Origin of the sequence: Ancylobacter dichloromethanicus (assembly GCF_018390645.1) — a bacterium.
GTDB lineage: Bacteria > Pseudomonadota > Alphaproteobacteria > Rhizobiales > Xanthobacteraceae > Ancylobacter > Ancylobacter dichloromethanicus.
In genome coordinates this window covers 1-96,559 of record NZ_JAHBGC010000047.1, presented here as the reverse complement: position 1 = coordinate 96,559, position 96,559 = coordinate 1, and the positions used below count along the sequence as shown (strand labels likewise).

Here is a 96,559-nt window from a genome sequence, read left to right as displayed (position 1 = left end):
AAGCCTGCCGCCAGCGTTCGTTCTGAGCCAGGATCAAACTCTCAAGTTGAATGAGATATCTAAATCCGGCTTTGCGTCGCTACGCTCAAAACCTCTTGACGAGGTTGGAACCAGTCACATCCTTCACAGGATGCGCGGCTCCGAGAACGTAAGACCGCCGAAGTCTCATCCGACTTCCCCGACCGAAACCAGGGAAGTCCGCAAGGACCCCGCCGTCCACGTTTCTCTTTCTTACTCTTCACTTGTCAAACAGCGTGGGCCAAAACCCGCGAGCCGAAGCTCAAATCTCGAAGACCGAAGCCTCCCTACCTATAGGCTCACACCCATAAGCGCATCGACATCTCCCGTCCGGTTTGCACCGGCCGCCGCAACCGCACCAAAGTGGGATGCTACAGAGGAGCGCCAAACCCGCCGTTGCGGTGGCGCCGCGTCGATGGGCGCTTTATAGGCCCGGCCCTCCGCGCCTGTCAACACCCATCACATCAGAAAAATGACAGGCCGCCGACAACGCCCCGAAATGGACGGCGCATGGCCTATCCGGTTGTTTTCGCCGCGCTTTCTTATCCACATGCCGGGCCGGCCTTCACCGGCGGTACCGGGGACGGGCCCGATATCAGGCGTTCGGCGGCCTTGGCCCGATCGCCGCCCCGCAACGTTCTGGAGGAGGCCGCGCCGCCTCAGCCGCGGCGCGCGGACAGCGCCGATTTCAGGCGCGCCGCCGCCGCGCGGCCGAGCCGGATGGGCGCCGCCATGCCCTGCAGCGCGACCTCAACCTCGTCGCGCGAGCGCGCCTCGACGCCGACGATACGCTCGCAATTGACGATGATCGACCGCCCGAGCCGCAGGAAGGGCGGCGATGGCAGCGAGGCTTCGAACTGCCCGAGGCCGCGCAGGATCATCAGGGCCGGCCGCTCGGCGAGAAGGACCCGGCTGAAGTCGCCCTCCGCCCGCACCGCCAGGATGTCGGCCGGCGCACAGCGCAGCACCCGCCCCGGCAGGCGCAGCTCGATGCGCGCGTCAGCGCCCTTGGCAGCGGGTGCCGACAGGCGGCGAACCCGGGCCAGCGCGGTGTCGATCCGCTCCTGCGCCACCGGCTTGAGCAGATAGTCCACCGCCGCGACGGCGAAGGCCTCCACCGCATGCTCGGCATAGGCGGTGACGAACACCACGAGGGGCGGCGTCTCGAGCGCCGCGAGCAGGTCGAAACCGTCGCCGTCGTTCAGCTCGATGTCGAGCAGCACGAGATCGGGCCGGCACTGCCGGATCAGCACGATCGCCTGCGCCAGGCTGTCGGCCTCGCCGACGAGATCGACATCCGCATGCGGCGCCAGCAGGCGGCGCAGCGCCCGGCGGGCCAGCGGCTCGTCGTCGGCGATCAGGACGCGGAGCATGGGTCGCCTTCGAGCACCAGCGTGGCGATCACGCGGGTTGCCTCCCCTTGCGTGGCGGCCCCCTGCCCCGCGCCGTGCTCCCCCGTCGCCTCGGCCAGGCTGAAGGAATGGCGGCCCGGATAGTGTACATCGAGGCGCCGGCGCAGATTGGCGAGGCCGAGCCCATGCGACAGCCGCTTGCGCGGCGTCGGCGCCAGGCGGCCGGTGTTCTCGATGTCGATCCTCAGCGCCGCGCCCTCGGTGCCGACGCGCAGCATCAGCTCCAGCAGGTCCGAGCGGTCGCCGTGCTCCATGGCGTTCTCGGCCAGCGGCTGCAGCAGACCGTTGGCGATCGCCCGCCCGGCGACGGCCGGGTCCATCGCCACCTGCGTGCGCAGCCGCGGGCCGAACCGCGCCTGCTGGATGCGCAGATAGGCCGCCAGCGCAGCGATTTCCGCCTCGACCGGGACCACCGGCGTGCGGATGCCGGCGAGGATGTGCCGGAGATAGTCGGTGAGGTCGCGCAGCATCGCCACCGCGGCGGCGGGATGCTCCGGCACCTCCTCGGCAATGCCGTTCAACGCGTTGAACAGGAAATGCGGGTTGATCTGCAGGCGCAGCTGCTGGATCTCCGCCCGCAGCGCATCGGCCTGGGCGATGCTGGCCGCCTCGTGCTCGATCAGCCGCAGGCGGTCGGCCCGGACCCAGAACAGCAGCAGGCTCCAGCCGAGCAGGATGGCGGTGTAGTAGACGAAGGGAAGCGCGATCTCCTCGACCGGCCGCCAATGCGGGATGCTCCAGCCGAAGGTCTGCCGCGCGGCGGCGATCACCGCCACGACGAGCCCGGCCCCCGCGCAGGAGAGCAGCACGATCCCCAGGAACATCGGCCAATGCAGCCCGCCGCCGGGGAGGAAACGGTCATAGACCCGGCGAAGGCCGGCCGACAGCGTGAACAGGACCGGGCAGACGATGGCGGTCAGGGTCAATGCGGCGGCAATGTCCTGATAGGCGAGCTGCCGGTTGACCATGTCCACCAGCGCGAACAGGCTCCAGCCGATGATCTGGGCCTGCGCGAACGGGCCCGGCCACCGCCACAGGCCGCGGAGGGAAGGGGCGGAAGGCGGGGGAACGCCCGTCATGCCCGGCCCCCGCGCCGCGCCGTGCAACGCCGGCGCCGGCACCGGACCGGCCGGCTCGTCGATTTCTGCGTCACGTTCATCGAGTTGATGCCGCCGCCAGGGTGAGAAGCTGCCTAGCCCATGGCATCTTTCCGCAACGGTGCATAGCCGCTCGCGGGCCGTGCCGATCCATATCCGGGAGTCCGCAAGCGGCCCGCCATCCCGAGGTTCCCGATGGCCCCCGCCTCACCCGCCGCCTCGCTTCCTGCGACACCGCTTCCTGCGGTCGCGCGCGCCCTGTCGTCCTGCCGTGGCGCCTTCCTGGCGGTGGGGGCGTTCTCGGCCGTCATCAACGTGCTGATGCTGTCCGGCTCGCTCTACATGCTGCAGGTCTATGACCGGGTGCTGAGTTCGCGCAGCGTCCCGACCCTGATCGGGCTGTCGCTGCTGCTGCTCGCCGCCTATGCGCTGCAGGGTTTTCTCGACGCGGTGCGGGTGCGGATGCTGGCGCGGATCGGCGCGCGCTTCGACGAGCAGGTGTCGCCGGCGGCCTTCGGCGCGACGCGGCGCCTGTCGCTGGCCGGACGACGGCCGGAAGAAGCGTTGCAGCCGATCCGCGACCTCGACCAGATCCGCGCCTTCCTGTCCTCGCTCGGGCCCACCGCGCTGTTCGACATGCCGTGGATGCCGCTGTTCTTCGCCGGCTGCTTCCTGCTGCATCCCTGGCTGGGCTGGCTGGCGCTCGCCGGCGGCATGGTCATCGTGGCGCTGACCGCGATCACCGAGCTGGCCAGCCGCGCGGCGGCGAAGGCGCAGATGGCGAGCCGTGCCGCCCGCGAGACCCTCGCCGAGGCCAGCCGGCGCAATGCCGAGGTGCTCACCGCCATGGGCATGGCCCCCGCCTTCGAGGGCAGATGGCACGAGGCCAATCTTCGCCATGTGCGCGCGTGGCTGGCGGCGGCCGACCTCACCGGCGGCAGCGGCGCCTTCGCCAAGGTGTTCCGCATGGTGCTGCAGTCGGCCGTGCTCGGGCTCGGCGCCTATCTCGCCATGCATGACGAGATTTCCGGCGGGGCGATGATCGCCGCCTCGATCATGACCTCGCGCGCGCTGGCGCCGATCGAGATCGCCGTCGCCAACTGGAAGGGCTTTGTCGCGGCGCGGCTCGGCGTGCGCCGCCTCGGGCAGGTGCTGGCCCTGCCGGCCATGAACGAGACCGCTCATACCCGCCTGCCCGCGCCCTGCCATGCGCTCACCGCCGACAATCTCGTCGTAGCCGCTCCCGGGCGACAGGCGCCCATCCTCAACGGCATCACGCTGCGGGTGGAGGCGGGCCAGGGCCTCGCGGTCATCGGGCCGAGCGCCTCCGGCAAGTCGACGCTGGTGCGTGCGCTTGTCGGCGTGTGGCGCCCGCTCAAGGGCGAGGTGCGGCTCGACGGGGCGGCGCTCGACCAATGGGCGCCGGAGGCGCTGGGACGGCATGTCGGCTATCTCCCGCAGGATGTCGAGCTGTTCGAGGGAACGGTAGCCGAGAACATCGCCCGCTTCGATCCGCAGGCCACCGACGAGGCCGTCGTCGCGGCGGCCCGGTCGGCCGGTGCGCATGAGCTGATCCTGCGGCTGGAAGAGGGCTACGACACCCGCATCGGCGAGGCCGGCATGACGCTTTCCGGCGGCCAGCGCCAGCGCCTCGGGCTGGCGCGGGCCCTCTACGGGTCGCCCTTCCTGGTGGTGCTCGACGAGCCCAACTCGAATCTCGACCATGACGGCGACGAGGCGCTGACCCATGCCGTCGAGGGGGTGCGGGCGCGCGGCGGCATCGTGCTGATGGTCACCCATCGCCAGAGCGCCATCGCCGGCCTCGACCGCATCGCCATGATGGCGGAGGGCCGCCTTCAGGCCATCGGCCCGAAGGAGGAGGTGCTGGCCAGGCTGGCGCGGCAGGGCGGGCTGCCCGGTATCAAGCGGGCGGCGGTAGCGTCGTGACCAGGGGGGGCGAAATGACGGAGGCGAAGGATACCGACACCGTCTCGGAGTTCGGCGCCGCGCTCCGCACGCTGTGGCTCGCCGGCGGGGCGGCCGTGCTGCTGTTCGCCGGCACCGCCGGCGTCTGGGCGGTCACCACCACCCTCGCCGGTGCCGTCGTCGCCTCCGGCCAGTTCGTCGTCGTCGGCAATGTGAAGAAGGTCCAGCACCCGACCGGCGGCATCGTCGGCGAACTCAGGGTCCGCGAAGGCGACCGGGTCGAGGCCGGCGAGATACTGATCCGGCTCGACGACACCATCACCCGCGCCAATCTGCAGGTCGTCGCCAAGCAGCTCGACGAACTCGCCGCGCGCCGGGCCCGGCTGGTCGCCGAGCGCGACCGCCGCGACACCGTCGCGATCGCACCGGAGCTGGCGCCGCGCCGCCGCGAGCCGGCCATCGCCGAGCTGATCGCCACCGAGCGGAACCAGTTCGACGCCCGCCGCGACGCCCGCGAAGGGCAGAAGGCGCAGCTCGCCCGGCGCATCGGCCAGCTGGAGGACGAGGTGGTGGGGCTGAAGGCGCAGCAGGACGCCCGCGACCGGCAGGCCGGGCTGATCGCCGAGGAACTCGTCGGCGTGCGCGATCTCTACGCCAAGAACCTCGTCGCCATCAGCCGCAAGACCGCGCTGGAGCGCGAGGCCGCCGAACTCGACGGCGAGAAGGGCCGGCTCATCGCGGCCCGCGCGCAGGCCGAGGGCAAGATCGCCGAGATCCGGCTGCAGATCATCGAGATCGGCGACGTGCTGCGCGAGGCGGTGATGAAGGAACTGAGCGAGATCCAGGCCCGGATCGCCGAGTTCGTCGAGCGCCGCGTCGCGGCCGAGGACCAGCTCGCCCGCGTCGACATCCGCGCGCCGAGCGCCGGCCACGTGCACCAGCTCGCCGTCCACACGGTCGGCGGCGTCATCAGCCCGGCCGAGCCCGTCCTGCTGATCGTGCCGGCAGAGGAGGCGCTGGAGGTGGAGGCACGGGTCAACCCGCCGGACATCGACCAGATCACGCCCGGCCAGGAGGCGCAGGTGAGGATCCACGCCTTCAACCAGCGTACCACGCCGCAGCTCGCGGGCCGCGTCACCCGGATCGCAGCCGACACCAGCCGCGACGCGCAGACCGGCGCGCTCTTCTATACCGTCCGCGTGGCGATCGCCGCCGGGGAGCGCGCGCGCCTCGCCCCGCAGCACATCGGCGCCGGCATGCAGGCCGACGTGTTGCTGCGCACCGAGGATCGCACGCCGCTGCAATACCTCCTCAAGCCGCTGAAGGACCAGATCGCGCGCGCGTTCCGCGAGCGGTGAGCACGCCGGCGCGCCGAGGACCGTCCGCCGCTGCCACGCTCGTCGATTTCTGCGCCGCCTTCGTCGACTGGCGGGCCGCCCCACGGTGATGATGACGCAAGGTCGTGGCATGGCTTTGCAGGCTCGCGGGGTGAGCGGGCGCAAGGCGAAGAGCGGGGGCAGACATGGCCGGAACCATCTACTCGGCGGAATTGCCGGCGTCGGGCGAGCGGCGCATCGAGGGCTTCGATCCGGCGACCGACAAGCTCGACCTCGGGTCGAATTCGGTGCACGCCTTCATCGTGGTCGACACCGCCGAAGGCGTCGCCTTCATGGACCCGTGGACCGGCAAGCAGACGCTGATCGTCGGCGTCTCGCTCGGCCAGCTCACCGTCGACAGCTTCGTGCCGGTGGAGAACGATCACCTGCGGCAGGATCTCAGCGGCGCGCTGGCCTGGGAGCACGGCATCACGGCTGCCCCCCACACGGTCTATGCCCGCTCGCACGAGATCGGGCAGATCGACCGCGTGGCCTTCGACCCCGAAACCGACGTCGTCGATTTCCGCTATTACGGCTCACGCGAGCAGATCTACATGGTGGATGGCGCCGAGGGCGTCGTCATCGGCAACTACACCACCGGCCAGACGCTGATCCTGCAGGGCACCACGGTCGCCGAGCTGTCGCCCGAGAACTTCCTGTTCCATTTCGCGCAGGCCCGCGAGGACCGGCTGTGGTCGCAGCTCGGCTTTTCGCAGGTGCCGGACTCGCAGGTCATCGGCCGCGACGACATCCCCACCGTCGGCACCGACGCCTGGCCGAGCGCCGCCGGCCCCGGCAGCCCGCCGAGCGGCGACGCGGGCACGACCTACCTGATCGACTGGAATTACGGCGTCGACGCCGTGCTCGCCTTCGATCCCGCCACCGACCGGCTCGACTTCATGTATTTCCGCCCCGGCGAGTTCACCGTCGCCGAGGTGGACGGCTCGGTGGTCATCACCATCGTCGGGCAGAACCAGACCTATAGGCTCGACGGCGTGTCGCTCGCCGCGCTCGACTACAACAACATCGTCGCGGTGGAGGACGCCACCTACCAGACCTGGCGCGGGCTGATCGAAGCGGCGAAGGCCGCCGAGCCGGACGACCGGCCCACGCTCGGCGTCGCCGACGCGCAGGTCTCCGAGGGTGACGGCGGACAGAGCCTCGTCACCTTCACCGTCACCCTGTCCAAGGCGGCGGCGGGGGTGGTGAGCGTGGACTATTCCACCCTCAACGGCACCGCGCTGGCCGGTTCGGACTACCAGCCCGCGCTCGGAACGCTGGTGTTCCAGCCCGGCGAAACCACCAAGGCCGTCACCGTGACGGTCAATGGCGACACCGGCTTCGAATTCGACGAGAGCTTTGACCTTGTGCTGTCCTCGCCCTCCGGCGCCACGCTCGCCGACGGGCGGGCGACCGGCACCATCGTGAACGACGACGCGCAGGCGCCCGGCGTGCCGCCCGCGATCTCGGTCGCCGACCTCACCATCGCCGAGGGCGACGGCGCGCATGTGCATTTCATGTTCATGGTGACGCTCGACAAGGCGTCGACCGAGCCGGTGACGGTGCAGTACCGCACGGCGAACGGCACCGCGCTGGCCGGCGCCGACTACGCCGCGACCACCGGCACCATCACCTTCGCGCCGGGTGAGACGGCCAGGCAGCTGCATGTCGACGTGATCGGCGACCTCGTCGCCGAGGCCGATGAGCGCTTCACCGTGATCCTGTCCGACGCCACCGGCGCCACCATCGCCGACGACACCGCGACCGGCACGCTTCTCAACGACGACACGTCCGCCCCGCCGGCCGGCGGCGACGCGGTGGCGTTCAAGGTCAACGACAATTGGGGCGCCGGCTTCGTCGGCCAGATGACGCTGACGCCGGAAGCGTCGCTGAACGGCTGGACGGTGGAGTTCGACGCCTCCTTCGACATCTCCAACATCTGGAACGCCGAGATCGTCAGCCATGTCGGCGACCATTACGTCATCCGCAACGCGGCGTGGAACGGCAAGGTCGCGGCGGATGGCACGGTGGAGTTCGGCTTCCAGGCCTCGCCCGGCGGCGCCGCCGTCACGGCCGACGACTTCATCGTCAATGGCCGCGCCGTGGGCGAGCCCGGCGGCGAGCCGGAGCCCATGCCGCCGGCCATCTCCGTCGCCGATGCCGGCGTCACCGAGGGCGATGACGGGATGGCCCACCTCGCCTTCACCGTCACCCTGTCGCAGGCGGCGAGCGGGCCGGTGAGCGTCGCCTATGCGACCGCCGACGGCACCGCAACCGCCGGGCAGGACTATCAGGCGCTGTCGGGCACGCTCGACTTCGCCCCCGGCGAGACCTCGAAGACCGTGCATGTGATGGTCCGGGGCGACACCCTGGTGGAGGGCAACGAGACGCTGACGCTGACCCTCTCCAGCCCCTCCGGCGCCACCATCGCCGACGGCACGGCCATTGGGACCATCGTCAATGACGACGTGGCGCCGCCCCCGGTGGTCTCCGTGTCCGACGCCACCGTGGTGGAGGGCGATGCCGGAGCGGGCGGGGGCGCGGATGGCTGGTTCTCCACCTCCGGCAACCAGATCGTCGATTCCGCCGGCAACCCGGTGAAGATCGCCGGGGTCAACTGGTTCGGCCTCGAATCCACCAACGCCTCGCCGCATGGCGTCTGGACGCGGTCCTTCACCGAGATGATGGACCAGATGAAGGAGCTGGGCTTCAACACCATCCGCCTGCCCTTCGCCTCCGACACGCTGCACGCCTCCAGCGCCAGCGGCATCGACTATTCGCAGAACCCGGAACTCCAGGGACTGAGCCCGCTGGAAATCATGGACGCGGTGATCGCCTATGCCGGCGAGATCGGCCTGAAGGTGATCCTCGACCATCACCGCTCCTCTTTCGGCGCCGGCACCTCGGATAACGGCCTCTGGTACGATTCCGCGCATACCGAGGCGCAGTGGATCGACGACTGGCAGATGCTGGCGGCACGCTATGCCGACAACCCCGCCGTGATCGGCGCCGACCTCCACAACGAGCCCTACAACGGAACCTGGGGCGGCGGCGGCGCCAACGACTGGGCGGCGGCGGCCGAGCGCGCCGGCAATGCCATCGGCGAGGTCAACCCGAACTGGCTGATCCTCGTCGAGGGCGTCGGCTCCTATGACGGCGAGAGCTACTGGTGGGGCGGCAATCTCCAGGGCGTGCGCGACCGGCCGATCGAACTCGATGTGCCCGGCAAGCTGGTCTATTCCGCCCATGACTACGGCAATTCTGTCTACGAGCAGCCCTGGTTCCAGGACCCCGACTTCGCCCAGGACCTGCCGGCGAAGTTCGACGAGATGTGGGGCTATATCTACCGCGAGAACATCGCGCCGGTGTTCATCGGCGAGTTCGGCACCAGGCTGGAGGACCCCAAGGACGCCCCCTGGCTGGAGGCGCTGACCTCCTACATGGCCGGCGACTTCGACAATGACGGCACCATCGACCTGCCGGCCGGCGCGCAGGGCATCAGCTGGACCTACTGGTCGTGGAACCCCAATTCCACCGATACCGGCGGCATCCTCGCCGATGACTGGCGCACCGTGCACACCGACAAGCTCGCCTATCTCGAGCCGATCCAGTTCGAGCTCGGCGAGGGCGGGGATGGCGCCGGCTCCACCGCCTATGCCGTGTTCACGGTGAGCCTCTCGGCCGCCGCCGCCGAGGCGGTGACGGTGGATTTCCACACCGTTTCCGGCGACGCCGGCGCGGGCGACTACACCGCCGCGAGCGGCACGCTGACCTTTGCGCCCGGCGAGACGAGCAAGACGGTCCGTGTCGCCATCACCGGGGACCCGTTGGTGGAGGGCGACGAGCAGTTCTCGCTCGTGCTCACCGATGCGCAGGGCGCGGTGATCGGCATTGCCGAAGGCATCGCGACCATCGTCGACGACGACATCGCGGCACCGGACCTGCCGGGCCTCAGCGTCAGCGACACCGCCGCCCCGGAGGGAAGCGCCGACGCGCCGGGCCTGCTCACCTTCACGGTGAGCCTGTCGGCCGCCGCCGAGGGGCCGGTGAGCGTCCGCTACGCCACCGCCAACGGCTCAGCGGTGGCCGGGCTCGACTATGAGGCGCTGTCCGGCACGCTCACCTTCGCCGCCGGCGAGACCTCGAAGACCGTCAGCGTGCCGCTGATCGGCAACGGTGTGGTCGAGGGCAACGAGACCTTCACCCTCGCCCTCTCCGACCCGTCCGGCGCCACTCTCGTCGATGGCGCGGGCCGCGGCACCATCCAGAACGACGACGTCGCCACGCCTCCACCAGCCGGCGGCGACGCGGTGGCGTTCAAGGTCAACGACAATTGGGGCGCCGGCTTCGTCGGCCAGATGACGCTGACGCCGGAGGCGTCGCTGAACGGCTGGACGGTGGAGTTCGACGCCTCCTTCGACATCTCCAACATCTGGAACGCCGAGATCGTCAGCCATGTCGGCGACCATTACGTCGTCCGCAACGCGGCGTGGAACGGCAAGGTCGCGGCGGATGGCACGGTGGAGTTCGGCTTCCAGGCCTCGCCCGGCGGCGGCGCCGTCACAGCCGACGATTTCGTCGTCAATGGCCGCGCCGTGGGCGAGGAGGCCCCGCTCGCGCGCCTCGCCGTGGCCACGCTCAGCGACGACCTGATCGACGCCTCGATGACGCTGGTCGAGAGCCGGCCCAACGATTTCACCGCCGAGGTGGTCATCCACAATGACGGCGCGGCGGTGGAGGGCTGGACGCTGGCGATCGAGACGCCGTTCGAGATCGCCGCGATCCATGGCGCGGAAATCGTCTCACGCGACGAGGATGGCTACGTCGTGCGCAACCTCGCCGCCAACGCCGTGATCGCACAGGGCGACGAGGTCCACTTCGAACTGGTCGGGCACGGCACCTTCGACGCCTCGCAGTTCGACTTCCTGATCTGAGCCTGTTCGCCCCGGCCGCACGCCCGCCGGCCGGGGCGGCGGCCGTCAGGAATTCGTCGCCAGCGCCGGGGAGGAAGGGGTCCAGTCCATCCGACCGGTGGGCTGGAGTTCCTCCGGCGTCGCGCACAGGCCGGCGCGCGCCAGCCACCGGCCGAGAGCGGGCTCGGAGGTCAATACCGCGAAGGGCACCGCACCGAGGAGGCCGACCAGCACCGGCAGCGCCCAGAGCAGGGCGGCGGGGGCGAAGACCCACAGCAGGCCGCCGAGAAGGCTGCCGAACAGCAGTTGCGGCCACAGCCCGGCGAAGGCGGTGCGCCACGACAGCCGCGTCGCGTCGCGCGACTGCGCCTCCCAGGTCACCGTCCGGCCGAAGGCGAGGCCGACCATGAACAGCGCGATGCGGAAGGCGACGACCGGACCGAGCAGCACGGAGAACAGGAACTCGGCCAACGCGCCGCCGAGCAGCCTGCCGGTGCCGCCATAGCGCTGCCGCTCGCCCGGGCGGAGCAGCACGTCGGCAAGGCCGGCGAGCTTCGGCGCCAGGCTCATCAGGAAGGTCGCGACGAACAGGGTGATCCCGAGTTCCACCGGAAACGGCGCATCGGAACGCCCGGTGTCGAACACCTTGAGCGCGGCAAGCGCGATGAAGGCGATCCAGGCGAAGGCGCCGACATACATCAGGATCGCCCAGGCGATCTGGAAGCGGCTCATCGGCTTGAGCCCGGGCATGGCGATCAGCCGCCAGTACTGCATGTTGCCCTGGCACCAGCGCAGGTCGCGGCGGGTGAACTCGGTCAAATGCGGCGGGTTCTCCTCGAAGCTGTCCATCTCCTCCGGCAGCACCCGCACCTCATAGCCGGCGCGGCGCATCAGCACCGCCTCGATCTGGTCGTGCGAGAGGATGTGCCCGGCGAGCGGCCCCCTGCCGGGCAGCACCGGCAGCGCGCAATGCGCCTTGAACGGGGCGATGCGGATCACCGCATTGTGCCCCCAATACGGGCCGCAATCGCCCGCCCACCAGGACGCGCCCATGGTGTAGGAGCGCATGCCGTGGCGCATGCCGAACTGGAAGATACGGGCGAAGGGCGAGCGCGAGGGCAGGCCCACCACGAGGCTCTGCAGGATGCCGAGCCGCGGATTGGCCTGCATGACGCGCACGAGACGCAGCATGGTCGAGGCGCCGATCAGGCTGTCGGCGTCGAGCACCAGCATGAAATCGTGCGCATCGCCCCAGCGCTCGAGGAAATCGCGGATGTTGCCGGCCTTGAAGCCGGTGTTCTCAAGGCGCCGGCGGTAGCTGAGGGACACGCCCTCGCCCAGCGAAGCCCGCCACGCGGCGAAGATCCTCTCCTCGGCGGCGGCGATGGCGGGATCCGTGGTGTCGGACAGCACGAACCAGGCGAAACGCCCGCCGGCGCCGGCGGCCGCGAGATCCGCCTGCATCGCCCGCAGGCGGGCAAAGGCCCGCTCGGGATCCTCGTTGCGCAGCGTCATCACCACCGCGACCCGCGCGGTGATGGGCGCGTCGTCGGCCGCCCTGCCGGCATAGGGATAGACCGACGCCCGCGCGTCGCCGGGGCCGTGCAGCAGCCACAGGCCGATCAGCGCGTTCCAGAAGCCGAGGATGGTCCAGGGCGTGGAGAGGCAGAAGGCGGCGAGCAGCAGCCCGTCGAGCAGCGTGAACCCGCCATGGCCGAGGAGTTGGGCAAAGAGCGCGACCAGCCCGGCATAGGTCGCCGCGTTGAGCGTCAACACGAAAGCACGCCGGCGAAACAACTGCCGCAATGATTGCACCCCGGTCGGCGTTCGGCGCTCGGCTATCTCGGCGGCGGGCGGCAGCCCCTCCGCAATCTTTTCATTCAGACTCATGCCTGTACCCTGTCCCCGAACCGGACGCGCTTACGACGCCACTCTAGCTTGTACGCAGCCCAGCGGCCGCGGTTCACGCGGATGTGGGGACATAACGGCACTGTGTGGCTGTTATGGAGTGCGATACGGCAAAGAGGGCAACCCGTCATGACAGAATCGGCCGATACGGATTCGCGGCAGCTCTGGTGCGTGGCGCCGGGGTGCTACGAGCTGCGCCATGCCCCGCTCGGCGGGCGGGGACCCGACATGCTGACCGTGCGGACCCTCGCCTCCGGCGTCAGCCGCGGCACCGAGCGCCTGGTGCTGGAGGGCCGCGTTCCGCCGGGCGAACATCAGCGCATGCGGGCGCCGCTGCAGAACGGCGATTTTCCCTTTCCGGTCCAGTATGGCTATCAGAGCGTCGGGATCGTCGAGGCCGGGCCGGACGGATGGACCGGCCGCACCGTCTTCGCCCTGCACCCGCATCAGGATGTCTATCGGCTGCCGGCCACGGCGGCGCTGCCGCTGCCCGCCGGGCTTCCTCCCACGCGCGCCACGCTGGCGGCGAACATGGAGACCGCCCTCAACGCGATGTGGGATTCCGGCGCCGGCCCGGGCGATCGCATCACGATCGTCGGCGGCGGGGTGATCGGCCTGCTGCTGGCCGCGCTGGCCGCAAGGCTGCCCGGCGCCGATGTCACGCTGGTCGACGTGAACCCCGGCCGGGCAGAGCTGGCGCGAAGCCTCGGCGCGGCGTTCGCCCTGCCCGATGCGGTCGGCGACGATGCCGACATCGTGTTCCACACCAGCGCGACCGAAGCGGGGTTGAAGACCGCCCTTGCCGCCGGCGGCGTCGAGGCGCGGGTCGTCGAGGTCAGCTGGTATGGCGACCGCGTCCCGGCCGTGCCTCTCGGCGAAAGTTTTCACAGCCGGCGGCTGCAACTGATCGGCTCGCAGGTAGGCTCCGTATCCGCGACGCGACGGCCGCGCTGGCCGCATGCGCGCCGGCTCGCCAAGGCGCTTGTTCTGCTGGACGATGCGCGCCTGGACCGGCTGGTCACCCATGTGGTCCCGTTCGCCCAGGCCCCGGCGCGGCTGCCGGAACTTCTGACCGAGCGGGCGGACGCGCTGGCGATCCTGCTCGATTACCGATGAGGAATGCCATGTACAGTGTCGAAGTCCGCGACCGCATCATGATCGCCCACTCGCTGCCCGATCCGTTCTTCGGCCCGGCGCAGGGCCTGCACGGGGCGACCTTCGTCGTCGACGTCGCCTTCTTTCGGGAGGAACTGACGGTCAGGAACGTCGTGGTCGACATCGGCGCGGCGCTCGACGTGCTGAAGCAGACGCTGCGGCCCCTCGCCTACCAGAATCTCGACAGCCTGCCGGAATTCGCCGGCCGGCTCACCACCACCGAGTTCCTGGCCCGGCACATCTTCGATGCGATGGCCGCCGCCGCCCGCGCCGGCGCGCTGGGCGAGGAGGCGGATGGCCTGTCGAAGATCCGCGTCACCCTGCACGAGACCGACCTCGCCCGCGCCAGCTTCGAAGCCGGCCTTCGCTGAGGCGCGCCGCGTGACCGGTTTCGCCTTCGCCATTCCCGGCGACATCGAACTTGCCACCGGGGGCTATGCCTATGACCGCCGGGTGATCGCCGAATGCCGGCGCGCCGGCTGCCCGGTCACGCCTCTCGCCCTGCCGGACGGCTTTCCGTTCCCCACGCCCGACGAACTGGCGCGCAGCGTGCAACGGCTCGGCGCCCTCGCGCCCGGCCTGCCCGTGCTGATCGACGGCCTCGCCTTCGGCGCCCTGCCCGCGCCGCTGCTGCGCGGCCTGCGGCGTCCGCTGGCGGCGCTGGTGCACCATCCGCTGGCCTGCGAGGCCGGGCTGGATGGCCGGCAGAAGGCGGCGCTGCGCGCCAGCGAACGCGCCGCGCTGGCCGAGGCGGCGGCGGTGATCGCCACCAGCCCCTCCACAGCCCGGCTGCTGGCGCAGGACTATGGCGTCCCGGCCGGGCGGCTCTCGGTCGCCGTGCCCGGCACCGATCCCGCCCCCCGCGCACGCGGCACCGGGCAGCCCCTGCGCCTGCTCTGCGTCGGCGCGGTGATCCCGCGCAAGGCCCATGGCGTGCTGGTCGACGCCCTCGCCGCCCTCGTCGCGCGTGACTGGACCTGCCACATCGTCGGCGCCACCGACCGCGACGCCGGGGAGACGGCCCGCGTGCGGCAGCGCATCGCGGCGCATGGGCTGGAGAGGCGCATCCGCCTGACCGGCGCGCTGGCGCCGGAGGCGCTCGCCGACGAATTCGACGCCGCCGACCTGTTCGTCACCGCCTCGCTGTTCGAGGGGTTCGGCATGGGGCTGGCCGAGGCACTTGCCCGCGGCCTGCCGATCGTGGCGACCCGTGCCGGCGCCATTCCCGAGACGGTGCCGCCGGCGGCCGCGCTGCTGGCCGCGCCCGACGATGCCGGCAGCCTCGCGGAGGCGATCCGCCTGATACTCGACCATCCGGACCGGCGGCGCCTGAAGGCGGAGGCGGCGTGGCGCCACGCGCAGACCCTTCCGGACTGGGCCGGAACCGCCGCCCTCATCAGGGGCGCCCTGGAGGAGATTGTCCAATGAGCGGCTTCGATGCCGACTGGCTGGCCCTGCGCGAGCCGGTCGACCACGCCTCGCGCAATGCCGAGCTTGCGGCCCGGGTGCGCGCGCATTTCGCCGGCCGCGCCGCGCTGACCGTCGTCGATCTCGGCTGCGGCACCGGGTCCAATCTGCGCGGCCTCGCCCCGCTGCTGCCGCCGTGCCAGCACTGGCACCTGATCGACGGCGACCCCGCTTTGCTGAAGGCGGCCGGGCGCCGCCTCGGCGGCTGGGCCGACAGCGCCAGCCCCACCGAGACCGGCATCAGGCTGGAGAAGGACGGGCGCCGGATCGAGGTGCGGTTCGAGTGCGCCGACCTGACCGCCCGCGCCCTCGACTTCGCCGATAGCGGCGATGCCGGCGCCGAGCTGGTGACGGCGGCCGCGCTGTTCGACCTGGTGTCGGAGGCGTGGCTGGAACGGCTCGTCGCCGGCCTCGCCCTGCGGCGGGTGCCGCTCTATGCGGTGCTGAACTATGATGGTGCGGCGCGGTGGCAGCCCGCCGATCCGCTCGACGCGGCGACGGTCGCCGCCTTCAACCGCCACCAGCGCGGCGACAAGGGCTTCGGTCCCGCGCTGGGGCCCGCCGCCGGCGAGGCTCTGGCGCATCTTCTGGCGCAGCAGGGTTATCGCTCATGGTCCGGCGACAGCCCGTGGGAACTCGGCGCCGCCGATTCCGGCCTCATCGCCGCCCTCACCGCCGGCGTCGCCCGGGCTGCCGGCGACATCGAGCCGGCCCGGCACGCCGCCTTTGCCGACTGGGCGCGGCGGCGCGCCAGCGCGCAGGCGGTGACGATCGGCCATCAGGACATCTTCGCCCACGCCTGAGCGCAGGAGCCAGCAGCGCAGGGTCAGCAGCGCAGGGTCAGTTCAGCGGCCACATCCGCCGCATCACGCCGTCGCGCTTGACGAACCGATGGAACAGCGCGGCGGCGATGTGCAGGAGGGCGAGCAGGCCGAGAAGCTGCGCCAGCAGCCCGTGCAGGCCGAGGATGCGGTTCGCCAGCGGCTCGTCCGGCGGCAGGATGGCCGGCAGGTTGAACAGGCCGAACACATCCAGCGCCGGATAGGCGGACACGCCGGCCCAGCCCAGCAGCGGCACGACGAGCAGCAGGAGGTACAGCCCGGCATGGACGGCACCCGACACCAGCCGCTCGACCGGGGTCAGCGTCACCACCGGCGGTGGCGCGCCGCGCCGCAGCCGGACCAGCACCCGCAGCACGATGAGCCAGAGCACGAGGAAGCCGAGCAGCTTGTGCAGGCTGTAGAGCGAGCCGGTCAGGGCATCGAAATTGGTCGCCTCGCCGCGCGCGACCATGTAGAGCCCGAGCGGAATCAGGCATACGACAAAGATGGCCACCATCCAGTGCAGCAGGCGGGCGGTGAAGCCATAGCGGGCCGGCACGGCACTGCTTTCGTCAAAGACCGGCATGTTCCGCCCCCGTTTCGGCGCTGCGAAGGTCGCAGTCGCAGAGAATATTGCCGTCGTCGAGAAGAAAGGTCCGTGACCGTGGGCGCAAGGCGTCCTCGATGCCGTCGATGGGCTTCAGTTCCAGGCCCGGCCGCCCCGAGCCGAGGATGATCGGGGCGAGGCAGATATGCAAACGGTCGACCAGCCCGGCATCGATGAACCGGGAGATGGTCGACGCCCCGCCCTCGATCAGGATGGTCCGGTGCCCGCGCGCCACCAGCGCGGCGAGCAGCCTTTCCGGCTCGAACAGGTCCGGCGCGCCATCGGCGCCGATACGGTCGACCTGGTCCGGCCATCCCGCCGCGTTTTCCGAGAACACAATCCGGTGACATCCATCGTCCCGCAGCCATTTGGCGTCGCGCGGCGACCGACCGGTGCGGTCGATGACCGCCCGCGCCGGGCTGCGTCCGGGCACGCGGCGGGTGGTGAGCTGGGGGTCGTCGGCCATGATGGTGCCGACGCCGACGACCACCACATCGGCCAGGGCCCGCAGCCGGTGCAGGTGGTCCAGTCCGGAAACACCGTTGATATCGCGCGACTTTCCCGTCGGCGTGGCGATCCGCCCGTCCAGCGACTGGCCGAGCTGGGCGACGACAAAGGGCGCCTTGCCGTGCCGCAGAATCGGCTCATAAAGGGCGGAAAGTGGATCGGTCGGTACTTCGCGACGATTCAAGACGGGCTCCCGCGGCTCGCACTACAGCATACAGGCCGGTACGGCGCGCCGACAGGTTCGGTCGCGCGGACACGGCATCCGCAGCTATTACGTGCGAAATGCCGAAATGGCCTCCGCGAAAAAGCTCAGGGAATCGATTTCTGCATCCGCCGGCCGGCGCCGCGCGTCACGTTCCCGGTTCATGATCCATGACATAGGCGATATGGCGATGCCCGGCCTCGTCGCACCGGATCTCGACCGCGATCCCGAATACCCGCGCGATCCGTTCCGGCGTCAGCACGCTTGCCGGCATCCCTGCCGCCACCAGCCGCCCCTCATGCAGCACGGCGATCTCGTCGCAGAACAGCGAGGCGAGGTTGAGGTCGTGCAGGGCGATGACGCAGGTGAGCCTGAGACGGCGGACCAGCGCCAGGATGGAGAGCTGGTGCCGGATGTCGAGATGGTTGGTGGGCTCGTCCAGGATCAGTTCGCGCGGCTCCTGTGCCAGCGCGCGGGCGATGTGGACCCGCTGGCGCTCGCCGCCCGAGAGCGTGTGCCAGAGCTGGTCGTGCCGCTCGGAGAGACCCACGCGCGCCAGCGCCGCGTCGACCGCCCGCTCGTCCTCGGCGCTCCAGGAGGCAAAGGCGGCGCGATGCGGCGTTCGCCCGAGCCGCACCACGTCGCACACGGTGAGTTGCACCTCGGTGGTCGCCTGCTGCTCGACGAAGGCGAGGCGCTTCGCCAGCTCATGGCGCGGCAGATCGGCGATGTCCCGCGAATCGAGACTCACCACCCCGCTCGCCACCCGGCGCAGCCGGCAGAGCAGGCGCAGCAGGCTCGACTTGCCCGAGCCGTTGGGGCCGATCAGCCCGAGCACCCGGTTCGGCGCGACGTCGAGCGTCACGCCGTCGACGATCATCCGCCCGCCGGCGCCCCAGCGCACATCATGGGTGGCGAGGGTCATGCCGGCCGCCTCGCCCGGTAGAGGATGAAGGCGAAGGCCGGCGCGCCGAACAGGGCGGTGACGATGCCGATCGGCAATATCTGCTGCGGCACGAGAATGCGCGAGAGAATGTCGGCGAGAACCATGAACACGCCGCCGATGACGAGGCACGCCGGCAGCAGGCGGGCATGGGCCGGCCCGACCAGGAAGCGCGCGGCATGGGGAATGACGAGGCCGACGAAGCCGACCGTGCCGACGATGGCGACCATGGTGGCGGTCAGCAGCGCGGTGGTCGCGAACAGCACGACGCGCACCCGCCCCACCGCCACCCCGAGCGAGGCTGCCGCATCAGCGCCGAAGGCAAAGGCGTCGAGCGCCTTGGCGTGGACCATGCAGACCAGGAATCCGAGCAGCGCTAGGGGGGCGGCGACCAGGAGATCGGGCCAACGCACGCCACCGAAATTGCCCAGCAGCCAGAACATCACGCCGCGCGCCTGCTCGGCGCTGGCCAGCGTGGTGACGATGGTCGCGGTCGCCGCGTTGAACAGCTGCGAGCCGGCGACACCGGCGAGGATCACCCGGTCGCTGGCGCCGCCCGCCCCGGAGGCGAGCAGCGCGACGAGGACGAGCGCGGCCACCGCGCCGAGGAACGCCCCGCCGGAAAGCCCGAGCGTCGCCCCGCCAAAGCCGAGGATCATCACGCACACCGCCCCCGTCGAGGCCCCGGCCGAGACGCCGAGAATATAGGGCTCGGCCAGCGGGTTGCGCAGCAGCGCCTGCAGGATGGCGCCGGAAAGCGCGAGCGCGCCGCCGCACAGCGCCGCCATCAGCGCCCGGCTCAGCCGGTACTCGAAGATCACCCCCTGCTGGATCGCGCTGACGGGGTAGCCGAGATCGAACAGCCCGTTGCCCAGCGCGCGGAAGGCCACCGGCAAAGGGATCGCCATCTCGCCCACCGTTACCGCCAGCGCGATGGCGAAGATCAGCGCGGCCAGGGAGAGGGCGGCGAGGACAAGCCGCGCCGGCCAGTTCGGCCCGATGACGAGATGGCTCAATTGACCAGACCGAAGCCTTCGACCGCCCGGGCGATCGCCTCGATGCCGTCCACCGTGTCCATGCCCGGCCGGGTGGCGCCGACATCGACGATGACGATCCGGTTGTTCTTCACCGCCGAGAGCTGGCTGGCGACCGGGTCGATCTTCAGGAAGTCGAGCTTGGCGGCGATGTCGTCGGCGGGGAAGCGGCGGCGGTCCATCTTCACCAGCACCAGCACGTCGGGATCGGCGGCGGCGATGGTCTCCCAGCCCACCAGCGGCCATTCCTCGTCGGTGGTGATGATGTTGCGCGCGCCGAGCTGGGCCATGACATAGGCCGGCACGCCGTTCCTGCCGGCGAGGAAGGCGTCGCCCTTGATGTCCTTGCTGGAGAACCACAGCGCCATCGACACGTCCCTGGCCTTCAGGCTCGCGACGGTGCGGGCGGCGGCTTCCTCGCGCGCCTTCAGGGTGGCGACCAGCGCCTCGGCGCGCGCCGACACGTCGAAGATCGCGCCATATTCGCGGATGTTCCGGTACAGCAGCTCGGTCGAATACATCCGCGTGCGCACACCGTCGCCGGCCCCGGTGTTGTCCTTGCCGACGCAGTCGGTCGGCGAGACATAGGCGGGCACCTTCACCCCCTCGAACTGGTCGCGCTTGCCGACGATGCCGTTCGGGCCGATGTGCCATTCATACATGGCGACCACGAGATCCGGCTCCTGCCCGACCACCGCCTCGAAGCTGGGGTCGTTGTCGGCGAGCCGCTTCACGCCGGCATTCACCGCCGCATAGGGCGCGGCGACCGGGCCGAACCACAGCGCCGTGGCGACCACGCGGTCGCCGAGGCCGAGCGCGTAGAGGATCTCGGTCTGCGCCTGCCCGATGCTGACCACGCGCCGGGGCGCGTGCTCGATCACCACCGGGTGGCCGCAATTCTCCAGCGTCAGCGGGTACTGCGTCGGCGCGGCAATGGCACCCCCGCCGAGCGCCGGGCCGGCGAGCAGGCCGAGCGCCAGCGTGAGAGCACGGGCCGGCCGCGCGCATGAATCGAAGACTGTCCTGAACATTGGTTCACCGCTTCCCTGAAGGAAGACGGGAAGCGCAAAGGGAACCGGCGCGCCTGCGGACCCGAAAATCCACACCCCGCCGGCAACCTCCGGAGCACCCCGCCCGAAAGATCGTTCACGATCAGGGCAGGTCTCCTGGCTCGCGGGTCGACGCTGGTTCCACCCGGCCTTCCCGGCGCGCGGCATCTGCCTTGGCGCCAGTGGACGATGGGTGGAGAGCTCGCCGCTTACAGTTGCGGGGGCAGCCTCGGCCTCGGCGCGGAACGCCTCACCGAATTCCCTCTTAGCCCCGGGTGCAGGCACCCGGAGAACCATGATCGGCCGCGAGCATAGGCACGCGCGGCCCGAGGTCAAGCCGGCGGCATCCTCCCGCCCCGGCCCCGGCGCGACACTGCCGACAAGGCGGAACCGACCGCATTCGCCTGCTGCTTGAGGCCCTATGCGAGCCCACGCGTGAGCACGGCAAGCCAGTCCGCCTCGGTGATGACCCCAAGCGGACGGCGCGCCTCGTCGATGATGAACACCGCATGCACACGGTCGCGCGCGAAACGGTCGAGCAGGCTGATGGCCGCGCTCTGCGGCGGCGCCGTGGAGGGCGCGGTCATCACCTCCCGCACCGAGGCTCCCGGCCCCGCCAGTTCGCGCAGCCCGACGACGCCGACGATCGCCCCGCCTTCGCCGAGCACCGGCAGCCGCCGCACGTCATGCTGAACGAGAAGCGAGCGCGCCTCAGCGGCGGAGGCCGACACCTCGATCGAGACCAGCCCGGTGGACATGAGTTCGGCGCAGCTCAGCTCGTGGTAGGAGCGCGCCAGCGTCCGCTGCTCCATGTCGCGCAACAGCCGTTCGAGATCGTCCAGCTCGATGTCGAAGGTCTCGCCGATGTCGTCGAGCGTGGCGGCGAGGTCCGCCCGGCTGAAGGTCCAGGGCACCGGCTTCGCCGCCGGAGCCGGCGCGGCCGCGACGTGCGGGTAGCTGTGTCCGGAGAAGCGGTGATAGAGCCAGGCGGTGCCGACCAGCACGGCCGCATTCAGCCCGACCGGAAAGATCGGAAACGCATAGCTGGACGACGCTCCCGCGAACAGCCCGACCAGCGCCGCCGCGCCGCCCGGCGGATGCAGGCAGCGCAGCAGCGACATGACGGCGATGGCGCCGCCGACGGCGATGCCGGCGGCAAGCGCGGAGAGCGGCATGGTGTGGGCCACCAGCACGCCGATCAGCGCCGAGATCGTATTGCCGCCAATGGCCGGCCAGGGCTGCGCCATCGGGCTCGCCGGCACGGCGAACAGCAGCACGGCGGAGGCTCCCATGGGGGGAACCAGCCAGAGCGCTTGCGTCGCGTCGGTGGCGGCAAGCCAGCAGATCAGCCCAGTCAGCGCGATTCCGGCCAGAGCCCCGCCGCTGGCGAACAGGCGGTCGCGCAGATTGGCGCCCGCGAGGATCGGCCGGAACAGTTTCAGTTGGGGAAGAACGGGCACGGCGGTCTCCGGGAGGTGCGTGAAGCGAGGCCGGTCACGGGCCGGCCCGCCAGAATCGGAAGCACGGGGCGAGGCACCGCGCCTGCTGGCGACGACGTGGCCGCGCCGGGGGGCGTGGACGAGTGGCTTGACCGGCGGCAGGCCAGCCGCGCGGCGGCGTTCGCGCCGATCATGACAGGCCGGCAGCGGAACCCCGATCCGCCGGGGCCAGCGACAGGATCAGGCGATGAAAGCCGTGCCGGCGCTCGATGATGTCGGCGAGGGTGTAGCCGTCGAGCACCGCGAAAAAGGCCACCATCGCCTCGTCCAGAACCGGCGAGACACCGCATCCAGCGGAAAGCGCGCAGCCGGGGCAATCGACCAGATCGAAATCGTCCTCGGTGTGGCGCAGCAGCGCGCCGACTTGAATCTCGGACGCCGGCCGCGCCAGCCGAAAACCCCCCATTCGCCCGCGCGCTGCCGACACATAACCTGCCTTGCCGAGGTCATGCAGCACCTTCATCAGATGGTTGTGCGAGATGCCGTAGGCCGACGCCATTTCGGAGATCGAACACAGCCGGTCGCCCCGCGCCGCGAGATAGAGCAGCACGCGCAGGGAGAAATCGGAATAGCGGGTCAGTCGCATGCGGTCGCCTTGAAGCCTTTCCAGACTGTGTAAACATATATAGCATATACATGATTAAAGCGGAGGCAAATCATGACCAAGCGTGACCACATCGCAGGCAGCAGCCAGCCGGCGGAGCGGGGCAGCGATGCGCGGCGGCTTTTCGTGATCGAGAGCCGCCACAGGGAAAGCGATGTCATCACCTCCTTCGTGCTGCGCCCGCTCGACGGTTTGCCGCCGGCCGCCCATGAAGCCGGCCAGCATCTGACGCTGTTCGCGGACGTGCCGGGCGGCGGGCGGCAGAAGCGCAATTACACCATCTCCGCCGCGCCGGACGGCGCGGCCTACCGCATCTCGGTGAAGCGGGAGCCGGAGGGGCTGGTGTCGAAATGGCTGCACGACGCGGCCCAGCCCGGAACCCGCCTTGAGATCGCCCCGCCGGATGGCGGCTTCGTGCTGCCGGAGACCGACGCGCGGCCCATCGTGATGGTGAGCGCGGGGGTGGGGCTGACGCCGATGGTGGCGATGCTGGAGGCCTTCGTGGCCCGGCACCGCGCGGCCGACCTGCAATTCGTCCACTGCACCCGGAGCGCCCGCACGCAGGCGTTCGGCGCCCATGTGCGCGCGCTTGCCGACGCCCATGGCAAGGTGCGAACGACCTTCCTGCACACCCGGCCGGGGCTAGAGGAAGTGGCGGGGCGCGATTTCGACATTGCCGGCCATCTCACCCTGGAATGGCTGACGGCGCACACGCCGCTTTCCGAGGCCGAGTATTTCCTGTGCGGCCCGCCCGGCTTTCTCCAGACTTTCGTGCCGGGCCTCGCCAGCGCCGGCGTGCCGCCGCAGCGGCTGCATTACGAGTTCTTCGGGCCGGTGGAGGACCTGTTTGCCGACGATGTACCGGACGCCACGGTGGCGGTACCGCCCCCCGCCGGCGACGCCGCACGGCAGGCGCGCGCCATTGAGGGCTTCGACCGCGCGGCGATCGGCGAGGCGCTGCTCGACAACGCTGCCGACGCCATCGTCGCCAGCGACGCGCAAGGCCGCATCGTGCTGTGGAACCCCGGCGCGGCGCGCATCTTCGGCTTTTCCGAGCCGGAGGCGCTGGGCCAGTCGCTCGACATCATCATCCCCGAACCGTTCCGCGCCCGCCACTGGGAGGGCTATCGCGAGACCGTCGCTTCCGGGGAAAGCCGCTACGGCGCCGGCGACGTCCTCGCCGTGCCGGGTCTCACCCGCGACGGGCGGCGGATTTCGCTGGAGTTCAACATCGTCCTGCTGAAGGACACGGCGGGCAAGGTGACCGGCATGGTGGCCACGCTGCGCGACGTCACGCCCCGCTTCCAGGAAGTGAAGGCGCTGAAGAAGCAGGTGGCGGACCTCCAGGCCGGCCAGTGAGGCGGGCGAGCCATGCCGGCCCGTTGCCGGCGGACCCGCGCGGGCAGGGCGTCCACCGGGCCGGCCGCCGCCTGACGCCGGCTTGAGGCGCGCGGCGGGCCATTCCCGCGCCCTGCCGGCACCTCGCCCGGAGCGGGCCTTCCACCCTCCCGCACGCCCCGCCGCCAGCGCGTCGGCCTCGCCGTAAAAGAAAGCATTGACTCCCGATGAAACCGCTTTCATTCTCCCATGAAAGCGGTTTCATCGGAGCAAAACGTGACCAGACCGCCAAACACCAAGCCCACCCCCACCATCCGGCTGGTCGCCCAGGAAGCCGGCGTGTCGCAGGCGACGGTGTCGCGCGCCTTCTCGCAGCCCGAGCTGTTGACCCCGGCGACGGTGGAGAAGGTGCTGGGGACGGCGCTGCGCCTCGGCTATGTCCCCAATCAGGTGGCGCGGGCGCTCTCGACCGGCCGCACCGGCAACATCGCCCTGATCCTGCCCGATGTCGCCAATCCGTTCTTCTCGGCGCTGATGCGCGGCGCGCAGGCGCAGGCCTACAAGCGCGGCTACGCCACCTTCCTCGGCGATTCCGACGAGACCGCGCATCTGGAAGACATGCTGCTGGGCAAGCTCGCCGCGCAGGTGGACGGGTTCGTGCTCGCCTCCCCCCGCCTCGACGAGCCGCTCATCCGCAAGCACGCCGCCCGCAAGCCGGTGGTGGTGATCAACCGCGAGCTGGAGGGCATCGGGCGCGTGCTGGTCGACACCGCCCCCGGCTTCACCGCCGCTGTCGGGCTGCTGGCCGGCCTCGGCCATCGCGCGATCGCCTATGTCGGGGCGCCGCGCTCCTCCTGGTCGAGCCAGCAGCGCGCCCGCGCCGTGGCGCAGGCCGGCACCGCTCACGGGCTGTCGGTGGCGCAGGTCGACGCCGGCCGCCCCAGCCATGAGGCGGGGCGCGATTGCGTGGCCGGCCTGCTGGCGGCGGGCGTCACCGCGGCGCTCGCGGTCGACGACGTGGTGGCGCAGGGCATCATGGCCGGGCTGGCCGAGCGCGGCCTCTCGGTGCCCGGCGACTTCAGCGTGGTGGGCTGCGACGACATCATCGCCGCCACCACCTACCCGCCGCTGACCAGCGTGAACGCCCGCTGCGCGCGTGCCGGCGCCAACGCGGTCGACCTGCTGCTGAACGGCTTCGCCAATCCCGCGCCGCCCACCGGCAGCCACGTCATCACCGGCGAACTCGTCATCCGCAGTTCCACCGGCCCGGCCCCCGCGCCGGACAGCCGTGCCTCCGGCACGCCGCCGGCCGAGACCGGAGCGGCCACCCCCGACCCGTCGAGCAGGAAGTGACCATGATTGACATCCGTTGCCACGAAACCAAAGCGGCCAATGGCGCGGCAGCCGCCGCCCTCGGCGCGGCGGCGATCCGCGAGACCATCGCCGCGCGCGGCGCCGCCACCGTCGTCATCGCCACCGGCGCCAGCCAGTTCGAGATGCTGGAGGCGCTGGTCGCCCTGCCGGACATCGACTGGTCGAAGGTCACCGCCTTCCATCTCGACGAGTATATCGGCATGCCGGAGACCCACCCGGCCAGCTTCCGCAAATATCTCAAGGAGCGTTTCACCGGCAGGCTGCCGACGCTGGGCGCCTTCCATTTCATCGCCGGCGACGCCCCCGACCTCGACGCCGAGCTGGCCCGCGTCAATGCGCTGCTCGACGCCCACCCCATCGACGTGATGTTCGCCGGCATCGGCGAGAACGGCCATCTCGCCTTCAACGACCCGCCGGCCGACTTCACCTCGACCGTCGCCTACAAGGTGGTCGAGCTGGAGGAGCGCTGCCGCCGCCAGCAATTCGGCGAGGGCTGGTTCCCCACCTTCGAGGACGTGCCCACCGAGGCGATCTCGATGACGGTGCAGCGCATCGTCTCCGCCCGCCTCGTCGTCCTCACCGTACCGGACGAGCGCAAGGCCGAAGCAGTCCAGCACGTGCTGGAGGGCCCCGTCACCAATATGTGGCCGGCCTCGATTCTCCAGCAGCATCCCGATTGCCACGCCTTTCTCGATCGTGCCGCCGCAAGCCGGCTCACCAAGAAGCCGGCAGCGACGAACATGTAGTGCGCACCTTTCAGTGCCGATTGTTCGACAACAACCAGAGCGGAGAGAACGAATGACCCTTATGCGCTGGAAATCCAGCTTGCTGGCGGCGGGCGCGCTGCTCGTCTCGACCAGTTTCGGCGCCATGGCCGAGCCCGTGGTAATCAATGTGATTGACGTCGCCGGCGACCTGCAGGTCAGCCAGCCGGCGCTGGAGAAGTTCCAGGCCGAGCATCCCGAGCTGGTCTCGAAATTCGTCTTCACCCAGGCGACGGCGCCCGAACTCGCCGGCAAGCTGAAGGCGCAGCAGGAGGCCGGCCGGGTCGACATCGACTTCGTGCTGACCGGCAATGACGCCCTCGCCGCCGGCATGGAGCAGGGCCTCTGGCTCAAGATCCTGCCGGAATACGCCGACAAGTTCCCGGACCTGAAGCAACTCTACATACCCGGCGCCTATCTGATGCAGGAAATGGCCCGTGGCCAGGCCTTCGTCATCGACTGGTATCCCTCCGGCCCGCTGCTCGAATACGCGCCCGACCGGGTGAAGGACGTGCCCGACACCCCGGAGGCGCTGCTGGCCTATTGCAAGGCCAATCCGGGCAAGTTCATGTATGCCCGCCCGGCCAATTCCGGCCCCGGCCGCACTTTCGTGATGGGCCTGCCCTATCTGCTCGGCGACAAGGACCCCAAGGACCCGGTCAATGGCTGGGACAAGACCTGGGCCTATCTGAAGGAACTCGATACCTGCATCGAGTACTACACCTCCGGCACCACCGCCTCGATGAAAGAGCTGGCCAACGGCACGCGCGACATCATCGCCACCACCACCGGCTGGGACATCAACCCGCGCTATCTCGGCATCGTGCCGGAAGAGTATAAGGTCGGCACCTTCAAGAACTTCACCTGGGTGGGCGATGCCAACTACATGGCGATCCCCAAGGGCATTCCCGAGGCGAAGCTCAAGGTCGTGCTGGAAATGATGGCGTTCCTGCTCAAGCCGGCCCAGCAGGCCTACATGTTCGATCACGGCTACATGTATCCGGGCCCCGCCATCAAGGGCATCACGCTCGACATGGCGCCGAAGGACAGCCAGGAGACGATCCAGAAGTTCGGCCGGCCGGAATATGCGGCGCTGATCGCCGACTACCCCACCGAGGCGCCGCTCGACGCCAAGGAGCTGGTCGCCATGTTCGACAAGTGGGACCGTGAGGTCGGCTCGGCGAAGATGCAGAAGTGACGTGCTGCCGGCGGGCGGCCCCCGGGCGGCCCGCCGGAAAGCGTCGTGACCATCCTTTTCAGCAGCAGGATTGAAGCGCGATGGCGATAGCATCCGCCGGCTTTCGCGAGCTCAGGCTCGACGCCATGAGCCGGAACTTCGGTGCGCACAATGCGCTGAAGGCGATCAGCCTCACCGTGCAGCGCGGCGAGTTCATCGCCCTGCTCGGCCCCTCGGGCTGCGGCAAGTCGACGGCGCTGAACTGCCTCGCCGGGCTGCTGTCGCTCAGCGACGGCGCGATCTGGCTCGACGAGAAGCGCATCGACACGCTGAAGCCGGAGGAGCGCGGCTTCGGCATGGTGTTCCAGAACTACGCCCTGTTCCCGCACATGAATGTCCGCCGCAATGTCGGCTTCGGCCTGCAGATGGGCGGCGTGCCCAGGGCCGAGATCGAGCGGCGCGTGGACGAGGCGCTCAATGTCGTGCGTCTCACCTCGCAGGAAGCCAAGCTTCCCGGCCAGCTCTCCGGCGGCCAGCAGCAGCGCGTCGCCATCGCCCGCGCCATCGCGGTCGAGCCGCCGCTGGTGCTGATGGACGAGCCGCTGTCCAATCTCGACGCCAAGCTGCGGCTGGAGATGCGGGCGGAAATCCGCCGCATCCACCGCCTGCTCGGCTCGGCCACCATCTATGTCACCCACGACCAGGACGAGGCGCTCTCGCTCGCCGACCGCATCGTCGTGCTGCGCGATGGCGAGGTGCGGCAGGTGGGAACGCCGCAGGATCTGTACCGCCGGCCGCTTCACGCCGACGTCGCCGAGTTCATGGGCTTCCGCAACGCCCTGCCCGGCCGGCTGGTGCGCCGCGAGGGCGATGAGGTGGAGGTCGATTGCGGCTTCGCCGGGCCGATCCGCGGCCAGGCGGTGGATGTCGAAGGGGAACGGGTGGTCGTCGCCATCCGCCCGGCCGACCTCGTGCCGCTGGCCGACGGGCCGATCGGCGCCGAGGTGACGGGGCTCGAATATCGCGGCGAGGCCTATTTCGGCACGGCGAGCGGGCCGGGCGGGGTGGAGCTCTATTTCCGCACCGACACGCCGCTCGACGTCGGCGCCTCCGTCCGACTCGGCGCGCCGGCCGAGCGCACGCTGGTCTATGCGGCGGGGGGCGTGGGATGAGCGCCTCCAGCCGCCCCCGACAGCGCACGCTGGCCGACCGCGGCATTGACGGGGTAACGCTCCTCGTCCTGCCGGCGGCGCTGTTCGTGGTGCTGCTGTTCGTCTACCCGTTCGTCTACGGGCTGCTGCTGTCCTTCGCGCCCAAGGAAGGCGGCTGGCTCGGCAACTACGCCAAGTTCTTCTCCGACCCCTACATGTACGGGACGATCTGGCTCACCCTGCGGCTGGCTTTGCCGGTGACCCTGCTCAACATCGCGCTCTCCGTGCCGGTAGCGATGCAGGTGCGCCACATGCGGCGCCAGCGCCTGCTCACCACCATTCTGGTGCTGCCGATCACGCTCGGCACGGTGCTGGTGGCCGAGGGACTGCTGAACTATCTCGGCCCGCAGGGCTGGCTCAACCGCCTGCTGATCCTGTTCGGCCTGATCGACCGCCCCATCCGCCTGGTACACAATTACTGGGGCGTGTTCATCTCGCTGGTCATCACCGGCTTTCCCTTCACCTTCCTGCTCACCCTGTCGATGATCTCCGGCATCGACCCGGCCCTGGAACAGGCGGCCGCCACGCTCGGCGCCCGTGCCCGGCAGCGCTTCTTCAACATCGTGCTGCCGCTGATCGTGCCGGGGCTGGCGGTCACCTTCTGCCTCGCCTTCGTCGACGCCTTCTCGGTGTTTCCCTCGGCGGTGATGCTGGGCGCGCCGGCCGGCGAGACGCGGGTGATCTCCTTCGCCGCGGCGCAGGCCGCCTTCGAGCAATATGACTACTCCTACGCCTCCGCCATCGCGATGATCATGGCGGTGGTGCAGTTCGGCTTCGTCGGCCTGGTGCTGACGGCGCGGGGCCTGTTCTACAACGGCCCGGCCGGCGGCGGGAAAGGGTGAGCCCCATGGAAAGCGCGCTGGAACGTCTGTGGCGGACGCTCGTCTGGGCCTTCGTCATCTTCTTCGTGGTCAACGTGCTGGCGATGATCTCCACCGTGGTGGTCAACTCCTTCGGCACGCGCTGGCTCAATTCCTGGCTGCCGGCGGCGTTCACCGTGCGCTGGTACGCCTCGGCGTGGCGGGAGTTCCAGCTTGGCGACGTGCTGCTGGTGACCTTCCAGATCGCCGGCGCGGTGGTGCTGCTCTCGGCGCTGATCGGCGTGCCGGCCGCCTACGCTCTCGCGCGCCGGGACTTCCCGGGCAAGCCGCTGGTGATCGTGCTGTTCCTGCTGCCGCTGCTGGTGCCGCCGATCACCTTCGGCATTCCGCTGGCGACGGTGCTCTACAAGGTCGGCCTCGCCGGCACCATGTGGGGCGTCATCGTCGCCAATCTGGTACCGACCGTGCCGTTCACGGTCATATTGATGATCCCCTTCATCGAGCAGATCGACCCCAAGGTGGAGGCGGCGGCGCGGGTGTTCGGCGCCGGCACCGGCCGGCTGTTCGTCCATGTGCTGGTGCCGCTGCTGGTGCCGGGCATATTGGCGGCGACCCTGCTCGCGCTGGTGCGCACGGTGTCGATGTTCGAGCTGACCTTCCTCACCGCCGGGCCGTCGAGCCAGACGCTGGTGGTCGCGCTCTACTACTCCGTCTTCGCCGCCGGTGTGCGCGCGGGGCAGTCGATCGACGCCATGGCGGTGATCTACATGCTCAGCACGCTGGTCTGGCTGGTCGTGGCGCTGCGCTTCGTCAACCCCACGCAGATCGTGGCGCGGGTGAAGAAGTCGGCGGCTTGAAGCTGCAGCCGCCGGACCCGTCCGCAGCTTGATAAAGCAGCAGAGCCCGCAGTTGGCCGCGCCTCCCCGGGGAAGCGCGGCCTTCTCCGTTCCGAGCGCGGCGGGCCTCAGCGAAGGCTGGCGAGAGTCTCGTCGGGCAGGCGGTCGAGCACGCGCATGATGCCCCGCAATTCCGCCAGCCCCTTCATCCGCCCGGCGGCGGTATAGCCGGGATTGCGCACGTCACCCGCGGCGAGATCGGCCAGCATGCGGTGCCCATGGTCCGGGCGCAGCACGATTTTTTCGGTTTCGGGGCGTCGACGGTTCTCCGCCATCAGCACGGCGAGCACGGCGGGCATGTCGACATCGCCGTCGAGATGGTCGGCCTCCTGGAAGCCGAGCTGGTCCGCGTCGCGTCGCGTGGCGCGCAGATGGGCGAAGTGGATGCGCCCGGCAAACCGCGTCGCGATCGCCGGCAGGTCGTTGTCGGCGCGCACCCCGAGGCTTCCGGTACAGAAGCACAACCCGTTCGCCGGCGATGGAACCGCTTGAAAAATCTGCTCGAAATCCTCACGGGTCGAGGCAATACGGGGCAGGCCGAACAGCGGACGCGGCGGGTCGTCCGGGTGGATGGTCAGCCTTACCCCCAGCGCCTGCGCGACCGGGGCGACGATCTCGAGGAAGGCGATCAGATTGGCGCGCAGCCGCGCGGCGTCGATGTTTGCATAGGCACCGAGGCAGTCGCCGAACTCGTCGAGGCTGAGGCCTTTCGTGGTACCGCCGGGCAAGCCGGCCAGCACCGTGCGGATGAGGGCGCTCACATCCTCCTCGCTGAGCGAATCGGCGACCCTGCGCGCCCGCGCCTGTTGCTCGGTGTCGTAATCGGCGGCGGCGCCGGGCCGCTTCAGCACGAAGAGATCGAACGCGGCGAAGCGGTTCTGGTCGAAGCGCAGAGCGCTCGCCCCGGTCGCCAGCGGCCAGTCGAGGTCGGTGCGGGTCCAGTCGAGCACCGGCATGAAATTGTAGCAGACCACGCGCGGCCCGACCGCCGCGACGGCCTCCAGGCTGGCGATCCAGGCTTCGATGGCGGCGCCTGCGCGCGCGCCCTCGCGCTTGATCTCGTCGGCGACCGGGATGCTCTCGACCACCGACCAGCGCAAGGGATTGCGGCCGGCCGGACTGTCCTCGATCAGCGCGCGGCGCTCTTCCACCTCGGCGCGGGACCAGGCGACCGCTGGAGGCAGGTGATGCAGCGCCGAGACGATGTCGCTGGCCCCCGCCTGCCGGGCGTGGTCCAGTGTCACCGGATCGCCCGGCCCAAACCAGCGCCACCCTTGTCTCATCGTCACGTCTCCGGCTGGAACTGGACGACCGCACGCGCGGCGCCGCTCTGGTAAAGGGTGGTCAGCGCCTCGCGCACCGCGCGGACGAGGCGCGGGTCGGCGGCGAGGTCGGCATCGACGATGTCGCGCACGCCGAGCAGCGCTGGCACCAGCGCCTCCGGCACCGGCCCGGCGGCGTCGCAAAGCGCGCGCAGGCGCCCCGCCAGCGGATCGCGCACGTCGATAGCGCGCCCCTGTTCGTCGGTGCCGGTGACGAAGCGCATCCAGGCGGCAAGCGCGAGAGCGAGCCGAGAGATCGGCGCGCCGGCGGCGAGGCGGGCGCGGATCGTGGCCAGCAGGCGCTGCGGAATCTTCTGCGAGCCGTCCATGGCGATCTGCCAGGTCCGGTGATGCAGCGCGGGGTTGGCGAAGCGGCGCAGCAGTGCGCTCTTGTAGGCGCCGAGGTCGGTGCGCGCCGGCACGTCGAGGGTCGGGGTGACTTCCTCGTCCATCAGCCCCCGGATGAAGGCGGCGAAGCCCGGCGCGGCGATAGCCTGCGCCACCGTCTCGTGCCCGGCGAGAGAGCCGAGATAGGCGAGCGAGGAATGTGCCCCGTTGAGCAGGCGCAGTTTCATCGCCTCATAGGGCGCGGCGTCGGCAACGAGTTCGGCCCCCGCCTCCTCGAAGGCCGGCCGCCCCATCGGGAAATCGTCCTCGATCACCCATTGGCGGAAAGGTTCGGTCACCACCGGCCAGGCATCGTCCAGCCCGAGCCGCGCCGCCACCGCCGCGCGGTCGGCAGGGGTCGTCGCCGGCACGATGCGGTCGACCATGGTGCAGGGGAAGGCGACGTCGCTGGCAACGAAATCGCCAAGGCCGACATCGCGCAGGCCCGCGAGCCGGGACACCACACGGCGGACCAGCCGCCCATTGGCGGGGAGATTGTCGCAGCACAGCACGGTGAAGGGCGCTATTCCGGCCGCCCGGCGCCGCGCCAGCGCCTCGACCAGGAAGCCCGGCGCGCTGCGCGGAAGACCCGGCCGGGCGAGGTCATGCAGAATGTCCGGGTGGTCCTCGCGCAGGTCGCCCGTCGCCGGATCGTGGCAATAGCCCTTTTCCGTCACGGTCAGCGAGACGATCCGCACCAGCGGGTCGCTCATCGCCTCGATCAACAACGCCGGTGCCTCGGGCGCCACCATGAGGCCGGTGACGGCGCCGATGATCCGCACCCGCTCGCCCTCGCCATCGCGCTCCACCAGCGTGTAGAGGCCGTCCTGCGGCGCCAGTGCATCGCGCGTCTCGGCCGAGCGAAGGCTGGCGCCGAGAATGGCCCAGTCCCGCTCGCCGGCCGCCAGCCGCTCGTCGACGAACACCGCCTGATGGGCGCGGTGGAACGCGCCGATGCCGAGATGCACGATGCCGGTGCGCTGCGCCCGGTCATAGGCGGGCGCGGCGACGCCCGGCGCACGCTGCCCCAGGAAAGCGGTGGACAGCCTTGCCGGCACACTCATCGCCGGAGCCTGCCGGGGCGCGCGGCATTGAGCGGTATCGCCGCCGGCGTCCCCGCGCCGGTGGTCTGCGCCCGGCCCTCGAAATAGTCGGGGCGGGCGCGCAGCAATTCGTCGAGGCCGGGCAGCACATTGCCGAGATGTTCGGCCATGGCGCGGTCGGCGGCGTCGGGGTCGCGTGCCGCCAGCCCGTCGAGAATAGCGCGGTGCTCGTCCATCACCATCTGGCGCCGGCCGGAAATCGGCAGATGCAGCACCCGGCAGCGGTCGATCTGCACCTTCTCCTGCCGCGCCACCCGCCACAGGTTGGGATGGCCGGACAGCACGGCGATGCGCCGGTGGAAATCCTCGTCCCCGGCATGAAAGCCGCCCCAGTCGCGGGCCCGCTCGCTCGCCTGCTGCCGCTCCAGGATGAGGCGCAGCTCGGCGATGTCCGCGTCCGACACCTGCGCCGCCGCGCGGCGCACGGCGACACGCTCCAGCGCCTCGCGGATCACCATGCCGTCGCGCAGGGCCTCGACATTGATGCGGGAAACGAAGGTGCCGCGCTGGGGGAAGATGTCGATCAGCCGCTCGTCGGCGAGCCGGAGCAGCGCTTCGCGCACCGGGGTGCGGCTCACCTGGTAGCGCTCCGCCAGTTCCTTTTCCGATACCGGCGCCCCCGGCAGCATCTCTCCGCCGACAATGCGCTCGCGCAGCATCTCATAGATGCGGGCGGAGGCGGGTATGGCGCGCAGGGAGCCGCCTGTCGCCGTCGCGCTTGGTTTCCGGGTCGCTGGACTCTTCGTGGTTGGCATGCCCATACTGATATATTAGCATATCAGAGAACGCAAACCGATTGGCTGGCGATGAGCGACCTGTCTCCCTTCACCCGTGCGGCCGAGCCGCGCACCATTGTGCTCGACGCGGCGGACAACGTCGTGGTCGCGGTGGAGGCGATCGAGCCTGGCAGTCAAGTGGCCGGCGTGGTGGCGCGCGAGCGGATTCCGCGCGGTCACAAGATGGCGCGGAGCCGGATCGTAAGCGGACAGCCGCTGGTCAAGTTCGGGCAGCCGATCGGCGTCGCGCTCGCCGATATCGCGCCGGGCGACTGGGTCCATGTCCACAATGTGAGTGCGACAGCCCTGCCTCAAGACGGGAGCGGCCTGCCCGCCCTGGCCGCCTCTGGCAGCCTTGCGGCCGGCATTCCCTCCACCTTCCAGGGTTATCGCCGCAGTGACGGGCGCACCGGCACGCGCAACTATATCGGCATCCTCACCTCGGTGAACTGTGCCGCGTCCGTCGCCCGCTTCGCCGCAGATGCGATCACGCGCTCCGGCGTCCTCGACGCCTATCCCGGCATCGACGGAGTGGTGCCGATCATCCATGGCACCGGCTGCGGCCTCGCCGAGCGCGGCGAGGGCTTCGACGTCCTGCGCCGCACCCAATGGGGCTATGCCTGCCATCCCAATTTCGCGGCGGTGATCATGGTCGGGCTCGGCTGCGAGGTGCTGCAGATCGCCCGCATGAAGCAGCAGTTCGGCGTCGAGGAAAGTGATGGCTTCCGCACCCTGACCATCCAGGAGACCGGCGGCACGCGCCGCACAGTGGACCAGATCGTCGGCACGGTCCGCGAGATGCTGCCGCGCGCGGCGGCGGCCCGGCGGGAGACCCGCCCGGTCAGCGAACTCGTCCTCGGCCTGCAATGCGGCGGATCGGACGGCTATTCCGCGCTCACCGCCAATCCGGCGCTCGGCTTCGCCTCGGACCTGCTGGTGCACGACGGCGGCACCTCGATTCTCTCGGAGACGCCGGAGATCTATGGCGCCGAGCACCTGTTGATGCGCCGGGCCTGCGACCCCGGCGTCGGCGAGCGGCTGATGGAGCGGTTGCGCTGGTGGGAGGACTACACCGGACGTAACGGCGCCGAGATGAACAACAACCCCTCGCCCGGCAACAAGGCCGGCGGGCTCAGCACCATCCTCGAAAAATCGCTCGGCGCCGTGGCCAAGAGCGGCCATGCCGCCCTTCAGGCGGTCTACGAATATGCCGAGCCGGTGCGCGCGCACGGGCTCGTGTTCATGGATACGCCCGGCTTCGATCCGGTCTCCGCCACCGGGCAGGTGGCCGGCGGCGCCAACATCATCTGCTTTACCACGGGCCGCGGCTCGGCTTTCGGCTGCAAACCGGCGCCCTCGCTCAAGCTCGCCACCAATAGCGAGATGTATCGCCGGATGACCGACGACATGGACATCAATTGCGGAGACATGCTCGAGGGCGTCTCGCTGGAGACCAAGGGGCGGGAGATCTTCGATGCCCTGCTACGGGTGGCTTCTGGCGAACGCACAAGGTCCGAATACCTCGGCTATGGCGACTCGGAATTCGTGCCGTGGCAGATCGGCGCCGTGATGTGACCGGCGCCCGCCTCGGAAAGCACACATTCCCGCATGAACCCGACCGCCCTGCCCGATCGCGCCCCCGCCACGCCGGCGCGCGCGCTCCCCGCCCCCTTGTCGACCTGGCTCACCAACCGCTTCCTGCCGCTCTGGGTTGCACGCGCGCGCGCCGACCGCCGGCCGGGCTATGTCGAGGCGGTGCGTCAAGACGGCCTCTCCCTCCCCGCGCAGCCACGCTCCACCCTGGTGACCGCGCGGCTCGTCTACACCTTCAGCCTCGGCCATGCGCTGACGGAAGGCGCCGGCTGCCGGGAGGCGGCAGGGCACGGCCTCGCCTTCCTGCTCGATGCCTGCCGGCGGGAAGACGGGCGATTCGCCCATCTGCCGCGAAGCGATGGCGGCCCGCCCGCCGCCGAGGCCGACCTCTACGATCTCGCCTTCGTGCTGCTGGCGCTGGCGGGCCATGCCGGCGCCTTCGGCGGTGACGGCACGTTCGCGCTTGCCGAGGGGATCGCCGCCGATCTCGACGGGCGGCTCACCCATCCCGATGGCGGCTACCACGACCCTGGCGTGGCGGGGTCGCTGCGCCGCCAGTTCCCGCACATGCACCTGTTCGAGGCGTTCCAGATCCTGGCGCGACTGCGGCCAGGCACGGGGTGGGAGCGTCGCGGCGCGGCCATCGTCGATCTCGTCGAGCACCGGCTCATTGCGGCGGATGGCAGCATCGCGGAATGGTACGGGCCCGACTGGCACCCGGTCGCCGACGCGGCGCGCGCGGGATGCGAGATCGGCCATCAGTTCGAATGGGCCTGGCTGCTCCATCGCCACGGCCGGACAGCGGGTGCGGTCCGCGCAGCAGACCTCGGCGACCGGCTGTACCGGTTCGGCATCGCCGCCGCCGCGATCGGCACGGCAGGGCTTGGAGGGCCGCTGCCGAACGCCATAGACGGCGCAGGCAGGCCGATCGGCGAGCGTCGCCCACTGTGGCCATTGACGGAGCTGCTCCGGGCCTCGCTCGCAACGGAGATGGCCGGCGGGGCTGGCGCCGCCGAAGCGCAGCGCCTCGCCGACAGAACGGCGCGGCTGCTCTTCGAACGCCATCTCGATCCGTCGACCGGGCTCTGGATCAACGAGACCGACAGCAATGGACGACCGATGGGCGACGAGATACCGCTGCGGGTGCTCTACCATCTCGTGCCCGCCTTCGCCGCCTACAGCCAGGCGCGGGAGGGCGCTTTCGCGACAGACAGCCCGCTCTTCGATGGCAGCGGTGCACCCGCCGATCGCCGGCACCTCGCATCCGATCCCCGTTGGCTCTGAGCGGCGCAAATTCCGCCGACCTCTCTCCCCCGGACGCTGCCACTAACCGCCCCTCACCAGGACCGCGCCGGCCGCGGCACGCACGGCCTGGGTCAGTTGGCCCAGCGCGGCGGCATGCAGACGGGTCACGGTCCAGTAGAGCGGGACGTCCACCCGGTGCGCCGGCGCCAGCTCGACCAGGCGGCCGGCGGCGATGTGATCTTCCACCATCACGCAAGGATGCATGCCCCAGCCGAGCCCGACGAGTGTCATGTCGAGAAATCCGTGGGTGGAGGGCACCCAATGGACCGGGCCGGCCAGTTCCACGTCAAGCACCGCCCTTGCCCAGCGTGCCTGCAGAAAGTCGCGCCGGTCGAAGCGCAAACAGGGCGCCTGCTCCAGCGCTTCCGTGGTGACGCCGCGCGAGAAATGGCGCCCGGCAAATTCCGGGCTCGCGCAGGCCGCATAGCGCAGCGCGCCCAGCGGGGTCGTGCGGCACCCCTGGACCGGCTCGCGCTCGGCGGTCACCACGGCCAGCACCTCGCCGGAACGAAGCCGTCTGGCGGTGTGCGCCTCATCGTCCAGCGCGAGGTCCAGCGACACGTCCGCCACCTGCGCGAAGGCCGCGGCAGCGGCCGGAAACCAGGTCGCAAGGCTATCGGCATTGACCGCCACGGGCAGCGTCAGCCTCTCACTCGTTCCGGCGGCGAGGGTGCCGAGCGCGGGTGCCAGATCATGCTCCAGCAGGCGCACGCGATCGAGATGAGCGCAGAGACTGCGGCCGAGTTCGGTCGGCTCGCACGGCTGGCCGCGGACGATGAGGATCGCGCCGAGCCGTTCCTCGAGCCCGCGTACCCTTTGTGAGACAGCCGATGGCGTGATCGCCAGCGCAGCGGCCGCGCGCTCGAACGTTCCTTCGCGCACGACGGCGGCGACTGCGGCAAGGGAGGGATAATCCAGCATGGCGAAGTTCTGCTTCATCGATCGGCGCAGAACAAGTTCTGCTTGATCACCAGCGCTCCCTCGAATCCGGGACAGGAACGCTGTTCGGCGATGACGACTCGGCGCTCATCGTCCCTCCGGCCCGGATGTCTACACCGGCCGGACGGCCCGAAATGCCAGTGACCGGATCGCCTGCAGCGCCGTCGAGTCCCACTGGGGTGGCGCCGCTATCGGCCCCACGCCGGAAACACGAGGCGCTGCCTCGAACCGAGGTGTGCGTTGGGCAGGATATCCGTCGATCCTGGGCGGAACAGGTGGCGCGCCCGGGCGTTGGCGTTTCGACACCCCGGAGGCATCTGCGCGACACGGCACAGAGTGAGTTCGGCTTCAGCTTGCCTTTGCTTGCGACCGGAGCCTCGCACGCCTTCCACACTCGCACATGGAAAGGCAGGCTGATGCGGATTGCCACCGCCCTCCTCTTCGCTCTTCTCGGGCTGGCCCTCACCGGCGGTGGCCTCTGGCTCGTCGCGCTCGGCGGCAGCTGGTTCTACGCCGCGCTGGGCCTCGGCCTTTTCGTCTGTGCGGTGCTGGTCGCCTTGCGGAACCCGATGGCACGGCTGCTCTACGCTGCACTGCTCGCCGGCACGCTGGCCTGGGCGCTGTGGGAGGTGGGGCTAGACTGGTGGCCGCTCGGCGCGCGGGGCGGGCTGGTGGTGCTGCTGGGCGTGTGGCTGCTGACACCCTGGGCGCTCGGCGCCCCGCGCCGCTGGGATGGCAACCGCCTCGCCCTCGCCGCCATCTTGGTGGCCTGCCTCGGCGTCGCCGGCGTGGCGCTGCTGCGCGACCCGCACGCCATTGAGGGCCGCCTGCAGGCTGATGCGAGCGGCGCGACGCCTCCCACCGGTGACGTCCCGGCCGGGGAATGGCGGGAGTACGGCCGCACGCTCGCCGGCCAGCGCTACACGCCGCTGGCGCAGGTGACGCCGGAAAATGTCGGCGAGATGGAGGTGGCGTGGACCTACCGCACCGGCGACATAAGGGGGCCCGAGGATGTCGCCGAGACGACCTATCAGGTCACCCCGCTCAAGATCGGTTCGCTGCTCTACCTCTGCACGCCGCACCACGTCGCCATCGCCCTCGACGCCGAAACCGGCGAGGAGCGCTGGCGATTTAATTCGAAAGACGGTCTCGACCCGCATCGACAGCACCAGACCTGCCGCGGGGTCTCCTATTATCGCGATGCGCGCGTGGTTGAGACCGATCTCGCCGATTCTCCCACCTGCACCGCCCGTGTCTTTCTGCCGACCTCGGATGCCCGCCTGATCGCACTCGACGCGCTCACCGGCGAGACGTGCGCGGGCTTTGGCGACAACGGCACGGTGAATCTCTGGGCGAACATGCCCAACCAGAAGAGCGGCTTCTACTACTCCACCTCGCCGCCGACCGTAACGAACAACCTCGTCATCATTGGCGGCTCGGTGAACGACAATTATGCCGTCGAATCACCGTCCGGCGTCATCCGTGCCTATGATGCGATGACCGGCGAGCTCATCTGGGCCTGGGATTCCGGCAATCCGGACCGCACCACGCCGCTCGGCCCGGACGAGACGTACACCGCCAATTCGCCCAACAGCTGGTCGGTGTTCAGCGCCGACCCCTCCCTCGGTCTCGTCTACATCCCGCTCGGCAACGCCACGCCGGACCAGCTGGGCATGAATCGTAGCCCGGCGGTGGAGCGCTTCTCCTCCTCGGTGGTGGCGCTGGACATCGCCAGCGGTGCCGTGCGCTGGGTGTTCCAGACGGTTCATCACGATTTGTGGGACATGGACGTACCGGCGCAGCCGGTGCTGGTCGACCTGGCCACCGACGCAGGCACCATCCCGGCGCTGGTGCAGGCCACCAAGCAGGGCGATATCTATGTGCTCGACCGGCGCAGTGGCGACCCGATCCTCCCCGTGCGGGGGATACCCGCGCCGGGCGGCGCCATCGAAGGCGACTGGACAGCGCCGACGCAGCCCGTCTCCGCGCTCAGCTTCAGCCCCGCGCCGCTGCGCGAGGCCGACATGTGGGGCGCGAGCCTGCTCGACCAGCTCGTCTGCCGGATCAAGTTCCGCCAACTGCGCTATGAAGGTCGCTACACACCGCCCTCGCTCGAAGGCACGCTGGTCTATCCCGGCAATTTCGGCACCTTCAACTGGGGCTCAGTGGCGGTCGATCCGGTGCGGCAGGTGATGTTCGGCATGCCGACCTATCTCGCCTTCACCTCCCAGCTCGTGCCTTCCGACCAGATCGACGCCGACGAGCAGGTGAATGCCGGAGAGGCGGGGCTTAACGTGAATGCCGGCGGCGAATATGGCGTGCGCATGGGCCCGTTCGTCTCGCCGCTCGGCTTGCCGTGCCAGGCCCCGCCCTGGGGCTATGTGGCGGGTGCCGACCTGCGCACCGGCAAGAAGGTCTGGATGCACAAGAACGGCACCATCCGCGACGCCGGCCCGGTGCCACTGCCGCCGATCCCGATGGGCGTTCCCGGCATCGGCGGACCCATGCTCACGGCCTCGGGCGTCGCCTTCCTCGCCGCCAGCATTGACGACTATATCCGTGCCTATGACGTCGCCACCGGCGCGCAACTCTGGGAGCTGCGCCTGCCGGCCGGCGGCCAAGCGACACCGATGAGCTACGAGGCGGGCGGACGCCAGTTCGTGGTGCAGGTGGCCGGCGGGCACGGCTCCATCGGCACGAAGGCCGGCGATTACATTATTGCCTACACGTTGCCGCAGCGGTGAGCGCAAAATCGGAAGTAGGGCGCATGGGTTCCGGCTCCCGCTCAAGGCGTGCCGAGACCGGGCCAGGTTCGCCGCGCCACCGCGCCAAGCGTAAGCCCCTGGACCACGATCGTGAACAGGACGACGGCATAGGTGGCCGCCAGCACGAGCGACTTGGCCGGGTCATCCGGCAGGGACAGGGCGAGGGCGACCGAGATGCCCCCGCGCACCCCGGCCCAGGTCAGGAACGGGACGTTCCGGCTGGAAAGCGTGCCGGTCCAGCGGAACATCAGTACCGGGGTCGAGACCGCGACGAGCCGCGCGACCAGGGCGACCGGAATGGCGACGACAGCCAGGGCCAGCACCTTCGGCTCGAAGCGCAGGATGATGACCTCCAGCCCGATCAGCAGAAACAGTACCGAGTTCAGCACCTCGTCGATGAGCGTCCAGAGGGAGGTGACATAGCCCTCCGTGTGCTCGCTCATGGCGTTGCGGGGCGCAAGATCGCCCACCACGATGCCGGCGGAGACAACGGCCAGCGGGCCGCTGAGGCCAAGTTTCTGGGCCACGGCATAGGTGCCCGCCACCAGCGCCAGGGTGATCAGGACCTCGACCGAGAAATCGTCGATCGCCCGCATGGCGCGATAGGCGCCGTAACCCGCGCACAGCCCGAGCATGACGCCGCCGCCGGCCTCGACAACGAGGTGTTCCAGAGCCGAGGTGGCGCTAAACGCCTGGCCGCCCACTCCCGTGGCAAAGCCGAGCAGCAGCGTGAACAGGACGACGCCGATGCCGTCGTTGAAGAGCGCCTCCCCCTGCATCTCGATCTGCACTTCGCCCGGCACGTTCACGTTCTTCAGGACGTTGAGCACGGCAACCGGATCGGTCGGGCTGATAAGCGCCCCAAAGACGAGCGCCCAGGCGAGGGGTATCGCCTGCCCGGCAAGGCTGGCGACACACCAGAACAAGGTACCCACGATCACGGTCGAGATCACGGTGCCGATCAGGGCGAGGAATGCGATCTGCCAGGCACGGTTGCGTAGCAGGCGGACGTTGAGATTGATGGCGCCGGCAAACAGCAGGAAGGCCAGCATCCCGTCCATGACGACCTCGGTGAAGTCGATCCGGCGCAGCGCGCCGGCCAGTTCCTCGTAGAGCAGCTCGTTGGGGAACATCGCCTCGACGCCGACCAGGATGAGCGAGGCCAGCAGTCCCATCACCAGGAGGCCCGTCGCATGCGGCAGCCGCAGAAAACGATGGTTCAGCCACCCGAACAGCGCCGAGAGGACGAGAAGGAGCGCGGAGATATCGAGGATGGAAATCATGCGGACCCCGCTTCGGTGGCCGGGCCCGTCATCCCCCGCCGGCGTCGGGTATGGTGAGAAGGTGGCCGCAGGCCTTGCAATGCACGGCGTCCGGCTCGTGACGCAGCAAGGCGCAGCGCGGACAGCGGAACGACACCTTGTAGGGGCGGAACAGGGCCTGGGCGAGCCGGACGAAGAGCGAGATTCCGACAATCATCGTGACGATCGAGGTCAGCTTGCCCGCCGTCCCCGGAAGCGTGATGTCGCCAAACCCCGTCGTGGTGATCGTGGCAACGGTGAAATAAAGCGCATCGACCCAGCCCTCCGTACCGGAGCCCGGCCCGGCAAAGACGGTGTAGACGAAACCGGTGATGACAAAGAGGCAGGTGAGGAGGTTGATTCCGGCGCGGCCGACATCCTCCCATTCCTGATGGCCGCGACGGCGAAGTGCCCGCCAGAAGAGATCCTTCTGCGACAGTGACCAGAGGCGAAGGATTCGCAGGAAACCGAGATTCACCAGCCAAAGCGGCGCAAGGAGCGTGGTGAGGACAACCAGATCAACCCAGACCACCGGCCGTCGGAACCAGCGTCCGATGTTGGTGGCTGCCGCCGCCCGAGCCGAAAGGTCGGCTGCCAGCAGAAAGGCGACGGCATAATCGACCCAGAGGAAGCCCCGCCATTCCTGAAGCACGGGGCTGAGGATGAAGAAGCCGACGATGACGAGATCGATGCTGGCGACCGCCCACTGGAAGCGCGTCGCGCGCCTGTCCGTGCCGTCGTAGAGTTCGCGCAGGCGTTCACGCCACGCGGGACGAAAAGCCGGCCCGGCGGGGTCGCCGTCGCGGTCAGCGTATCGCGCCTCCAGGAACGCCGACACGGTGGGCCCGTCGCTATGGGGCCGGACAGATGGCCGCTCTCCGTCTCGCCCTTCCCCTGTTGTCCCGCTCTCGATGTCCGCGCGCCCCATGAATCCCTCGATGTCTCCGAAGCCGAGCCGTACAAGCAGGCCCCGGCAGTTCGCGAGAACGAACCGCGCGCGGCTCGCCGGGTCGTTTGAGCCACGGCGTCCTCTCACCGAAACTGGCACTTTCTGCGGGAATGGCAACCGGCCGGGAACAGGCACCGGCGGCTTCCGGGCACGGGAATTCAGCGCAAACGATAGGGAGGAGGTGGCTGCCCGCGCCCCCTCGCTCTCGAACGACAGGCGGCGGCGTTCGAGAGCATTGCAGCCATGGCGGCACAACAAAGGCCATAGCCTTTGTTCCCGGCAGACGACCACAATCTCAAGCGCCTGGCGACGGGCACGTTAATGGTGAGCCACACGCGGTTCTGGCCGGGATCGCCGACACGGCAGGCCACGCAGCCCCGATGAGGCCGCGTGCCGCGAGCTTGGCCATGACACTTCACATGGGGGAAGCTCCACGAAGCCTATTTGACCGAGGCACCGCGGGCCCATCCCAAGCCGATTTGGCGCGGAGCCGACGAGAGGGTAACGACGTCGCTCCGGCCACCTTCAGTGCCCCAGCGACCAGCGCCGTTCGATCGGCGCCGGCTTGTTCGCGCGGGAGCCGCAGAGCGAACATCCGCAGCCGGCAAGGTGCTCGCGCGACACGACTTTCGGCTCCGAGGCGGTGCCCTCGGAGCGGGCCAACGCCCGGCGCAGCGTTCCGTTCATGGTACTGAGGCGCGGCATAGCCATCTCGCGCGGCGCGTTGGCGGCGCATTCCGGGCAGCAGGCCGACTGATCGGCCTCGCTCATGCTATTCCAGCCCTCGAACGGGCCGCACGCCTCGCAGGAATAGGTGTAGAGGGGCATCTTCTCGCTCCATGAGGGAAAACGGATGGCCCGTGGGCCATCCGGAAGGTCAGGGGTGCAGCCAGCCCTGCAGCAGCGACACACCCGGCACCCAGCCGGTGACGATGCCGATTAGCACCGTAAAGGCTCCGGTAAAGCGAAGTATGGGCTGTTTCATCGTCAGCAGCAGGAAGTAGCAGAACCACAGCAGGCCCCATCCCACCCAGTTCCAGCCCATCCAGACGGCGATGGAACTGTCCGCCCCGCGCAAGGACTGGATGGCGACCGGCGCGACGGTGATGGCGACGAACAGGCTGAACCAGCCCAGCCCGCGCCCATCGACCTTGGTCACCCGATTATACGCCACCCAGAAATAGGTGGAGGTGAACAGCAAGGTCAGCGCCGCGCCCTTGATGGAACCCGAATCCGCCTTCGGGTTGAACGCCCAGAACACTGAGATGGCGAGCGTCACCAGACCGGCTACGACGTTTACAACGATGATTTCACGATCCTCGATCTTGCCCAGCAGCCAGAGGCCGTTGAGCACGAGCACCGCGCCGACATAGAGCAGGCCAAGTCCGAGCAGCATGGTCGATCTCCTCGGCCCCGGCCGGACCAACCAGCCGGGGCGTCCGATTGCCGGAAAGGATTCAGCTCGCGCGGGCGACATCGACGCCCGACACCTGCCGGGTGGGGCCGGTGGAGTTCGGATTGATGTCGAATTCGAAGATCTTGGTCGGGATCGCCACCGTCGCGCAGACATTCGGTATGTCGACAATGCCCGAAATGCGCCCCTCGATCGGCGCGGTGCCGAGAATCGAATAGGCCTGCTCGCCCGAATAGCCGAACTTCTTCAGGTATTCGATGGCGTTGAGGCAGGCCCGGCGATAGGCGACATGGGCGTCGAGATAGTACTGCTCGCCCGTGTGCTCGTCGACCGAGATACCTTCGAAGATAAGGTAGTCGTCGAAATGCGGCTCGATCGGGCTCGGCTTGAAGATCGGATTGATGACCCCGTACTTGGCCATGCCCCCCTTGATGAGGCTCACGCCGATGTCGATCCAGCCGGCCATCTCGATGGCGCCGCAGAAGGTGATTTCACCGTCGCCCTGCGAGAAATGGATGTCGCCCATGGAGAGGCCGCCACCCTTCACATAGACCGGGAAGTAGCAGCGGGCGCCGCGGGAAAGATTCTTGATGTCGCAATTGCCGCCATGCTCACGCGGCGGCACGGTGCGCCAGCCTTCCGACGCCGCCTGGTCGCGGGCGGCGCCATGCATCTGGCCCATCAGCGCCGTGTCCGAATAAGGCAGGGCGGCGAGCGGGGGCACGCGATTGGGATCGGTGGCGACCAACGCCGCCTCGCGCCGGTTGGCCTCCGCCAGCAGCTTGTGGTCGGGCAGGCAGCCGATCAGGCCGGGATGCACCAGGCCGGGATAGCGCACCTTCGGGATATGGCGCGAAGTGGTGTAGATGCCGTGGAAGTCCCAGCAGGTCTTCGCCGCCTCCGGATAGTGCTCGGTGAGGAAACCACCGCCGTTCTGCTTGTCGAACAGGCCGTTGAAGCCCCACTCCGAGCCCTCAAGCGATCCGATGTCGAGAATGTCGACAACCATTAGGTCGCCCGGCTCGGCGCCCTCGACCCCGAACGGGCCGCTGAGATAGTGTACCTTTGTCAGGTCGACGTCGCGCACGTCGTTGGCGCTGTCATTGTTGCCGATCTGACCGCCGGTCCAGTCGTAGCACTCGACCCGGAACTCGTCGCCGGGCTTGAACATCTCGACCATGGGGATGTCGGGATGCCAGCGGTTATGGGTCCTGACGTCCTGATCTTCAGGCGCCTTGTTGAGATCGATCTTGAAGACGGTCTTGGCCATGAGCTTCCTCCTGTGAGGGTGCCGCGGCTTTCATGCCGTTCCTGAAGGCAGGCGATCGAAAGCCGCCATGCCCGCACCCTGCGCGAGGAAGCTAGGGGGCCTGTGTAAGCGCCTTTCCCGTGCCAGGGCCGGCAAATGTAAAGTTTTGTAATTCTCCCCCTGCGGCTGCCCTTTGGGCACGGCGACCGGCTATTATGGGCTTCAGGCGACGCAAGCGGTCGTCTCGTAGCGCGAATGCACGGGGCGGTAGAATGGGTGAAACGGTGCGCATGCCGCGCATCCTGATGGTGGATGACGACCGCCGGATGTGCGGTTTCGTCACCAAATTCCTCGCGCGGGAAGGTTTCTCCGCGGAGTTCGCGCTGGACGGCTCCAGCATGCGCGACGCCCTCGCCGTCACCCCTTTCGACCTGATCATCCTCGACCTGACGTTTCCCCGCGGCGAGGACGGGCTGTCGCTGGCGCGCACGGTGCGCGCGAACTGGCACATGCCGCTTCTCGTGCTGTCCGCCAAGTGCGAGACGGTCGACAAGATCGTCTGCCTTGAACTCGGTGCCGACGACTATGTGACCAAGCCGTTCGAGCCGCGCGAATTGCTGGCGCGCATCCGGGCCTTGCTCAGGCGTGCCCGGGGCCTGAGCCGCGCGCCGGCAGAGCCGCCCGACAACCGCCTTCGGTTCGGGGCGTGGCGGCTCGACCTCGATCGCCGCGAACTGATACGCCCGGACACCAGCCGCGTGACCCTCACCAGCCACGAATTCCGCCTCCTGCTGGCGCTCGCCGAACGGCCCGGCCGGGTACTCTCCCGCGACCAGATGCTCGATCTGGTCGCGAACCGGCAATGGGCGCCATTCGACCGCAGTATCGACGTTCTGGTCGGCAAGCTGCGGCGCAAGCTGGACGATGGAACTGGCCATCAGGTCATAAAGACCGTCCGTGGCGAGGGCTATGTCTTCACGCCGCCCCCGGCGCAGCATTGACCCGAAACGCCGCCCTGTCAGGGGTTCGGCGGCAGCGCCGGCAGTAGAAGCGTGACGCGCGTTCCGACGCCGGCTTCGCTCTCTATGAGCAGGTTGCCGCCGGACTGACGTGCGAATCCATAGGCGGTAGGCAGGCCGAGGCCACTGCCGCTCTCCGCCGGCTTGGTGGAGAAAAACGGCTGCAATGCGTGCTCGGCAATATCCGTCGCCATTCCACAGCCGTCATCCTCGACGACGATGCGCGCATAGGGTCCTGGCGGCATGTCTCCGAGGAAAAGCGGGGAGCCCGGAGGCAGTTCGCAGGTGTCGAGGGCAATCCGTACCGTGCCGGCGCTCGTCACCGCGTCGCGGGCGTTGAGGACCAGATTCAGCAGGCTCGCCTCGAGCTGGCGCGGATCGGCGACGGCGAGGCAGGGCACCGGCGGCCGGTGCAATTCCAGAGCGACCGCCGCGCTGATGGCGTGGCGCGCCCTGTCCACCACCTGCTCGACCACCTGGCCGAGGTCCAGCACGCGCGGAAGCAGCGGCTGGGCCCGACCTACGGCGAGCAGGCGCCTGTTGGCGGCGATCCCTTCCTCGACCGCCCCCAGCGCGTCAGCCACCAATTCGCGCATGACGGCCGGATCACCCTCCGCGCCCCGCGACAACTCCTCCTGCAGCAGCTTGAGATTTCCGCCCACCACGGTGAGCAGATTGTTGAAGTCGTGGGCGATACCGGCGGACAGACGCCCGACGGCCTCCATGCGACGGCTGCGGCGCAGCAACTCCTCCGCCTGCGCCCGGTCGCCAGCCAGCCGATGGCGGTCGAAGCACCTGCCGAGCGTCGCCAGCAGATCGGCGGGCTCGAATGGCTTGCAGACATAATCGTAGATGCCGGCTTGCAGCGCCTTGATGGCGGTCTGCACCGACGCATAGCCGGTGACCATTACCGTGAGCAGGTCCGGCCGGAGCCGCCCTAGCTCGATGGCGAGGGCCACACCGTCCTCGTGGCCGAGGCGAATGTCGACCAGCGCCACGGCCACGGCCGCCACCACGTCCCGCGCGCCTGCCCCGTCATGGGCGACCACCACGTCATAGCCTTCCAGTTCCAGCAGCAGGGCGAGGCTCGCCGCGAAGTCGTGGTCGTCGTCCACGATGAGGACGCGCCGCCGCTCGTCACGCCACATGATGGGACCCCGTATTGGCGGCGGGCAGGAGAATGTCGACCCGGGTACCCTCGCCGAGGCTGGAAGTGACGCAGACGCGCCCGCCATGGCGCTCGACCAGACGCTGGACCAGGGCGAGGCCGAGACCGAGGCCGAAGGGCTTGGTGCTGAACAAGGGTTCGAACAGCCGTTGGCTCGCCTCCTCGCTCATCCCGACGCCATTGTCGGCCACGGTAAGGCGCACGTTCTCGCCCTCGCAGCCGGTGGTGATCGCGACCCACCCCGGCGCGGCGCCGGCCGGGCGTTCGAGGACCGCCTGCATCGCGTTCTGCACCAGGTTGACCAGCACCTGCCGCAGCCGCTCGCCATCGGCCTCGATCATCCGGTCGCAGTGCAGTTCCAGTTCCAGCCCGACCGGGGAAAGCGCCCGCAGATCCGCCACCTGCTCCACGATCCAGGCATCGAGCGCCAGTGGCACCATGGTGACGTTGGGGCGCCGCGAGAATTCCAGCAGGTCGTCAATAATGCGCACGCAGCGACGCACATTGCGCTGAATGCGGTCGAGTTCGCTGCGCTCCCTTTCGCCGGCCATTCCGCCGGCCCGCTGCAGCACCGCGACCGAAGTGGCGAGCGTGCCGAGTGGATTGCGCAGTTCATGGCTGACGGTCGCGGTGAGTTGGCCGAGCGCGGCGAGGCGCTCGCTGCGCGTCAGCTCCTCGCGTGTCTCGTAGAGCTTCTCCAGCGAGCCGACCAGATTGCGCTCGGCGAGTTCGCGGCTCTCATTGGACAGGACGATCCACCAGGCGCTGATCGCCAGAAGTGGCAGGAGGGCCAGGAATATCCTCAGCAACAACGCGCCATTGTCGAGATGGGGGACGTCCTCCCCCGGATCGATGAGCCGATAGGTGAGCAGGAACAGCGCGCCGGTCACCACCGACAGCGCCACCAGCACCCCGCTGACCTTCAGCAGGCGTTGCGGCATGTGGGGCGCGATGCGCCGCGTGAAGCCGCTGCCGAAATAACGCGAGCGCGAGGTCTCCAGATCATGATGGGATTTCTTGCAGGCGTCGTGGCAGTGGGCGTCAAGACTGCAGCACAGCGAGCAGATGGGGCGCTCGTAGAAGCTGCAATAGGCCATGTCGTCCCGCTCATAGTCGTGATCGCAAATCTCGCAGCGCAGGATCGGCCCGGCCTCCCGGCTCAGGCTGGGATGGACCGGCGTGCGGGCGAGGTAGTAGCGGCCACGGGTGGCGAAGCCGATCAGGATGGCGGCGAGGAAGGCGAGCACGAAGGAAAGCGGCGCGGCATAGGCCTGCACCGCCGGTCCGAACACACCGGTGAAGGCGATCAGCGAGATGAGGGAGCCGAAGGCCATGCCACCGCAGCCGACCGGATTGATGTCGCGCAGATGCGCCCGCTTGAATTCGATGAAGCTGGGGCTGACCTTGAGGGGCTTCAACACCAAGAGATCGGCGACGATCGCGCCCACCCAGGCCATGGCGATGTTCGAATACACCGCCAGCACTACCTCCAGCGTGTCGAATATGCCCAGAAGCATCAGCAGCAGCGAAATGAGGATGTTGAACACCAGCCAGACTACCCGCCCCGGGTGGTAATGCGTCACGCGCGAGAAGAAATTTGACCAGGCGAGCGAGCCGGCATAGGCGTTGGTGACATTTATCTTGATCTGCGAAATCAGCACGAACAGGGTTGCGCAAAAAAATACGAGTGATGGGCTGTCAAACACATGGCTGTAGGCGGCAATATACATGTGGATCGGCTCCAGCGCCGACTGCCGTGGCAACCCATTCGCCAGGACAAGAACCGCCAGAAGCCCGCCGGCGAGGATTTTCAGTCCGCCGACCACAATCCAGCCCGGACCCGCCATCACCACGGCGCTCCACCAGGCGACACGGTTGGACGCCGTCTTCTCCGGCAGGAAACGCAGATAGTCGGCCTGTTCGCCGATCTGCACCACCAATGAGCACATCATGCTGACGGCGGCACCGAAGGCCAGGGCATCGAAGCCGCGCGAACCGGTCTCGAGGCCGGCGAAATGCGTCCAGGCGGCGATGTCCTGTGGCGCCTTCACGGCGATCAGGATGAACGGCAGGATCATCATCCCCAGCCAGAGCGGCTGCGTCACCATCTGCAGCCGTGAGATCATGGTAATACCCATGATCGTCAGCGGGATGATCACCAGTGAGGAGACGATATAGCCAAGCACCAGCGGCACATCGGCATAGAGCTTCAACGCCTGGGCCATGATCGCGCCCTCGAGCGCGAAGAAGATGAAAGTGAAGCTTGCATAGATCAGCGACGTGATCGTCGAGCCGATATAGCCGAAGCCCGCGCCGCGGGTCAGCAGATCGAGATCGATGCCGTATTTGCTGGAATAATAGGCGATCGGAAAGCTCGTGACGAAGATGAACAGCGCAACGACAAGGATCGCCAGCCCGGCATTCACGAAGCCGTAATTCAGGGTAATCGACCCGCCGATCGTCTCCAGGGCGAGGAAGGATATGCCGCCCAGCGCCGTGTTAGCGATGACGAAGGGCGACCAGCGGCGGAACGAGCGCGCCGTGTACCGCAGCGAATAGTCTTCCAGCGTCTCATTGGCGATCCACGAATGGTAGGACCGCAAGGCGGGCAGGTCAGGCGTTTCCACGGATATCGAACCTTGTTTTGGGTTCGAACGCTAGTGGATCGTCGCGGAGCGGGCCAGCGTTTCGTCCACCCTCCGCCGCGCTCCCACATACCGCCCGCCCCGTGCCGGCGTCCCCGGGGCGGGAAGCGCGGCCGCGACCGGTATGGCTCCGGCGCCGAGGAAGGGTTCCGGCGGACCGGGCAGTTGCGGAGCGCTTCAGCCCATTTCCGGTGCCCTTGCGCGGATTGAAGAGCGACCGGCCTTGTGGCTCGCAGCCCTCCCCTGCACTTTTCCAGCTTCGACGGGCGACGACATCGGAAGATGCCCGTCTTCCATTTTCCGAGGCGTTTTCACCCCGGATCACCACGTCAAAACGATCCGTGAAGCCGGGCCGTCTCCAATGAGTAGGTCAGATAGACTAGAAACAGGGCGGCTGATGACCAGATCGCGAGCCGGTGCAAGGTTGGGCGGGGTTGAGGGTTCCTGAATAGCTGGTGCCCGGCAAGGATGGCCATCAATCCGAGGGGACACCAGGAGGTCGCATCGTCGGTCGTCATCAGAAAAGCAGAGGCCGAACAAAGAACGGCCACACCCACGGTGGCTTCCGCGGGCATACCCCCATCGACCCGCATATGGGATGTGAAGGCGAGGGAAAGGCTTGACGCCGACAGGGCCAGTATGGCCAGCAATATGACCGTCAAGGCCACCGAGGGGGAAAGGATGGTCATCGGTTTTCCCGTGTTGCCCGAAGCCGGTCGCCTGGCCGGGCCCGCCGCTCCTACGTCGCCACCGGCTGGCCGGCGAGGAGGCGCCTGAGTTCGGGGATGCAGGAGCCACAATTCGTGCCCGCCTTCAGCCTTGTCCCGAGGCCCGCAACCGTAAGCCCCGGATGACTCTCCATAAGCGCCTCGATCTGAGGTTGCGCGACGCTGTGGCAGGCGCACACGATCACCCCCCCGGCGGCGGCGTTATCGGCCCGGCCGGACAGGATGCACCCGCGACGGCTCGCGTCGCACGGTGGCGTGTCGAACCACGCGAGGGGACCGGTCCAGTCAAGACGGCGCCCCGAGCGTTCGATGAAGGCGATGAGGCGGACGCGGCCGGCAGCGTCGAAATCGGCGAGCCGGTAGCGACCCGCGCTGCGGTCGACGAGATGGACGGCGTTCGGCCCCGCCTCACCCATGCCTTCGCGCAGCCATTCATGGGGTGGACGTTCATCCGCGATGAGATCGGCGATGACCTCGCCAATGCGGGCCCTCGCCCACCATCCTGAACGCGGCGTTTCCATGGAGTCGCGGGACAGGATGAAACCGCGATACGGCAGATCAACCCGCTCAATGGCGACAGGTGTGGCCTTGAGTTCGGGCTGCCCGGAATAGGGATCGGCAGTGCCGGCGATCACGCCGCCGACGCGGCCGGCCGATGAGGTCGCCTCGCTCCAGTGGATTGGTACGAACACGGTTCCCGGCCTTTGGCCGGGACAGAGCCGGGCCTCGACCACCACCGAGCCATGAACGGATTCAACGCGCACGAGCGAACCGTCGAGAATGCCGAGACCCGCCGCGTCATCCGCATTGAGCTCGGCGAAAGGGACCGGAAGATGCGCGCCGAGCCGTGGGCTGAGGCCGCTTCGGGTCATGGTGTGCCATTGGTCCCGAATGCGACCCGTATTGAGCAGCAAATTGTGGGACTTGCTGCACGCCTCGTGCACCTGCGGCGGCTCGGGCGCGATGAAGCGAGCCCGGCCGTCAGGTGTGTAGAATCGACCCTCTGCAAAGAACCGCGTCGCAGCCTCGGCGCCACGGTCAGGGCGAGGCCATTGGGTGGGGGGGAGTGTGTCGTAGGAGGGGGGATCGAGGTCGGTGAGACCGGTCAGATCGAAATCGCGCGTGCCCGCGTTCTCGAAGGCGGACAGGGCGGCGTGTTCGCGGAAGATGTCGGCCGCGCCTTCCCAGCCGAAGGCGGCCTCGTGGCCGAGGCGCCGGGCGACCTCCGTTATGGCCCACCAGTCGGCCTTCGCCTCTCCCGGCGGGGGCAGGAAGGCGCGCTGGCGGGAAATGCACCGCTCCGAATTGGTGACCGTTCCGTCCTTCTCGCCCCAGGCAAGGGCCGGAAGCAGGAGATGGGGGTTGCAGCCGATGGTGTCATTGGCGGCGACATTGTCCGATATCACCAGGAAATCGAGCTGCCGCAACGCCTCGCGCACCCTGTCCGCCTTCGGCAGGCTGACCGCGGGATTGGTGCCCATCACCCACAGCGCCTTGATCCGGCCGCCGGCGATGGCGTCGAACATCTCCACCGCCTTCAGCCCCTCCCGCTCGGCGAGCCGCGGCGCCTGCCAGAAGCGGCGCACCCTGTCGATGTTGGCCGGGGAGAAATCCATGTGCGCGGCCAATTGGTTGGCAAGCCCACCCACCTCCCGCCCGCCCATCGCGTTGGGTTGGCCAGTGAGGGAGAAGGGGCCGCTGCCGACGCGGCCGATGCGGCCGGTCGCGAGATGGCAGTTGATGATGGCGCCGACCTTGTCGGTGCCCTGGGCCGACTGGTTCACGCCCTGCGAATAGCAGGTGACCACGCGCGGGGTCTGCGCGAACAGCCGGTAGAAGGCGGTCAGCGCCTCGACCGACACGCCGGCCTGCGCGGCGGCGCTGGCGAGACTTGGCGCGAGTTGCCGGGCGGTCGCCAGAGCGACGTCGAAGCCGCTTGTGTGACGGGCGATGTAGGCCTCGTCGAGCGCGCCGTTCTCGGCCAGCCAGACCAGCAGGCCGGAGAAAATAATCGTGTCCTTTCCAGCGTTTACCGGAAGGAACAGATCGGCTTCGTCGCCGGTGGCGGTGCGGCGGGGGTCGATGACGACGAGCCGCGTGCCACGGCGCGCGCGAGCGGCCTCGATGCGGCGGAAGAGCACCGGATGGCACCAGGCGGCATTGGAGCCGACCAGCACGACGAGGTCGGCCTCGTCGAGATCCTCATAGACGCCCGGCACGGTGTCGGAGCCGAAGGCGCGCTTGTGGCCGGCGACCGAGGACGCCATGCACAGCCGCGAATTGGTGTCGACATTGGCGGTGCCGAGAAAGCCTTTCGCCAGCTTGTTCGCGGCGTAGTAATCCTCCGTAAGCAACTGTCCCGACAGGTAAAATGCCACGGATTCCGGGCCATGACGGTCGATCGTGGCGGCGAGAGTGCGGGCGATGCGGTCGAGCGCGGTGTCCCAGCCGACGCGCTCCAGCACGCCATTATCATTGCGTGCGAGGGGGTGAAGAAGGCGCGTCTCCAGCCCCAGCGTCTCGCCGAGGGCGGCGCCTTTCGAGCACAGGCGGCCGAAATTGGCGGGGTGCTCGGGGTCGCCGGCGATGGCCGCCCCGCCCTGCCCGTCCGGCGTCGCCAGCACCCCGCACCCCACCCCGCAATAGGGGCAGGTGGTGCGGACGGGCGGGTGACCGATGAGACCGGCGGGGTGGACGATGGGGCCGGTGAGGCCGATCGGACCGGGAACGGGCGCGTTCATCAGTAGACATCCGCCTGATAGCGTCCGGCCTTCTTCAAGGCCGCGACATAGGCCATCGCCGCGTCGGTGGTTCGCCCGCCATGCGCGGACACGACATCGACCAGCGCCCGCTCGACATCCTTCGCCATCCGCCTGGCGTCGCCGCAGATGTAGAAATGGGCACCTTGCTCAAGCCAGGCGAACAGGTCGGCGCCGACCTCGCGCATGCGATCCTGCACATAGACCTTCTCCGCCCCGTCGCGGGACCAGGCCAGCGTCAGGCGGGTGAGGTGCCCGCCGGCGCGCATGCCGGTGAGTTCATCCTCGTAGAAGAAGTCGCAGGCGCTGCGCTGATGGCCGAAGAACAGCCAGTTGCGCCCCGGCGCCTTGGTCGCCATGCGCTCCCAGAGAAAGGCCCGGAACGGCGCGATCCCGGTTCCCGGCCCAACCATGACGACCGGCGTCGAGGGGTCGGCGGGCAAGGCGAAGCCGTGCGCCTTCTGCACATAGGCGCGCATCGGCGTCGCGGGGTCGAGGCGCGCCGACAGGAAGGTCGACCCGACCCCGAGCCGCAGCCGCGAGCCCACGCGATAGCGCACAGCATCCACGGTCAGCGACAGCCGGCCGGGCGTCGCCTTCGGGCTGGACGAGATCGAGTAGAGGCGCGGCTGCATCGGCTCCAGCGCCTCCAGCAGAACCTCGGCGGGGATGGCGGGCCGGCCGAACTTCTCCAGCGCCGCCAGCACATCGAGCGAGGCGGCGTCGCCATCGGGGTCCTCGCCGGCCGCGAGGGCGCGGGCCTTGCGCCGGGCCTCGCCGCTGGTGAGGTAGGTGAGAAGCTGGAACAGCCCGTCCGGGGCCGCGCCGAGCGCGACATCGCGGGCGAGGACGGCGGCGATGGGACGGCCTTCGACCGGTTCGTGCGCATCGGCGCCGATGGCGGCCAGCACCCTCTCGACCAGGGCGGGATCGTTCTCGGGGAAAATGCCGAAGCTGTCGCCGACCGCGTAGTCCGGCCCCGCTTCGCCGAGATCGATGTCGATGTGCCAGGTTTCCTTTTCGGAGGCGGCGCCGTTCAGCCGATAGCGGCCGGCCAGACGGACGAGAGCGGGGTTATCGCGGGAACTCCCCGGCGCTCCCGCCGGAATCGGGGGAGCGGCATCGAGGCTCTCGCCGGCTGCCGCCGGCACAGGGGCCGCGCCGCGCTCCTGCGCCAGCGCCTTCAGCATGCGCGCCGTTTCCTTGCCGCCGGGCGCGCAGAGGTTGAGCTTGCTCTCGGTGCCGGCGGCAAGCGCGGCGGCGTAGCTCTCGCAGACATAGCCGCACTGGCCGCAATCCTGCTGCGCCATCGCCGCCATCATGCGCCGGGGCAGCGGGCGCCCTTCGGCAAGGCTCATGCGCTCGTCGAGCGGCATGGCCGGATCGTGCCACGGCGCGCCGTCATCCTCCGGCGGCGCGAGGGCCGCGACGTCCATGGCGGCGCCGGCGGCGGGCGCCGCCGGGGCCAGCACGGCGGCGAAGAAGCCGTTGAGCCAGGCGCGCTGCTCTTCGCTGAAGGGCGCGGTTTCCGGCATAAGGGTGACGGTGGGTGGCATCGGCATGGGCGCATTCATCGGGGCTGCTCCGGCCCGGCCGCCACCAGCGCGCGCAGAACGTCCGGCTCATGGCGTCGTGAGAAGCCGGCTAAGGTTTCACTGGCGTCGGCGCGGTGGGCCAGCCATGTCCTGAGCAGGGCCTCGACATGCTGCGGCGCATCTTCGGCGCGCACGTCGCGCCACACTTCGCGGGCGATGGCGGCATCGGAGCCGAAGCCGCCGCCGACCACGACATGGTAGCCGGCGACGGTGTCGCCTTCCTCATTCACCGGCACGCGGGCCCCGACCAGGCCGATATCGCCGATGTAATGCTGCGCGCAGGAATGATGGCAGCCGGTGACGTGGATGTTGACCGGCAGATCGACGTCGACCCGGCTTTCGCAATGCCGGGCGATGGCTTCGGCGGTGGCCTTGGTGTCGGCATTGCCGAACTTGCAGCCCGCCGCCCCGGTGCAGGCCACCAGGCCCGCCCGGATGGCACTCGCCCGCGCGGTCAGGCCGAGCGCTTCCAGCGCCGCCTCCACCAGCGCCACATCGGCCTCGGCGATGCCGGAGAGGATGAGATTCTGCCACACCGTCAGGCGCAGGTCGCCATCGCCGAGATCCCGCGCGATGGCGGCGAGGCCGTGCATCTGCGCGACACTCATCCGGCCGAGCGGCAGCACCACCCCGACCCAGTTGAGACCGGGCTGCGCCTGCCGGTGCACGCCGACATGGCCGAACCGGTCCACCGCCGGGCGGGGCGCCACGGCCTGCGGCGGCACGCGCGCCAGCTTTTCGCCGAGAACCGCCTCGGTGGCGGCGAGGAATTTCTCGAAGCCCCAGGCGTCGAGCACATATTTCAGCCGCGCCTTACGGCGGTCGGTGCGGTCGCCATGCTCGATGAAGACCCGCACGATGGCGTCGGCGACACGGGTGGCGTCGGCCTGCGGCACGATCACGCCGGTATCGCGGGCGAGGTCGAGATGGCCGGTAATGCCGCCGAGGACGAGCCGGAACCACACCCCTTCGGCCACCCCATGGCCCGGCGCCACCGCCACCGCCTGGAAGCCGATATCGTTGGTGTCCTCCAGCGCGCCGACGGCGCCGCCGCCGTCGAAGGCGACGTTGAACTTGCGCGGCAGGCCGTAGAGCGAGCGGTCGGCCAGGATGTGATGGTGCCACTCCAGCGCATAGGGGCGGGTGTCGAGCAACTCCTGGGGGTCGATGCCGGCGGTGGGCGAACCGGTGACGTTGCGGATATTGTCCGCCCCCGAGCCGCGCGAGGTGAGCCCCAGGCCGACCAGCTTCTCCAGCACGATGGGGCCATCGCCGGCCGGAATCTCGCGGAGCTGGAGATTGGCCCGCGTGGTCACGTCGCTGTAGCCGCCGGCATGCCGCGCGGCGATGTCGGCGATGCCGGCGAACTGCCAGTGGCTGAGAATGCCGTTGGGAATGCGCAGGCGGCACATGTAGCTGTCCTGCGTCGGCGCGACGTAGAACAGGCCGTGGAACTTCCACCGGAACACGTCGCCGCCCTTCGGGAACACACCCTCGCGCGCGTGCTGCTTCATGCGGGCATAGGAATCGAGGCCGAGTTCCTCGCGCTTGATCTTCTCTTCATTGACCAGCTTGCGGCCCTGCGCCTCGGTGCGCGCCATGGCCCGATGGGCGGCGGCATCGGGGCCGACGGGCTCGGGCGTCGCCGCAGCTGGCGACGGTGCGGCCGCGCCCAGCCCGCCGGACGCGCGGGTGGCGGCGATGCCGGCGACGAAGCCTTCGAGATAGCGCTTCTGTTCCGGAGAGAATTCGGCGCCCATCACGCGGCCTCCCTGTCGAGGATCGGGGTTGGGAAAGCGCCGGGAGGGCCGAAGGCGATGTCGGCCCGCTCGCCGCCTATGTCGCGTCCCGAGCGGATCAGCTCGAGGTAGTACGGGCCGTCGGCCGTATCGCCGAACAGCACGGCGCCGACCAGGCGGGTGGCGTGGGCGTCCTCGCGCAGCACCAGCCGGCGGTAGTGCGCGGCACCGCTATCGGCGAGCACGATGTCCTGGGTGGCGGCGTCGCCGGTGAAATCGCCGGCGGAAAACACCCGCACGCCGGAGACCTTGAGGTTGGTCGCGATGACGCTGCCGGCATAGGTGGCCGCGCTCTCCGCACCGCCGGCCAGCCGGGCGGCCAGCACCCGCGCCTGCTCATAGGCCGGCTCGACCAGCCCGTAGACCTCGCCGCGATGCTCGGCGCATTCGCCGATGGCGTAGATGCCCGGCGCGTCGGTGGCGAGCCCGTCATCGACCAGCACACCGCGCCCACAGGCGATGCCGGCGGCGCGGGCCAATTCGGCCTGCGGGCGCACGCCGCAGGCGACGACGACGAGATCGGCCGGCAGGCACCGGCCATCGGCGAGGTGCAGCGCCTCGGCCCGGGTGGTACCCTCGATCCGCGCGGTCGAGGCGCCCAGATGCACGGCGATGCCGCGCGCCTCGACCGCGCGCCGGAGCAAGCTTGCGGCCGGCGCGTCCAGCTGGCGCTCCATCAGGCGGTCGGCGAGATGGACGACGGCGGTCTCGACCCCGGCGGCGGCGAGCCCGGTGGCGGCCTCCAGCCCGAGCAGCCCGCCGCCGATGACGACCGCCCGGCGGCCCGGGCGGGCGGCGGCGAGCAGGCTGTCGACATCGGCGCGGTCGCGAAAGGTCGTCACGCCGTCGAGCTCCATCCCCGGTACCGGCAGGCGGATGGCCTGCGAGCCGGTGGCGAGGACCAGCGACGTGTAGGGCAGCACCGCGCCATCCGCCAGGCGGACCCGCCGCGTGGCGGTGTCGATGGCGTCCACCGCACATCCGGTGCGCACGCTCACGCCGCGCGCCTGCCACCATTCGGCCGGGTGCAGCTCGATGTCCGCCGCGCCGATCTCGCCGGCCAGCAGCGAGGACAGCAGCACCCGGTTATAGGCCGGGTGCGGTTCCGCCCCGACGATGGTGATGTCGAACCGGCCCGGCGCGAGGGTGCTCAACTCCGCGCAGAGGCGCGTGGCGGCCATGCCGTTGCCGATGATGAGAAGGGCTTCGCGTTGCATGGGATGCCCTCACGCCGCGTCGACGAAGCGGTGGCGCTCGTAGAGGAACTTCAGCACCGCCTCGCGGCAGGCCAGATAGGCCGGGTCGGCGACCAGATCGAGCCGGCGGCGCGGGCGTTTCAGCGGCACGTCGAGAACGTCGCCGATGCAGGCGGACGGGCCGTTGGTCATCATCACGATGCGGTCGGACAGCAGCACGGCCTCGTCCACGTCGTGGGTGATCATCAGCACCGTATTGCCGAGGGTGGCGTGGATCTGCATGACCGAATCCTGCAGATGCGCGCGGGTGAGCGCGTCCAGCGCGCCGAACGGCTCGTCGAGCAGGAGAACCTTGGGCTCCATCGCCAAGGCGCGGGCAATGCCGACGCGCTGCTTCATGCCGCCGGAAATCTCCGACGGACGCTGCTCGCGGGCATGCCCCATCTGCACCAGGTCGAGATTGTGCAGGGTCCAGTCGTGCCGCTCGGCGCGGCTGCGCGCGCCGGAGAAGACCTTGTCCACGGCCAGCCGCACATTGTCGTAGACCGACAGCCAGGGCAGCAGCGAATGGTTCTGGAACACCACGGCACGGTCCGGGCCGGGGCTGTTCACCTCGCGCCCGTCGAGGATGACCCCGCCGGCGGTGACGGTGGTCAGTCCGGCGACGATGTTCAGCAAGGTCGACTTGCCGCAGCCCGAATGGCCGATGATGGAAATGTACTCGCCCTTGGCGACGTCGAGACTGACATCCTTGAGCACCGCGGTGACGGTGCCGCCGCGGGTGAAGGACTTGTCGATGTGATCGAGCTTGAGATAGGCGCTCATCGAACCCTCCTCAGGCGGCCGTGCCGCGGGTGACGAAGGCGCCGATGCCGGCGACGAGGCGGTCGAGCACGAAGCCGACCACGCCGATATAGACCAGCGCCACGATGATGTCGGACAGGCGCGAGGAGTTCCACGCGTCCCAGATGAAGAAGCCGATGCCCACGCCCCCGGTCAGCATCTCCGCCGCCACGATGGCGAGCCAGGACAGGCCGATGCCGATGCGCAGCCCGGTGAAGATGTAGGGCGCCGCCGCCGGCAGCATGATCTTCACCAGGAATTCCAGCGGGTTGAGCCGCAGCACCGCCGCAACGTTGCGATAGTCCTGCGGGATGTTGCGCACGCCGACCGAGGTGTTGATGATCACCGGCCAGATCGCGGTGATGAAGATCACGAAGATCGCCGAGGGGTTGCTGTCGCGGAACGCGGCGAGCGCGATCGGCAGCCAGGCGAGCGGCGGCACGGTGCGCAGCACCTGGAACAGCGGGTCGAGCCCGCGCGTCGCCCACACCGACTGGCCGATGAGCACGCCGATCAGGATGCCGGCCACCGCCGCCAGGCCGAAGCCGATGGCGACGCGCTGCAGCGAGACCAGCACCCGCCAGCCCAGCCCGATGTCCTGCGGCCCGTAGACGAAGAACGGGTCGACGATCAGGTCGTAGGAATCGAGCCAGATGGTGGAGGGCGGCGGCAGTGTCGCGCCCGGTCCGGAGCAGAGAAGCTGCCAGATGCCGAGCAGCAGCGCGATGACCACGGCGGGCGGCACCACCGCGGCCGCGAGCCCGCGGGCCCGAGTGAGCAGGCGGGCGCGGACGCCCCGCCCGGGCACGGGCTTCAGCCGCACGATGCGGGCGCTCTTCGTGGCGGGAACGGGGGCGCCCTCATCGTGGCGAGCGGGATCGAGGGTCGGACTGAGTGCCGTCATGGACATGGCAGGCTCCGGTGGCGGGAGGTCGGGCATCCGCGCGCCCTGCGCGCGGCGGCGGCGTCACGCGATGCGCTTGATACCGAGGCTGGCCAGATAGGCCGACGGGTCGTCGGGATCGAATACTTTGCCGTCGAAGAATATTTCCTTGCCGCGCGAGGTCGAGGCCGGCATGTCCGCCGCCGCGATGCCCAGCGCGGACGCCGCCTCGCGCCAGAGATCCTCGCGGTTGACCGCGTTCACCAAGGCCCTGACGTCGGTTTCCGGCTCGAACTTGCCCCAGCGTATGTCCTCGGTGACGAACCAGGCGTCATGGCTCTTGAAGGGGTAGGAGACGTTGTCCTTCCAGAACTTCATGTAGAGGTCGCTGCCGGTGACGACGCGCCCGTTGCCATAGTTGATGTCGCCCTTGAGACGGCCGACGACATCCTTGGCCGGCACGTTGAACCACTGGCGGCGGCCGAGGATCTGGGCCATCTCGTCCTTGTTGGCCATCTCGTCGCACCATTGCTGGGCTTCCATGACCGCCATCAGCAGGGCGCGCGCCGCGTTCGGGTTCCTGTCGACCCAGGCGGCGCGCATGCCGAGTGCCTTTTCCGGGTGGTTCATCCACAATTCGCCCGTCGTGCAGGCGGTGTAGCCGATGCCCTGATTGACGAGCTGCTCGTTCCACGGCTCGCCGACGCAGAAGGCGTCCATGTTGCCGACCTTCATGTTCGCCACCATCTGCGGCGGCGGCACGACGATGGTCGAGACGTCCTTGTCCGGGTCGATGCCGGCGCTCGCCAGCCAGTAGCGCAGCCACAGATCATGGGTGCCGCCCGGAAAGGTCATCGCCACCTTGATGTCCTTGCCGGCGGCCCGCTTCGCCGCGAAGGCGGCCTTGAGGGGTGAGGCGTCCGTGGTTGCCTTCAGCTCGGCATAGTCGGCGGCGACCGAAATGCCCTGGCTGTTGTAATTTAGCCGGGCCAGGACATACATCGGCGTCGGCACGTTGTTCTGCGTCACCTTGCCGGTCGACATGAGATACGGCATCGGCGTGAGGATATGCGCACCGTCGATGCCATTGCTCTCGCTGCCGAGCACGAGGTTGTCGCGCGTCGCGCCCCAGGAGGCCTGTTTGAGCACCTCGGCATCAGGCAGCCCATGCTTGGCGAAAAGACCCTTTTCCTGGGCGATGATAAGCGGTGCCGCATCGGTCAGGGCGATGTAGCCGAGGACGACGCGTGTGGTCTCGGGCCCGGCGGCGGCGGCATGGGGCACGCCGCCGGGCAGGACAAGGCCGACACCCGGGAGGGCGGCGGCGACGCCGAGGGTGGCGGCGGAAGCCTTGAGAAAGGAGCGGCGGGAAAGGCGGTCGAGCGGATGGCGGGTCGGCGTATCGATCATGGGCTGGTCCTCGAATCATGTTTCGAGCAACCGCGCGGGCCAGGCCCGGACGCGGCAATGAAACGCAAAAAGCCACGGCCCCGCACAGGCGAACCTGTCACGGAGTCAGCGGCTTTGCTGGGGCCCTTCAATGGGCTTGGAATCGGGAACCCGCGGTCATCATTGGCCAGCGGCGTCTGTTTACATGCAGGCACCGTGCCAGTTTTGGCGAACGGCACTGTCGCGAACTGATCTAAAGAAAAATCAGTGACTTGGACGAATGTCGGGTGCGGAGGACGCACGGCGATCGGGCCGGCCGGCTGCGCTTAATAAACGCGCATGTGGTGCCCTTCTGTGCATTGTGCCGGTGGATGGGGCGCCCCGCCGGCCGCTGCCCTTGTGGATCAATGCCTTGTAGGCCGGCGGGACCATCAGGCGGTGCCGAGGCGGGCGAGATAGCCTTCCAGATCGTCCGGGGTGAACGGGGTTCCGAAACGCGTGCCGACCGGGTCCGCCGGGGCAGGCCCGGCCGCCGCCACCGACGCCGCGCCGCCGGCCGCCGCCAGGGCGGCATCGTAGAGGCCGGTCGCGTAGACCCGCACGGCCTGCGCGGCGGCATCGGCCGAAAACGGCGTCTGCCCCGCCCGAACCATCTGCGCGTAGATCCAGAGCGCGTGCGCCGGCGCCGGGCGGTTGGCGCCGTCGCGGTGCATGACGAGAAAATCGGCGTCGGAGCGCGCGGCCCCGTCCCCGGCCGCGTTCAGCCGCCCTTCCAGCGCCCGCGCCAGCATGTCCGACGGCAGGCCGAGATGGCGCGGCTCGGACAGGAGGAGGGCGAGTTCGTCGCGGGCCTGCGGCCGCTCGCACCAGCGCGCCGACGCGTCGAGCGCGCGCACCAATTGGGCCAGCACGCCCGGCTCGGACCGGGCAAAGCGCGCATGAACGCCCAGGACCTTCTCCGGCGCGCGGGAAAACAGCTCCGATCCCAGCAGCGCGATGCGCCCGACCCCGGCCTCCACCGCCACGCTGTTCCACGGCGAGCCGACGCAGAAGCCATGGATCAGGCCGCTGCGCAGGCTCTCGACCGTGTAGGGCGGGGGGACCACCACCAGCCGGACGTCGCGGTCCGGGTCGAGGCCCGCGGCGGCCAGAACGTGGCGGAGCATGTAGCTGTGGGTCGAGAAGGGATAGACGCTGGAGAAGGTCAGCGGCTCGCGGCCGGCCCGCTGCCGGCGCCGGACCACCTGCCCGAGCGCGCGCGCCGTGCCGGGACCGCTGCCGAGATCCTCGCCGGTCTGCTCCATGTCCTCGTAAAGCGGATTGGAAACGGTGATCGCGTTGCCATTGAGGTTCAGCGCGAACGGCGCCACCAGCGGCACCCGCACATGGCCAAGGCCGAGGGAAGAGGCGATGGCCAGCGGGGCCAGCATATGGGCGCCGTCGAGCAACCCGACATTCACCTTGTCGCGGATGTTCGCCCAGGAAACCTCGCGGTGAAGTTCGAGGTGCAGCCCCTCGGCGGCGGCGAAACCGCGCTCGGCGCAGGCGATCAGCACCGCCGCGTCGGTAAGCGGAATAAACCCGATCGCGAGCCGCCTCATGCCGATGGCCTCCTCATTTCAGCAGCTCCGCGGCGGTGATGACCGATTGCGCGATGTCCACCAGCCGCCGCTTCTCGTTCATGGCGGTCCGACGCAGCAGCGCGTAGGCCTCCGCTTCGTCCAGCCCCTTCAGCTTCATCAGGATGCCCTTGGCGCGATCGACGGTCTTGCGCTCCTCGAGCTGGGTGCGGGTGTGCTCCAGTTCCTCCTTGAGGCGGGCAAAGGCGCGGAAGCGGCTGATCGTCATGTCGATGATCGGCTTGACGCGTTCCTTCTTCAGCCCGTCGACGATATAGGCCGACACGCCGGCCTCGATCGCCGCCTCGATGGTCGAACTGTCCGACTGGTCGACGAACATGGCCACCGGGCGCTTTACCTCGCGGCTGACCTGGAACATCTGCTCGACCACGTCGCGCGAGGGCGCCTCAAGGTCGATGACGATCACGTCGGGGTCGATGGCGTGCAGCCGCGCCAGCAGGTTGTGCCGCTCCGACAGGCGCAGCACATTGACATACCCCGCCTCGCGCAGCCCGTCCTCGAGGATGGCGGCGCGCAGCGGACTCTCGTCGACGATGACGATCTTGAGGGAAGGGTCGGGCGTCATGATCTCACGGCGCCGGCCAGACGGGGGGCATGCGGTTCATCAGGCCACCGCATGCAAGCGAGGGGCCATCGCCACGGCCGCGCCGGGCGACAGCCTTGCCGGGCGGCCGATCGACGCGTCGGCCAGCGGCCACGCGTGCAAACTTAGCCAGCTTCACGGCTCGCTTCGCCTGGAGCATTTCCCTGATTCACTGAAGCGGGGAAATGCTCCGGCTTGTTGAGTTCACGCGTTTTCCCGCCGCGAACCGGAACCCACGTCGCTCGAAAATGCTCAAGCCCGACAGTCGACCCTCCGCGCGGGGGCCGCGGGATCGGCTGCCCCGGATCGACCCGTATCGGCAGAGCGGGATATCCTTCCCGACGCCGCCGCGCGGGCCCGAGCCTGCGGGCGGTCAGGAGATCGACGACGGAAATTCCCGCGACCGGCCCTCGTGAACAGGCCGACCCTACCGAGCCCGGCCGCGCGCGAATGGCCGGGAAGTGCAGCGCTAGCCCTTGTAGGCGACGAGGATCGCGCCGGCGGCGATGAGGGCGACCCCGCACCAGTTGGGAAGGGTCAGACGCTCGCCGAGGAACAGCACCGCGAACACCGCCACCATGACCACGCTGAGCTTGTCGATCGGCGCCACGCGCGCGGCATCCCCCAGCTTCAGCGCGCGGAAATAGCACAGCCACGACGCGCCCGTGGCCAGCCCCGACAGGACAAGGAAGCCATAGCTGCGCGCCGAAACCGATCCCGGCGGCTGCCATTGCCCGTTGACGGCGAGAATGGCCGCGATGGCGCACAGGATGACGATGGTCCGCACGAAGGTGGCGAAATCGGAGTTGACGTTCTCGACGCCGACCTTGGCGAAGATGGCGGTCAGCGCGGCGAAGGCCGCCGACAGGACGGCCCAGATCGGCCAGGAAAGGAACGGGTTCTTCACAGCCGACACCCCATGGACGACACTTCATGGCGACGCGCCCGCACCCCGGCCGGCATCCGGGCGCATCCGCGCCGGCCTCACGCCGCCTTCGATCTACTCGGCCGCCGCCGCCTTGGCATCGGCGACCGGCAGGGCCTCGTCGGCGACCAGTTCGCCGCCGACCACGTCCCAATGTTCCAGATGCTTGTAGACGATGACCTTGCGCTCCAGCAGCTTGCCATGGGTGCGGCAGAAGGTTTCGAGCTGGTCCCGCGGGGCGATGAGTTCCACGCACATGGTGAGGTCCGGATTGGCGATCTCGACGCCCTCATCCTGGAGCTTGCCGCCATTGCTGTAGCCGAAATGGGTGTGGTGGGCGACGGCGTTCATGATGCCGGCATCCTTGGCCTGGATCACCAGCTCGCGGTAGAGCGGGCGCGCCCCGAACAGGCGGCTGCGGGCGCCGGGCGCCTTGTCGCGCGGGCGCAGATAGATGCGGATCATGCCGATTTCGTTGAGCGTCAGCGTGTGGCGCGACATGGGATTTCCTTGGTCGATCTGGAGGAGCGGTGAGGCGGTGGAGCGGCGCAGCCGGGCGCGGCCGATGAGATCGCCCATGGCCTGGGTATTGAGTTCGTGAATGTGCCGCAGCGACGCCTCGGGCGGGATGTTGTGACCCGCCGCCGTCTTGGGCACGCCGAGGCGCTGGGCGAGATAGATGCTGGAATGGCCGCTGCACAGATAGGCGAGGAAGCAGGCGACGGCGATATAGACCGCGTGGGTCGCGCCGAACAGCTCGATGCCCATGATCATGCAGGCGAGCGGCGTATTGGTGGCGCCGGCGAAGATGGCGACGAAGCCAAGCGCCGCGAACAGATCGACCGGCGCGCCGAGGACGCCGGCCAGCGCGTGGCCGAGACCGGCGCCGATGAAGAACAGCGGCGTGACCTCGCCGCCCTTGAAGCCCGAGCTCAGCGTGATGACGGTGAAGACCGTCTTCCACAGCCAGCTCCAGTCATCGGCGCGCCCGGCGTCGAAGAAGCCGGGGATGGTGGCGTCCGCCGGATTGGGCGACCATACGCCGAGCCCGAGATATTCGCGGGTGCCGAGCGCATGGACCAGGCCGATGAGGATCAGGCCGGCGATGACCGGGCGCAGCGGCGCATAGGGACACACGGCCTTGAACGCGCTCGACGCCAGATGCGAGATCTCGGCGAAGAAGCGCGCCATGAGGCCGAAGGCGACGCTGGCCAGCGCGACCTTGGCCATCAGCAGCGCATCGAGGTGGAAGCCGGTGCCGGCACCCGCCAGGAAGGTGACGACGTAGCTGGTATGTTCGATGCCCCAGGCATGGCAGGCCCAGTCGCCGCCGATCGCCGCCATCAGGCAGGGCAGCAGCGCCTCATACTGCATGCGCCCGATGGTGAGGACTTCCAGCGCGAAGACGGCGCCGGCGATGGGCGTGCCGAACACCGCGCCGAAGCCGGCGGCGATGCCGGCCATCAGCAGGATGCGGATATCGGCCCGGTCGAAGCGGAACAGCTTGGCGAAGGCGCTGGCGATGCTGCCGCCGAGCTGAACCGCCGTGCCCTCGCGCCCGGCCGACCCGCCGACGAGGTGGGTGAGAACGGTCGATGCCAGGATCAGCGGCGCCATCCGCAGCGGAACGCCGCCGCCGGGCTCATGAATCTGCTCGACGATGAGGTTGTTGCCGCCCTCCGCCGACCGGCCGAACACTTGATAGGCCAGCACCATGACGAAGCCGGCGATGGGCATCACATAGATCAGCAGGGGGTAGTCGAATCGGGCCTGGGTGGCCTGGTCGAGTGCCCACAGGAACAGCGCGCACAGCGAGCCGACCACGGCGGACATCGGCACCACCACGAGGGTCCATTTGGCGATGCTGCGGATCTGCTGCAGGCTGAGGCCGAGAAAGCCGGGAGAAAACATCATGGGGCCGCCCTCCACGCGGCGGTGGAGCGGCAGACAGTCTGTCTGAAAACCCTGGCGGCAAATATAATGCCAGACACACGCCTACTCCTTCGCCCGCAGGCGATGTGAGTAGGAGTCATCAGCTTCTCGAACGAAGCGGTTCGGCCATCACGGCCCGGCAGAATCCATTGCCGTGATGGGCTCGTAGCCAAACCGGCGGGGGATTGTCAATAATACCTTCGCGCGCGGCAGGGGATTCGTGCCCGCAACGGCGCCATGCCCGGCCGCGCGCCGTACCATTGGGAACGGGCGCCATACGATGGTTCAGGGCGCCGAGATCAACGTAGACTGTCACCGCCCGCCCCGCCGTGAAACTCTTGGCTCAGGATCGCCGGCCGACATCCGGCGCGGAACCACTGGGAAGGGTGGGTCATGCTTTCCTATGGATATGTCGCGCTCGGGGGCGCCATCGGCTCCGTCCTGCGCTTCGGCATCAACCGCTGGCTGACGCTGCTGCTGGGCGATGCGCTGCCCTGGGGGACGATCCTCGTCAACATCGGCGGGGCGTTCGTGATCGGGCTGTTCGCGGCCTCTTTCGAGGGCAATGCCCGCTCGATCATTCCGCTTGAGGTCCGCCAGTTCCTGCTGGTCGGCCTGTGCGGCGGCTTCACCACATTTTCGTCGTTCAGCCTGCAGACATTGGTGCTGCTCAATGCTGGCGAGGCGGGCCGGGCGATGCTCAATGTCGCGCTGTCGGTGATGCTCTGCCTCATCGCGGTCAGCCTGGGCTATATGTTGCCCAACGCCGTGGGCGCGGTGACGAGGAGTATGGCCCCTTGAAAATTCTATCGGTCCTGACGAGTTCCACCAGCGTTCCCGCCGCGCTCGATGGCGCGGAGCTGGCGGCGGCGGCCCTGCCCGGCGCGTGCGTCGAGGCGCTGGAGGTGGTGGTCGATCCCGCCCATATGATGGCCTCATCCGAGGAGATCAGCATCCAGCAATTGCGGGAGCTGAGGGAAGGCAACGCCGAACAGCGCGCCCGCGCGACGCGCGAGGCATTCGACAGCTGGAATGCGCAGCGTGGCACAAAGGCCGCGCCGGTGGCGTGGCGCGCCGTCACCGGCGCCGAGACCGACAGCGTGATCAAGGAAGCGGGGGCGGATATCGCCCTCATCGTCATGGCGCACGACGCCAATATGGACGCCACCGATGCGCTGCACGCGGCGATCTTCTCGACCCGCCGGCCGGTGCTGCTGATCCCCACCGGCTGGCGGCCGGGGGCGCGACCGCTTTTTTCCCACATCGCGGTGGGTTTGACCGACGACGACACGATGCGCCGCGCGATCATCGCCGCGGAGCCGTGGCTGCGCGCCGCCGCGCGCATTTCGGCCATCAGCATCCAGGACCGCGGCGATGACGGTGCGGACCCGGCCTCGATGTGGCCGCTCCCGGCCATCACCCCGGACTTCGTCACCGTCCCGTCCTCGCATGAGACGATCGCGGCCCGGCTGGTGCAGGAGGCCGATCGCCTGAACGCCGATCTTCTGGTCGTCGGCGCCTACGGGCACCTGGAGTTCATCGAATGGCTGTTCGGCGGCGTGACGCGCGACTTGCTGAAGGTCGCCGATCTGCCGCTGCTGCTCGCCCATTAGAGCCCTTTCCGATCCGGTGGAATCACCCGACCGGAAAAACGTTCTCCAACGGGCTTTTGAGGGGGCGTCGGGGACGACCCGGCCGGGGCGCGCACCCCGGCGCGGCGCGGCTGTTGGCGGTCGGCGGCGGGGTGGCCGGACCGGACCCGCCCGGTGCCACCCCTCGCGCGCGAGGATGGCGCATGCGCGCCCTGTCCGGTGTCGAAGCGGGGGTGAGGTTCAGGCCCGGGCCTTCCGCCCGCGCTTCGCCTTCGGCGCCGCCGCGCGCTCGGCGCGGAGGCGGGCCAGCAGCCGGTCGGCGGGCTCGTCGTTCTCGTCCTGGGGGACCAGTTCGCCGCGAAACGCCTTGGCGAGGATCGCCTCGTCCAGCCGGCCCACCAGTTTCAATGCGCGTTTCGCCTCTCCCGCCAGCCGGTCGATGCGGGCGAAGGCGGAGCCGATGCGGCGGACGATTTCGTGTTGTTCTTCGAGGGATGGGGTTGGCACCCGCGTTGCCCGGACGGTCGTGCCGTTGATCTTCGGCATATTCCCAGCGGTTCCGGTAGCGTTCGCTCGAAAGTAAGCCCTAGCGGAATCACTGTTCAGAAATGCCGCTAGATACTTGGGGCTGACTTTTGTTTCGTTCGCCCTGATCCGCATCATGAGATCTGGGAAAATAAATTCGCATGGAGGGCCGTCGAAAAGGACAGTAGTGCCAAGAAGTTCAAGCGAGTTTGCCCGCTGAATGAGTATGTCATTCTCTAGCAGCCAGAATTTTGAATTCAGCGGCAACGTCTGATCGAGATACTTAATCGTGTTTTCATCTAGGCGGAGATTACCACTCGAAGTTGCCGACAACTTTAGCGACTTCAGCCCGCCTATCTTACCGTCAGCTCTCGGGGACCATCCATTTGATGGGCCATCGGAGACGAGCCGGCTGAGAGGCAGATTCTCCCAAGACCCCAGTGTCGCCCGGGGGCTCCTCCACTCTCGCGTCAACTCTCCGCTGAACGCCTTGCTGAGCACGGCCTGCTTGTAGCGGGAGACCAGGGTTTCGATGCGGGCGAGTTCGGTGCGGGCGCGGGCGGATTTCGCGTTCAGCGCCTCCAGCTTGGCCACGATGCGCTTTTGCTCGGCCAGTGGCGGGAGGGGAACCGAGAATTCGGCAACCTGCTTAGGGCTTGCGCGCATAAGCGAGCCACCAACGCCGGAAACAGTTCCGAGAAATTTAGTTCGAAAACTACGTTCAGACAGCGCCATTTTAATAAAATGTGGATCTATATTTGGATTGCGATAGACAATCCACTCCCCTGATGCGATTTGCCGGCGACCATTTGCTTCTGGAATCACCCAAACACGCCTTATATGAGGAACTATTTTTGACAGCAATACATCATTCGGCTGAACCAACTGTTTCGTTGAGCCGATATTCATACCCGGAAGTATTTCTGGTTTGCCGTCGGAAAAAGACGGAATGCTAAATAGGTCAAATTCCTCGTCGGGACAGCTGCGAGGATCAACAGTCCCAACGGCTTCTTTGACAATCTCTTTTAATCGGAGGCTGACCCACCCCCTCGGCAACTCGCTCATTCCGCCGCCTCCGGCAGCTCGTCGCCGAGTTCCGCCATCAGCGCCTCGATCTCCAGCGTCGCCGCCTGCAGATGGCCGAGAATGGCGGCGGCGATGTCGTCGGGCTCGATGAGGCCTTCTTCCGCCTCCTCCTCCGCCTCGCGCAGCCAGGAGATGTCGAGATTGTCGCCGCGCGCGGCGATGGCCTCGCGGGTGAAGCGGCGCCAGCGGCCGGCCTCGCCCTCGTCCGGGCCGCGTTCCCCGCCATGGGGGTCGGTGCCGAAGGCCTTTTCAAAGCCGGCAAAATGATCCTGCGTCAGCGGCGTGGTCTTGCCGAATTTCGGCATCTGGGCGCGCAGATCGTAAATCCAGACGGCTTTCGTATTGCCGGTCTCGGTCTTGCCCCGCGTCAGGAAGACGACATTGGTCTTGACCCCCTGCGCGTAGAAGATGCCGGTCGGCAGGCGCAGAATGGTGTGCAGCTCGCACCAGTCCATCATCATCCGGCGCAGCTCCTTGCCGCGCCCGTCCTCGAACAGCACATTGTCCGGCACCACGATGGCGGCGCGCCCGCCCGGCCGCAGCGCGCGCAGGCAGTGTTCGACAAAGGGGAGCTGGTAGGAGGACACGGTGGCGGTGACGGAGAGGTCGTCGCGCGTCGGCGCCCCGCCCGCCGGGCCGAAGGGCGGGTTGGTGAGAATGAGGTCGGCGCGGCCCAGCCCCTTGCCCTTGTCGGACAGCGTGTCGCCGAGAGCGACATGGTCGCTGTCGATATCGTGGAGATAGAGGTTCATCAGCAAAAGGCGCAGCGTGCCCGGCACGTTCTCCATGCCGTGGAAAGCGTGGCGCTTCTGCCAGGCGCCGCTGTCGGCGAGGCCGAAATAGCTGTCCGTGCCGGCCTTCATGTAGCGGTCGGCGGCGATGAGAAAGCCGCCCGTACCGGCGGCGGGGTCCTGGATCACCTCGCCGGGCCGCGGCTGCATGAGGCGCACCATCACCTCGATCAGCACGCGCGGGGTGAAATACTGCCCGGCGCCGCGCTTGGTTTCCTCGGCGTTCTTCTGCAGCAGGCCTTCATAGAGATCGCCGAACTGGTCGCGCTCCTCGGAGAACCAGTCCAGCTCGTCAATGGCGGTGACCAGCGTGGTGAGGTTCTGCGGTTCGCGGATGAAGGTGGAGGCGTTGTCGAAAATCTCCTGCACCATCTCCGGCAGCGGTCGTGAATCGGCATGGCGCTGGCGTTCCTCCTGCGTCGCGCTCTCGCCGGGCGGGCGCACCAGCGCGTCGTCCCTGCCGAGGCGGGTGCTGCTGGCGCCGAGCGTGACGAGGACGTTGCGGTAATGCTCCAGCTTGGCGAGCCCGCTGGCCGCCACCAGATCCGCCCAGCGCAGGCCCTTCGGCAGGCTGCCGGTCTCGCGGTTGCGCTCGGCCATCATCTTCAGGAACAACAGATAGGTCAGCTCGGTGACATATTGCTGGTAGGTGATGCCGTCCTTGCGCAGGACCGTGCACAGGCGCCAGAGTTTCTGGACGATGGAATTGGCGTTCATGGCGGCAGCCCGGTCGGATCGGAGAAGGGTCCTGCGCTTGTAGTCCGCGCGGCGGGCGGGTCAATGTTTCAGGCCCTTCAGGCGGCGGGCGAGGTCCAGATCGCCTCGTTGAAGGCGTGCAGCACTTCGTCCAGCGCGCCGTCGAACTCCTGCGAGATGCGCTTGAAGCCGCCCTTGTCGGCAAAGGCGCCCTGATCCAGCAGGGTCGGATCGGCCACCGGCTTGTCCTTGAGTGCCCGGCCGATGCGGCGCAGCCACTCCTTCTGCCTGCCCGTCCAGGGGCGCGAGGCCTCGATCCTGACGATCGCGCCGTCGACGCGGGTGGCATAGGGGATGAGCGGATCGCCCAAGGCCGCCTGCCGCACGAAGCCGATGATATGGGCGGCGATATCGGCATTGCGGGCGCGGCCATAGGCGGCGCGTAGCATGGATTCGGAGTAGTTTCGCTCGTCCAGCAGCCCCGCCAGTTCGGACAGTTCCTTGCGGGTGAGATCGCGCGGGCGCTGGGTGACGGCGATCAGCGCCGGCACCTGGTTCATGTTCTCGCGCACGAAGCGTTCGAAACCGGTGATGTAGTCCTCCGGCGTGGTGTTCCGGCCAAAAATCTCCTCGATCCGCAGCAGCTCGTCCTCATGGTCGGAGAGGACGACGCCGTCATTGCTGCCGGTGCGCAGCGGGCGGCGCTCCAGCAGTTCCACGGCGCGGGGATGGGCGGCGAGCCAGCCCTCCAGCTCGGCGCCGGAACGGGTGGAAAGCCGCTGCAGCGTGGCCTCGGCGCCCTCGCCGGTGTGGCGCTCGAAGCTCTCGCGGGTCTCGGCGTCCATACGCTTCACCATGGCGCGCATGCGCACGATCACCTGGCCGGCGACCCAGCTCCTGTCCTCCTCCGTCTCCGCCTTCTGAAGGTCGGCGACGAGCTGGCCGAGCGAGATGTCCGGCCTGACGACCACGGGGCGCATATCCGTCATCTCCTGCAATTCGGCATAGAGATCGACGGCATCGAAGATGCGGAAATGCTCCTTGCCGATCTCCGGGCACAGCCGCGTGGCGCGGCCGATCATCTGGATATAGAGGATGCGGCTCTTGACCCGGCGGACGAAGACGAGGTTGCAGATCGAGGGGATATCGACCCCGGTGGTGAGCAGATCCACGGTGACGACATATTTCGGGTAGGGGTCGTTCTTGAACTTCAGGATCAGGTCGTCGGCCTTCTCCACCGTGCCGGTGATCTTCGCCACCATGCCATGGGGCACGGCATTGGTGCCGTATTCCTCCCGCAGTTGCTCGTTCAGCAGGCGCACGATGTCATCGGCGTGGGCGTCGCGGGCGGCGAAGATCAGCGTCTTGCCCGGTTTCGACGGCGGGATCTCGGTGGCGATGGCCCGGCAGACGATGCGGTTGAAGGCCTCCGAATAGACCCGCCGGTTGAAATCGGCGAGGTCGTAATCCAGCGCGACATCGTCGGGCAGCTCGAACAGATCGATCTGGCCGGTCTTGCGGTCGATGATCTCGACCTCCTCGCCGCCGTCGAAATGAATGCCGGCTTCCGAGAGCGCCGTGGTGATGCGCTTGGGCGGGGGGTGATCGTTGAGATAGCCTTCGACGACGGCCTGGCGGTAGCCATAGTGGAAGACCGGATGGCCGAAGATCTCGCGCGTGTGCAGCGCGGGCGTCGCCGTCAGCGCCACCTTCACCGCATCGAAATAATCGAGGATCTGGCGATAGGCCGACTGGTAGTCGTCGATGTCGCGGAAGCCGATATCGCTCTCGCGCAGCTCCGCATCCAGCGTGTAGCCGCGATGGGCCTCGTCGACGATGATGCAGTCGAAGGTGCCCGGCGTCGGGCGCCGGACCGGGTCCGGCTCGTTGAGGATGCGGGCGATCAGCGACTGGACGGTCGCGACCTGCACCTGGTCCTCGTCCTCCGGCAATCGCTGCTCAAGCCCCGCCACCTTGTAGATCTGGGCGAAGTTCAGCATGCCCTCGATCTCGGTAGTCTCCAGCGCGTCGGTGGTCTGTTTGCCGAGCGCCTTGCGGTCGACGAGGAAGAGGATGCGGCGGAAGCGCCTGTGCTTCAGCAGGCGATACATCAGCGCGATCGCCGTGCGGGTCTTGCCGCTGCCGGTCGCCATGGACACGAGAATGGCCCGTTGCCCGGCGACCACGGCCTCTTCGATCGCCGCGATCGCCTCTTCCTGATAGGGGCGCATCCTGCCCTTGCCGAAGCTCTCCTCGGCGAGCCCCTGCGCGGCAGTGTCGACATCGGTGGCGAGCTTGTCCAGCAGGTCCTTCGGCGAGAACCAGTTCGTCATGGCGATCGCGTGGTTGGTCTCCCGACGCAGGTCGCGATACCAGATTCCGGATTTGGTCAGCCACTGGCGCACATAGGGCCGGCCATTGGTGGCGAAGACGAAGGGCACAAGGAAGGGCTCGTCGAGGCGCTGTTTCCAGGGGCCATGCGGGTGGACGTGCTCCGAGGCCAGCAGAAGGGTCCGGGCGTAGCGTTCGGCCTGCGCGAGCGTGGACGGCACATCGAGGCTTTCGCGCTTGGCCTCTATAACGCCGAGACAGGCGAGGCCGACGAACAGGGCATAGTCGGCGCGGCCGCCTTCGCAGGGCCATTCGGCGATGGCGAGGTTGCGGCCTTCTTCCGGCCGCGCGCCCTTCTGATAGGTCAGGAGGGCGCTGTCGGCCTCCCAGCCGGCGTCGGCAAGTTGGACATCGATCAGGCGGCGGGTCTGGCGCTCGTCGAGTTCAAGGCGGCCGGCGGCTTGCAGGCCGGCCTGCCGGAACTGAGCCTGCAACTGCGCGGGCTGGGCCTCGGCCGCCTGCTGCAGTTCGGCGAGCGTACGGGAAAGCGCGGCCTGATTGGCCTCCAGTTCGACGGCGGCCTGTTCCCAGACCGCGCTGTCGGCGGTGGCCTGCCGGGCCAGCTCTTCGGCGGCTTCCCGTGCCTTGGCGAGGTCGTCGGCCGAGGCATGGGCGGCCGCGAGCTTCTCCTCCGCGTCACGGACCTGGGCGCGCAGCGCCGCAAGCTCGGCCTGTGTCGCCGGGTCAACCGCGGCGGAAGCTCTGGGCGGCACGAACGGGCCGGGCCTGAAGTTCGGATCGCGCCCATAGGTTCGGCGATACCAGACGCCAAGCGCGTGGCAGAACTTCAGCGCGGCAAGCGCCTCCGCCGGCGAACCCGCCAGACTATGGGTTGCCGCATTGCCGCTCCTGCGCACGGCATGAAAGATGTCGGTCACTTCTCGCGGCAGGACCTGCTGCGTCGACAGTCGCCGCACAAGATCATTCGTCGTCTCGCGCGCTGCCGGATCATAGAGGCCGGACAGCGCGGCGATCTCCTTGACCATGTACTCGCCGAACTGACGGCTCTTGATCAGCGACGTGTTCGCGTCGGCGGCGAAGAAACGCTCGGCCAGAGTGCCGAGGCGATGCAGCTCCGGGCTGATCTCCTGCAGATGGTCGAAATTCACCGACAACGCTGTGCCCAAACCGTTCCCAGCGGATGAGACTAGACGATGGCACAACCCAGAGGACAGCGAAAACCGTGCGGTCGTTCCGATTCTTGGCCACGACACGGACGGACGGCCTCTTCGATCGCGCTTCGGGTCCCGGTGCGGGAGTGGAACGCGCAGCGGCGGCGCAGCCGCCATCGGGGCCATGGGCGGTGCGATCACGCGATGGGCGCGGACGCGTCCGTCGTCGCGCTTGCCATAGCCCCATCCTCACAGACATTTGGGACCGCCGGCAAACCCGGGCCGGCGCGAGCGAATAAGCGGTCTAAGCTGTTGAACAACAACAGACTGCAAGCGGTCCGCGAGCAATGGCGGGCCTCGAGCGACCAAGAAGAGAACTATGTGTACGCCATAGCGCTATGATGACGTCCGCGCTTGCGGGTTCTCGACTGGATCACGCGCGCTCGTCGTCCTTGGCTGTCGCGGCGAGGAAGGCGGTCCACCGTCGATCGAACAGCGACATCAGCGTCTCCCCGTTGTCATCCTCCGCGGGTGCCAGGCGGAGACGGTTGTTCACGCCTTCGAGCAAATCGACGAGCAGGGCGGTGATCTCGGCTGGGTTGCCTGCACGCAGCACCCCAGCCTCCAGCGCCGCGCCGATCGCCTCGCTCAGCGGCTCCAGAGCCCGTTCCGACCAAAGGGCGAGGCGGTGCCGCAGCGCGGCGGACAGGGCGGCCTCCGCACAGACGGACAGATAGAACGCCGCGTATTCCCGACGGCTGCCGATCTCGACATAGCGGAAGGCCACGCGGCGGAGCGTCTCCAGCGGACCCGCGGCCTCGCCGTCGACCGACGCCGCCAGGAGTGCCTCGCGAAAGGTCCGCATGTCGCGCTCGACCACGGCATCCAGCAGAGCCTGCTTGCTCGCATGGCGGCGGTAGAGGGTGTGCTTGGAGATGCCGAGGCTCGTCGCGATTTCCTCCAGCGAGGTGTTCGCGATACCCTTCCGCCCGAACGCCGCCCGTGCGCCGTCGAGCAGCCGCGCATCCAGTGCGGCGGCCTCCTGCCGGCTCGGTCGCCCCCCTGGCCTTGCATCCTGCTTCATCCTGCCCTCGCGGCTGAAACGGCACGGAGCCGTTGCGTTTTCTGTGTCGGACTGATAACAGCACGATATCGTGTCGTTATCTAGAGGTATCGGAACGTGTCATCGATCCGCCTCGCCGGGCTCACGGGGCTTACTCCCGGCGGGCAGCCCCTCTTCGCCGGTCTCGATCTCGTCTTCGGCAAGGAGCGCACGGGGCTCATCGGCCGCAACGGGGTCGGCAAGTCCACGCTGCTGAAGCTTATCACGGGTGAACGGACGCCGGCGGCGGGGTCGGTGCACGTAGACGGCACCGTGTACCTTCTCAGGCAGACGGTCCGGCCGCCAGTCGGGCAGACAATCGCCGATCAATTCGGGGTCTCCGACGCGCTGGCTGCGCTGCGGCGGGCGGAAGCCGGCCGGGCGGGAGCGGACGAACTCGCCGAGGTCGATTGGCTCATCGAGACGCGTGTGCGGGAGGCGCTGGCCCGGATGGGACTTCAGGTGTCCGCCGACACAAGATTGGATCGATTGTCGGATGGCGAGCGAACCCGCGCGGCGCTCGCTGCCGCCCTCTTCGCCGCCCCGGATTTCCTGCTGCTGGACGAGCCGACCAATAATCTCGACCGGGCCGGCAGGCAGGCCGTCGTGGAGCTTCTCCGCTCCTGGCGGTCCGGGGCGCTCGTCGTGAGCCATGATCGCGAACTGCTCGCGCATGTCGATGCAATCGTCGAACTCTCATCGCTCGGGGCGACGCGCTATGGCGGCAACTGGGCCATCTACCGGGCGCGCAAGCAAAGCGAGGCTGACGCCGCCCAGCACGCGTTGGCCGAAGCTGACAAGCTGGTTGCGCAGGGGCGCCGCAAGGCGCAGACGGCCCTGGAACGCCAGGACCGCCGCGATGCCGCCGGCGCCCGCAAGGGCGCGCGAGGCGACCTTCCACGCCTGCTGCTGGGCGGGCGCCGCGAACGGGCCGAAGCCAGCCGCGGCGACGGATCGCGCCTTGCCGACCGCCGGCTGGCAGAAGCATCCGACGCACTCGCCGAGGCGCGCTCCAAGGTCGAAATCTGCGACACGCTCCGTGTTGTTCTGCCCTCGACGCTTTTGCCGGCGAGCCGGCAGGTCTTGCGGCTCGATTCCGTCACCATAGGCCACGAGGTGGGTCGCCCCCTGATCAGGTCCCTCTCCTTCTCCATGGTCGGCCCGGAGCGGGTTGCCCTCGTCGGGCCGAACGGCGCGGGCAAGACCTCCCTGCTGAAGCTGATAGCCGGTACGCTCTCTTCACTGAAGGGAAGCGTGGAGCTGAGCGTCTCCATGGCCATGCTCGACCAGAACGTCGCCCTGCTCGATCCCGACCTCACCATCCGCGACAATTTCGTGCGCCTCAATGCCGGGGCCAGCGAGAACGCCTGTCGCGCCGCCCTTGCCACCTTCCAGTTCCGCGCGGAGAGCGCGCTGCAGCAGGTGGGCACGTTGAGCGGCGGGCAGGCGCTGCGCGCCGGGCTTGCCTGCGTGCTCGGGGGGCCTCATCCACCCGAACTGCTGATCCTCGACGAGCCGACCAACCACCTCGATCTCGATTCGATCGAAGCCATTGAAGCCGGCCTGCGGGCCTATGACGGCGCGCTGCTCGTCGTCAGCCATGACGAGCACTTCCTGGCCAATATCGCCATCGAGCGCCGGCTGGAACTCGGCGAACAGGACCGCAGCACCTAGGGGCGCTCGCATCGTCTCCAGGTGCATTTCGTCGGGCTTTCCAGCCATCGCGGCGGGCACGGCGGGCCTAGACTCATGAGAGCCGGCGACACGGCTGAAGAACCTACCCATGGTCACGGTGCCCGGCCAGCTCGCCATCCAATGAAGGGACGCACCCATGCGTATCATCGACACGGCCTATATCGCTGGCGACTTCGTGCCGATCCAGGGGGGCGAAAGGCTCGACGTCGTGGATCCGGCGACCGAGGCCGTTATCGCCAAGGTCCGCCTGGCCAACCGGGAGGATGCGCAGCGCGCGATCGACGCGGCCTGGCGGGCCCAGCCAGAAATCGGGCGCAGCAGCAAGGCCGAGCGCATCGGGATGTTGCGCCGCCTTGAGGCTGAGCTGGCCGCCCGTGCCGGCGACATCGCCGAGGCCACCATCGCCGAATATGGCGCACCCGCCGCGCGCGTCGGCTTCGTCACCCAGTATGCCTCGCAGGTCTTCGGGTCGATGGCCCGGACCCTGGCGGACTACACCTTTACCCGGAGCATCGGCGATGCCCGCGTGCGCCTGGAGCCCGTCGGCGTATCCGCGCTCATCGCGCCGTGGAACAGCGTCGCCGGAACGATCTGCAGCAAGCTGGCCTCTGCCCTCGCCGCAGGCTGTGCCTCGGTCATCAAGCCGAGCGAGTTCAGCCCTCTGCAGACGCAGGCCGTCACGGAGGCACTGCACGCTGCCGGCCTGCCGGCCGGCGTGGTCAATGTCGTCACGGGACGCGGTACGGATGTCGGCGATGAACTGGCCGTCAACCCGCGCATCGCACGGATTTCCTTCACCGGGTCGACCGCGACCGGCAAGATCATCGCCCGCGCGGCCGTCGACGGCATGAAGCGGGTAAGCCTGTCGCTATCCGGCAAATCGGCGTCGATCATCCTCGACGATGCCGATCTCGCTACCGCCGTGCCGCTGGCGCTGAATGGCGGCTTTAACAACAATGGCCAGGCCTGCATCGCGGGAACCCGCATCCTCGTTCCGCGCAACCGCCTCGGCGAGGTGGTTGAGCTGGTGCGGTCGACGCTCGCCGGCCTGCATGTTGGGGACCCACGCGCTCCCTCCACGATCATCGGTCCCGTCGCCAGTCCGGCACAATATGATCGCATCCAGCGCTACATCGCCCGGGGGCTGGAACAAGGCGCCCGGCTCGTCGCCGGCGGCGAGGGCCGGCCGGAGGGGCTGGAGAAAGGCTATTTCGTCAGGCCCACCGTCTTCGCCGATGTGAGCAACGACATGGACATCGCGCGGGAGGAAATCTTCGGCCCGGTGCTGTCGATCCTCGCCTATGACACCGAGGAGGAGGCCATCGAGATTGCCAATGACTCCGCCTACGGCCTCTATGCCTACGTCTTTTCCGGCCAGCGCCAGCGTGCGCTGAGGGTGGCGGACCGGCTGCACGCCGGCACCGTGCTCATCAACACCCTGCGGCCCGAGTTGCTCGCCCCCTTCGGCGGCGTCAAGCAGTCCGGCATCGGTCGCGAGTTAGGCATTTTCGGCCTTGAATCCTTCCTTGAGCCGAAAACCGAGGTGGCGGCGTGACGCTGGCGTCCGCAGCAAATGCGTGCTCTCACGTCAGCCGAACCGTCGCCGCGAGCCCACCTTCCGGGCGATTGGCGAGGGTCAGCGTGCCGCCGATCGCCTGCGCCAACTGTTGCGCTATGGCGAGGCCGAGGCCGGTGCCGCCGGTATCGCGGTTGCGCGAATGTTCGAGCCGGAAGAAGGGCTGCATCACCGCGTCGATCTTGTCCGGGGGGATTCCGGGGCCGTCGTCAAGCACGGCGATGGAGGCGATCCCGTCGCTGGTGCGGCGCACCTCGATCCGCGCCTCGCCGCCGAATTTCAGCGCATTGTCGACCAGATTGGTCAGAATGCGGCGCAGGGCGTGCGGCCGGGTTGTCACCACACAATTGACCGGGCCGGCGAGGTGCACCGGTTTGCCGGTGTCCTGATAGTCGAAGGCGAGGCTCTCGATGAAGGAGCGGAGGTCGATGCGGGCCGGCCTTTCCTGATGGCCGTGAGCGCTGCGGGCATAGGCGACGCCTTCACGTACCAGCCTTTCGATCTCCGAAAGATCGGCGACGAGCTTGTCCTTCTCCGGACTTTCGTCAGTCATCTCCGCGCGCAGCTTCATGCGGGTGATCGGTGTCTGGAGATCGTGCGAGATGGCGGCGAGGATCTGCACGCGCTCCTGAAGATAGTGCGCGATCCGGTCATGCATCGCGTTGAAGGCGCGGGCGGCATGGGCCACTTCATGCGGTCCGCCTTCTTCCAGCCGCCCGGCGTCGCGACCCGGATCCAGGGTCTCGGCGGCGTTGGCGAGACGCCGCAGCGGCCGGATCGCGAGGCGCACGGCGAACCATGTGCAGAGGATGAGCAGAACAAGCTGAAGGGCGAGTACATGGGGCAGCCAGTTCGCCAACGGCATGAGACGCGGCAATATGTCGATCGTCACCACTGAGCCGTCGCCCAGCGTCACATGGGCCTGCAGATGCTCCCGCCCCTCGCCCGGAAGGCTGTCGACGCGCACCGGGAAACGGCTGCCGGCCGCCGCATTGATGGTCCGGGCTATCTCGGTGGCGCGCGGGCTCAGTTCCGGCACACCGCGCAAACCGGGACCGAGTTCGTAGCGATAGTTCTTTCGGGCCAGAACGGGCAGCCATGCCTCGCGTTCACCGGCGGGCAATCGGTCGAGAAGGGCGATGGAGGTGGCGACGTCATATTCGAGCGAAGTCAGCATCGCCGCCGTGGCGCTGGCCGTGCGCTCATAGAACAGCACGGCGAAAGAGAGCGCATGCGCCGCCGCGAGGCCAGCGAACAGGATGAGGAACAGCCGCCAGCGCAGTGTCCGCGGCAGATGCAGCAGCGCGCGCAGGCGGGCGGCGCCCTTCATTGTCGCGCCTGAGTGATCTCGACCGGCATCGCCAGCACATAGCCCTCGCTGCGCACGGTCTTGATATAGGCCGGCTCGCGCGCATCGTCGCGCAGGCGCTGGCGCACGCGGCTCACCAGCAGGTCGATCGAGCGCTCGAACAGCTCCGCCTCCCGGCCCTGCGTGAGGTTCAGCAACTGGTCACGCGACAGCACGCGTTGGGGATGGTCGAGAAACACACGCAGGAGCCGGTACTCGGCACCGCTCAAGGCCACCGCCGTGTCCTCGCCATCCAGCAGATGACGCGCCACGGTGTCGAGCCGCCACTCGCCGAAGGTCAGCAACTGCCCGGCCTCGGTGACCTGCAGGTTCGGCGGCAGCATGCGGGCGCGGCGCAGCACCGCCTTGATGCGGGCGAGCAGTTCGCGCGCCGCGAATGGCTTGGCGAGATAGTCGTCGGCGCCCATCTCCAGGCCGACGATGCGATCGGTCTCGTCGTTGCGGGCGGTGAGCATCAGCACCGGCGCCGCCTTGTGCTTGCCCGCGCGCAGTTCGCGGCACAACACCAGCCCGTCGTCCCCCGGCATCATGATGTCGAGCACGATAAGGTCGACCCGGTCGGCATCGAGAAAGGCGCGCATCTGCCGGCCGTCGGCGGCGACGGTGACGCGAAGGCCGTTCTTCCGGAGATAGCTTGAGACGAGATCGCGAATCTCCCGATCATCGTCGACGATGAGGATGTGGTCGATATGGTCCATCGCGGCTCGCTTCGATCTTTTCACCCTTCTAGCCATGGTGCGCGCGGGGTGCAGGAGAGATTTGTACCGGCATGTATCGGCTCACGAAGACGATACATGCGCCAACAACATCGTGCGGACCGGGACAACTCCCGGGTACACGAGCGCAATACGAACCCCTTCATTGAGTGCTAACCTAATGAAGGAACTCGAGCATGCTTATCCGCACGATCTCCGCCGCCATCGGCCTGGGCCTGATGCTGGCCGTCGCGCCGTTCCCGGCGTCCGCCGAAGGTATCAAGAACATCGTGATCGTCCACGGCGCCTTCGCCGATGGCTCGGGATGGCGAAAGGTGTCGGACATCCTGTCCGCCAAAGGCTACCGCGTGTCCATCGTGCAGGAGCCGGAGACCTCGCTCGCCGACGATGTCGCGGCCACCCGTCGCGTGCTGGCATTGCAGGATGGCCCGGCCGTGCTGGTCGGCCACAGCTATGGCGGCATGGTGATTACCGAGGCCGGCCGGGACGACAAGGTCGCCGCGCTGGTCTATGTCGCGGCGTTTCAGCCGGACCGGGGCGAGACCCTCGCCGCGCTCGGTGCCAGCAAGCCGGTGCCGGGTGCCGACCCGCAGGCGATCAAGGCGACGCCGGACGGCTACCTCTATCTCGATCCCAAGGTCTTTCCGGCCGCCTTCGCCGCCGACCTTCCGAAGGCGGAGGCGGATTTCCTCGCCCGCTCGCAGGTCTTCACCGCCAAGGGCGCGTTCACCACCGCTGTCGGCGAGCCGGCGTGGAAGGCAAAGCCGAGCTGGGCCATCGTCGCCACGCAGGACCGCTCGATCAATCCCGATCTCGAGCGGGAAATGGCGAAGCGGGCGGGAAGCCGGGTCCGCGAGGTGGAATCGAGCCACGCCGTCTATCTCTCGCGCCCCGAAGCCGTCGCTGAGGTGATCGCCGAGGCCGCGACGGCACCCGCGAAATAGCCCGGCGCCTTCCCGCTGCCCCGCGAATATCCCGAACCTCACCTGCCGCGTGCTGCGCGGCAGGTTCAGCCGCGCGCCCCCCAGCCCGCTGAACCCGACGAGGCCCGACATGCTGCTGTTCGCCATCTCCTATCTCGCCGGGGTGCTGACCATCCTCAGCCCCTGCATTCTCCCCGTTCTGCCCTTCGTCTTCTCCCGCGCCGGGACCTCCTTCCTGCGCGGAATCCTGCCGATGCTGGCGGGCATGGCGCTCACCTTCGCGCTGGTTGCCACGCTGGCCGCTGTGGGCGGAAGCTGGGTCGTGACGGCCAATGAGATCGGCCGCGCCCTTGCCGTCGTGGTGCTGGCGGTGCTCGGTCTGTCGCTGCTTTCCCCCGTGGTGGCGACCACGGTGGCCGCGCCTTTCGTGGCGCTTGGCATGCGCCTTTCGCCTGACCGCGAGACCGGCGAGGTGAATATCGGCGGTTCTCTGCTCCTCGGCGTCGCGACCGGCCTGCTGTGGGCGCCGTGCGCCGGCCCGGTGTTGGGCCTGGTGCTGACCGGGGCCGCGTTGAACGGCGCCAACGGCCAGACCACCCTTCTGCTCGCCGCCTATGCCACCGGTGCCGCCACGTCGCTGGCGCTTGCCGTTCTGGCGGGCGGGCGCGTGCTCGCCCTCATGAAGCGCTCGCTCGGCATTGGCGAGCGGGTAAGACAAGCGCTCGGCGTCGCCGTGCTCGCCGGCGTGGTTGCGATCGCATTCGGATTCGATACCGGGGCTCTGGCACGGCTCTCCTACGCCAGCACCGCCGGCATCGAGCAGTCGCTGTTGCAGCGTTTGGGTGCCTCCCCTCCCGGTGGCCAGGAAGGGCGCCTGGCAAGCGAGGACGCGACGGCGCCAGGCTATCGCAGCATTCTGCCGGTTGAAGGCACGCTGCCCGCGCTCGACGGTGCAACGACGTGGCTAAACTCCGCGCCGCTTTCCGCGTCGTCGCTACGCGGCAAGGTCGTACTGGTGGACTTCTGGACCTATTCCTGCATCAACTGCATCCGAACCCTGCCTTATCTGCGCGCCTGGGCCGAAAAGTACAGGGAGCAGGGCCTCGTCATCATCGGTGTGCATTCCCCGGAGTTCGCCTTCGAGAAGAAGCTGGACAATGTGAAGGCAGCGGTGGACCGTTTCGGCATCACCTATCCGGTGGCGGTCGACAATGATTTTCGCATCTGGCGTGCCTTCCGCAACAATTACTGGCCCGCCCTCTATTTCGTCGACGCGGAAGGCCGCATTCGCCACCACCAGTTCGGCGAGGGCAGCTATGAGCGCTCCGAGCAGGCGATCCGCGAACTGCTGGCCGAGGCGGCGGGCGGCCGCCCGGCACATGAGGAAGACGTGACGCCGCACGCCTCCGCTGCCGAGGCCGCGCCGGATCTCGCCGCCCTTCGATCGGGCGAAACCTATCTCGGCTACGCGCAGGCGACCGGCTTCACATCCCCGCAAGGTCTCGGCACAGACCAGCGGCGCGACTACACGATCGGCGATCTGGCGCTGAACACATGGGGGCTGTCCGGCACCTGGACCACCGCCTCCGACCACGCGCGAGCCGAGGCCCCCGATGCGGCCCTCGCGTATCGCTTCGAGGCGCGCGACCTGCATCTGGTCCTTGGACCCGCTCCCGACGACGGTCGGCCGGTCCGATTCAGAGTGACCCTGGATGGGGACCCGCCGGGCGCCGACCACGGGGCGGACACCGATGCCGACGGCTATGGGGTGATATCGGACACGCGGCTCTATCAGCTCGTGCGCCAGTCCGGCGCCGTGCGCGGGCGCCGCTTCGAGATCCGATTCCTGGCGCCCGGCGCGAACGCCTATGCCTTCACTTTCGGCTGAGGGCGCGTCGCTACCGTCGCAGACAGATCGGTCTTCATGCCGGCATGAGCGCAACGCCGGGCCTGAATACACCGACAGGCCAAGGAGAATCTTATGCGCGTCTTCGTCATCACGGCCGCGATCGTCGCGCTTGCCATCCTGCCCTGCGCCTGGGATTCCAACCCACGCGACCTGTCGCCGTTCGCGGCGATCCTCATCCATCACGACTGACAGAGTTCAGGGGCAGAGTTCAGGGGCAGGCGGAGGGTCGCTTGGCCGACCCCCGGTCTTGTCACGCCGGATCGATAGTCACGGCGGTGTTCCTCGCGTTGCATCGTGGTGGAGAAGGCATACCGGATCGACCGGTCCGACGGCGCGCCCGTGCATTCGAGACATTCACCCTGCGATTTGTATCGGAATGTGTGTCTCCGACGAAAGTCTACATGAGCTTTCAAATCCGGCCCCGTCCCACACAGGCCGGATACGCCGTGGCCTCATTTATCGCCGCACCTCAACACGCTGGAGACTCCGATATGACCAACGACATCGACCGGCAGCGGCGCGGCCTCCTCGGCATCACCGCGCTGGGATTGGCGGCTCTCCCCTTCGGTGCCATCCCCGTGGCGGCGGCCCAATCGAGCGCGGGCGAGCCAAGCTCGCCGCCACGGGCCGCCTCCGCACGCGGCGCTCACACCACCTTCTCCGCCCTCAAGCATATCGATGCCGGCGAACTGAAGGTCGCCTACGCCGAAGAGGGGCCGGCCGACGGGCCTCCGGTACTTCTGCTGCATGGCTGGCCCTATGACATTCACGCCTATGTCGATGTCGCCCCTATTCTTGCGGCAGCCGGCTATCGCGTGCTCATTCCCTATCTTCGCGGCTATGGCGGCACGCACTTTCTCGCGGAGAGCACGCCGCGCAATGGCCAGCAGGCCGCGCTCGCCGTCGACGCCATCGCCTTCCTGGACGCGCTCAAGATCGACAAGGCCCTACTCGGCGGTTTCGACTGGGGCGCGCGCACCGTCAACATCCTGGCGGCGCTGTGGCCCGAGCGCTGCAAGGGCATGGTGTCGGTCAGCGGCTATCTGATCGGCAGCCAGGAAGCGAACCGAAACCCGCTGCCGCCCAAGGCGGAACTCGCCTGGTGGTATCAGTATTATTTCGCCACCGAGCGGGGCCTGAAGGGCTATCGCCAGTACACCCATGACTTCGCGCGGCTGATCTGGGAACTGGCCTCGCCGAAATGGGCCTTCGACGACGCCACCTTCCAGCGTTCCGCCGCCGCCTTCGACAATCCCGATCATGTCGCCATCAGCATCGACAATTACCGCTGGCGGCTCGGTCTCGTGCGCGGTGAGGCGAAGTATGACGCGCTGGAACGGAAGCTGGCGACGCTGCCGACCATCGGCGTTCCCACCATCACGATGGAAGGCGACGCCAATGGCGCGCCGCATCCCGATCCGGCCGTCTACGCGAAGAAATTCACCGGCAAATACGCGTTCCGGCTCATCACCGGAGGCATCGGGCACAATCTGCCGCAGGAGGCGCCGGAGGCGTTCGCCAAGGCGATTATCGACGTGGACCGAGCGTAAGGGCAGGCACAGCGCTATGACGCGTGGTGATCTTCCTCCGCCGCTGGGAGGGGCCGCACGCACCGATGACGTGCCCGGGCCGGCGGCTTCGGTTCTGTCACCAACATCAGGTCCCGGGACCGCCGACGACCAAGCGATGCGCCGTGCCGTCCAGCCGCGCGGCAACGTCCGTATGGTCGTCCTCCTCTGGCCCGACCACAATGTCGTAGGGCGTGCCTGCAATCGTCACCCGCGCCTCGAATCCCGGCCGATCCTCGGGAATGCACGGCGATACGATGAGGTACGCGCCTTTCTTCCTGATGCCGAGAATGCCCTCGATGCCGGCGCGGTACATCCAGGCGGCCGAGCCGGTGTACCAGCTCCAGCCGCCGCGCCCGGCATGGGGTGCGACGGAGGTGACGTCCGCTGCCAGCACATAGGGCTCGACCTTGTAGGTGGCGACCTGACACGGTGAGGTGCCGTGGTTTACGGGGTTGAGGAGCGCGAACAGGTCGTGCGCCTTCGCGCGGTCGCCGAGCCTGGCGAAGGCGAGGATCGCCCACATGGCGGCATGGCTGTACTGCCCGCCATTCTCACGCAAGCCCGGTGGGTAACCCTTGATGTAGCCGGGGTCGCGCGATGTGTTCCTGAAGGGCGGCGTGAACAGCAGCGCGATGCCCTCCTCGCGGCGCACCAGATGCCGCTCCAGCGAGGCCATGGCCTGCGTGGCGCGGCTCGCCTCGGCCGCGCCCGACAGCACCGCCCATGATTGGGCGACGGAATCGATGCGGCACTCGTCACTGCCGCTGGTGCCGAGCCACGAGCCGTCATCATAGGTGGCGCGGCGGTACCATTCGCCGTCCCACGCCGCGCGCTCGATCGCCGCGCGCACGGAGGTTGCGTGCGCGCGCCAGCGCGCGATGCGGACGGGATCGCGGGCCTCGGCGAGCGGGGCGAACATCGCGACCGTGCGGATGAACAGCCAGCCGAGCCAGACGCTCTCCCCCTTGCCGCCCTCCCCGACCCGGTTCATGCCGTCGTTCCGGTCGCCGGTGCCCATCAGCGGCAGGCCGTTGGCACCGGTGAGTGCCACGCATTGATCGAACCCGCGCGCGCAGTGCTCGAACAGCGAGGCGCTCTCATGCGCTTGCATCGGCTGGAAGAAGGCGTCGTGCTCCCCGACCTGCAAGTGGCGGTCCCTCGAGGAACGCCACTTGCTCGTCCAGAACCGGCTCATCGCCCGCCGCGGCCAGTCGCTGGAAGTCGGCGGCCTCCTCGGCCGTTACGTCGAGATGGCGGCGTTGCACCTGCGCCTGTGTCCACGCCAGCGTCTCCGCCCGCTCGAACGCGTTGCGGTCATAAGGCTTGTCGACGAGGTTGGGCAGTTCCTCGCGCGAGGAGGCGACCAGCGTCCAGAACGCTACGCGCGCGGTGCGGCCGGCGGGCGCCTTCACGCGGTGGCGCAGCGCGAAGACCGGGTCGAGCACGGTGCCGACCGTGTTGGACAGCGGCGCCCCCTCGCGGATGACCGCCGCCTCGCCCGGCTCGCGGTTGCGGCGGAGAAAGCAGGCACGCTCGGTCTCATACTGCGGCGGATCGAGCATCTCACCCTCGATGACGGCGAAATGCGCGGCCCAGATTTCGGCCTCGTGCGGCGAGTGCAGCCGACGGGTGGCGATCAGCGCGCCGAATTCCGGGCGGTGCTCCGTCTCGACGAACATCTTGGCAAAGGCCGGATGCGCATTGTCGGTCGCGGCCGTCGCCGGAACCAGCTCGGCATAGGAGGTGAGTTCGATCTCGCGCGCCTTCCGCCCGCTATTGGTCAGAGAGACGCGCCGCACCTCGCCATCATCCTCGCCGGAGACCAGCAGATCATGGTGGTGATGAGCGAAGGGCTGCGGTAGATGAACTCGGCGCGGTCCTCGGAGAGCACCACCTCATCATGCTCGGCGGCAACGCCGAAGGGCTGGGCGCCGCCTGACCATAAATCGCCGCTCTGGCTGTCGCGCAGAAAGATGTGCGCGCCTCGCACGTCGCGCGTCGCATCAGCATGCGCTCCTGCAACAGCAATTCACTGGCCTGGATGATCGGCTCGCGGTGGAAGCGCGGGCATCTTTCCACCGTGCAGCACATTGGCGAGGGCGACGATCGTCATGCCCTGGCGATGGGCCATGAAGTTACGGACGATGGCGACGCTGGCATCGTCCGGCCGGCGGGCTGGCGTGAAGTCCAGTGCCTCGTAGAAGCCGTAGCGTCCGTTGGCCCCCATGTCGGCGAGCCGGTCGAAATTCGCCCGCGCCTGGGCACGCCGAGCCCACGCGCATAGCTCCGCTGGCGCGCCACCACCAATCGGTTGGTCTGTTCCAGCAGGCTGCCGGTCGGCGCGCGCATCACCAGCGAGGGCATCAGATACTCGAACGTCGAGCCTGTCCAGGACACCAGCGCGGAACCGCTGCCGGGCGGCGTCGCGGTGCGCCCGAGCCGGAACCAGTGCCGTGTCGGCGCATCGCCCTTGGCGATGGCGAACAGGCTGGCGAGCCGGGCCTCAGAGGCCAGCAGATCGTAGCAGCTCGGGTCGAAACAATTGTCGGGAACGCTTTAGCCGATGGAAAGCAGCTTGCGCTCGGGATCGAGCAGGAAAGCGAAATCCATCGTCAGCGCCACGTCACGCGCGGTCTGGGCGATGGTGCGCCGCCGGTTGCGCAGCGTGTGTTTGATCCCGGGCTTTGATGGTGCGGTCTTTTCGCAGGAGTGAAAGGAGGCACTATGGGCCAGGTTCTTCACGGGAGCGCCACGACGACAGAGGCGGTCCGTCGAGCGATACAGCATAGTCAAGAGAGCCTGAGGGCTCTGGCCAAGCGTTACGGCATCAATCAGAAGACCGTCGCCAAGTGGAAGAGGCGGACCTCGGTTGCCGATCTGCCGACTGGCCCGAGGGAGCCCACATCGACGGTTCTGTCGGTTGAGGAAGAGGCCGTCATCATCGCCTTCCGCCGGCATACGCTGCTGCCGCTCGATGACTGCCTCTATGCCTTGCAGGCGACGATCCCGCGCCTGACACGGTCATCCCTGCATCGTTGCCTTCAGCGCCATGGTATCAGCCGGCTGCCGGAGGTGGAGGGCGACAAGGAGCCGAAGAGGCGGTTCAAGTCCTATCCGATTGGCTTCTTCCATATCGATATCGCCGAGGTGCAGACGGCCGAGGGCAAGCTGTACCTCTATGTCGCCATTGATCGCACGAGCAAATTCGCCTTCGTGCAGGTCGTCAGGAAGACAGGCCGGACCTCGGCCTCGGCCTTCCTCATGGCCCTGATCGAGGCGGTGCCGTACCGGATCCACACCGTTCTGACGGACAACGGCATCCAGTTCACCTTCCCGCCGCGCTATGTCGACGGACCAACGGCTCGCTACATGACCCACATGTTCGACATGCGTTGCCGCGAGAACGGCATCGAGCACCGCCTGACCAAGGTGAAGCACCCCTGGACCAATGGCCAGGTCGAGCAAATGAACCGAACGATCAAGGAGGCGACCGTCAAGCGCTTCCACTATGACGACCATCGCCAGTTCGAGACACATCTTGCCGACTTCGTCGCCGCCTACAATTTCGGCCGGCGCCTGAAGACCCTCAGGGGCCTCACGCCCTACGAGTTCATCTGCAAATGCTGGACTTCAGAGCCTACCTAGGGGTACGGCCACACCGCTCGCGCCACTTTCGCTGTCACAAACTGAAACAGAGGCGAGACACGCGGGCGAGGTCAGGCGCCTATCAAGGTCGGCGGACAAACAGACGCCCGCCTCCGGGCGGCGCGCATCGGGGTTCCGCCATGCTCAGAACGCTTCTCTTCGCTGCCGCGCTCACCGTCGCTACCGTATCGGCGGCCAGCGCCGCGACCACTTCTGTCGCCGTCACCAATGTCAATCTGCGCGCCGGCCCGTCGACGGTCTATCCCGCCGTCACCGTGGTGCCGGCGGGCGCCGCCATCACCACCTTCGGCTGCGTTGCCGGCTATAGCTGGTGCGACATCGGTTTCGGGCCTTATCGCGGCTGGGTGGCGGCAAATTACATCCAGGTCGTCTATCGCGGAGCGCCGGTCGTGCTGACCGCGCCTCTGGCGCCAGCGGTTGGCATCACCGTCGTGTCGTTCAACCGCGCCTATTGGGACCGCTACTATGTCGCCTATCCCTGGTATGGGCGCTGGGCGGGCTATCCGCCCTATGTCGCGCCGCGGGTGACGTCGGCCAGTCGCTCGGTCACCTGTGCGGGTGGCGCCTGCGTCGGCGCCCGCGGCGCCACCGGCGTTTACGGCGGCGCGACGGAACAGACGCGCGTCTGCACCGGCGGGGCGTGCACCTCGACCCGGGTCACCGCCGGTCCGAATGGCGGCGTGGCGGCGCGCACGCGCAACTGCGCCGCCGGGCAGGGCTGCACGACCAATCGCGCGGTCGCCGGCCCCGGGGGCGGTGTGCACACCGGTTCGCGCAGCTTCCAACGCTGGTGATCGGGCGTCACTCGATAAAGAAGGCCGGGAGCCTGCTGCGCTCCCGGCCCCTTTCTTTCCGGCTCGAGATCGTCACAGCGGCATGCCAGCCCCCTCGCCGGCCCGCCAGTCCACGTAGCGGACGATCCGCTCGACCAGCCTCTTCTGCATCTGCCGGGCCATGCCCATCTGCTCAGGCGTCAGTACCGCCTTGAGGTTGGAGACCGCGTCCTGCAGCGCACGGGCCTTCTCTCCCCGTTCTATGGCGGCGCCGGCAATGTCCTGCGCGAGATCGAAGGCCTGCGCCTCGGCCCGCTTCGTCTCGTCCGTCCAGCGGGCGAGCCGGTCGCCCGAGGGCAGGAGGGCGATCAGCGCCGTGGTGTAGCCGCGCCAGGCATCCATCTGGTCGGTCCGGATGCCGAGCGCGGTCTCCTGTGCCGAGAGGAGCAAGCTGGCGATGAGCCGCGCTGCCGCCGGATCGAAGGCCGGCCCCGGCTCGGCTGCGAAGGGCTCCTCGCATGCCCAGGACCCGGCCGCCTCGGCGGGAGCCGCCAGTAATCTGGCAGGGTCCTGAGCCAACGCGCGCGTCGCAACGACGCCCGCCGTGACGAGGGCGAGGACGGCGGCTCCGCCGGCGAGCCGCGCGGACAGGGTGAAGGGGAAGGTCATTCTCATGGCGTCGAGTCCTTTGCCGGTGATGAGGCGGCAAGGGTGAGCGGCCAAGGTATCGCCGCTCGAACCGCGGCATGTCGATTTGTATCAGCCCGCGCGTTCCGCCCGCGGCAGCCGGACCCTGACGGCAAGCCCCCCGCGCGGGCTGGTGTCCAGCTTGATACTCCCGCCGTGCCGCTCGACCAGCCGACGGACGATGGTCAGCCCGAGACCGGTCCCGCCACTGTCGCGGTTGCGTGACGCCTCCAGCCGGTGGAACGGCTCGAAGACGCGCTCGCGCTCCTCAACGGGGATGCCGGGGCCTTCGTCCTCGATCACCAGAACCGCCTGCGTCCCGTCCGTCTCAATGGTGGCGAAGACATGCTTTCCATAGTGCAGAGCATTGCCGACGAGGTTGGCGATGACGCGCCCGAGTGCCTTGTCGCCCATGGCGACCCGAACCGGGCCGTCCGGCAGGTCCAGCGAGATGTCCGCATCGCCCTGCTCGGCCGCGCAGCGGCGCAGCGCGGCGGCAAGGTCGGTTCCGGCGGGCTCCACCGGGATGAAGGAATCCTGCGCGAAGTCCAGCGTGTCCTCGACCAGCGCCTGCATGGCCTCGACATCGGCGATGGCGCCGGCCCGATGGCGGCTCTCGGGCATCATCTCGACGCGCAGGCGCAGGCGGGTGAGATAGGTGCGCAGGTCATGCGAGATCGCGCCGAGCGTCAGGGTGCGGTTGCGCACCAGCGCGGCGATGCGTTTCTGCATGGCGTTCACGGCGCGGATAAGCGTGCGCAGCTCCGGCGCGCCGTGTTCGGGTATCGCGACGGGACCGATGCCTCCGCCCACCCGATCGACCTCTTGGGCGAGACGGGTGATGGGCCGCATCTCGCGCGCGACCGCCATCAGAGCGACAAAGGCGACGACGACGCCGAACAGGCCGGCGAAGAAGCCGATGGGCACCCCGAGCAGCCGGACGGTGACGTGGTCTTTGACGTCGAGCCAGAGATAGCCGCCTGCGGCGAGTTCGACATAGACGCTGAGCGTATCGCCGCTCTCGCTGCGTCCGTCGAGCCGCGCCAAAACCTGACGCCCGTGCACGCCACGCAGCGCCAGCGCCGCCCCGATCGACCGCTCGATTCGGATCAGCCCGTTGGTGCCGCTCAGACCGGCGGGCAGGCCAGGAATAATAGCGGCGGTGCGGCCGTTCTCGCTGAAGGCTTCGAGCACGGTCGGCCGAAGTCCGGCGGGCACCTCGTCGACCAGCATGACCAGGGACGCAACCTGCCGCGACAGAGAAAGCGAGGCCTCACCAAGCGCCCGGCGCCCCTCGCCGGCGCCGAAATACACGAACAACGCCAGCAACTGGATGGCGAAAAGCGCCACCGCGACGATGAGGATGATGCGGGCGAGCAGGCCGAGACGCATGGCAATCCACCTCAGACCTCGTGCACGTCGGCCGAGAACAGGTAGCCGACATTGCGCACGGTGGTGATCGGTTGCTCGGCCTCGCCGAGGCCGCGGGCCAGCTTGCTGCGCAGCCGCGACACGGTGACGTCGATGGTGCGGTCGAACGGATCGCCGCCGGCGCGCCCGCGTGTCCAGTCGAGCAGCTGGTCGCGCGACAGCACGCGACCGGGCCGTTCGAGGAAACAGGTCAGCAGGTCGAACTCGGCCGTGGTGAGAAGCACACGCTGCCCGCTCTCGTCCGCCACCGTGCGTGCGTCGAGATCGGCGATGAGCCCCGCGAAACGCCGGCGCCGTCGCTCCGGCATGCCGGCGGACAGGGGACCCGACGCACGGCGCAGCAGGGCGCGGATGCGCGCGAGCAATTCGCGCGGGTTGAACGGCTTGCCGAGATAATCGTCGGCGCCGATCTCCAGCCCGACAATGCGGTCGATGTCGTCACGCTTGGCGGTGAGCATGAGGATCGGCACCCGGCTTCTGGTCCTGAGACGCCGGCAGATCGACAGTCCGTCCTCGCCGGGCAGCATGATGTCGAGGATGACGAGATCCGGCATGCCGCGCATCAAAGTGCGGTCCATCAGGGCACCGCTGGCGACCGCCTCGACGTCGTAGCCCTCGCCGCCGAGAAAATCGACGAGCAGGCTGCGGATGTCGCGGTCGTCCTCGACCAGAAGCACTCTCGCGGCTGTCATGGCGATGGCATGACAGGCGTGACGGAGCCGCGCAAGCCGCACCGTCGGTGCCGATACAAACTGCAATAAAAAGCCCCTGCGCCGAGACACCGCCGCAAAACATGACGGCGATCCTACCCATGCCTCGTCGGGCACACCTCCACCCGTTCCCGGCGGCGCGGCAGGCGCGAGCCTGCCACCATGGAGCCCGCCGCGTCCGACCGCCCCCTGGCCGGGCGGGCTCCATGGGCCTGCCCGTTCCCCGTAAAGGAGACGCTATCATGGATCGTGCCTTGCTCTTCCGCGCCGGCCTTGTGCTGGCTCTTGCCACCCTGCTCGGCGGCGCCTTCGCCGGAGGCGCCTCGGCGCAGAACCTCTCGCGCGCGCAGATGCAGGCCATCCGGGCCGCCTGCGAGGCCGATATCCGTTCCACCTGCCCCGGCGTGCAGCCGGGCGGCGGGCGCATCCTCCAATGCATCAAGGCCAATCCCGACAAGATCTCCCAACCCTGCAAGGATGCGCTGGTCGCTGCCAAGGTCACGCCCGCTCAGGCTGCGCCCGCCCAGTGACCGGGCTTGCCCGGCCGCCCTCCCCCCGGATGTCCCTCTCATGAACGTCCAGCCCGGCCTCAACTCGTTCCTGTCGCTTGAGGCCCCGGCTCCGCGCCCGCCGCGCCGCCGCGGGCTCAGAATCGCTGCCGGTGCGGCAGCGATTCTGGCGATCGGGTTCATCGGCCTGCGTTACGCGCTTCCCCGTGCGGTGGAGGGTGAGGTCCTCCGGCCGGGCATGCTGGACGTGGAGATTCAGGGGCCCGGCACGCTGTCGGCCCTGACCGAGGCGAGTGTCGGCAGCCGCATCCAGGCGCGCGTCGAGGAACTCGCTGTCGACCGCAATGACGTGGTCGACAAGGGCCAGACGCTCGCCCGCCTCGCTTTCGACGATCTCGGCGGCGAACTCCACACGGCCGAGGCGAGCGCCCGCGCCGCCCAGCACGCGGTGAGCGCCGCGCAGGCCGAACGCGACCGCGCCGTCGCGACGCTGGACAAGGCGCGCGCGACCCATGAAAGGCAGGTCGCGCTGCTCGCCAAAGGTGTCGCCAGCGAGGCCGGGCTGGAAGACGCGCTCGCCGCCCGCCGCCAGGCCGAGGCCGACCTCGCGCATGCCGGCCGCGGCGTGGAGCAGGCCGAGGCCGAGCACGAGGCCGCGATGGCACGCGTCGCCGTCGCTCGCGCCCAGCTCGACGACAGCGTGTTGCGCGCGCCGATTGCCGGCGTCGTGGTGTCGCGCGCCCACCATGTCGGGGATGTGCTGACCCCCGGCAGCGAAGTGCTGCATCTCGTCGATCCCGCCAGCCTCGTGCTGACCGCCCGGCTGGACGAGAGCGCCATCTCCGCCGTCCTGCCGGGGCAGGCGGCGCGCGTCACCTTCACCCGTGCCAAGGAACCGATTTCCGGCCATGTCCTACGGCTCGGGCGCGAGGTCGACGCGGAGACGAGGGAGTTCGAGATCGACATCTCGCTCGATGCGCTTCCCGCCAATTGGGCGCTCGGCCAGCGGGCCATGGCGCGCATCCTGATCGAGCGGCGCGGCTCCGTGCTGACGGTTCCATCCTCATTCCTCGTCTGGCGCGACGGGCGCCCGGGCGTATGGGTGGCGATGCATGCCCGCGCACGGTGGCAGGAAGTGACGCTGGGCCAGGCCGGTATGGAGCGCGTCGAGATCCGCCACGGCCTTGCCGCCGGCCAGACCATCCTCAAGCCCGGCGATCTCTATCCGTTCATGCGGGTGCGCCTTGTCGGTCCAGCCACATGAACCTGGCGCTGAAGGACACACTGCACGCCCCGACCCGCTTCGTGCTCACCGCGTTTGGCGTGGCTTTCCTCGTCATGGCGGTGATCGGCATGACCGGCCTCTATCGTGGCATAGTCGAGGATGCGCTGCTGATCATCGAGCGGATCGATGCCGATCTCTGGGTCGTGCAGGGTGAGCGCGCCGGCCCCTTCGCCGAGGGGTCGGCGGTGGCGGCCGACATGGATCGGCGGGTGGAGGGGGTGCCGGGCGTCGCAGACGTGCGGCGCTTCGCCCAGTTCAGCCAGCAGTTCAACTTTGGCGGCAGCTGGCGCCGCGCCACCGTGACCGGCGTCGACGTGCCGCGCGACGACGGGCGCTGGCTGCCGCTCGCCGAAGGCCGTTGGCTCGGCGGCAGCCGCTATGAGGCCGTGGCGGACGCCAGCACCGGCCTCAGGGTCGGCGATCGGATAGAACTCGCGCGCGACACCTACAGCATTGTCGGCCTCACCCGGCAGATGGTGGATTCGGCTGGCGACGGGCTGATCTTCGTCGGCATCAACGATGCGAGCGTCATAGCGCGGCGCCGCACCTCGGAAGAAATCCATCTGGCGCGAGCTGCGAGGAGTGGCACCCCCGCCGTCTCCGCCGATGCGAGTTCGGTAGCGCAGGAAAGCAAGATCGCCGCAGTGCTGGTCCGGCTCGACCCCACCGCCGAGGCCGCGCAGGTGATTGCCGCCATGCAGCGCTGGGGCGACGTGCGGGTCATGACGACGGGCGAACAGCGTGATCTGATGCTGAATGCAAGGCTCTGGAAGCTGCGCCTGCAGATCCTTGCATTCACCGGGATGATCCTCGTGATCACTGCCATCGTGGTGTCGCTGATCGTCTATACCATGACCCTCGAGAAGCTGCACGAGATCGCGCTACTCAAGCTGATGGGTGCCCGCGAACGCGTGGTGGTCGGCCTCATCGGCCAGCAGGCCGCGTACATCGGCGCCGCCGGCTATGTCCTCGCCATAGCGCTATCCTGGCTGATCTTTCCGCTCTTCCCGCGCCGGGTGGTGACGATCCCGTCCGATCTCGCGCAGATCGCGCTTGCCCTCGCCCTGGTCTGCGCCGCGGCGGCGTGGGTGGGGATCGCGCGCGCGTCACGGGTCAGCGCGCGGGAGGTGCTGTCGTGAGCGGCGCGCCCGTGCTCTCGGTGCGCGCGCTCACGCGCCACTACGCCACCGGTGCCGGGCTGGTACGCGCGCTCGACGGCGTGTCGCTCGAGGTTGCCGCCGGCGAGCTGATCGGCATCTTCGGGCCAAGCGGCTCGGGCAAGAGCACCTTCCTTATGCTGGCCGGGCTTCTGGAGAATCCGACCTCCGGCGAGGTCTGGCTGGCGGGCGAGAGGGTCTCCCATGCCGGCGCCGACCTCGACGCGCTGCGCGAGATACGCCGCAAACGCATCGGCTTCGTGTTCCAGAAGGCGAATCTGATCCCCTTCCTGTCCGCGGTGGAGAATGTCGCGCTCGGCCTCGAGATCGCCGATGTGAGCCCGCCCGACGCCCGCGCCCATGCCCGCCGGCTGCTCGCCGCACTTGATCTCGCGCACCGCGCCGACAGCCTGCCGGCGAAGCTCTCCGGCGGCGAGCAGCAGCGCGTGGCGGTGGCGCGCGCCCTCGCCAATGCACCACCGCTCATCCTCGCCGACGAGCCCACGGCGGCGCTGGACCGCGTACGCGGCCGTCAGGTGATGGACATCTTCCGCCGTATCGCCGCTGCCCATGGGGCGGCCGTGGTGGTGATCACCCATGATCCGCGCTCGACCGACCTTTTCGACCGCATCGTTCACTTCGAAGACGGGCGGATGTGTGCGGGGACGGTGGAGCGGTACTGATGCTCGACACGCCGTTCGTTGCGCCCAGTGCTGAGACGCCGGCCACGGACTGACCGAGTGGGATAGATAGCAAAACGTCCGTCGTTTCAGCCGATTGGCAGAAAATAGCCGAGATGATGAACGAAACGAACGGCACGGGCGCGAAACCGCATCGACGACGGCAGGCGCGGCGTGCCGCCGAAGTCGGGGTGGAGCCGACTGGCCTGCTGCCGGTTTCGAGGACACCGCGATTGGGTGTTTCATGAAGCCGGAGGTGGCAGATGCAGCGACGGAAGTTT

At 68.6% G+C, this 96,559-nt stretch carries 74 protein-coding genes, 1 pseudogene and 2 riboswitches; of the genes and pseudogenes, 31 read left to right on the top strand and 44 right to left on the bottom strand.

Going from position 1 to position 96,559, the window contains the following annotated elements; translation table 11 throughout:
• Positions 1-677: 677 nt before the first annotated feature.
• Positions 678-1,391, bottom strand: coding sequence for a LytR/AlgR family response regulator transcription factor (locus KHC23_RS19930; RefSeq protein ID WP_213375071.1), 714 nt, complete (start codon positions 1,389-1,391; stop codon positions 678-680).
• Positions 1,376-2,509 (bottom strand): sensor histidine kinase, encoded by a 1,134-nt coding sequence (locus KHC23_RS19925; protein ID WP_213375069.1) that lies wholly within the window; start codon positions 2,507-2,509, stop codon positions 1,376-1,378. The genes KHC23_RS19930 and KHC23_RS19925 overlap by 16 nt, the downstream gene beginning before the upstream one ends.
• 213 nt (positions 2,510-2,722) lie before the next feature.
• Here KHC23_RS19925 and KHC23_RS19920 point away from each other — a divergent pair, with 213 nt between their 5' ends.
• From KHC23_RS19920 to KHC23_RS19910, 3 genes are all read left to right on the top strand, one after another.
• The gene (locus KHC23_RS19920) at positions 2,723-4,474 is read left to right on the top strand and encodes a type I secretion system permease/ATPase (protein ID WP_213375067.1); all 1,752 of its coding nucleotides are present in this window, start codon (positions 2,723-2,725) and stop codon (positions 4,472-4,474) included.
• A gap of 14 nt (positions 4,475-4,488) precedes the next feature.
• A complete protein-coding gene (locus KHC23_RS19915) occupies positions 4,489-5,811 on the top strand; it encodes an HlyD family type I secretion periplasmic adaptor subunit (protein WP_213375066.1) in 1,323 nt (440 codons plus the stop codon).
• 164 nt (positions 5,812-5,975) lie between these two features.
• A complete protein-coding gene (locus KHC23_RS19910) occupies positions 5,976-10,763 on the top strand; it encodes a Calx-beta domain-containing protein (protein ID WP_213375064.1) in 4,788 nt (1,595 codons plus the stop codon).
• Between the two features lie 45 nt (positions 10,764-10,808).
• Here KHC23_RS19910 and mdoH read toward each other — a convergent pair whose 3' ends face one another.
• Complete coding sequence (gene mdoH / locus KHC23_RS19905) at positions 10,809-12,632, bottom strand: glucans biosynthesis glucosyltransferase MdoH (protein ID WP_213375062.1); 1,824 nt, start codon at positions 12,630-12,632, stop codon at positions 10,809-10,811.
• A gap of 147 nt (positions 12,633-12,779) precedes the next feature.
• On the opposite strand from mdoH, the gene KHC23_RS19900 reads away from it, so the two are divergent.
• From KHC23_RS19900 to KHC23_RS19885, 4 genes are read left to right on the top strand one after another with little or no spacing between them, the layout of a single operon-like run.
• Positions 12,780-13,766 (top strand): zinc-dependent alcohol dehydrogenase, encoded by a 987-nt coding sequence (locus KHC23_RS19900; protein ID WP_213375060.1) that lies wholly within the window; start codon positions 12,780-12,782, stop codon positions 13,764-13,766.
• An 8-nt stretch (positions 13,767-13,774) separates the two neighbouring features.
• Positions 13,775-14,176 (top strand): 6-pyruvoyl trahydropterin synthase family protein, encoded by a 402-nt coding sequence (locus KHC23_RS19895; protein WP_213375058.1) that lies wholly within the window; start codon positions 13,775-13,777, stop codon positions 14,174-14,176.
• A gap of 10 nt (positions 14,177-14,186) precedes the next feature.
• The gene (locus KHC23_RS19890) at positions 14,187-15,233 is read left to right on the top strand and encodes a glycosyltransferase family 4 protein (protein WP_213375056.1); all 1,047 of its coding nucleotides are present in this window, start codon (positions 14,187-14,189) and stop codon (positions 15,231-15,233) included.
• Positions 15,230-16,075, top strand: a complete 846-nt coding sequence (locus KHC23_RS19885) for a class I SAM-dependent methyltransferase (protein WP_213375054.1) — start codon at positions 15,230-15,232, stop codon at positions 16,073-16,075. Before KHC23_RS19890 ends, KHC23_RS19885 begins: the two co-directional genes overlap by 4 nt.
• 37 nt (positions 16,076-16,112) lie before the next feature.
• On the opposite strand, the gene KHC23_RS19880 is transcribed toward KHC23_RS19885, so the two are convergent.
• The 7 genes from KHC23_RS19880 to KHC23_RS19850 all read right to left on the bottom strand — a co-directional run bounded on the left by KHC23_RS19880 (position 16,113) and on the right by KHC23_RS19850 (position 22,520).
• The gene (locus KHC23_RS19880) at positions 16,113-16,679 is read right to left on the bottom strand and encodes a cytochrome b (protein WP_213375052.1); all 567 of its coding nucleotides are present in this window, start codon (positions 16,677-16,679) and stop codon (positions 16,113-16,115) included.
• Positions 16,666-17,391 (bottom strand): RibD family protein, encoded by a 726-nt coding sequence (locus tag KHC23_RS19875; RefSeq protein WP_213375050.1) that lies wholly within the window; start codon positions 17,389-17,391, stop codon positions 16,666-16,668. The genes KHC23_RS19880 and KHC23_RS19875 overlap by 14 nt, the downstream gene beginning before the upstream one ends.
• A 166-nt stretch (positions 17,392-17,557) precedes the next feature.
• The gene (locus KHC23_RS19870; protein ID WP_213375048.1) at positions 17,558-18,334 is read right to left on the bottom strand and encodes an ABC transporter ATP-binding protein; all 777 of its coding nucleotides are present in this window, start codon (positions 18,332-18,334) and stop codon (positions 17,558-17,560) included.
• A complete protein-coding gene (locus KHC23_RS19865; RefSeq protein WP_213375046.1) occupies positions 18,331-19,368 on the bottom strand; it encodes a FecCD family ABC transporter permease in 1,038 nt (345 codons plus the stop codon). The genes KHC23_RS19870 and KHC23_RS19865 overlap by 4 nt, the downstream gene beginning before the upstream one ends.
• Positions 19,365-20,417 (bottom strand): ABC transporter substrate-binding protein, encoded by a 1,053-nt coding sequence (locus KHC23_RS19860; RefSeq protein WP_213375045.1) that lies wholly within the window; start codon positions 20,415-20,417, stop codon positions 19,365-19,367. The genes KHC23_RS19865 and KHC23_RS19860 overlap by 4 nt, the downstream gene beginning before the upstream one ends.
• Before the next feature lie 108 nt (positions 20,418-20,525).
• A riboswitch (cobalamin riboswitch) is annotated at positions 20,526-20,748 on the bottom strand.
• Positions 20,749-20,854: 106 nt separating this feature from the next.
• A complete protein-coding gene (locus tag KHC23_RS19855; protein WP_271188658.1) occupies positions 20,855-21,895 on the bottom strand; it encodes an HPP family protein in 1,041 nt (346 codons plus the stop codon).
• A gap of 169 nt (positions 21,896-22,064) precedes the next feature.
• On the bottom strand, positions 22,065-22,520 hold the full coding sequence (locus tag KHC23_RS19850) for an RrF2 family transcriptional regulator (RefSeq protein ID WP_213375044.1): 456 nt from the start codon (positions 22,518-22,520) through the stop codon (positions 22,065-22,067).
• 72 nt (positions 22,521-22,592) lie between these two features.
• Between KHC23_RS19850 and KHC23_RS24795 the strand changes: the two genes are divergently transcribed.
• The 7 genes from KHC23_RS24795 to KHC23_RS19815 all read left to right on the top strand — a co-directional run bounded on the left by KHC23_RS24795 (position 22,593) and on the right by KHC23_RS19815 (position 30,080).
• Positions 22,593-23,897: a PAS domain S-box protein gene (locus KHC23_RS24795; protein ID WP_213375043.1), complete on the top strand. Its 1,305-nt coding sequence runs from the start codon at positions 22,593-22,595 to the stop codon at positions 23,895-23,897.
• Positions 23,898-24,125: 228 nt separating this feature from the next.
• Positions 24,126-25,229, top strand: coding sequence for a LacI family DNA-binding transcriptional regulator (locus tag KHC23_RS19840; RefSeq protein WP_213375042.1), 1,104 nt, complete (start codon positions 24,126-24,128; stop codon positions 25,227-25,229).
• A 2-nt stretch (positions 25,230-25,231) separates the two neighbouring features.
• On the top strand, positions 25,232-25,996 hold the full coding sequence (locus KHC23_RS19835; protein ID WP_213375041.1) for a glucosamine-6-phosphate deaminase: 765 nt from the start codon (positions 25,232-25,234) through the stop codon (positions 25,994-25,996).
• 52 nt (positions 25,997-26,048) lie between these two features.
• Entirely contained in the window at positions 26,049-27,212 is a 1,164-nt protein-coding gene (locus tag KHC23_RS19830; protein ID WP_213375040.1) for an extracellular solute-binding protein, read from the top strand.
• Positions 27,213-27,292: 80 nt separating this feature from the next.
• Positions 27,293-28,363 carry an ABC transporter ATP-binding protein gene (locus KHC23_RS19825; protein ID WP_213375039.1) on the top strand — a complete coding sequence of 357 codons (1,071 nt, stop codon included), beginning with the start codon at positions 27,293-27,295 and terminating at the stop codon, positions 28,361-28,363.
• Positions 28,360-29,244, top strand: a complete 885-nt coding sequence (locus tag KHC23_RS19820) for an ABC transporter permease (RefSeq protein WP_213375038.1) — start codon at positions 28,360-28,362, stop codon at positions 29,242-29,244. The genes KHC23_RS19825 and KHC23_RS19820 overlap by 4 nt, the downstream gene beginning before the upstream one ends.
• A gap of 5 nt (positions 29,245-29,249) precedes the next feature.
• The gene (locus KHC23_RS19815; RefSeq protein WP_213375037.1) at positions 29,250-30,080 is read left to right on the top strand and encodes an ABC transporter permease; all 831 of its coding nucleotides are present in this window, start codon (positions 29,250-29,252) and stop codon (positions 30,078-30,080) included.
• A 107-nt stretch (positions 30,081-30,187) separates the two neighbouring features.
• Here KHC23_RS19815 and uxuA read toward each other — a convergent pair whose 3' ends face one another.
• From uxuA to KHC23_RS19800, 3 genes are read right to left on the bottom strand one after another with little or no spacing between them, the layout of a single operon-like run.
• Positions 30,188-31,402 (bottom strand): mannonate dehydratase, encoded by a 1,215-nt coding sequence (gene uxuA / locus KHC23_RS19810; RefSeq protein WP_213375036.1) that lies wholly within the window; start codon positions 31,400-31,402, stop codon positions 30,188-30,190.
• A gap of 2 nt (positions 31,403-31,404) precedes the next feature.
• Positions 31,405-32,892, bottom strand: coding sequence for a mannitol dehydrogenase family protein (locus KHC23_RS19805; protein ID WP_213375035.1), 1,488 nt, complete (start codon positions 32,890-32,892; stop codon positions 31,405-31,407).
• Complete coding sequence (locus tag KHC23_RS19800) at positions 32,889-33,686, bottom strand: GntR family transcriptional regulator (RefSeq protein WP_246544792.1); 798 nt, start codon at positions 33,684-33,686, stop codon at positions 32,889-32,891. Before KHC23_RS19800 ends, KHC23_RS19805 begins: the two co-directional genes overlap by 4 nt.
• A 51-nt stretch (positions 33,687-33,737) precedes the next feature.
• Between KHC23_RS19800 and KHC23_RS19795 the strand changes: the two genes are divergently transcribed.
• Positions 33,738-35,282 carry a UxaA family hydrolase gene (locus KHC23_RS19795; RefSeq protein ID WP_213375034.1) on the top strand — a complete coding sequence of 515 codons (1,545 nt, stop codon included), beginning with the start codon at positions 33,738-33,740 and terminating at the stop codon, positions 35,280-35,282.
• 33 nt (positions 35,283-35,315) lie between these two features.
• The gene (locus KHC23_RS19790; protein ID WP_213375033.1) at positions 35,316-36,584 is read left to right on the top strand and encodes an AGE family epimerase/isomerase; all 1,269 of its coding nucleotides are present in this window, start codon (positions 35,316-35,318) and stop codon (positions 36,582-36,584) included.
• A gap of 42 nt (positions 36,585-36,626) precedes the next feature.
• On the opposite strand, the gene KHC23_RS19785 is transcribed toward KHC23_RS19790, so the two are convergent.
• Positions 36,627-37,526: a LysR family transcriptional regulator ArgP gene (locus tag KHC23_RS19785; protein WP_213375077.1), complete on the bottom strand. Its 900-nt coding sequence runs from the start codon at positions 37,524-37,526 to the stop codon at positions 36,627-36,629.
• 434 nt (positions 37,527-37,960) lie between these two features.
• On the opposite strand from KHC23_RS19785, the gene KHC23_RS19780 reads away from it, so the two are divergent.
• On the top strand, positions 37,961-40,288 hold the full coding sequence (locus KHC23_RS19780) for a membrane-bound PQQ-dependent dehydrogenase, glucose/quinate/shikimate family (RefSeq protein WP_373878515.1): 2,328 nt from the start codon (positions 37,961-37,963) through the stop codon (positions 40,286-40,288).
• A gap of 41 nt (positions 40,289-40,329) precedes the next feature.
• On the opposite strand, the gene KHC23_RS19775 is transcribed toward KHC23_RS19780, so the two are convergent.
• The 5 genes from KHC23_RS19775 to fmdA form a co-directional block, all read right to left on the bottom strand.
• Complete coding sequence (locus tag KHC23_RS19775; protein WP_213375032.1) at positions 40,330-41,592, bottom strand: cation:proton antiporter; 1,263 nt, start codon at positions 41,590-41,592, stop codon at positions 40,330-40,332.
• 28 nt (positions 41,593-41,620) lie between these two features.
• Complete coding sequence (locus KHC23_RS19770) at positions 41,621-42,448, bottom strand: potassium channel family protein (protein ID WP_271188656.1); 828 nt, start codon at positions 42,446-42,448, stop codon at positions 41,621-41,623.
• A 636-nt stretch (positions 42,449-43,084) separates the two neighbouring features.
• The gene (locus KHC23_RS19765; protein WP_213375030.1) at positions 43,085-43,387 is read right to left on the bottom strand and encodes an FmdB family zinc ribbon protein; all 303 of its coding nucleotides are present in this window, start codon (positions 43,385-43,387) and stop codon (positions 43,085-43,087) included.
• A 49-nt stretch (positions 43,388-43,436) separates the two neighbouring features.
• The gene (locus tag KHC23_RS19760; RefSeq protein WP_213375029.1) at positions 43,437-43,955 is read right to left on the bottom strand and encodes an AmiS/UreI family transporter; all 519 of its coding nucleotides are present in this window, start codon (positions 43,953-43,955) and stop codon (positions 43,437-43,439) included.
• Between the two features lie 61 nt (positions 43,956-44,016).
• A complete protein-coding gene (gene fmdA / locus KHC23_RS19755; protein WP_213375028.1) occupies positions 44,017-45,243 on the bottom strand; it encodes a formamidase in 1,227 nt (408 codons plus the stop codon).
• 251 nt (positions 45,244-45,494) lie between these two features.
• Here fmdA and KHC23_RS19750 point away from each other — a divergent pair, with 251 nt between their 5' ends.
• Positions 45,495-46,223, top strand: coding sequence for a winged helix-turn-helix domain-containing protein (locus tag KHC23_RS19750; RefSeq protein WP_213375027.1), 729 nt, complete (start codon positions 45,495-45,497; stop codon positions 46,221-46,223).
• A 17-nt stretch (positions 46,224-46,240) separates the two neighbouring features.
• Here KHC23_RS19750 and KHC23_RS19745 read toward each other — a convergent pair whose 3' ends face one another.
• The 14 genes from KHC23_RS19745 to KHC23_RS19680 form a co-directional block, all read right to left on the bottom strand.
• On the bottom strand, positions 46,241-47,389 hold the full coding sequence (locus tag KHC23_RS19745) for a response regulator (protein WP_213375026.1): 1,149 nt from the start codon (positions 47,387-47,389) through the stop codon (positions 46,241-46,243).
• On the bottom strand, positions 47,379-50,036 hold the full coding sequence (locus KHC23_RS19740; RefSeq protein ID WP_213375025.1) for an ATP-binding protein: 2,658 nt from the start codon (positions 50,034-50,036) through the stop codon (positions 47,379-47,381). Before KHC23_RS19740 ends, KHC23_RS19745 begins: the two co-directional genes overlap by 11 nt.
• Positions 50,037-50,383: 347 nt before the next feature.
• The gene (locus KHC23_RS19735) at positions 50,384-50,743 is read right to left on the bottom strand and encodes a hypothetical protein (RefSeq protein WP_213375023.1); all 360 of its coding nucleotides are present in this window, start codon (positions 50,741-50,743) and stop codon (positions 50,384-50,386) included.
• Positions 50,744-50,793: 50 nt separating this feature from the next.
• Positions 50,794-53,523 (bottom strand): nitrate reductase, encoded by a 2,730-nt coding sequence (locus tag KHC23_RS19730; RefSeq protein WP_213375021.1) that lies wholly within the window; start codon positions 53,521-53,523, stop codon positions 50,794-50,796.
• Positions 53,523-55,115 (bottom strand): sulfite reductase subunit alpha, encoded by a 1,593-nt coding sequence (locus tag KHC23_RS19725; protein ID WP_213375019.1) that lies wholly within the window; start codon positions 55,113-55,115, stop codon positions 53,523-53,525. The genes KHC23_RS19730 and KHC23_RS19725 overlap by 1 nt, the downstream gene beginning before the upstream one ends.
• Positions 55,112-56,896: a NirA family protein gene (locus KHC23_RS19720; protein ID WP_213375017.1), complete on the bottom strand. Its 1,785-nt coding sequence runs from the start codon at positions 56,894-56,896 to the stop codon at positions 55,112-55,114. Before KHC23_RS19720 ends, KHC23_RS19725 begins: the two co-directional genes overlap by 4 nt.
• A complete protein-coding gene (locus tag KHC23_RS19715) occupies positions 56,896-58,152 on the bottom strand; it encodes an NAD(P)/FAD-dependent oxidoreductase (RefSeq protein ID WP_213375015.1) in 1,257 nt (418 codons plus the stop codon). Before KHC23_RS19715 ends, KHC23_RS19720 begins: the two co-directional genes overlap by 1 nt.
• Positions 58,153-58,161: 9 nt before the next feature.
• Positions 58,162-58,956, bottom strand: coding sequence for an ABC transporter ATP-binding protein (locus KHC23_RS19710; RefSeq protein ID WP_213375013.1), 795 nt, complete (start codon positions 58,954-58,956; stop codon positions 58,162-58,164).
• Positions 58,957-58,966: 10 nt separating this feature from the next.
• Entirely contained in the window at positions 58,967-59,884 is a 918-nt protein-coding gene (gene ntrB, locus KHC23_RS19705) for a nitrate ABC transporter permease (RefSeq protein WP_213374997.1), read from the bottom strand.
• Between the two features lie 57 nt (positions 59,885-59,941).
• Positions 59,942-61,267, bottom strand: coding sequence for an ABC transporter substrate-binding protein (locus tag KHC23_RS19700; protein ID WP_213374995.1), 1,326 nt, complete (start codon positions 61,265-61,267; stop codon positions 59,942-59,944).
• 410 nt (positions 61,268-61,677) lie between these two features.
• Positions 61,678-62,847, bottom strand: coding sequence for a CmpA/NrtA family ABC transporter substrate-binding protein (locus tag KHC23_RS19695; protein WP_213374993.1), 1,170 nt, complete (start codon positions 62,845-62,847; stop codon positions 61,678-61,680).
• Positions 62,848-62,860: 13 nt separating this feature from the next.
• Complete coding sequence (locus tag KHC23_RS19690) at positions 62,861-63,451, bottom strand: ANTAR domain-containing response regulator (protein ID WP_213374991.1); 591 nt, start codon at positions 63,449-63,451, stop codon at positions 62,861-62,863.
• Between the two features lie 487 nt (positions 63,452-63,938).
• Positions 63,939-64,376, bottom strand: coding sequence for an EamA family transporter (locus KHC23_RS19685; protein WP_213374989.1), 438 nt, complete (start codon positions 64,374-64,376; stop codon positions 63,939-63,941).
• 93 nt (positions 64,377-64,469) lie between these two features.
• The gene (locus KHC23_RS19680) at positions 64,470-66,305 is read right to left on the bottom strand and encodes a voltage-gated chloride channel family protein (protein WP_213375073.1); all 1,836 of its coding nucleotides are present in this window, start codon (positions 66,303-66,305) and stop codon (positions 64,470-64,472) included.
• 105 nt (positions 66,306-66,410) lie between these two features.
• Positions 66,411-66,489: riboswitch (Fluoride riboswitch) on the bottom strand.
• A gap of 230 nt (positions 66,490-66,719) precedes the next feature.
• On the opposite strand from KHC23_RS19680, the gene crcB reads away from it, so the two are divergent.
• On the top strand, positions 66,720-67,127 hold the full coding sequence (crcB, locus tag KHC23_RS19675; protein WP_213374987.1) for a fluoride efflux transporter CrcB: 408 nt from the start codon (positions 66,720-66,722) through the stop codon (positions 67,125-67,127).
• Between the two features lie 104 nt (positions 67,128-67,231).
• A complete protein-coding gene (locus tag KHC23_RS24790; protein ID WP_213374985.1) occupies positions 67,232-67,939 on the top strand; it encodes a universal stress protein in 708 nt (235 codons plus the stop codon).
• A 219-nt stretch (positions 67,940-68,158) separates the two neighbouring features.
• Here the strand turns inward: KHC23_RS24790 and KHC23_RS19665 are convergent, their stop codons facing one another.
• From KHC23_RS19665 to KHC23_RS19650, 4 genes are all read right to left on the bottom strand, one after another.
• Positions 68,159-69,508 (bottom strand): restriction endonuclease subunit S, encoded by a 1,350-nt coding sequence (locus tag KHC23_RS19665; RefSeq protein WP_213374983.1) that lies wholly within the window; start codon positions 69,506-69,508, stop codon positions 68,159-68,161.
• Entirely contained in the window at positions 69,505-71,037 is a 1,533-nt protein-coding gene (locus KHC23_RS19660) for a class I SAM-dependent DNA methyltransferase (RefSeq protein ID WP_213374981.1), read from the bottom strand. Before KHC23_RS19660 ends, KHC23_RS19665 begins: the two co-directional genes overlap by 4 nt.
• 77 nt (positions 71,038-71,114) lie before the next feature.
• Positions 71,115-74,516, bottom strand: a complete 3,402-nt coding sequence (gene hsdR, locus KHC23_RS19655) for a type I restriction-modification system endonuclease (RefSeq protein WP_271188655.1) — start codon at positions 74,514-74,516, stop codon at positions 71,115-71,117.
• Positions 74,517-74,952: 436 nt separating this feature from the next.
• On the bottom strand, positions 74,953-75,603 hold the full coding sequence (locus tag KHC23_RS19650; RefSeq protein ID WP_213374977.1) for a TetR/AcrR family transcriptional regulator: 651 nt from the start codon (positions 75,601-75,603) through the stop codon (positions 74,953-74,955).
• A gap of 96 nt (positions 75,604-75,699) precedes the next feature.
• On the opposite strand from KHC23_RS19650, the gene KHC23_RS19645 reads away from it, so the two are divergent.
• Positions 75,700-77,295 carry an ABC-F family ATP-binding cassette domain-containing protein gene (locus KHC23_RS19645; RefSeq protein WP_213374975.1) on the top strand — a complete coding sequence of 532 codons (1,596 nt, stop codon included), beginning with the start codon at positions 75,700-75,702 and terminating at the stop codon, positions 77,293-77,295.
• A 157-nt stretch (positions 77,296-77,452) separates the two neighbouring features.
• Positions 77,453-78,871 (top strand): aldehyde dehydrogenase family protein, encoded by a 1,419-nt coding sequence (locus KHC23_RS19640; RefSeq protein WP_213374973.1) that lies wholly within the window; start codon positions 77,453-77,455, stop codon positions 78,869-78,871.
• A 28-nt stretch (positions 78,872-78,899) separates the two neighbouring features.
• Here KHC23_RS19640 and KHC23_RS19635 read toward each other — a convergent pair whose 3' ends face one another.
• Positions 78,900-80,222 (bottom strand): sensor histidine kinase, encoded by a 1,323-nt coding sequence (locus KHC23_RS19635; RefSeq protein WP_213374971.1) that lies wholly within the window; start codon positions 80,220-80,222, stop codon positions 78,900-78,902.
• A complete protein-coding gene (locus KHC23_RS19630) occupies positions 80,219-80,959 on the bottom strand; it encodes a response regulator (protein ID WP_213374969.1) in 741 nt (246 codons plus the stop codon). The genes KHC23_RS19635 and KHC23_RS19630 overlap by 4 nt, the downstream gene beginning before the upstream one ends.
• 194 nt (positions 80,960-81,153) lie before the next feature.
• On the opposite strand from KHC23_RS19630, the gene KHC23_RS19625 reads away from it, so the two are divergent.
• The 3 genes from KHC23_RS19625 (at position 81,154) to KHC23_RS19615 (ending at position 85,359) form a co-directional block, all read left to right on the top strand.
• Positions 81,154-81,921: an alpha/beta fold hydrolase gene (locus KHC23_RS19625; RefSeq protein WP_213374968.1), complete on the top strand. Its 768-nt coding sequence runs from the start codon at positions 81,154-81,156 to the stop codon at positions 81,919-81,921.
• Between the two features lie 109 nt (positions 81,922-82,030).
• On the top strand, positions 82,031-83,788 hold the full coding sequence (locus KHC23_RS19620; protein WP_213374967.1) for a cytochrome c biogenesis protein DipZ: 1,758 nt from the start codon (positions 82,031-82,033) through the stop codon (positions 83,786-83,788).
• A 512-nt stretch (positions 83,789-84,300) separates the two neighbouring features.
• The gene (locus KHC23_RS19615) at positions 84,301-85,359 is read left to right on the top strand and encodes an alpha/beta fold hydrolase (RefSeq protein WP_213374965.1); all 1,059 of its coding nucleotides are present in this window, start codon (positions 84,301-84,303) and stop codon (positions 85,357-85,359) included.
• A gap of 193 nt (positions 85,360-85,552) precedes the next feature.
• Here the strand turns inward: KHC23_RS19615 and KHC23_RS19610 are convergent.
• Both KHC23_RS19610 and KHC23_RS24915 read right to left on the bottom strand, forming a co-directional pair.
• A pseudogene (locus KHC23_RS19610) lies at positions 85,553-87,628 on the bottom strand (GH36-type glycosyl hydrolase domain-containing protein); the annotation flags it as partial.
• 308 nt (positions 87,629-87,936) lie between these two features.
• Complete coding sequence (locus KHC23_RS24915; RefSeq protein ID WP_417281791.1) at positions 87,937-88,122, bottom strand: hypothetical protein; 186 nt, start codon at positions 88,120-88,122, stop codon at positions 87,937-87,939.
• On the opposite strand from KHC23_RS24915, the gene KHC23_RS19605 reads away from it, so the two are divergent.
• Positions 88,105-89,025 (top strand): IS481 family transposase, encoded by a 921-nt coding sequence (locus tag KHC23_RS19605; protein WP_213374964.1) that lies wholly within the window; start codon positions 88,105-88,107, stop codon positions 89,023-89,025. The two genes, KHC23_RS24915 and KHC23_RS19605, sit on opposite strands and share 18 nt — an antisense overlap.
• A gap of 140 nt (positions 89,026-89,165) precedes the next feature.
• A complete protein-coding gene (locus KHC23_RS19600; RefSeq protein ID WP_213374962.1) occupies positions 89,166-89,840 on the top strand; it encodes an SH3 domain-containing protein in 675 nt (224 codons plus the stop codon).
• A 72-nt stretch (positions 89,841-89,912) separates the two neighbouring features.
• On the opposite strand, the gene KHC23_RS19595 is transcribed toward KHC23_RS19600, so the two are convergent.
• The 3 genes from KHC23_RS19595 to KHC23_RS19585 form a co-directional block, all read right to left on the bottom strand.
• Positions 89,913-90,494: a hypothetical protein gene (locus tag KHC23_RS19595; protein WP_213374960.1), complete on the bottom strand. Its 582-nt coding sequence runs from the start codon at positions 90,492-90,494 to the stop codon at positions 89,913-89,915.
• A gap of 84 nt (positions 90,495-90,578) precedes the next feature.
• Positions 90,579-91,898, bottom strand: coding sequence for an ATP-binding protein (locus tag KHC23_RS19590; RefSeq protein WP_213374958.1), 1,320 nt, complete (start codon positions 91,896-91,898; stop codon positions 90,579-90,581).
• An 11-nt stretch (positions 91,899-91,909) separates the two neighbouring features.
• A complete protein-coding gene (locus KHC23_RS19585; RefSeq protein ID WP_213374956.1) occupies positions 91,910-92,629 on the bottom strand; it encodes a response regulator in 720 nt (239 codons plus the stop codon).
• A 260-nt stretch (positions 92,630-92,889) separates the two neighbouring features.
• Here KHC23_RS19585 and KHC23_RS19580 point away from each other — a divergent pair, with 260 nt between their 5' ends.
• Genes KHC23_RS19580 through KHC23_RS19565 form a run of 4 tightly spaced genes read left to right on the top strand, consistent with a single transcriptional unit; the run spans position 92,890 to position 96,281 of the window.
• Positions 92,890-93,177: a hypothetical protein gene (locus tag KHC23_RS19580; RefSeq protein WP_213374954.1), complete on the top strand. Its 288-nt coding sequence runs from the start codon at positions 92,890-92,892 to the stop codon at positions 93,175-93,177.
• A 40-nt stretch (positions 93,178-93,217) separates the two neighbouring features.
• Positions 93,218-94,420 (top strand): efflux RND transporter periplasmic adaptor subunit, encoded by a 1,203-nt coding sequence (locus KHC23_RS19575; protein ID WP_213374952.1) that lies wholly within the window; start codon positions 93,218-93,220, stop codon positions 94,418-94,420.
• Positions 94,417-95,580 (top strand): ABC transporter permease, encoded by a 1,164-nt coding sequence (locus KHC23_RS19570; RefSeq protein ID WP_213374950.1) that lies wholly within the window; start codon positions 94,417-94,419, stop codon positions 95,578-95,580. Before KHC23_RS19575 ends, KHC23_RS19570 begins: the two co-directional genes overlap by 4 nt.
• Positions 95,577-96,281, top strand: coding sequence for an ABC transporter ATP-binding protein (locus KHC23_RS19565; protein WP_213374948.1), 705 nt, complete (start codon positions 95,577-95,579; stop codon positions 96,279-96,281). Before KHC23_RS19570 ends, KHC23_RS19565 begins: the two co-directional genes overlap by 4 nt.
• Positions 96,282-96,559: the final 278 nt, after the last annotated feature.

Coding starts and splice junctions, on each gene's coding strand:
- KHC23_RS19930 (WP_213375071.1), bottom strand. CDS start 1,391: ATGCTCCGCGTCCTGATCGCCGACGACGAGCCGCTGGCCCGCCGGGCG.
- KHC23_RS19925 (WP_213375069.1), bottom strand. CDS start 2,509: ATGACGGGCGTTCCCCCGCCTTCCGCCCCTTCCCTCCGCGGCCTGTGG.
- KHC23_RS19920 (WP_213375067.1), top strand. CDS start 2,723: ATGGCCCCCGCCTCACCCGCCGCCTCGCTTCCTGCGACACCGCTTCCT.
- KHC23_RS19915 (WP_213375066.1), top strand. CDS start 4,489: ATGACGGAGGCGAAGGATACCGACACCGTCTCGGAGTTCGGCGCCGCG.
- KHC23_RS19910 (WP_213375064.1), top strand. CDS start 5,976: ATGGCCGGAACCATCTACTCGGCGGAATTGCCGGCGTCGGGCGAGCGG.
- mdoH (WP_213375062.1), bottom strand. CDS start 12,632: ATGAGTCTGAATGAAAAGATTGCGGAGGGGCTGCCGCCCGCCGCCGAG.
- KHC23_RS19900 (WP_213375060.1), top strand. CDS start 12,780: ATGACAGAATCGGCCGATACGGATTCGCGGCAGCTCTGGTGCGTGGCG.
- KHC23_RS19895 (WP_213375058.1), top strand. CDS start 13,775: ATGTACAGTGTCGAAGTCCGCGACCGCATCATGATCGCCCACTCGCTG.
- KHC23_RS19885 (WP_213375054.1), top strand. CDS start 15,230: ATGAGCGGCTTCGATGCCGACTGGCTGGCCCTGCGCGAGCCGGTCGAC.
- KHC23_RS19880 (WP_213375052.1), bottom strand. CDS start 16,679: ATGCCGGTCTTTGACGAAAGCAGTGCCGTGCCGGCCCGCTATGGCTTC.
- KHC23_RS19870 (WP_213375048.1), bottom strand. CDS start 18,334: ATGACCCTCGCCACCCATGATGTGCGCTGGGGCGCCGGCGGGCGGATG.
- KHC23_RS19860 (WP_213375045.1), bottom strand. CDS start 20,417: ATGTTCAGGACAGTCTTCGATTCATGCGCGCGGCCGGCCCGTGCTCTC.
- KHC23_RS19850 (WP_213375044.1), bottom strand. CDS start 22,520: ATGCGACTGACCCGCTATTCCGATTTCTCCCTGCGCGTGCTGCTCTAT.
- KHC23_RS24795 (WP_213375043.1), top strand. CDS start 22,593: ATGACCAAGCGTGACCACATCGCAGGCAGCAGCCAGCCGGCGGAGCGG.
- KHC23_RS19840 (WP_213375042.1), top strand. CDS start 24,126: ATGAAAGCGGTTTCATCGGAGCAAAACGTGACCAGACCGCCAAACACC.
- KHC23_RS19835 (WP_213375041.1), top strand. CDS start 25,232: ATGATTGACATCCGTTGCCACGAAACCAAAGCGGCCAATGGCGCGGCA.
- KHC23_RS19830 (WP_213375040.1), top strand. CDS start 26,049: ATGACCCTTATGCGCTGGAAATCCAGCTTGCTGGCGGCGGGCGCGCTG.
- KHC23_RS19825 (WP_213375039.1), top strand. CDS start 27,293: ATGGCGATAGCATCCGCCGGCTTTCGCGAGCTCAGGCTCGACGCCATG.
- KHC23_RS19820 (WP_213375038.1), top strand. CDS start 28,360: ATGAGCGCCTCCAGCCGCCCCCGACAGCGCACGCTGGCCGACCGCGGC.
- KHC23_RS19815 (WP_213375037.1), top strand. CDS start 29,250: ATGGAAAGCGCGCTGGAACGTCTGTGGCGGACGCTCGTCTGGGCCTTC.
- uxuA (WP_213375036.1), bottom strand. CDS start 31,402: ATGAGACAAGGGTGGCGCTGGTTTGGGCCGGGCGATCCGGTGACACTG.
- KHC23_RS19805 (WP_213375035.1), bottom strand. CDS start 32,892: ATGAGTGTGCCGGCAAGGCTGTCCACCGCTTTCCTGGGGCAGCGTGCG.
- KHC23_RS19800 (WP_246544792.1), bottom strand. CDS start 33,686: ATGCCAACCACGAAGAGTCCAGCGACCCGGAAACCAAGCGCGACGGCG.
- KHC23_RS19795 (WP_213375034.1), top strand. CDS start 33,738: ATGAGCGACCTGTCTCCCTTCACCCGTGCGGCCGAGCCGCGCACCATT.
- KHC23_RS19790 (WP_213375033.1), top strand. CDS start 35,316: ATGAACCCGACCGCCCTGCCCGATCGCGCCCCCGCCACGCCGGCGCGC.
- KHC23_RS19785 (WP_213375077.1), bottom strand. CDS start 37,526: ATGCTGGATTATCCCTCCCTTGCCGCAGTCGCCGCCGTCGTGCGCGAA.
- KHC23_RS19780 (WP_373878515.1), top strand. CDS start 37,961: ATGCGGATTGCCACCGCCCTCCTCTTCGCTCTTCTCGGGCTGGCCCTC.
- KHC23_RS19775 (WP_213375032.1), bottom strand. CDS start 41,592: ATGATTTCCATCCTCGATATCTCCGCGCTCCTTCTCGTCCTCTCGGCG.
- KHC23_RS19765 (WP_213375030.1), bottom strand. CDS start 43,387: ATGCCCCTCTACACCTATTCCTGCGAGGCGTGCGGCCCGTTCGAGGGC.
- KHC23_RS19760 (WP_213375029.1), bottom strand. CDS start 43,955: ATGCTGCTCGGACTTGGCCTGCTCTATGTCGGCGCGGTGCTCGTGCTC.
- fmdA (WP_213375028.1), bottom strand. CDS start 45,243: ATGGCCAAGACCGTCTTCAAGATCGATCTCAACAAGGCGCCTGAAGAT.
- KHC23_RS19750 (WP_213375027.1), top strand. CDS start 45,495: ATGGGTGAAACGGTGCGCATGCCGCGCATCCTGATGGTGGATGACGAC.
- KHC23_RS19745 (WP_213375026.1), bottom strand. CDS start 47,389: ATGTGGCGTGACGAGCGGCGGCGCGTCCTCATCGTGGACGACGACCAC.
- KHC23_RS19735 (WP_213375023.1), bottom strand. CDS start 50,743: ATGACCATCCTTTCCCCCTCGGTGGCCTTGACGGTCATATTGCTGGCC.
- KHC23_RS19730 (WP_213375021.1), bottom strand. CDS start 53,523: ATGAACGCGCCCGTTCCCGGTCCGATCGGCCTCACCGGCCCCATCGTC.
- KHC23_RS19725 (WP_213375019.1), bottom strand. CDS start 55,115: ATGAATGCGCCCATGCCGATGCCACCCACCGTCACCCTTATGCCGGAA.
- KHC23_RS19720 (WP_213375017.1), bottom strand. CDS start 56,896: ATGGGCGCCGAATTCTCTCCGGAACAGAAGCGCTATCTCGAAGGCTTC.
- KHC23_RS19715 (WP_213375015.1), bottom strand. CDS start 58,152: ATGCAACGCGAAGCCCTTCTCATCATCGGCAACGGCATGGCCGCCACG.
- KHC23_RS19710 (WP_213375013.1), bottom strand. CDS start 58,956: ATGAGCGCCTATCTCAAGCTCGATCACATCGACAAGTCCTTCACCCGC.
- ntrB (WP_213374997.1), bottom strand. CDS start 59,884: ATGTCCATGACGGCACTCAGTCCGACCCTCGATCCCGCTCGCCACGAT.
- KHC23_RS19700 (WP_213374995.1), bottom strand. CDS start 61,267: ATGATCGATACGCCGACCCGCCATCCGCTCGACCGCCTTTCCCGCCGC.
- KHC23_RS19695 (WP_213374993.1), bottom strand. CDS start 62,847: ATGAGGCGGCTCGCGATCGGGTTTATTCCGCTTACCGACGCGGCGGTG.
- KHC23_RS19690 (WP_213374991.1), bottom strand. CDS start 63,451: ATGACGCCCGACCCTTCCCTCAAGATCGTCATCGTCGACGAGAGTCCG.
- KHC23_RS19680 (WP_213375073.1), bottom strand. CDS start 66,305: ATGTTTTCTCCCGGCTTTCTCGGCCTCAGCCTGCAGCAGATCCGCAGC.
- crcB (WP_213374987.1), top strand. CDS start 66,720: ATGCTTTCCTATGGATATGTCGCGCTCGGGGGCGCCATCGGCTCCGTC.
- KHC23_RS19665 (WP_213374983.1), bottom strand. CDS start 69,508: ATGAGCGAGTTGCCGAGGGGGTGGGTCAGCCTCCGATTAAAAGAGATT.
- KHC23_RS19660 (WP_213374981.1), bottom strand. CDS start 71,037: ATGAACGCCAATTCCATCGTCCAGAAACTCTGGCGCCTGTGCACGGTC.
- KHC23_RS19650 (WP_213374977.1), bottom strand. CDS start 75,603: ATGAAGCAGGATGCAAGGCCAGGGGGGCGACCGAGCCGGCAGGAGGCC.
- KHC23_RS19640 (WP_213374973.1), top strand. CDS start 77,453: ATGCGTATCATCGACACGGCCTATATCGCTGGCGACTTCGTGCCGATC.
- KHC23_RS19635 (WP_213374971.1), bottom strand. CDS start 80,222: ATGAAGGGCGCCGCCCGCCTGCGCGCGCTGCTGCATCTGCCGCGGACA.
- KHC23_RS19630 (WP_213374969.1), bottom strand. CDS start 80,959: ATGGACCATATCGACCACATCCTCATCGTCGACGATGATCGGGAGATT.
- KHC23_RS19625 (WP_213374968.1), top strand. CDS start 81,154: ATGCTTATCCGCACGATCTCCGCCGCCATCGGCCTGGGCCTGATGCTG.
- KHC23_RS19620 (WP_213374967.1), top strand. CDS start 82,031: ATGCTGCTGTTCGCCATCTCCTATCTCGCCGGGGTGCTGACCATCCTC.
- KHC23_RS19615 (WP_213374965.1), top strand. CDS start 84,301: ATGACCAACGACATCGACCGGCAGCGGCGCGGCCTCCTCGGCATCACC.
- KHC23_RS19605 (WP_213374964.1), top strand. CDS start 88,105: ATGGGCCAGGTTCTTCACGGGAGCGCCACGACGACAGAGGCGGTCCGT.
- KHC23_RS19600 (WP_213374962.1), top strand. CDS start 89,166: ATGCTCAGAACGCTTCTCTTCGCTGCCGCGCTCACCGTCGCTACCGTA.
- KHC23_RS19595 (WP_213374960.1), bottom strand. CDS start 90,494: ATGAGAATGACCTTCCCCTTCACCCTGTCCGCGCGGCTCGCCGGCGGA.
- KHC23_RS19590 (WP_213374958.1), bottom strand. CDS start 91,898: ATGCGTCTCGGCCTGCTCGCCCGCATCATCCTCATCGTCGCGGTGGCG.
- KHC23_RS19585 (WP_213374956.1), bottom strand. CDS start 92,629: ATGACAGCCGCGAGAGTGCTTCTGGTCGAGGACGACCGCGACATCCGC.
- KHC23_RS19580 (WP_213374954.1), top strand. CDS start 92,890: ATGGATCGTGCCTTGCTCTTCCGCGCCGGCCTTGTGCTGGCTCTTGCC.
- KHC23_RS19575 (WP_213374952.1), top strand. CDS start 93,218: ATGAACGTCCAGCCCGGCCTCAACTCGTTCCTGTCGCTTGAGGCCCCG.
- KHC23_RS19570 (WP_213374950.1), top strand. CDS start 94,417: ATGAACCTGGCGCTGAAGGACACACTGCACGCCCCGACCCGCTTCGTG.